This is a genomic window from Pseudomonas sp. SZ40 (genome assembly GCF_052958135.1).
Genome location: NZ_JBQWIF010000009.1, coordinates 57672 through 168915 on the forward strand (window position 1 = coordinate 57672; position 111244 = coordinate 168915).

Below are 111244 nucleotides of genomic sequence, written 5' to 3' on the forward strand. Positions count from 1 at the left end.
ATTGATGATCACCCCAGCCTGTTGCTGCTGCATGACGGGGGTGACCAGGCGAGTGGGGCGAATCACGTTGAGCAGGTAGGTATCCAGGCCGCGATGCCAGTCTTCGTCGCTGATTTCCAGAATCGGCGCGCGCGGGCCGTGGCCGGCGCTGTTGACCAGCGCATCGATCCGCCCCCAGCGCGACAACGTGCCGTCGACCAGCCTGGCGAGATCCTCGGTGGACTGATTGCTGCCCGTCACCCCGAAACCGCCCAGCTCCGTGGCCAGTGCCTCGCCCTTACCAGACGAGGAGAGAATGGCGACCTTGAAGCCATCCGCGGCCAGGCGACGTGCGGCCGCTGCACCCATGCCGCTGCCTCCAGCGGTGATGATTGCTACTTTTTCTACAGACATCGTATTGTCTCCGTTGCGGTCGTGGCGTTGGCTATAAGGCTAGCAGCCGGGGGGCGCAGGTAGAGAGGCAGTTCCGGTACCTTGACTCAGTAGAAAAACTACACTCATGTCTGAAGAATTCGGTCAGCTCCCGTCGCTCAATGCGCTGCGTGTCTTCGAAGTGGTGGCGCGGCACCTCAACTTCCGCCTTGCGGCTGAAGAACTGGGCGTGACTCAGGGCGCAGTGGCCCAGCAGATTCGTGGTCTGGAGGCCGACCTGGGGCTCAGGCTGTTCGAGCGGCAGCCGCGCGGCCTGGCGCTGACCGAGAGCGGCAGAAGCTATAGCCTGAGCGTGCGCCGGGCATTCGAGCTGATCGCCGACGCCACTCAGGGGCTGCGGCCGGCGCCGCTGCACCTGACCGTCAGCGTGACGCCGACATTCGCTTCCAAGTGGCTGATCCCGCGGTTGCCGGACTTCTCGATGCAGCATCCGCAGATCGACCTGAGAATACTCGCCAGCGAGCGGCTTTCCAGCTTTCACAACGATGGCGTGGATGTGGCGGTGCGCTATGGGCGCCCACCCTTCGGTCCCGGGCTACAGGCTGAATTGCTGCTCGAGCAGGCGATCGTCGCGGTGATGAGCCCGGGGCTGCTCGAGCGCTTCGGACCACCGAGCGATCTGCAGGGATTAGCGCGCTATTCCTTGCTGCATGATGCGCACAACCTCTGGCCACGCTTTCTCGATCTGCTGTTCCCCGAGGCGCCACAGGCCACCGCCAGGAGCGTGCGCTTCAATCAGACTTCGCTGGCCATCGAGGCAGCCATTGCCGGGCAGGGCATTGCCCTGGCCAATCGCTTCTTCGTCGCGCGGGACATTCAGGCCGGTCGGCTGATCGACCCGTTCGACGCCACCCTGCAGGACGAGCGCGGGTTCTATCTGCTCAGCCCACGGCGAATACGCCAGCAGGCACCGTTCGCGGTGGTGCGTACCTGGCTGCTGGAGCAGACGCGCGATGATCGATAGCGGCGATGCGCCCGTCAGTTTGTCTGCCCAATGGGCGCGACCGCTGAGCCTGTGGCACACTTGAGCGCCAGTGATTACGGGTTATGAGGTGGCGTGTGTCGCCCGCCCGTGCACCGGTGCCGTCGGCTGCCTGCCACGGCCTGACCGGCAACAGCCCCGAACAAGAGGAAACAGCGTGCATAACGTCGTCATCAGCGGCACAGGCCTGTACACACCGGCCAACAGCATTTCCAACGACGAGTTGGTGGCGTCCTTCAATGCCTACGTGCAGCAGTTCAACAGCGAGAACGCCGAGGCCATCGAGCGGGGTGAAATCGAGGCGCTCAGCGAGTCGAACAGCGCCTTCATCGAAAAGGCCTCGGGTATCAAGAGCCGCTTCGTGATCGACAAGCAGGGCATCCTCGACCCGCAACGCATGGTGCCGTACATCGCCGAGCGCGATAACGAGCAGTGGGGCATTCTTTGCGAGATGGCCGTGGCGGCTGCCGAGCAGGCGCTGGCCCGTGCCGGTAAGACCGTCGCAGACATCGATGGGGTGATCGTCGCCTGCTCCAACCTGCAGCGCGCCTATCCGGCGGTGGCCATCGAAGTGCAGGCGGCGCTGGGCATCCAGGGCTTCGGTTACGACATGAACGTCGCCTGTTCCTCGGCCACCTTCGGCATTCAGGCGGCGGTCAACAGCGTGCAGCTGGGGCAGGCGCGGGCGATCCTGATGGTCAACCCGGAAATCTGTACCGGCCACCTGAATTTCCGCGACCGTGACAGCCATTTCATCTTCGGTGATGCAGCTACCGCAGTGATCATCGAGCGAGCCGATCTGGCGACGTCCGAATACCAGTTCGAGGTGGTCGGCACCAAGCTGTTGACCCAGTTCTCCAACAATATCCGCAACAACTTCGGCTTCCTCAATCGTGCCGCGCAGGATGGCAGCCAGGCTGCTGGCGACAAGCTGTTCGTGCAGGAGGGGCGCAAGGTGTTCAAGGAAGTCTGCCCGATGGTGGCCGAACTGATCGCGGCGCATCTGCAGGAAAACCAGCTGGACGTGGCGGACGTGAAACGTTTCTGGCTGCACCAGGCCAACCTCAACATGAACCAGTTGATCGCCCGCAAACTGCTCGGTCGCGACCCTGCACCACAGGAAGCGCCGGTGATCCTCGACACCTACGCTAACACCAGTTCGGCGGGTTCGGTGATCGCTCTGCACAAGAATCAGGATGATCTGCCGGCCGGTTCGATTGGTGTGCTCAGCTCCTTTGGCGCCGGCTATTCCATCGGCAGCGTGATCCTGCGCAAGCGCTGATCGCCTCCCGGGCAGCATGCAAGGTGCTGCCCGTCGCTGTGCCTGAACCCCTCTAGAACGGCCCATACAGCCTGGTCAGTTACTTGGCCGGGGTGAGGCTTGTCAAGCTTTATATTCAAAGGAAGTAAAAAGTTCCCTTGTCATCAAATATTTATATATCAGCAACGGCGCTGAAATAAGCCGCCGCGAAGATTCCCCCAGCACGAACGAGCCCACAGCTCGGGTGTTTTTCAGCACTTAAGTTCAATTAGGGGAATTCTCGATGATCCGTAAGCACTTCGCCGGTTTCGCAGCCAGCGCCCTGGCTCTGGCCGTTTCCGCCCAGGCTTTCGCCGGCACCGTCACCACCGACGGCGCTGACATCGTAGTTAAAACCAAAGGCGGCCTGGAAGTCGCTACCACCGACAAGGAATTCAGCTTCAAGATCGGCGGTCGCGTACAGGCTGACTACAGCTCCTTCGACGGTTTCTACACCGTGAACGGCAACAAGGCTGACGCCGGTTACTTCCGTCGCGCTTTCCTGGAAATCGGCGGCGTTCTGTATAGCGACTGGGCTTATCAGGTCAACTACGACTTCTCCAAGAACTCCGGCGGTGACAACCGTGCCGAGGACGGTTACTTCGACGAAGCCTCGCTGGCTTACAACGGCTTCAAGCCGCTGTCGATCAAGATCGGTCGCTTCGACCCCGAGTTCGGTCTGGAAAAAGCCACCAGCTCCAAGTGGGTGACCGCTCCCGAGCGTACCGCTGCCTACGAACTGGCCGACTGGGCCAACAGCCACAACGGTGGTCTGGGCATCCAGGTTTCGGGTACCGCTGGTGATTCGATCTACGGTTCCGCTGGTCTGTTCGCCAAAGACGCGACCAACGCTGACGAAGACGGCGACAGCACCAAGCAGTTCAACCTGCGCGGCGTATTCGCCCCGCTGCATGAGGCTGGCAACGTGCTGCACCTGGGTTTCAACTTCGCCCAGCGTGACCTTTCCGACACCGCGTTCGATGGCCGTATTCGCAGCCGTCTGGGCATGCGTGGCGTGAGCACCGACGGTGGCCAGGATGCTGGTACCAACGGTAACCGTCTGCTGCTGGGTGGTGCCAACAACCTGCCGGCCGGTTCCTACGACACCGACCGTGCACTGGGTCTGGAAGCAGCCTGGGCAATGGGGCCTCTGTCCATCCAGGGTGAGTACATCACCCGCAAGATGAAAGCCGATGCAGCCAACCGTGAAGACATCAAGGCCAAGGGTTACTACGGCCAGGTCGCTTACACCCTGACCGGTGAAGCGCGTGCCTACAAACTCGGCAAGTTCGATTCGATCAAGCCGGCCAACAAGTCCATCGGCGCCTGGGAACTGTTCTATCGCTACGACCACATCGCGGTTGAAGACGATACCGTGGGTATCGATCCGACCGACGACGTGACCGGCAAGGTGCACAACCTGGGTGTGAACTGGTACGCCAACGAAGCGGTGAAAGTCAGCGCCACTTACGTCAAGGCCAAGGCCGACAACCAGGTCAACTCCGTAGCAGCCAACGATGACAGCGGTGACGGCATCGTTCTGCGCGCCCAGTACGCGTTCTAAGCAATACGTTTCAACGTGGTGCTCCTTTGAACCCCGCCTCGTGCGGGGTTTTTTATGGGCGGTCGGATCTACACGGCGCTTGGCGATATAGTGTGCGCTGATTGCCCGCGGATATTGCCGATGCCTGTCTACAGCCTGCACGCCCTCAACGAACTCGACGCCGCCACCTGGGACGGCCTGCTCAGCGGGCCCCAGCCGTTTCTGCGTCACGCCTTTCTTGCCTCGCTGGAAGACAGCGGCAGCGTCGGTGGCCGCAGCGGTTGGCAGGCTGCTCACCAGGTGCTGCTCGGTGCCGACGGCAAGCCGCTGGCGGCGCTACCGGCCTACGTCAAATACCACTCTTCCGGCGAGTACGTGTTCGATCACGGCTGGGCAGATGCCTGCCGTCGAGCTGGTATCGCCTATTACCCCAAGTTGCTGGGTGCCATTCCGTTTTCGCCGGTGACCGGCCAGCGTCTGCTGGGTACGACCGAGGCGGCGGGGCAGTTGCTCGACGCGGTGACCGCGTCTCTGCAGGAACAGGGGCTGTCCAGCTTGCACGTGAATTTCACCGACACCGCTGGCGACGAGGTGCTGCAAGGACGTGATGGCTGGCTGCAGCGCCTGGGCTGTCAGTTTCACTGGCATAACCGCGGCTACCGGGATTTTCAGGATTTTCTCGACACCCTCAGCTCACGCAAACGCAAGCAGATGCGCAAGGAGCGCGAGCAGGTGGCGGGGCAGGGCATCCATTTCGAGTGGTGCGAAGGGCAGCAGTTGAGCGAGGCGCAGTGGGACTTCGTCTATCACTGCTATGCCAATACCTACCATGTACGCGGTCAGGCACCTTACCTGACCCGGGCCTTCTTCAGCCTGCTGGCCGAGCGTATGCCCGAGGCCATTCGCGTGGTACTGGCCTGTCGTGGTGCACAGCCGGTGGCCATGGCGTTCAGCCTGCTCGGTGGCGACAGCGTGTATGGCCGCTACTGGGGTTGCCTGGCCGAGTTCGATCGGCTGCACTTCGAGACCTGTTTCTATCAGGGCATGGAGCAGGCGATCGAGCTGGGTCTGCAGCGCTTCGATGCGGGCGCTCAGGGAGAGCACAAGCTGATTCGCGGCTTCGAGCCGGTCATCACCCATTCCTGGCACTACCTGGTGCATGACGGGCTACGTGATGCGGTGGCGGGGTTTCTGCAGGAAGAGCGGGAGGGCGTGCTGGCCTACGCTGAGCAGGCGCGCGAGATGCTGCCTTACAGGCAGGTCTGACCTGCGCGGTGGCGCGCTGCGGGGGAGCCGCAGCGCCGCGACCGGTCAGCCGTCGTAGCGGCCGCCCCACTCGAGGAAACGCATCTTGTGGGTTTCGCCCTGGCTGTCGGTGAACACCATGATCACCGGCACGACACCCCTCTTGTCGGAGACGTCGGTGCGATACAGGATTTTCTGCACATCGACTTTCATGCCGTAGTGATAATCCTCGGTCGGCAGGCCGGCACCGGGTTTGGGCTGAACGTCGGCGGCGAACACGGCAGGAGCGAGACTGGAAAGCAGGGCGGTAACGGCAGTTGCGATTTTCATGATGATGTCCTCGATCATTTCGATGTGAGGCAGCCTGACCGATCCAATCGGTTTCGTTGCCTCTTGGGACTTATATGACCAGCAATGTCGGCATCGCGGAAATTGATGCCTTTGCTAGTACACATCATGAAAAATGATGATGTTAGCAAGCTAACGATTAGCCTGGGCTTACTCAGCCTGGTGCCGCCTGCCAGCATCAATCGACGCCGACGAAGCCGCCTGTCTGGTGTTGCCAGAGACGGGCATACAGACCGCCACGCTCGATCAGTTCGGCGTGGGTGCCGGTCTCGATCACCTGGCCCTTGTCGATCACCACCAGGCGATCCATGCGCGCGATGGTCGACAGGCGGTGCGCGATGGCGATCACCGTCTTTCCATCCATGAGGCTGTCGAGGCTCTCCTGGATGGCCGATTCGACTTCCGAATCGAGGGCCGAGGTGGCTTCGTCCATCACCAGAATCGGCGCGTCCTTGAGCAGCACCCGGGCAATGGCGATGCGCTGACGCTGGCCGCCGGACAGCTTGACTCCACGCTCACCGACCTGGGCCTCGAAACCGAGGCCACCCTGGCTGTCGTCCAGCGTGCTGATGAAGCCATCCGCGCGGGCCTTGCGGGCGGCGGCCCAGAGCTCTTCATCGCTGGCATCGGGCCTGCCGTAGCGCAGGTTGTCGCGGATCGAGCGGTGCAACAGGGACGTGTCCTGAGTGACCACGCCGATGTTGGCACGCAGGGTTTCCTGGCTGACATCGGCGATGTTCTGGCCATCGATGAGGATGCACCCGCTTTCCAGGTCATAGAGGCGCAGCAGCAGATTGACCAGGGTCGACTTGCCGGCCCCCGAGGGGCCTACCAGGCCGATCTTCTCGCCGGGGCGAATGTCGATGGTCAGGCCGCTGATCACGCCGCCTTTCTTGCCATAGTGGAAATGCACGTCGTCGAAGCGTACGCCGCCTTGTCGTACCTGAAGCGGTTTGGCGTCTTCGTGGTCGAGCACCTGGCGCGGCTGAACGATGGTCTGCATGCCGTCCTGCACGGTGCCGACGTTCTCGAAAATGCCGTTGACCACCCACATGATCCATTCGGCCATGTTGTTGATGCGGATCACCAGGCCCAGCGCCAGGGCGATGGCGCCGGTGCTGATCAGCGCCTCGCTCCACAGCCACAGCGCCAGGGCGCCGGTACCGACGATCAGCAGACCGTTCATGCAGGTGATGAGGAAGTCCAGGCTGGTGATGGTGCGTGACTGCAGACGGAATTTGTCGAGCAGTTCCTGCATGGCCTCGCGGGCGTAGGTTTCCTCTTCGCGGGAGTGGGCGAAGAGCTTGAGGGTGGCGACGTTGCTGTAACCATCCACCACCCGGCCCATGACCTTGGAACGCGCCGCGGAGGCAGCGGCCGAGCGCGCCTTGATGCGCGGCACGAAGTACCAGAGCGCGGCGCTGTAGCCGATGATCCACAGTGACAGCGGCACTACCAGGCGCAGGTCGGCCGCTGCGAACAGGTACAGTGCGCTGCCGGCGTACACCACCACATGCCACAGTGCGTCGATCACCTGCATGGCCGAATCGCGCAGCGATGGCCCGGTCTGCATGACCCGCTGGGCGATACGCCCGGCGAAGTCGTTCTGGAAGAAGTTCAGGCTCTGCTTGAGCACGTAACGGTGATTCTGCCAGCGAATCAGGTTGGTCAGCCCCGGGTTGATCGCCTGGTGGGTAAGCAGATTGTGCAGGCCGAACACCAGAGGCCGGATGATCAATGCCACCAGCGCCATCCACAGCAGTTCGTTGCGGTGTTCGGCGAAGAACGTGCGGGCGTCGGCAGTGGCCTGCGCCATGTCGATCAACTGGCCGAGAAAGCTGAACAGCGCGACCTCGATCAGCGCCGCGAAGAAGCCGATCACCAGCACGGCGATCATCAACGGCCATACCTGTTTGAGGTAGTGGGCGTAGAAGCGCAGCATGCCGTCGGGCGGTGCCACATCAGGGCTGGGTTTGAAGACGTCGATCAGATTTTCGAAGCGGCGGAACAACATGAGGCACAGTCTGCTCTGGCGAGTGGGCGGGTGTTTCACGTGTTGCTACCGACAGGCGTGACCGGCCGGCTGGAATGCCGAGAGGCGCGAGCGCTGGGCTCGGGGGGCAACCCGCATGCTCTGGCACGCGGGTCTATCGGCAAAGGGTAGCAGTATCAGAGGCGCTTGGCGTCGAGAATCACCACCGGGTCTACCGGCACGTTCTGCTGGCCGGCGCGGTTGGCGGTACGCACCTGAGCGATACGGTCGACCACTTCCATGCCGCGGATCACCTTGCCGAAAACCGCATAGCCGAAGTCCCGCGAGCCGTGGTCCAGAAAGGCGTTGTCGGTGTGGTTGATGAAGAACTGGCTGGTCGCCGAGTCCCGCGCCTGGGTGCGTGCCATGGCCAGCGTGCCACGCACGTTGTGCAGGCCGTTGTCGGCTTCGTTCTTGATCGGCGCGCCGGTGTTCTTCTGGCGCATGCTCTCGTCGAAACCGCCGCCTTGCACCATGAAACCCGGAATCACACGATGGAACTGGGTGCCTTTGTAGAAGCCGCTGTCCACGTAAGCGAGGAAGTTCTTGGTACTGATCGGCGCTTTCTGCTCGTCGAGCTGCACCTCGATTTCGCCCAGGCTGGTGGTCAGCAGCACGAGCGGATTTTCGGCCGCCATGAGCTGGGCGGTGAACAGCAGCGAGCAGGCGGTAAGGGCGAGTTTCTTCAACATCGTGTTCGAGTCCTGAGGTGAGGTGGCAGCAGTGTTTTCGACTTCATGGAGAAAGGCAAGCACGTGCGCTTGCCGGGGGCAGGCGAACCCTGATCAGGCCAGCGCCGGCGGCGAGGCGAAGGCCGCGTTGAGCGGCGCGGCATCGAAGCGTTGAATCAGGTCGGTGAGGATCTGCGTGGCAGGCCCCAGGGCCTTGTCCTTGCTGGCATAGAGGAAGAAGACCGGGCTGCGACTGCCGCCTTTTTCCAGCGGCAGGGGCTTGAGCAGGCCGTCGCTCAGTTCGCGCTCGATCATGTGGCGCGGTAACCAGGCGAAGCCCAGACCGTTGCCGACGAAGTTGGCGGCGGTGGCCAGGCTGCCCACCGTCCAGCGCTGTTCGGCGCCGAGCCAGCCGACGTCGCGGGGCTGGTGGCGCCCGGAATCGCGGATCACCACCTGCATCTGGGTTTCCAGGTCCTGGAAGTTCAACTGTCGTTGCAGGCGGTGCAGGGCGTGATCGGGGTGGGCCACGGCGATGAATTCCACCGGGCTCATCTCCGAGCCCAGGAAGCCGGGAATGTTATAGCCACTGATTGCCAGGTCGGCGACGCCTTCCTTGAGTACTTCCTCGACACCCGACAGCACTTCCTCTCGCAGGCGTACGCGACAGCCGCGACTTTGCGGCATGAAGGCGGTGAGTGCGCGCACCAGGCGAGCGCTCGGGTAGGCAGCGTCGACCACCAGGCGAACCTCGGCTTCCCAGCCCTGCTCCATGTGGTGCGCGAGGTCTTCGAGCTGGCTGGCCTGCTTGACCAGTTGCCGGGAGCGGCGCAGCAGCACGTCACCCGCTTCGGTAAGCACGGCCTTGCGCCCATCGATACGCAATAGCGGCACGCCCAGTTGCTCCTGCATGCGTGCCACCGTATAGCTGACCGACGATTGCGAGCGGTGCAGCACCTCGGCGGCCTGGGCGAAACCGCCATGGTCGACCACCGCCTGCAGAGTGCGCCACTGATCGAGGGTTACGCGTGGGGCCTTCATTTCATCTCCTTCGCCGGTCCCTGTGCACGGGCAGGGTACTGGCCCTAAACTGACGGCCCACCATTGGAGGCTGGCCATGAGAAAACTCTGTTGTGCGCTGATCGCCTTGCTGCCGCTGGCAGCTCAGGCCTATCCCATCGAACTCGAGAAGCAGCTCAATGGCGCCGAGGTATCGGCCAGCCCCCAGGAAATCGACCACAACATGGCAGCGGTGCGGGTGCAGAACTACGGTGAAGCGGCGGCGTCCTGCAAAGCGGTATTTCGCAATGGCCCGGAAGCGCCAAGAGCACGTAGCGTGAACCTGGCAGCAGGGCAGAGCGGCAACCTGACGGTGAAATTCGCCCGCAGCATCATCCGTCTGCGCGTGCAACTGACCTGCGAGCCACAGTGACCCGAGCTTCGAGCAGCCTAGGGGCTGCGGTGGAACAAATCAACTTCATCGATATTTAGTGGTGGATATTTACGCTTTATTATCGAACCTCGTTTATCTAGTCTCGCCTCCATCGTTTGATACCCGACTATCGATGGAGTGACCCCATGGCTCAGTTGCTGGTGATTGATAGCAGTGCGCGACAGCACGGCTCGGTTTCACGACAACTGACCGAGCGCTTTCTGGCGCACTGGCTCGAGAAGCGCCCCGGCGACGCTGTCTGCCGTCGTGATCTCGGCATCGAGCCGCTGCCCCATCTCGACGCCAGCCTGCTCGACGCCTGGATGCAGCCCGCTGAATCCCACGGCGCTGCCGAGTGTGACGCGCTGCAACGTGCCAACCGGTTGGTCGGTGAGCTGGTGGCCGCCGATGTATTGGTGCTGGGTGCACCGATGTACAACTTCGCCATTCCCAGCACGCTCAAGGCCTGGTTCGATCACGTGTTACGCGCCGGCGTGACCTTTCGCTACAGCGAAAACGGGCCGCACGGCCTGTTGCATGGCAAGCGGGCTTTCGTGATCACCGCCCGCGGGGGTATCTACGAGGGTGGTTGCCAGGACCACCAGGAATCCTATCTGCGTCAGGTACTGGCCTTCATGGGCATTCACGACGTCACCTTCATCCATGCCGAGGGCCTTAACCTCGGTGCCGAGTTCATGGCCAGGGGGCTGGAAGCCGCCGAGCTACGTATCAGTCAGGTCATCTGATCGCCGTCTCCACGCGCACCCGCCGCTCCTGGGTGCGACTTTTCAGGGAATCGCCTCGTTGATTCCTTTTTTTTGCCTGTGATTTGGCCGCGCGGGTGATTGTCTGTCTGGCAATGAACCGTTATGGTGCGCCGCCGTTCGCGCAGCGTCGCTGACGTGTCTGCCCGCGCCGTTTCGGCGCCGCCAATGCGGCCGCCTGATAGGCTGAATGGCGTGGGTGATCTTTCTCTCTTCGAGGTGCGCAATGACGCTTTCCGGACGTGGTGTGGTGTTCTCTGTCAGCGCCTCGATCCTGTTCGCCATGATCCCCGGGTACGTGCAGATGCTTACCCCGCTGGACGGTTTTCAGGTGTTCGCCCAGCGTGTGCTCTGGTCGATTCCGGCGGTATTGCTGCTGGTCACCGTGCTGCGCCAATGGCCGGTGCTGCTCGCCGTCCTGCAGCGCCTGCGCAGCGAGCCTTTGCTGTTGGCCGCCTTGCCGCTCTCGGCCGTGCTGATCGGGGTGCAGTGGTTTCTGTTCGTATGGGCACCACTCACGGGCCACATGCTGGATGTTTCGCTGGGTTACTTCCTCTTGCCGCTGGCCATGGTGCTGGTGGGGCGGGTGTTCTATGGTGAACGGCTGCGCCCCCTGCAGAAGATCGCCGTGGCCTGCGCCTTCGCCGGGGTGCTGCATGAGTTGTGGCGTTCCCAGGCGTTTTCCTGGGTGACGCTGGTCACCGCGCTGGGCTATCCGCCGTATTTCATGCTGCGCCGCTGGATGCGGCTCGATGCCCTGTCCGGGCTGATTCTGGAAATGCTGATGCTGGCGCCTCTGGCCATCTGGATGATCCTGCAGTGGGCGCCGGACGACGTATTCGGCGAGTTTCCTCGGTTGTGGTGGCTGGTGCCGGGCATGGCGCTGCTGGGCACCGTCGCCCTGGCCGCCATGATGGCCTCGTCGCGGCTGCTGCCGCTGGGGCTGTTCGGCATCCTCAGTTATGTGGAGCCGGTGCTGCTGTTCATGGTTTCTCTGCTGTTTCTGGGTGAGCGGTTCGACCCCGGCCAGTTCCTCACCTACCTGCCGATCTGGCTGGCAGTGGTGCTGGTGGGCTGGGACAGTGGGCGTTTACTGATCAAACAATGGCGCATGCGGCCGGCCATCTGACAGTTTTCAACCATCCGTTCGGAGAAAGCATTCGGCCCCGGAGCGCGAACGCGGTAACCTATGCGGCTGATTTAGCATTTGCATCGAGGTTGCCCCGTGTTTGCCCAATTTGCCCTGCATGAACGCCTGCTCAAAGCCGTGGCCGAGCTTAATTTCGTCGAGCCGACTCCGGTACAGGCGGCGGCGATTCCGCCTGCGCTGCAGGGCAAGGATCTGCGCGTGACTGCCCAGACCGGTAGCGGCAAGACCGCTGCTTTCGTGTTGCCGATGCTCCATCGCCTGCTCGGTGACGGTAATTCCAGGCAGAGGCTGAGCGTGCGCGCACTGATTCTGCTGCCGACCCGCGAGCTGGCCCAGCAGACGCTCAAGGAAGTCGAGCGCTTCGCCCAGTACACCTTTCTCAAGGCCGGTCTCGTGACGGGCGGCGAAGACTTCAAGGTGCAGGCCGCCATGCTGCGCAAGATCGACATCCTGATCGGCACCCCAGGGCGTCTGATCGAGCATGCCAACGCCGGCAACCTGCTGTTCGAAGACGTTGAAATGCTGGTGCTGGACGAAGCCGACCGCATGCTCGACATGGGTTTCGCCGAAGACGTGCTGCGCCTGGCGGAGCTGTGCGGCAGCGAGCATCAGACCCTGCTGTTCTCCGCGACCAGCGGTGGCGCCGGCCTGCGTGAGGTGATCGGCAAGGTGCTGCGCGATCCCGAGCACCTGCAGCTCAACCGAGTCAGCGAGCTGGCCGAGGGGACCCGTCAGCAGATCATTACCGCCGACCACAACTACCACAAGGAACTGTTGGTCGAGTGGCTGCTGAGTAACGAGACCTACGACAAGGCGATCATCTTCACCAACACCCGTGCCCAGGCCGATCGTCTGTACGGCAAGCTGGTGGCCAAGGAATTCAAGACCTTCGTGCTGCACGGCGAGAAGGACCAGAAGGATCGCAAGCTGGCCATCGATCGCCTGCGTCAGGGCGCCGTGAAGGTGCTGGTCGCCACCGACGTCGCTGCCCGTGGCCTGGACGTCGACGGTCTGGACCTGGTGATCAACTTCGACATGCCACGCTCCGGCGACGACTACGTACACCGTGTTGGACGTACCGGCCGTGCTGGCAGCGAAGGCACGGCGATCTCGTTGATCACCCACGGCGACTGGAACCTGATGTCGAGCATCGAACGCTACCTCAAGCAGCGTTTCGAGCGTCGCAGCATCAAGGAGCACAAGGGCGTTTACCAGGGGCCGAAGAACCTCAAGGCCTCAGGCAAGGCCGTTGGCCCGAAGAAGAAAAAGATCGATCCGAAGACCGGCAAGAAGCTCGCCAAGAAGCCTGCGGCGAAGACGCCGGCCAAACGCAACACGGTGAACAAGCCGAAGAGCGATGCGCCGACCCTGGTCAGTCAGGACGGCCTGGCACCGCTCAAGCGCAAGGCGCCTTCCGCCGACGCCTGACGCGCCAGGGCTGCTGACAGGCGCGCTGCATGCCGCGCCTGTCATCGCCAGCCTCACTCCATCTGTTCCTCGACCTCGCCGCCGATCTCCTCCAGTTCCCGCAGACGCTGGTCGTACGCGTCGCAATCGGTGCCCAGCTTGTCGGCTTCGGTTTGTGGCGCCGCGTCCTTGAGTTCCTCACGCAACAGGGCGGCCCGTTCGGGATCGCGCTGGGTGATCTCTTCGACCTTGGCGGCCAGTTCCTGAGCCTTGGCAGCGGCCTCGTCGGCCGTGCAGGCCTGGGCGTGGCCAGCGCCATACAACGCCAGGGCCAGCCCGCAGAGTGGCGCGATATGTTTGATCATCTCAATTCCTCACGCTTCGCAGGGTCATGTCTGCGATTGAGTGCCCGCCAAGCGTGAAGGTTCAGGCTTTCGGCCAGTGCGCTATTTCACGCTGTCCAGGCTGCGCACCGTCAGATCCAGGGCTTTTTGCATGTCCAGCCTGGCCGAACGGCCGATGTCCTTGTCCTTCAGATCGAAGCCGCGCTCGGAGGGCAGAATGGGTGCCGTCAGGTCGTCGGCATCGGTTGGCTCGAAGTCGAATTCCTCACCGATGGTCATTGCACTGCGGCGCAGCAGCATGCGCAGCTGATCGGGATGCAGCTCGGGGTTGATCGACATAAGTGAAGCAACCACGCCCGCGACAAGCGGCGTGGCATAGGAGGTGCCGCAATGCACGCTGCCCTGTTTGCCTTCTTCTGCGGTGGAGGCGCGCACGCAAGCGGCAGCGGTGATGTCGACACGGGTATCGACGTTCGACGAGCTGCGTCGGGTGACGTAAGCCGGGTCGTCGACCGCGACATCCTTGCGTTCGCTGCGCTGGTGACCGCCGACCACGAACAATTGTTCGGTGACGAAGGAGGAGGGCAGGCGGTAATCGTCGGCGCCGGAGAATGATGCACCGTTGCCAGCGGAGTTGATCACCACGACATCCGGGTGCTCGCGACGCAGCCACAGGAAGAACTCCTCCAGCAGTTCCTCGTAACCGCTCATGGCAATGCCCGAGCGCACCAGCGAATCGATCTCGTCGCCATGGATGTTCTTGGCGCCCACGCGGTGGATGCCCCAGCTCCAGTTCAGCACGCGAACACCGTCTTCGACCAGGTTGACCGAGGCCGCGATGTTGGCGGTGATGCCGGCATCCGAATTGCGGTCGACGATCACCTCGAAGCCCGGGCCGGCGCCATCCAGCCCACGCAGGAAGCCGGTATTGCCGCCGTTGTCCCAGCGCGCGGCGAGAATACCCGCCACGGTCGAGCCGTGCCCGTTGGGTTTGTCGGCGTCGCGGCTGTACAGGCGGGTGTGAGGGGTATGGCCCTCGCGTTCGGCGGCGCCGAGATAATCCTTGAAGTCCGGAGCGTCGAAGTCGACATTGCGCTCGATCAGCCCGATGCGTACCGGTTTGGTGTCGATGGGCGAGCGTTTCGAAGGGATGCGCCGCTGGTAGTAGTTCACCGCGTCGATGAAGCGGTTCGCCGCCCATTCCTCTTCATCGAGATGAGCATCCGCGGACTCGCCGGCCGGCGCCTCCTGCTCCTCCGCCGAGGACTCCTCGATGACCACGGCGTCCACGCTCAACTCGCTACCCAGGCGCAGCACCATGGCGTCGCGCTGGACAAGGTCCTTGGCCGGCAGGCGCAACTGGAAGGTATTGAGCGGGGGAATCGCGCCGACCACTTCAGCGCCGTATTTCTTCGCCAGAGCCCTGGCCGTGTCGAGGCCCTTGGCGTCTTCTTCGATGACCACACTGACCAGGTCGACATAGGTGCTCAGGCCATCCATGTTCTTGGCCACTTCACCGGGCTTGGCTGCCAGCACGTGGCTGCCCGCCATGGACAGCCACACCGGATTGCTGACGGCGTCACCCTGTTGCAGCCATAGCGGGCCGCTGCGGTAAGCGTTGCTGTCCAGGCTGATGCGCAGGCCATCGCGGCGGTCCACGGCACTGGCGGGCAGCGGCTTGCCATCGAGCAGCACCTGCAGCTCGCCGTTGGCCATGCCTCGGGCATCGAGGCAGAAGGTCTGGCGCTGCCGATCCAGTACGTCTTCACAGCGGTACAGGTGCTTGAGCCGCAGCGGCTCGGCCGCCAGTACCGACGGCGCGATGGTCGCCAGAAGCAGGGCGCTGAGAACGGGGCGCAGCGGTGGCCGGCGGAGCATGAGTGAGTCCTTTGTGCGAAGGGGGAGATGCGCCTCAGACTGGCGCCGTTTGCCTTGGTTCAGGCTGCGTTCGAGCAGATAGGGCGAACCTTGCTCAGTGCAGCGACGTCACAGTTTTACAGGTGCCTGCGAGCGCCGCATCCGATAGTCCCATCGGGTGCCCGAATGCTGGGAGATGATGATATGACGACTCAGACCCAAACCCATAACTGGGATCTCATCGAGCGCATCCTGCACGATGTGCAGAACAGCGCTGGCCAGGCGTTCGTGCCGCGCCGCTGTGCCGAGGAACTGGCCGAGGCGCTGCAGCAGGCCGGTCAGGAAGTGAAGGATGTCGACGGGCTCAAGGCCCAGGCCGACCGCTACGAAGCCGAGCTGCTCGCTGGCGGCTTCATCGCCCCGCGACCGCAAAGCGAGGGTGGCAATGGCGAGAACTTCATTCTCACGCCGCGTGGCTCCCAGTTGCTGAGCATGATCGACAGTACCTTCCCGGGAGAACAACATCCCCGCGAGGTGCTCGATCGGCACGGTCTCGCGGCGCTCACTCCAGAGGTGTTCGATGGGCTTGGGCCGAGGGCGACGCTGGTTTGACAATCGGTAACTGACGCAGTCGTTGGTAAGCTGTGGCACGGGCGGCAATTTCCCGTGCTGGACAGCCTGATTCGACCCCGCTATACCAACTGACTACGGAGCCGATGAGTGGCAGCTATGCGCATGAAGTGGTGGGTGGTCGGGCTGTCGCTGCTGGCGCTTGACTGTGTGGCCGAAGAGCTGAAAATCGGCTTCGGCACCCACAAGCCGCCCTATGTCTTCGAACGAGAGAACAGAGGGCTCGAGTACGATGTGGTAATCGCCGCAGCACGTGCCGCCGGCTTCACGGTAAAGCCTTACTACTCGCCCATGGAGCGCCTGCATCGGTCGTTCAGCATGGGCGAGATCGACGCCATGACCACGACCAATCCGAAGGGGGGAGTGGCGCGTTTCTATTCGCAGCCTTACATCCACTATCAGAACGTCGCCATGTCGCTGGCCTTCCGGGGCTATCGCATCGAAAGCATCGCTGATCTTCGCCACTACTCGGTTCGCGCCTTCCAGCGTGCGCGCTTCCTGCTCGGCGACGACTTTCGGCAGATGGCCGAGAGCAATCCGCGTTATCACGAAGAAGCCCAGCAGGTCGCCCGCAATCGGCTGCTCTACAGCGGGCGTGTGGATGTGGTGATCGGTGACCGGCGCATCCTGCATTACTTCAATCGCGAGGTGTATGCCCAGGTCGATGTCGGTCAGCCAGTCACCGAACACCTGCTGTTTCCCGCCACGGCCTACCACCTGGGGCTGCATGACGAGGCGTTGCGCGATCGCTTCGACCGCGGGCTGGCCGCCATTCGCGCGAGCGGCGAGTACGCAGAAATCGAACGGCGCTACGCGATTTACTGAGCCCGACGCGCGTCGCTCACTGGGCCAGCTCCTCGCTTTCTTCCTCTGCCTGGGCAGCCAGCAGTTCGGCTTCCATCGGCCGCGTCTCGACGCTGAAATCGGTGATCTCGATGGAGCCCTTACCTTCACCCACCAGGTGGAAGGAAAATGCCTTGCGCGTATCGAGGTTGTCGAAGGAGAAGCTGAGCTCCAGTGGCTGGCCCTCCCTGAGCAGCGGAATCTCCGGAATGTTGATCAGCACGTCGCGATCGAACTCCTTGGTCTTCAGGCGCAGCGTGGCGCCCGACTTGGCCATCTTCAGCGCATTGACCTTGAGGGTCACCGTGGTTTGCGTGCCCTTCGGCAACTCCAGGTACTGGGCGCCGATCAGGTTGTCGGCCCAGTCGTCGCCCGGTGTGGTGCGCAGGCGAATGCGTTCGTTGCTGGCGAACTGCAGCAACTGGTTGCCCTGGCCATCACTGAGCGAGCGATCCAGCAGCTCGGCGCGCTGACTCACCAGGCGCGCCGGTTTGCCACTGACGCGACCCAGGTAGTCGGCGTGATCGGCGATGAAACCCGGGCTGGCATAACGGCGGCAGACCTGCTGGAAGTTGCACTCGGTGAGCGTGCCGTGGCCGTCGTGTTCACGCAGCAGGCCATTGGTATAGGAGATGATTTCGCGGCCCTGGGCGTAGTCACGCAGCATCGAGCGGCCAGCGATATCCGCCGGCAAGGGCAGGGCGAAATAGTCGAGAACCGAGGCGGTCAGGTCGACATGCCCGTAAACGCCGCCCTTGATCGATGGCAACTGGGCCTGCTCCGGCGCGAGCATGAGGTTGAAGCCCCAGGCTGAAGCCAGGCGTACGTTCTCGATGCCATGGGACTCGTCGGAGGTGACGATCACCAGGGTATCGTCGAGTACGCCACGCGTGTCGAGCGCCTCGAGAAACTCGCCAACGGCGTCGTCAAGGTAGGCGATGGCGGCCTGCTTGGCGCTGGGGTGGCGGTCGAGGTAGTTGGCTGGGGCGGAGTAGGGCTGGTGGGTGCCGACGGTGAGCAGAGTCAGCATCCACGGCGCTTTCTGCTTGCGCAGGCCGTCGACGTAGGTCAGCGCGCCTTCGAAGTAGGCTTTGTCGTCCATGCCCCAGGCGAAGTCGAGATACGGTGTGTTGCGGAACCAGTCGCGGCCGAGGGTCTTGTCGAACCCCATGCGTGGCATGATCTGGTCCTTGGCCATGAAGCGCAGCCCGGCTCCCTGCAGGAAGTGCGTGCTGAAACCCTGTTCGCGCAGTTGCGCGGGCAGACACTGAGCGCTGCGCTCGGCATTGGCAAGCAGCTCGATGCCTTTCGGCGTGCCCGACGCGAGCTTGTCGTAGTCACCACAGAGCATCGCGTAGAGCCCGCGAATGGTCTGGTGGCCGTGCAGCACGTAATCATGGGTCAGCATGCCGCGCTCGGCCCATTGGCTCAGGCGCGGCATCGGATCGGCCTGGTAGCTGCTGCCGATGGCCTGGCGACTGGCGGCGATGTAGGCGCCGGGAATGCCCTCCAGGGTGATGATCAGAACATTGCGCGCGCGCCCTGGCTCGCTCAGCAGCGAGGTGCCGTCCATGTCCAGTCGGGTCAGCCCGGTCACATCTGGCGGGCTGCTTGGCTGCCCCCTGGCGATCCAGTTTTCGACACCGATCTGCGCGGCGCTGATGCCTTCCGCCAGCCACTTGTGTGGCAGGTTGAATTGCAGCCACTGGTCCGCTTCGCTGGGGCTGCGGTACTGATAGATACCATGAGCGGCGAGCAGGCCGAGCGGCAAGAGCAGCCAGGCGGGCGAGGGTTTGCTGGCGCGCTGTTTGCGGCCGATGGCCAGGAGCACGAAGAACGCCAGGGCAGCCGCGATCAGCCCGGCAGCCAGCCAGGGATGAGTGAGGCCGCCGCCTTGGGTCGAGTGGCTGAGGAACTGTGCATCGGTCAGGTAGTGCAGGTCTGCCGGCTCCGGCATGCGGCCGACGGCACTGACCAATTCCACGGTGCCGAGGTTGAGCGTCACCCAGCCGATAATCAGCGGGATGCCCAGCAGCAGGCCGCGGCGCATGACCAGCCACAGCAGCAGGCTGCCGATGGCCAGGTCCGAGAGGTAACCGAAGGGGTGTGACCAGCCCAGGGTGTAGCGGCTGACAAGCGGAAGAGCAATGAACAGGACAACCAGCGCCGTCAGAGCACTGACAGGCCGCTGCAGCCATGGGCTGAAAAAACGCACTTATATTCCTCGGGGAGTTGCCAGTGATCGACATGCCCGCTCGCGCTCTGGCCCATCGGTTCACTGCATGGCAGGCGGACACGACGCCGAGTCGGTAGCAACCGACCGCGCTGAAGGCGGGTGTCATCATTCTGAAACATGCGTGTGCTCATCGCCAGCGACAAGCGGCGAAGACGAGAAATAAGTCGTTCAAATCATTGCCCGGACGGGCGAGGGGAGGGTTGCCGACCTGGCGCCTGGCACGCAGACGCTACAGGCCGATACAGACCGGTATTACTTCTTGGCGATAGTAATGTGGCGGCTGGCTGGACCGTTGGTCTGGCCACTCACGCCTTTGGCGATTTCCTGGATCTTGCCACCGGACTGAAGAAACGCCGCTATCTGGGCGTTGATCGATTCGCTGGTTTCCACCGCTGGGGCGGGTTTAGCTTTGCTCTGGGATGCTTTGACGCGCATGACGGCCATTTAACCTACTCGAGAATCAAGATGGCCGCCTATTGTACCACCGTGAGGCGCTTCGCTGTTCATTCAATGACCAGTGGGCAGAAAATGCGTCGCACCTGGTCCGCACAGCCGAGAATCCGGCGGGCGAGTCGGGTAAACTGCCGGCCTGAAAATGAGGGTAGGCACCATGGCTGTTATCGGACGTATGAATTCCTTGCAGGTCGTCAAGCACACCGACTTCGGTCTGTATCTGGATGGCGGGGCGGATGGCGAAATCCTGCTGCCCAAACGCTACATCCCCAAGGAGACGCCGAGCGAGGTGGAAGACTGGCTCAACGTGTTCGTCTATCTGGACAGCGAAGACAAGCTGATCGCCACCACCGAGAAACCCAAAGTGCAGGTCGGCGAGTTCGCCAGCCTGAAGGTGGTCGACATCAATCGCGTTGGCCTGTTCCTCGACTGGGGGTTGCCCAAGGATCTGCTGCTGCCACACTCCGAAGAAAAGCGCCCGCTGCAGATTGGTGATTACTGCGTGGTCCACGTGTTCGTCGACAAACGCAGCCGTCGCATCACTGCGACCGCACGCCTGGACCGCTATCTGGACAAGCTGCCGGCCACCTACAAGGCTGGCGAGGAAGTCGATCTGCTGGTGGTCGAGCCCACCGACATGGGCTTCAAGGCGATCATCAACGGCAAGCACTGGGGGCTGATCCACAAGAACGAAGTGATCGGCTTCATGCGCCCCGGCATTCGCCAACCCGGCTTCATCAAGGAGATGCGCGGCGACGGCAAGATCAGCCTCAGCCTGCAACCGATCGGTCAGCAGGCAGCCGGTGGCCTCAGTGAGCAGATTCTCGATCGCCTGCGCGAAAGCGGCGGCGTTCTGGAGCTCAGCGACAAGAGCTCGCCGGAACGTATCAGCGCCATGTTCCGGGTCAGCAAGGGCAACTTCAAGAAAGCCATTGGTGGCCTGTACAAGCAGGGGCTGATCCATATCCACGAAGACCGTATCGAACTGGTCGGCTGATAGCAGGTGCCGTGCCGGCGAAAAAGCGCTTGAGTGGCGTGCTTGGCCTGCTGAATAATGCGTCTCCCGCCGGTGTAGCTCAGTCGGTAGAGCAGCGCACTCGTAACGCGAAGGTCGTAGGTTCGATTCCTATCTCCGGCACCAGACATTGATCTCCATTGAAACCCGCATGAAGCGGGTTTTTCTGTTTCTGGAATGCCCCGCGAGTGTGACGATCGCCCTTGATGGCATGGAGGCCGCTCATGTTTCATCGCAACAAGCTGGTCCCCGAACTGATGGTCACCGACCTGCAAAGCAGCCTGGCGTTCTGGGTCTCCTGCCTGGGGTTCAGGGTGGCGTACCAGCGGGCCGAAGACGGATTCGCCTATCTGGATCTGGATGGCGCTCAGGTCATGCTCGAGCAGGTTGACGTCTCGGCAGGCCAATGGCTCACAGCGCCATTGGCCAGGCCATTCGGAAGGGGCATCAATCTGCAGGTGGACGTTCCCGCAGTCGGCCCCGTCATCCATCGCCTTGGCCTGGCGGGCTGCAGCCTGTTTCGAGGCTGCACCGATACCTGGTACAGGGTTGACGCCCTGGAGGTCGGCCAGCGCGAGTTGCTCATCCAGGACCCCGACGGCTACCTGATCAGGCTGGTAGAGCGGTTGGGGGAGCGGCCTTTGCATCCCGCCATAAGCTAGCGTGGTTCAGGCCAGGTCGACGTCTCGAACGCCTGATGGCCCCACATATGTCGATACAAAGGCGGGCGCCTCGGACCGGCTGTTTTAACGAATTTTTTACATTCGCCATCGCCATAATCGCCGCGTTTTCGAGGGCTGCACGAGCAGCTTCGTTTCGACTATCGATGAGTGAGGCGTATATGAAGTTCGCAATGAAGTATCTGGCTATCGGTGCCATCAGCGTCATCGTGCTCAGTGGCTGCGATGCCGCGGAAAACGCGGCGAACAAAGCCGTTGAAGACGCCAAGGAAAGTGCCGCGCAAATTGCCAAGGACACCTTCAGCGATTCCGCGAAGCAACTCAGCGAGCAGATAGACAGTGCTCAGGAGTCCACCCAGTCGTGGCTCAATGGCGAGAAAGCCGAGGATGAAAAGTCCGAAGACAAGGAAGCCGCGACCCAGGACCGCGATGAAGCCTGAAGGCACGGATTCGCTTCCGATTCAGTGATCGTCACGGCCCGAGCAGGGGCTGATTGGCATTGTCGATGGATAGGGAGCTTCAGCTCTCAATCCGTTAGTCCACCTGCTGGCTTGCAGCCCCCGTAGGATGGGCTTCAGCCCGCCGACCGCACTGCCATACGCGTTTCAAGCATCCCTCGGCTTGCGGCCTCTAGGGTTGGGCTTTACCGGCACGCTGTTGCCGTATTCGCTCCACCATTGCATCAGTGCCTCCATGGTCGGGCCGAGGGCGCGTGCCTTGGTGGTCATTTCGTATTCGACTCGGGGTGGCACTTCCGCGAACACGGTGCGTGTCACCAGCCCGTCGCTTTCCAGCTCGCGCAACTGCGCTGTCAGCATGTGCTGGGTGATACCGGGGATGGCTTTGCGCAGCTCGCCAAAGCGATAGACACGCTGGTTCAGCAGCCACATGACTTCCAGTTTCCACTTGCCCGAGAGCAGCGCGAATGCGCGGCGCATTTCCTCGTGCATGTTGACCTGTTCGGCGTCTTTAGTCTGGTTTTCCATACTAACTATCACTTTTTCATCCTACTTGTGGCTTTTCATCTTAGACGACATCGTAGCCCCGGTTCGATGCGAAAACCCTATCCAGGAATGAAATAGCATGATCGAAAGTTACCTCTATTGGTTCAGCACCGCGCTGCTGTCTCTGCTCTACCTGGCTTCCGCCACGCTGTACATCGTCAAGCGTGACTGGGTTCGTCAGGCCCTCGCTGATCTCGGTTACCCGGCCTACCTGGTGCCGCTGCTCACTGCCGTGAAGCTGCTGGCGGTGGCCACGATGTTGTCGCGTTTCAGTGTGGTGCTCAGTGATCTTGCCTATGCCGGCATGTTCTTTCATCTGTTGCTGTCCGGGCTTGCGCACATCGGTGTGCGCAAGCCCGGTGGCGCGCTGCCGGCACTGATCGGTCTGCTACTGCTGGGTGCTTCCTTCGTCACTCAGAACGCTGCCCGCGAGCTTGCATCCCCCTACGGGCCGATGGTTGTCGCTCAGCAAACTTCCCCCAACTGAATTGGAGATCGAGCTATGTCCCGGCTCAACGGAAAAGTTGCCATCGTCACTGGCGCTGGTCGCGGCATCGGCCGCGCCACCGCCAAGCTGTTCGCTGCAGAAGGTGCCAGTGTCGCGGTGCTGTCGCGCACACCTGAAAACGTCGAGCGCGTGGTCGCCGATATTCGTGCGGCTGGCGGCGTGGCCCTCGGTGTGGTCTGCGACATCGCCGATGCCGGGCAGGTCAGCGCAGCGGTGGACAAGGTGGTAGCGGTCTATGGCCGTATCGATATTCTGGTCAACAACGCTTTCGACCCCGCGGCAGTGACGTCATCGGTGCTCGAACTCTCGGTCGAGCAATTGCAACGCAACTTCGCCATGGGGCCGGTCGCCTACCTGTGCACCATGCAGGCCTGCTATCCGTACCTCAAAGCCAGCGGGGAGGGGCGGATCATCAACTTCGGCTCGTTGGCCGGTGTGGTCGGCCTGCCGGGCTATGCGCCCTACAACATGGCCAAGGAGGCGGTGCGGGCCCTGACGCGTTCGGCGGCGCGGGAATGGGGGGCAGACAGGATCACCGTCAACAACGTGCTGCCGATTGCAGACACCTGGGGAGCTGCGGTCGATGTGCCCACGCCTAGCAATGCGCTGGCCCGTCATGGCTCGCCGGAACAGGACATCGCACCGGTGGTGCTGTTTCTCGCCAGCAAGGATGCGCAGTTCCTGACTGGTTACAGCCTGACACCCGATGGTGGCCAGATCATCGACAGCGCCCGTTGAGGGTCGAGGCAAGGCACGCAGGCGTGTGCCTTGCCTCGATTGCGTCACGCCGCAGTACGCGATGCCATCGATGGTGCCTGTAGCGCGGCACGCCCCGCCAGGCAGGCGAGAACAGCGGCGACCACCAGCAGTGCTGCACTCGATTCGAAGGTTGCCCGATAGCCACTCAGGTCGAACACCAGCCCTCCAACGGTGGCGCCCAGGGCTATCGCCAGCTGGATGATCGCCACCATCAGCCCTCCGCCCGCTTCGGCATCGTCTGGCAGGTTTTTCGCCAGCCAGGTCCACCAGCCGACTGGCGCAGCCGTCGCCACCAGCCCCCAGAGGCCAAGCAATAGGGTCGTGGTGGCGGCCGAGCCACCGAAATGAATCAGCGCCAGTGCAATTGCCGCCATCAGCAGCGGGATGGCGATGAGCGTGCGATACAGGCCTCTTTTCAGAAATACCTCGATCACGAAGGTGCCCACCAAACCGGCCACGCCCAGTACCAGTAGCATGAGCGACAGTGTGCTGATACCGACCTGAGTGACGGTTTCCAGAAACGGGCGCAGGTAGGTGAACAGCACGAACTGGCCCATGAAAAAGACACTCACTGCGACCATGCCCAGCGCCACGGGCAGGTTCTTCATCAGCCGAAAGACATTGCTGCTTTTGCCGCTGCGCTCCGTTTTGATCGAAGGCAGGCTAAGCAGCAGCCAGACAGCGGCAAGTGTGGCGACCGGCACGATGCAGAAAAATGCGCCGCGCCAACCGATCAGCGAGCCGAGAAAACTGCCCAGGGGTGCTGCAACGACTGTCGCCAGAGCGTTGCCGCCGTTGACGATGGCCAGTGCCCGGGGCACCTGATCCTTGGACACCAGGCGCATCGCCGTCGCCGCCGACAACGACCAGAAGCCACCGATGGCCACGCCGATCAGGGCGCGGCCCAGCATGAAGATCAGGTAGTTCGGTGCGAACGCCACCACCGTTCCCGAGACGATCATCAGCAGCGTCAGTGAGAGCAGCAGCCTTTTGCGATCGACACGTGCTGCTATGGCCGCGATGACCAGGCTGGTGAGCAGGGCGAACAGCCCCGACACGGCGATACCCTGGCCAGCCTGGCCCTCGGTGATCTGCAGATCCGCTGCAATCGGCGTGAGCAGGCTGACCGGCATGAACTCGGAGGCGACCAGGGCGAATGCGGCGAGCGACATGGCAAGCACTGCGCCCCAGCCGTGTGGAGCCTGGGGCGGTAACGAAATGGGTGTAGGGGACATAAGTGAGTCCTGTGTTTCGTGAACGCTATTCGGTAGGGCAGTGTTCAGCCGCAACGGGCCGGCGAATGGCGTATTCGGGGTGGATCGAAGGCTGGGGCGGGCGCACTGCGAGGGCGTTTGCAACTGAAACGTGAAGCCTGGCGGGGCGCAGGCATGTTGCGCTCGGTCAGGCTTGGCAGTGGTTACTTGAGATTCTTGTCGAAGAAATGGGTGATCGTCTCGAAGGGGATTTTGTCCATGCGGTCATAAAGATCTACATGGTTGGCGTCCCTGACGATCAACAGATCCTTGGGTTGTGCAGCCGCCTTGAAGGCGTCCTCGCTGAAGTAGCGCGAATGCGCATGTTCACCGGCGATGATCAGAATCGGCCGTGGTGAAATGTCCGCGATGTTGGTCAGCAGCGGCAAATTCATGAACGGCAGCGGTGTGGTGGTGGTCCAGGCGCCATTGGAGTTCGGCGAGTTCTTGTGGAAGCCGCGTGGCGTGCGGTAATAGTCGAAGAACTCCTCGATGACCGCGCCGTCGCTGCCGCTGAGCTTCTCAGGCAGGATGCGCGGCCCCGGCATTGCAGTGCCATTCTGCGCGTCGACCCAGCGCTGCTGGCTCAGCTGCTCCAGCGTTTGTGCGCGTTGTTCTGGCGTCAGGCTGTCGTTCAGGCCCTTGGCCATGACACGGGACATGTCATACATGACGGTGGTGACCACGGCCTTGATACGCGTGTCGACTGCCGCTGCACTAAGGCCCATACCGCCCCAACCGCAAATCCCGATGATGCCGATGCGTTCGCGATCAACCGACTTCTGTAACCCCAGAAAATCGACCGCGGCGCTGAAGTCCTCGGTATTGATGTCCGGCGAGGCCAGGTCGCGGGGCTCGCCGCTGCTTTCGCCGGTATAGGAGGGGTCAAACGCCAGCGTCACGTAGCCGCGCTCGGCCATGGTCTGCGCATACAGGCCGGACGACTGCTCTTTCACCGCACCGAACGGGCCACTTACAGCCAGTGCCGGGAGCGGCTGGCTGCCGCGCTCCCTGGGCAGGTACAGATCGGCTGCCAGGGTGATGCCATAGCGGTTCTTGAAGGTCACTTTCTGATGGTCGACCTTGGTGCTTTGCGGGAACGTCTTGTCCCACTGCTGGGTAAGCGTCATGGTCTTTTCTCCTGGCTCGCGTTGCGCTTCCTGGGCCAGTGCGGCCGACACGCTGGCGAAAGCTGTGATGCCGGCAAAAAGGGCGCTCTGGATCAGCCCCAGGCGTGAAAACGAGTTGTTCATTGAATGCACTCCGGTGGTGATGCGATCGCTGTTCTGTCGCAGTCCGTGCCATTCTGCGCAGCCGCCCACGCGGTCTGTAGCGCATTTCGCTGGATTACTTGCCCGATCCGATGGGCTTGCCGGCTTTCGATGGGAAGGGCGGAGCGAGCGGGTTAGAGTGCGATGACGAAGCAGATACAGGCTTGACGATGAACAGACACAACGCGCCAATCGCATCGCTACATGAGTCGCTCACGCAGCATATTGGAGCGCGCATTGCCCGCCCGGGTGATGAGAAAACCGCTATTGCCGGGCTCGGCTTCTTCAGGCGAGAAGAGCCCTCGCCGCCGGTAGTGTGCATGGTCGAGCCGAGCATCATCCTCGTCGCTCAGGGAGAGAAGCGCCTGTGGGTCGGCGGCGAAGGCTACCCGTATGATCCTTCGCGTTTCCTGGTTACTTCGCTGAACCTGCCCGCCAATTCCGAAGTGCTGGTGGCGAGCCCGCAGCGGCCCTGCCTGGGGCTGACCCTGAAGCTCGATCTGCGCGTGTTGGCCGAGCTGATCGCCGAGGGCGGTCTGCCGACCAGCCGTGATCGATCTGCGGGCACGGGGGTGGGGATCGGCGGGGTCACCGCGCCGCTGCTGGCATCTTTCGAGCGGCTGCTGGCGTTGCTCGATGAGCCGGAGGCCATCCCCGTACTCGCACCGTTGATCCAGCGTGAGATTCACTACCGGCTGTTGATGAGCGATCAGGCTGGCAAGCTGCGCCAGATCACCTCCGTCGATGGCCAGGGTTACCGCATCGCCAAGGCCATCGACTGGTTGAAACTCAATTTCGCCATGTCACTGCGTGTCGAGGAGCTGGCCGCCCGCGTGCAGATGAGTTCACCGACCTTCCATCATCATTTTCGCCAGCTCACCGCCATGAGCCCGCTGCAGTACCAGAAGTGGCTACGCCTGAACGAAGCCAAACGGCTGATGCTCAACGAGCATCTGGACGTTTCCAGCGCTGCTTTCAAGGTCGGCTACGAAAGCCCCTCACAATTCAGCCGCGAATACAGCCGCCTGTTCGGCGCGCCGCCCAAGCGGGATATCGCCGTGTTGCGCGGGCTGGCAGATAGGCAAGCGTCTGAACAGGGCCAGCTCGCTGGCTAGAGAGGCTTAACTGTCGCGTGCTCCAATCAGCGGAAGCCTGGCCAGCATCGTTTTGAGCGCCAGGGCGTCCCAGGGCAGATGTTCGGCGATTCCGATGCCGGCTACATCGGCGTTGGCTGAGAGATCACTCAACACCTCGACGACCTGCGCCATGCTCAGTTGGCCTTGAGCTACGCCATCGACGGTGCCTTTGGGCATTGCGGGGTTAGCGAACAGCAGCCCTCGGAAAAGCGCCGGATCCAGCGCATCGAGGTCGAAGTGAATGGCCTGGTGCCTGGTGCCTGGTGCCTGGTGCCTGTGGCCTTGAGCCATTCGATCACCGGCTGGCTACCTGGCTCGGCGAGCGAAGAGGGGCTGACAGTGCCGAGCCCCATGAGATCCGGTTGGGGGCCGCCCTGCCATTGCGGAAATAGCAGGCGCAGCCTCTTGCCGGTGAAGTCGGGTATGGGATCTCCCGAGGTTCGGGGGCTCGAAAACGAGCAGAGGCGCGATCAGCCCAGTGCGCTTCCAGCCACTTTGCGCAGCTCGCCCAGCAGTACGTCACGCCCTTGATACAGCGCCGCCGAGGGAATGGCGTGAAGCGTCTCATCGACCTGTACCAGCAGTTGCGGTACGCCACGGATGCCAAGTCTGTTCATCAACTGTTGAGTGGTGTCGATGCGTGTTTGCGTCTGTCGGGTCAGCGCGTCATCCGTTTCCAGGCGCTGACCCAGCTCCGTGGCGTCGGTGGTGTGGCCGGCGTCGCCGAGAAACCCTGCCGTCACGTCGGCGACGACCTGAACGATGGCGGTGTTGCTGCCTGCCACGTACCTGGCGACCTGCAGCTGCCTGAGCAGGCCGGGCTCCAGCTCGGCGCCGATCTGCTTAACGGCGGTCAGCGCCCGGTTGATGTATGTCGAGTCGAATGGCGTGGCGTCATCCATCAGCACCTTGTCGCGGTATGCCTCGCTGAACGCTTCGCCGGTCGCCGCGGCAATGCGTTGATCGTTGCTCCACGCGTAGCCCGCCCACTCGGCGGACATCGCCCGCGCACCCGGGCCGGAAAACAGACCACTGGGGCGCATTTCGAGGCGTTCAGGCCAGGCCTGTGCCAGCGTGGCCAATGCAGGGGAGCTGGCGTAGCACCAGCCACACAGGGGGTCGAAGATGTACTGGAAGCGAACGGATGCCATGGCCAAAGCCCTCGTGGAATGCTAGTGGCCGCACCTTAATAGCTGGCTCGAGAGTGATCTACAGCCCCGAGGTTGACGCTTTGTTGCTTGGAGCGTGCATATCGATCTGCTCGCTCGCCAGCAGGGCCGCTACCTGGCCCATTGCGGATCGGTGGTGAAGGCGATGGTCAGCCAGCGGTTGGGGCCTTCGTCGCCAATCGCTTCGCCGATGGCGTCGCGCAACCGGTCCCAGTCGTCCAGGGTCTGGGCTGGCCAGTCGGCAGGCACGATGAAGTACAGCTCGACCTGCAGGGCACGGCCCACCTTGGCGACGTAGGCTTCATAGCCGACGAAGCCCTGTTGGGCGACCACGCCGGAGGCTACCTCGTCGACGTGCATCTTCAGCGCTGGCGGCGTGACCAGCAGGATATCGGCCATTGCCTGGCGGATGGTCAGCAGCGGCATGGGCAGAATCACCAGGCAGATGATCGCCAGCACCGCCGGGTCGATGTAGGGGCCAAGCCAGCCATAGGTGGTCGAGGCGGTAACCTCGCCCAGCATGAAGGCGATCAACAATGCCAGCGAGATGCTCCCGGACATTACCCAGGCCTTGGCATCCAGGGCCACGAAGTCCGAGCGGATGAGTTTGTTGGCGCGGAACTCCAGAGCGGCCAGGCTGAAGCAGGCGATGGTTGCCACGAGCGCGTAGATGATCGCGAAGCCGAAGTCGAGGGGTTTGCCGCCTGCCAGCAGACTGCCGACCGCATTGATCAGCGCGTACAGCGTCACGCCGCACAGCAAGGTGCCGTTGAGCGCCAGCACCATGGGCTCCAGGTGCCAGAACCCCATATTGAAGCGCTCGGCGAGGCGGCGGTTGGCGTCGCTGTTGGACGTGTGCTTGCGGATCAGCGTGGCGACGATCAGTGCCAGGCCACTCATGCTGGCATCGGCGAGCGAATAGACGCCGTCGAAGACGATGGAGAAGGACCCCGACAAGAGACCAAAGAGGATACCGCCACCCGCTAGCAGCAGGGTGACGGCGATGGATAGGCGCAGGATGCCTTGTTCTGTTTTCATGATCGATTACCGGATACTGGGACGAGATGCCAGGCGTGGCCTGTCATTTCGGAGACTCAAAAAACTATCTTTCGGCTGGCCTGAGCGATGGCGCCTGGCGCCAGGAACTGGGCCTGGAGCGGCTTGTGACGGGCTCTGACTGAGCAGTTCCTGCCCCTGCATTGCAGGAGTCCGGGAAGGCGAGAGTGACCAGCACGATGATATTCGTCAGCCAGTATAGGTGAGCGCTCGCGCATAAAAAATTGGCGAATTGGCAAGTATTCAATGCGCTGGCGCAATGTTGGATGCCGCGCTGACCACGCGTGGTGGCAGCGCCAGGCTGCGGTTTAAAGCCCCGTTTGCCTGACGAGAGCGGCAACCAGTATCCCCGCGGCAATCGCCGGCAGTGGTTTCTTGACCAGCAGCATGACAACCGCCGTGCTCGCCAATGCCAGCCGTGCACCGTTGTCGCCTTCAAGTGCCAGGGGCGCCAGCAGTGCCACCAGTACCGAGCCGGACATGGCACTGATGAACTGCTGGGTTCTGAGGTTTATCGGCACGAACGACATGACGAAAATACCGCCCCAACGGGTGGCGAGCGTCACCACCGCCATCACGATGACGACGATCATGGCGCCGGAACCCGTCGATTCGATCATCATGCTTGCTTCTCCATCCACAAGGCACCGAGCACGCCGCCCGCCAAGGCACCGACCACCACATGGCTGTTGCTGGGCAAATACCAGTAGGCCAGCAGCGAGGCGCACGCAGCGACCGTCCAGATGATCAAAATCCGCAGATCCTTCTTGCCACCGACCACCATGGCCAGCAGGAAACAGCCCATGACCATGTCCAGGCCAAAGCTCACGGGGTCGTCGATTGCACTGCCAAAATAGATACCCAGCCAGGTTCCCAGCAGCCAGGCTGACCACAGCGCCAGGCCGCCACCGAGCAGCAGCCCCAGTCCTGGCTTGCCAGAACCGAAGGCCTGCATGGACATGGCCCAGTTGGCATCGGAGGCGACCAGCATGACGCCGTAGCGTTTGGCTGGCGGCAGGTTGCTCAGCCAGGGGTACAGCGTGGCACCCATCAGCAGGTGACGGGCATTGATCGCGAACACCGTCAGCGCCAGAGGCACTAGTGGTATGTGCGTGCCCCACAGATCCAGCGCCGCGAACTGCGATGCCCCGGCGAAGACCAGTGCGCTCATGACGAGGCTGGTCTCGGTGCTCAGCCCGGTCTGCGTGGCGGCCAGCCCGAAAGCCAGCCCGAACAGCACGACGAAGGCCGAAATGGGCAGGAATGCCTTGAATCCATCCCAGGCGATCGAGACATTGATCGCTTCCAAGTTCTTATCGCTGTTCGACAACATATCGTTCCTGTTCATGCATCCGTTGCGCTTATCGACAGCATTCGCGATGTCCGAAAAGGCGGTTAATGCGAGTTTCTCCACCCGGGGTGTAGTGAGCCTATGGCGAAAGTATGTGTCGGGTGCATTCTTCCGTAAAACGCATAATTCGCCGGTCTATCATTCGAATTGCGAATGCAGTGATGAGGGGGATGGGCTCCAGCCCGAGCTTATCCCGCTAGCCACGCTGGCAGGCCAGTTGCTGCTCGGTCAGGCGATACAGCGTGAGCGTGATTGTCGCTTGCAGCTCGACAATCACGCGGGCTCATCACTCGGCTTTCGACAGCGGCGGGGTGCGCGGTGGAATCTGGCGTTGCGAACCTGTCGACTCATAGGCGCAGGCCAGTCGCAGCAGCGCCGAGTCATCGTAGGCGCGGCCGGCGAAGGTCAGCCCGACGGGCATGCCGATATCCGCCATCACACCCATCGGCACCGTCACCGTGGGCACGCCGAGGTGGCGAATGGCGAGGTTGCCGTTGGCGACCCAGATGCCGTTGCTCCAGGCGATATCGGCGGAAGCCGGGTTGATATCGGCATCCGCTGGGCCCACGTCGGCGACGGTAGGGAAGAGCACGGCGTCGAGCCCGAGCGCGTCCATCCACTGTTCGAGATCGATCTGCCGGGTCTTCTCCAGCCCTCGCAGGCCATCGGGCAGCGTGGCGATCTCGTTCCACGGCGTGATGCCGCGTTCGGCCATGCGCACGTACTCGTCCATCCCGGCGGCCAGATCGTCCTCGCGGTTGGGCAGGGTGCCTGGGTCGTGGGGGAAAATCTGCGGCCCATCGACGTCCGCCAAACGGTTCAGTTTCGGATCGCCATTGGCACGCAGGAAGTCGTCGAAGGCCCAGGCTGACAGTTCCCAGAGTTCGTCATGCAGAAACTCTTTGGAAACCAGGCCACGGTTGAACACCGTCGAGGCGCCAGGGCGGTCGCCCTCGCAGTTGGAAACCAGCGGGAAGTCCACCTCGATCACTTCGGCGCCGGCACTTTCCAGCACCTTACGGGCGTTCTCCCACAGCGCGATCACCGAGGCACGGGTGTTGATACGCTGCCCGGTTGGCCCGCCGATGCCTGGCGAGTCGCTGGTGCCTGCGTCGGGGTCGGCATTGATGAACATGCGTGGCACGCCGAAGCGTTTGCCGGCCAGTGCGTCCGCACCCACAGCCAGTGCCTGATAGCGGTCGGGTCTTACCGAGGAGGCGGCGGGGATCGGCACCCAGGGCTGCAGGCGCCACAGGTCGCCCCGAGTGTCGGGGTCATCGGCGACGACCACGTCCAGCACTTCGAGCAGATCGACCATGCTTCGCGCGTAGGGCACCACCACGTCCATGGTTGGCGTCAGCGGCCAGTTGCCGCGCACCGAGATCACCCCGCGCGACGGCGTATAGGCGCACAAGCCATTGTTCGAAGCCGGGCCACGACCGCTCGACCAGGTTTCCTCGGCGAGGCCAAAGGCGGCGAAACTGGCAGCCGTCGCAGTACCAGCCCCGTTCGAGGAGCCCGAGGCGAACGGGGCGGTCAGGTAGCTGGCGTTGTACGGGCTTTCGGCGCGGCCATAGACGCCACGCTGCATGCCACCGTTGGCCATCGGCGGCATGTTGGTCTTGCCCAGGCAGATGGCGCCGGCCGCGCGCAGGCGTTCGACGGTGAAGGCGTCGCGGTGGGCGAGCAGGTCCTTGAAGGCCGGGCTGCCCGAGGCGGCGGTCAGCCCCTTGACCAGGTAGCTGTCCTTGGCGGTGTAGGGGATGCCATCGAGCGGGCCGCGGGTTTCGCCACGGGCGCGGCGGGCGTCGGATGCCTCTGCCTCGAGCAGCGCGTCCGGGTTGCGCACCACCACGGCGTTCAGCGCGGTGGCCGTCTGCGGGCCGTCATAGGCGTCGATCCTGGCGAGGTAGGCTTTGACCAGTTCGACCGCTGTGGTGCGGCCCGCCTCCAGCGCAGCGCGCAGTTGGGCGATGGAAACTTCGGTTACCTCGATCATGGTGTCACCACTGTTAGCTGGCAGGTGGACGACGCCTGGCGTCATGCTGCACCTGAATGGGATGGAGGGCTCGAGCAAAGCCTGCACGGGCGCCGATTCTAGCGCGCGAGTGGCCGTCCGGGCGATCACGTCGTGGCTCGCGAGGTGCGATGTTGTACATTGCCGTTTTCGAGTTTCGCAGAGGCGCAACGATGGACAACCCGATCAAGCCCGTGAGCCTGGACAAGGCCTACCGGTTGCTCAACCACGGCCCCACGGTGCTGGTATCCGCACGCCATGACGGCGTCGACGGGGTGATGGCCGCCGCCTGGGCTTGTGCCCTGGATTTCGACCCGCCCAAGCTGACCGTGGTACTGGACAAGATCACCGCCACCCGTGCGCTGGTCGAGCGTAGCGGTCGATTAGTCATTCAGGTGCCCACTGCCGCGCAGCTGGAACTGACTCACCAGGTCGGTTCGCGCAGCTTGAACGATGAGCCCGACAAGCTGGCCACTACCGGCGTCGAACTCATCGCCCTGGGCGATCAGAATCTGCCTTTCGTCGCGGGCTGCTCGGCATGGCTGGCCTGCCGCCTGATCGTAGAGCCGCACAACCAGCAGACCTACGACCTGTTCATCGCCGAGGTGACCGCTGCGTGGGCCGATTCGCGGGTGTTTCGTGACGGGCGCTGGCACTTCGAGGAGGCCGATCCCGCCTGGCGCAGCATCCATCACGTAGCCGGCGGTCACTTTTATGGGATCGGCGAGGCATTGAGTCGCAAATGATCCGCGCTGCGCGCTGTCTCAGCTAGGCATGGGCGAGGGCGTGATCACCTGGCGCCTGAACGCTATCGGAGTTCGAGATGAAATCACTGATCGGTTTTACCCTGATGCTGGCTGTGCTGACCGCCACCGGCGCATCCGCCGACGAGCGCGCGCCGCAGACCATCCGCGTGATTCCCAAGGCTTACGTCAGCCCGGGTGCCAGTGGCAGCGTCGACACCTATGAGCGTCAGGAGCGTTACAACCTGTATGGTGGCCAGCGCATACCGCAAGGCATCGATTCAAGCCGTTATGAAAGCGGCCAGCGCAGCTCGACCTTCGAGACCCGTGGCGGCATTCGCCAGAGCACCGAGTACCCGAACGGTTACCAGATTCAGCGATATCCGGGGCAGGGCACGCAGCAGTACCAGCAGCGGCGCTGAGTGCGCCGGGCATTAGACTTTGGTCTAAAAGGGAGGGGGTTTCGACTAAGGTCGTCTGTCGGAAGTTGAATGCTGACTTACAGTTATCCATACCAGCATCCTGCTGTGGAGGATAACAATAAAATGAACGACAGCATCTACCGGCGGATCGAGCAAAGTCCGCACTTCAAGGAGCTAGTAGCCAAGCGTGAAAAATTCGCCTGGATACTTTCCGCCATCATGCTTGGCATCTATATCGGCTTCATCCTGCTCATCGCCTTCGTGCCCGGCTGGCTGGGAACCCGCATCACCGAAGGTTCTCCGATCACCTGGGGCATTCCAGTGGGCCTCGGCGTAATCCTCTCGGCCTTCGTGCTGACCGGCATCTACGTGCGCCGCGCCAACAGCGAATTCGACAACCTGAACCAGGTGATCCTGGATGAGGTGGGCAAATGATCGGCCGTATCCTCTCCACGTTGGCCCTGATGGCCCTGGCCCCGACCTTGTGGGCCGATGCATTGACCGGCGACGTTCAGCGTCAGGCAGTCAATACGCCCGCGATCCTGATGTTCCTGGCTTTCGTCGGTGGCACCCTGTGCATCACCTACTGGGCTTCAAAACGCAGCAAGTCGACGTCTGATTTCTATACCGCGGGGGGCGGTATCACAGGCTTCCAGAACGGCTTGGCAATCGCTGGTGACTACATGTCGGCGGCGTCCTTCCTGGGTATTTCCGCCCTGGTGTTCACGTCCGGCTACGACGGCCTGATCTACTCGATCGGCTTCCTGGTCGGCTGGCCGGTGATCCTCTTCCTGATCGCCGAACGCCTGCGCAACCTGGGCAAATACACCTTTGCCGACGTGGCGTCCTATCGCCTCAAGCAGAAGGAAATCCGTACCCTGTCAGCCAGCGGTTCGCTGGTGGTGGTGGCTTTCTACCTGATCGCGCAGATGGTCGGTGCAGGCAAGCTGATCGAGCTGCTGTTCGGCCTGCAATACCATGTGGCGGTCGTGCTGGTCGGTATCCTGATGGTGATGTACGTGCTGTTCGGCGGCATGCTGGCTACCACCTGGGTGCAGATCATCAAGGCGGTGTTGCTGCTTTCCGGTGCGTCGTTCATGGCGTTCATGGTGATGAAGCACGTCGACTTCAACTTCAACACCCTGTTCACCGAAGCGATCAAGGTTCACGCCAACGGCGAGAGGATCATGAGCCCCGGTGGCCTGGTGAAAGACCCGATCTCGGCGATCTCCCTCGGCCTGGCGCTGATGTTCGGTACTGCCGGTCTGCCGCACATCCTGATGCGCTTCTTCACCGTTGGCGATGCAAAGGAAGCCCGTAAATCGGTGTTCTACGCCACCGGCTTCATCGGTTACTTCTACATCCTGACCTTCATCATCGGTTTCGGCGCGATCCTGCTGGTCAGCACCAACCCGGCCTTCAAGGACGCTGCTGGCGCTCTGCTGGGCGGTAACAACATGGCGGCGGTGCACCTGGCCAATGCCGTGGGTGGCAGCATCTTCCTGGGCTTCATCTCGGCCGTGGCCTTCGCCACCATCCTCGCGGTGGTTGCCGGTCTGACCCTGGCGGGCGCTTCGGCGGTTTCCCACGACCTGTACGCCAGCGTGTTCAAGAAGGGCAACGTCAACGAGAAGGACGAGCTGCGCGTATCGAAGATCACCACCGTGTGCCTGGGTATCCTGGCCATCGGCCTGGGGATTCTCTTCGAGAAACAGAACATCGCCTTCATGGTGGGTCTGGCGTTCTCCATCGCGGCGAGCTGTAACTTCCCCGTACTGTTCCTGAGCATGTACTGGAAGAACCTGACCACCCGTGGCGCGATGGTCGGTGGCTGGCTCGGCCTGATCACCGCCGTGGTACTGATGGTGCTCGGCCCAACCATCTGGGTCACGGTGCTCGGTCACGAGAAGGCGATCTTCCCGTACGAATACCCGGCGCTGTTCTCCATCATCGTGGCCTTCGTCGGTATCTGGTTCTTCTCGATCACCGACAAGTCCGAATCGGCTGCAGAGGAACGTGCGCTGTTCCTGCCGCAGTTCGTGCGCTCGCACACCGGCCTGGGCGCCAGTGGCGCTTCGTCTCACTGATCGGTCCTGCAGTACTGAAAAGGGCGGCCCTCGGGCCGCCCTTTTCTTTTCTGGCGATCGGCAATCCGCGGTGGCGGACCAGGCGCATATGCAGCGTTTGCTACTCGGGCCAAGGTTGGGTCCTGCAACAGGTCGCTGCGCTCGGGGTTGACCCTAGCTTGGTTCGAGCGCTGCGCCGCTATCGATGTGGATGCGGTCACGGCCCGCGCCCTTAGCCTGGTAGAGCTGCTGGTCCGCGCGCTGCAGCCAGCTTTCCCATTGCTCGCCAGCCCTTAGCACAGCGCCACCCATGGAAACGGTCACCAGGCCGCCAGGGCTGCTCAGGTGCTGGGCTATCTGCGCCTGCAGGTGTTCCGCCGCGGAGAGCAGCCCTTGTTCATCGGTATTGCCCAGCAACAGCAGAAACTCTTCGCCACCAAAGCGAAACAGCCGATCTTCCTGGCGGACGCTGCGCTGGGCCAATGCGACGAAATCCACCAGTACCTGGTCGCCGGCCTGGTGACCGAAGCGGTCGTTGATCTGTTTGAAATGGTCGAGGTCGATGAGCAGAACCGAGGCATTGATATCGTGCCGGCGCCGGTTGGATACGGCGATTTTCAGTTCATCGTTCATCACCCGGCGGTTGCGGGCGCCGGTCAGCGGGTCGCGGGTGGCCCAGGCATGCAACTGGTCACGCTGGTGCTGGGTGCGGTAGGCAAAGATGAAGGTCAGCACACTGGCCAGCAGTGCGGTGACCAGAAACGACAGCATCTGGTAACGGCTTTCGAATACCGTGCCCGGCACCAGCAGGGAATAGATCGCCAATGCGGCGACCACCAGTACGGTCGCGAGCAGTGCCCTGGGCGGTGACACCATGAAGAAGTTGAAGAGGATCAGCGGGTAAATCCAGAACAGCCCGTTGACGCCCAGATTGAGGGTGATCAGTGTGGCGCACAGCGAGAAGATACCGGCCAGCCAGACCCCGGGTCGGACCGTGTCGCCGGTGCGCCAGGCGTGAATGACGGCCAGGATGGTCGACAGCACGATCACCGTATCGGCGACGCTGACCAGATAGTTACCGTGCACGGCGCGGTAGACGGCATAAGGCGAAATGCCCAGTACACCGAACAGCCCCATGAGGGTAATGATCGAAAGTTGGAAATCCTTGCGCAGCCGCGCAAGCAGACGCTTCACGTGAATAGCCATGGTGCTTTCATTCTGGTTGTGGGCGCGCGTGCTCGATTGCTGCAGATAGGTCGCTTGCAGATGAGCGTCTCGACCTCAGGCAGCCGTTCACATTGGCGGGGTCGCTGGCGGACCGCAAGTGAGGAAAGTGGTCAAAGTGCCAGCATATGCGCCAGGATGCACGAATGGCGTGTTTCAGCGCCGCATGGCGTCCAGTGTCTTGCTGCGCCGGTAGCGGGCCAGGCGTTCGGCAAGCGGTGAGGGCAGTTCGTGGCACGCTTGAAAACCCTGGCGCTCGTAGAACGGTTGCAAGTCGGGATGGCAGAACAGCCAGGTGGGCGTTTGCGCACCCTGCAGCGCAGCGTCGATCAGGGCGCTGGCCAGGCCCTGTTGGCGCCGTGCCGGCGCGACCAGCAGGCTGGTCAGCCACTGGCCGTGAGCGGCCTCCTGCAGGCACAGCGCGGCAACGATCTCGCCATCTCTGGCGACCCAGACCTGATGGTCGCTGCGGGTACGCATGGCGGAGCGATGGCTGCGATAGAACTTGTCCGCCAGTGGGCGCAGATGATCGGGCAACAGGCAGAACACGGGCATGGCAAACGGCCGCGTTGAATGGCCGGCCAGTCTAAGTGGCGGGCGAGGGTGAAACCAGTGGTTCGCGCCAGATCAGCCGCTCGGTTGCAACTGCCTTTGCGCGCTGATTTCCGGCAGATCCTCGCGGCGCAGGTAGATACGCAGCGGTTCGCCGATGTTCAGGCGCTCATCGATACGCAGGCCGGAGAGCAGGCTCAGGCGCTCGCGTTTCAGGGTCATCAATTCGGATGTCTCGCCAGTTGCCCAGACGAACTCGCTGGTTGGCGTGATGCTGTTTTCGGCGACGTCGAGGCCAAAGGCGTCTTCGCTGAAACGCACGATGTGTTGACCGGTCTTGACGTTGAAGCCGACGAAGCCTTTCAACTGGTCGGCGGCGGCGCAGATGTCGGCAGAAGTGATAGCCATGTGAACCCTCGCGTATGAGAAGCGGATCGCCACAGGCTAAGGGCTTTGAACACACAGGCCTTGCCGTAGATCAATGGAGGCTGGGTGGCGCGGTGGACAACTTGTCGCAGGCGCTTGGCGGTAACCGTGCATGACGGACAGCCGCCAGGGTCGAGTCCGTCGACGGGTTCGCTGCACTCAGCCTTCGGGATCGATACCACGCAGTGGGCCCACGTCGCGAATCGAGTTGGAGACCCGGTAGTTCGGCGCTTGCAGTGCGCTGCGGATTTTCTCGTAATCTTCGTAGGGCAGACCACTGCGGCTGAGCATCTCCAAGGCGAATTGCTTGACCTCTGCGTCCGTGTAGGGGCGTTCGGCTGCCGATTGCGGGCTGGCACAGCCGGTCAGGAACAGGATGAAAACCGTGAGCAGGGGGAGCAGGGAGCGTGGCATGGGAGCACCTGTGAACGAGGCCGTTTGTATGCCTCATAGGCTATTCACTGGCTGCCGCCGGAAGAAATCATTCGCTTCGATAGTGGCTATCGTCGCTTCCGCTCGAATGGCGGGATCGTACGCTCAGGCGCTTGGCCAGAGCAGGGGCAGGACGTGTCGGCGCAGCAGCGGCGCTAGGTCGTCCGTTCGCGGGTCGCAGGCGCTTAGCCAGCGCAGCTCTTCCAGTTCGGCTGCGGGGTGCACCGGGTGTGGCAGCATGCCGCTGAAGATATCGGCTTCGACCCGGGTATTTGCCTCGTTGGCGGCGACTTCGCTGAAATGGCCCAGCGGCGTGAAGGCTGACTCGGGCACGCGCAGCTGCAGCTCCTCGTGGAGTTCACGCAGCAGGGTCTGCATCGCTGTCTCACCCTCGTCACGCTTGCCGCCTGGCAGCATGAACCTGTGCGTGCCGCGCTTGCGCACCAACAGCAGACGGCCGGTTTCGTCGAACAGGCAGGCTGCTGCGATGTGCAGAGTACGAGGAGGCATGGCTGTCAGTGCAGGTTCTTAGGCTGCATCAGGCCATCGAGCAGGCCGACCTTCACCGCCATCAGCGGCGAGTTGTTGATCCACACGTCGTCGATGACGATGGTGCGGCCGATGTCTTCCTTGTCAGCTGCCACGAGCAGGTAGTAGGTGCCGTCTTCCGGTGCCTCACCATCCCAGCCCAGGGTGCTCATGCCGATCACCGTGGCAGGACGGGCGGGCTTGTTGGGGATTACCGTGCCGTAGGCGTCCATCAGCACTGCGCGGGGCTTCAGGGCGAACTTGTTGATGCCCATGCAGGTGTGATCGCACAGCGAGTTGACGTTGAGGCGATAGCGCTCGCCTTGCTTCAATTGCAGGGAGTACACGCGGTAGTTGGACAGCGAACTGCCGAACTGCATGCTGGCATTGCCGGCCTTGCCACGCGGCAGGCTGGAATGCGGGTTGAGTGGCAGCGGAACGACCTGGGCATTGTGGATCGCCTCCAGGTTGCTGCGAACGATACTGTTGTGGTCGGTCGTGGTGGTGGACGACGACTGGGGGGCGCTACTGCAAGCTCCAAGCATTAAGCAGGCGGCGAGAACGAGATATTTGTGCAAGATGCAGCTCCTGTGCGGCAATGTTCCGCTCTGCGATTGATCCGCAAAGAAGGAAGCCGGACAGTATACCGGGTTATTGCGGCAATACCGTGATGGAATGCCGCAATTCGCCCCAGCCTGCTTCAACGCCGCGGTACTGGCGCGCGGCAGGCGTTGATCGGGTGCTTAGCCGGCCAGACCCACGTAGACGTTCTGTACATCGTCGTGGTTGTCGATGGCTTCGAGGAAGGCTTCGACTTCTTCGCGCTGTTCGGGCGTCAGGTTCGCGACCGGGTTTTTCGGGCGGTAACCGAGGTTCGCCGAGTTCACCGTGAAGCCCTGTTCCGGCAGCGCACGGCTGACCAGATCGAGATCGGTCGGCTCGGTGATGAACAGAGTGTTGCCTTCATCGGCTTCGTCGAAGTCCTGAGCGCCGGCTTCGATAGCCGCCAGCTCCGGGTCGGCGCCGCTCTCGCTGGAGGCCTCGATCAGCCCGACATGATCGAAATCCCAGGCTACCGAACCGCTGCTGCCGAGCTGGCCCTTGCGGAACAGCACGCGAATCTCCGCCACGGTGCGGTTGACGTTGTCGGTCAGGCACTCGACGATCAGTGGCACCTGGTGCGGCGCGAAGCCTTCGTAGGTGGTGCGTTCGAAGTTGACCGTCTCGCCGCTCAGGCCTGCGCCTTTCTTGATCGCGCGATCCAGGGTGTCCTTCGGCATCGAGGCTTTTTTCGCCTGATGGATGGCCAGGCGCAGCTTGGGGTTCATGTCCGGATCGGCGCCATTGCGCGCGCAGACCATGATCTCCTTGACCAGGCGACCGAAAATCTTGCCCCTGGCGTTGGCGGCGGCTTCTTTAGGTTTGGCTTTCCACTGGGCGCCCATGTCTGTTCTCTCGACTATGCGGATGATGGATAGGCGCAGCCTTGCATTGGCGGGCAAGGGCTGCGCGGCGAATCTGGTGGCGGATTTTAATCCGTCGCCGCCGCGCTGGCACCCTGCAAATTGCTTTACAGCCCGATAACGCGCGCAGCAACGCTGGCGTCAGGGCGTCTGCACCAGTTGATTGACCAGATTCAGCGCCTTTTCGAAGGACGGATAACCGCTCTTGGCCACGTCCAGCTCGGCATAGTCCGCGCGATACTCTTCGGCGCGAATGGGATCGGCCTCGTCGACCAGATAAGGCTCCGACCAGATCTTGTAGAGCAGCGCCACGGCGTAGGGTTGCTGTTGCGCCGCAGCGTCCTCCAGCTTGCTCAGCACCTCGTCGGTCTGCGGGCCTTCGCGAATCATCAGAATCGCCTGATAGAACTCGACCTCTCCGCGTTCATCCAGGCTTTCCGAGCGGCGCAGCAGGGCACCGGCCAGCTCATGGCTTTCCATGTCGCCGGACACCACCAGCATCTTGGCCTGCAGCATGTCGTTCTGATAGAGCAGTTGGCGGTCGCGACAGCTGTCTCCACTCAGGGGCTCGTCGCAGGACGTCGAAGAGGCGCAGCCGCCGAGCATCAGGGCGCTCAGCAGCAGACAGCCAATGCCGTGTCGGCAATCAATCATGGGTATCCCTCAGGCAAATCTGATGTATCGACCAGCAGGGCGCCGTCGGGTTCGACCAACCGACGATCTTTCTGGGGTGCGCGAGTCGGTCCGATCAACGCAATGCCTTCACCGCCGCGCCGATGAAGGTGTAGGTTTCCATCTCCCGCTCATCCATCTCCGGCTTTGGCCAGGTACTCCACACCACCGCCACGATCTTCTCCTTGGGGTTGATGTAAAGGAATTGCCCAAAGATACCCTGCGCCTCGAAGGCCCCGCCGTCATGCTCGGGCAGTGCTGCGGTACCGGTGGGGAACAGCCACCACTGGTAGCCATAGCCGAGCGCGTACTCACCGTCGTACAGCTTGCCGGGTTCAAGGTGGGAGCCCGGTGTGGCGCGGGTGGCACTCGCCAGCCAGCCGGCAGGCAGGATGCGCTCGCCGTCGATCACCCCGTCATCGAGGATGAACTGGCCGAAGCGGCCGTAATCGCGCAGGGTCGCTGACAGGCCGCTGCTGCCTATTTCCTGGCCGGCACGGCTGTCCAACTGCCAGAAGGCGTCGCGCTCCATGCCCAGGCGTGCCCAGATGCGTTCGGACAGGTAATCACTGGTGGTCATGCCGGTCGCAGCGCGTACCAGCTCACTCTGCAGGTGGGACTCGCCGGTGCTGTAGGCGAATGCCGTGCCAGGGGCGTGGGCCCTCTTCAGGCCTGACATCTGCTTGAGCAGGGCGCCCGGGTTGTTGGCCAGTTGCAGCTCGAACATACGGCGGCGGTCGGATTTCGGGTCGCGATACGTTTCGTCCCAGGCTGCGCCCGAACTCATCTGCAGCATCTGCTCGACGCTCACGCCGTCATAGGCGCCGCCCTTGAGTTGCGGCAGGTAGCGGGTCAGTGGGTCTTTCACGCTGGCGATACTGCCTTGTTGCACGGCAGCGCCCACCAGTGTCGAGGAGATCGACTTGACCACGCTGAACGAGGTCCAGCGCGTACTGGCGTCATTACCCATGGCGTACTTCTCCAGGGCGATCTTGCCGTCCTTGATGATCAGCACGCCGCCAACCTGATTGCGGCGCATGAACGCCTCGACGCCCACTAGCTGGCCGTCGACGCTGTACTGCACCGGCACCTCGGCACCGGCTGGCAGCGGATAGACCTTGGGGCCACGGTGCACCGTCCGGGTGAAGAACAGCTCGTCCATGTGCCGGTAGGTGCCGGGCTGGTAGGCCGGGCTCAACTCGTAGAGATCCTGAGCGCGACCGATTCGCTCTGGTTTGTCGGGCGCAGGTGTCTGCGAGCTGGCGCAGGCACCGAGCAGCATGGCGATTGCGGGCAGGACGAGGGCGTTGCGGCATGCGGCTCTGGTGCTCATGGTGCGTTCCCGATCATGGCTGTTGGCTTCAACCATAGCCGATAACGGCAGCGAACAGCCGGCCAACCGTGGGCCGGAGAGGTTGAACTGTCGTTCGTCGATGTCGCTCTACTGCGCACGTGCATGAAAACCGACCCACCTGATGGAGACCCCACATGGAACTTCCCAACAAAGACCTCGGCACCCTGTTCCAGCAACTGGGCCTGGACTCCGACCCGGCCAGCATCGACGCGTTCATCGCCGAGCACTATCCGCTGGCCGATGAGGTCAAGGTGTCCGAAGCGTCATTCTGGACCGAATCCCAGGCGGCTTTCTTGAAAGAAGAGCTGCTCGAAGACGCCGAATGGGCGCCGGTGGTCGATGAGCTCAACGTGCGCCTGCACGAGAGCAAACCGGCATAAACGCATGTGCGCCACCGTGGCAGCTGGCGTGCCGTGAATGGCATCGCCAGCGCGCACGTCGCTTCAGCGCACCTCGCACACCCTGAGCTTGGTGCTACGGATCCCTGGACCCATGCCACTCAACTCCCTTGACTGGTCATCGCCAGCATCGCCCCCAGGCCTACCAGCAGGCCGCCGAATACGCGGTCGATCAAATGCCTGACCGCTAGCAGCCTCTGCCTTATCGCCCCCACCGAAAAACACAGTGCCACCAGGCTGAACCAGCCCACATGCGCCAGTGAGATGAACGCGCCATAAGCGATCTGGGTCGCCAGGGAGGCGCTCGGCTGCACGGCCTGCATGAACAGGCTGACGATGAAAATCGAGGTCTTGGGGTTCAGTGCATTGGTCAGCAGGCCTGTGCGCAGAGCGATCAGGTTCGACAGTGGCTCGGTGGTGGGAGCGGCGGATGCTTCGGAGGCCGGCCTGGCCAGCAGCATTCTGACGCCGAGGTAGATCAGGTAGGCCGCACCAGCCAGCTTCAGCAGGTTGAACAGCCATAGCGACTGCTGCAGTAGCAGGCCAATGCCGAGCAGGGTATAGCTCAGGTGGATCACTACCCCCAGGCCAATCCCCAGAGCAGTGAACATACCCGCCTGCCGCGACAGCAGCAGGCTGTTGCGGGTGACCAGGGCGAAGTCAGCACCGGGGCTTATCACCGCCAGCAACGTTATGCTGACTACAGCTATCCACTCGCTCATGGCTTATCCTTTTGTTCATTTGGAAATAAGCCAATTATTCAGCCTGTTAGCCTTGGTGGATAACGATGAGTTCTGACATAGGTAGTGAGCTAGACTCACAATTTGGTGATTCCCGGCTGCCGTCTTTGATGGCACTGCGGTGCTTCGAAGCGGCGGCGCGGCTGGAGAACTTCAGCAAGGCTGCGCAGGAGCTTCACCTCACCCACGGCGCCATCAGCCGCGCTGTACGGCTGCTGGAGCAAGACCTTGGGGTGTCGCTGTTCGAACGGCGCAGGCAGCGGGTTTTTCTCAACGAAGCGGGGGGCAAGCTGGCGCGCGCAGTCACTGAAGGTCTTGGCGTGATGCGTCAGGCCGTGCGCGAGCTGCGCGACAGTGCCCAGCGGATACGGCCGCAGGTGCTGTCCTGCGAGCCAACCTTGTTGATGCGTTGGTTGATTCCGCGCTGGAGCGACTTTCAGGCTTCTCATTCCGGGCTGGAACCGCATCTGCTCGCCGGTGGTGGCTCGTTCAGCTTCGATAACGGAATCGACCTGGCTATCCGTCGTGACGATTTTTCCTGGCCCGACGATTATCACGCCGAGATCCTGTTTGCGGAAAAGGTAGGGCTCGTCTGTCGACCAGATAGAGTCGGCGACTGGTTCGTCGAGGATGATGGCGGATTGTCGTTGCAGTCGCAGGCACCGCTCTTGCAGACCCGCACGCGACCTGCCGCCTTCGAGGAGTGGGCCGCAGCCACCGGCAGGCGTTTGCCAACTGGCCCGGTGCGGGCCTTCGAGCACTTTTACTTCAGCTTGCAGGCCGCGGTTGCAGGCTTGGGCGTGGCCGTCGGCCCATGGCATTTGGTGCGCGATGACATCGATGCCGGTTTGCTGGTGGCGCCGCTGGGTTTCATCGAGGATGGTTCGCACTACTGCCTGCTGGCCCCCAAGCCGATGCGGGTGGATAGCCTGGAGGCCAGGCTGGTCGAGTGGCTGCGGGTGGCGGGTAGCGCTTAGCGCAGATACGGCCTGGACGCTTCGGCAGTGGCTGCCTCAGGGGCGCCCGCTGTCCAGGCGCTGCAGTTCGCGCCTGACCATGGCTGCGTACTCGGCAGGTGACAGGCTGTAGAGTTCGCTGGCCACCCAGCTCAGCCAGCGAGGCCCGAGCGCCGCCCGCTGGGCCAGCAGGCGCTGGGCTTCGGCGGTCGCCTGTTCGGCTTGTTGCTGATGAAAGTCGGCGCGGCTCATTGCGAGGTCTCTTGCGGTTCGATGGGCGTGGCGCCCATTCTCGCCACGCACAGGTGCTTGGTAAACCGCTGCTTGCGCGTTAGGCTCGCGGTCTATGCGCCTGGTCGAGACTCTAGCGATGCCCTCAGTGGTGAATTTCAAAGACAGGATCGTTGCGTTGCGCCCTGGTGATCAGGTTGGCGCAGCGGCCGATGTCGATCTGCTCTATGCCTACGAAAGCGACCGTGGGCGCATCATCAATTCCGCGGCCATCCGCCGCCTCCAGCAGCGCACCCAGGTGTTTCCGCTGGAGCGCAACGCTGCGGTGCGCAGCCGCCTGACCCATTCGATGGAGGTGCAGCAGACCGGGCGCTTCATCGTCCGTACCCTGTATGCGCAGCTGGGTGATCGCGCTGCCGATTACGGTCTCGATGGTTTGCAGGGCGCTTTGGAAAGTCTGGTGGAAATGACCTGCCTGATGCATGACATCGGCAATCCGCCTTTCGGTCACTTCGGCGAGTTCGCCATCGGTGAGTGGTTCGAACGCGGGCTGGACGGGTTGTTCGCCGTCGCCCTGCCGCAGCCGTCGGACAACCACGAACTGCACGCCCGGATGCGCGCCGACCTGCGCAATTTCGAAGGCAATGCCCAGGCCGTGCGGCTGGTGGTCAGCCTGCAGCGCCTGCGCCTGACCTACACCCAGACCGCCGGCCTGCTCAAATACCTGCGCCCCGCTTATCAGCCGAAGCCGGCCAAAGGTACCGCCAACGCTTACCTGAACAAGAAGCCGGGTTTCTATCTTGCCGAGGAAGACTTCGTCACGGGGCTGCAGCAGGCGTTGGGTCAACAGCCGGGAACCCGCCACCCGGTGGCCTACATCATGGAAGCGGCCGACGACATTTCCTACTGCCTCGCCGATATCGAAGATTCGGTGGAGAAGGGCATCCTCAGCGTGGCCGAGCTTGCGCCGCTGCTGATCGAGACCTTCGCGGGCATGCAATCGCCCGATGTGCAGATTCCCGGCTCGCGTCACTCGTTCCGCAGCCTGGTCGAACAGGCGCTGGAGAGCTATCACCAGGAAGAAATCAACAAGGCTGGCGAGTTCTTCGTCAAGCTGCGGGTCAGCATGATCCACCCGCTGGTGCAGCATGCGGCCCGCCAGTTCATCGACAACATCGAAGCGGTCCACGCTGGCACGCTGGACCGTGCGCTGATCGAAGACGACAGCCTGCCCCATGCCATCGTGCAGACTTTCAAGGATGTCGCCATGGCGCGGGTGTTCTGCCATCGCGAGGTGGAAACCTTGCAGTTGCAGGGCTACCGGATCATCCACGGCTTGCTGGACAGCTATGGCGCACTGTTGCGCGTCGATGCGCAGACCTTCGTGGAACTGACCGAGGGGCGATGCCGCCGTGAGGCCTATCTGCAGATGCTCGTGCGGCGCCTGCCGGGCCAACTGCTCAAGGCCTATCGTCAGGCCGTGCGCGAGTCTGCCGAGAGTGATCAGGCTGCCTGGGAGTTCTACCACCGCTGCCGTTTGCTGCAGGATTTCATCAGTGGCATGACCGATCAGCACGCCCATGACGAGTACCGCAGCCTGTCGGCGCTGTAGCGCTCTAGATGTTCTTCCAGATCAGTTGCAGCCCCGCGATCAGCATGCCCAGGCGCGCGATGCGGTAGAACCAAGTGTGATTGATGCGCGGTTGCAGCCACAGGCCCGCCCATACGCCGAGCGGCACGATGGGCGCGAGCATCAGGCTGAGCAGCAGGTTCTCCTGGGTGAACTGACCGAGCCAGGTGTAGGGAATCAGCTTCATGGCGTTGGTCAGCAGGAAGAACATGTTGATGGTGGCCACGTAGCGCACTTTCTCCAGCTGCTGCGGAAGCAGGTGCATCATCACCGGTGGCCCGCCTGCGTGGGCGATGAAACTGGTGAAGCCGGCCAGCGACGACAGCGTCAGGCCGCGCCCGGAGCGCAATGGGCGTGGCGTCGGGTCGCTCTTGAGCAAGCCCATCAGCACGAAAGATATGGCGATGATGCCGATCAGCAGGCCGATCAGGTTCTCGTTGAACAGTTCGAAGGTCAGTGAGCCGATGACGATGCCGATCAGTGCGCCGGGCAGCATGACCTTGAGGTTGGCCACGTCCCACTTGCCCCAGTAGGCCTTGAGCCCGACCACGTCGGCCAGGCAGAGTATCGGCAGCATCACCGCCACGGCCTGCATCGGTGAAGTGGCCAGGGCCAGCAGTGGCACCGCGATGCCGCCCAGCGCACCACCAAAGCCGCCTTTGGAAAGACCGGTGAGAAAAACCGCCGGAATGGCGAACAACAGGAGGTCGACGAGGGTCATTGCACTGCAGCCCGATCAGGAAGCGCGCAGGGTAGAGGCTGTTGCCGCCGCACCGCAAGTCGGCTGATTCCCTTCTTCACTCAGGAGTGCCCCGAGCATGTCGAGCCCCCACCCTGCACCCGACCGCAACGATGGTCTGATCGCTCGCTACGCGTTCGCCAGACGCGTCGCCCTGGCAGCCGCAGCGCGCGGCATGGCCTACTACGCACGGCGCAACAGCCTCGCCGTACAGCACAAGGGCGATGACCTGCAGGACGTGGTGAGCATCGCCGATCAGGACGTGGAGGCCTTCATCCGCGCCGAGCTGGCCGCACATTTTCCCGAGGATGGCATCGTTGGCGAGGAGGGCGGCAGCGCTGGACTGCAGGCCCGCTGCATCTGGGTGATCGATCCCATCGACGGTACCGCGTGCTTTCTCAACGGTCTGCACAACTGGTGTGTGTCCATCGGCCTGCTGGTGGATGGGCAGCCACTGCTCGGCGCGATTGCCGATCCCAATCACGATGAGCTGTTCCACGGTTTCATCGGCCACGGTGCGTTCGTCAACGACACGCCGCTGGCGGCTCATGGCGCTGGCCATGTGCGTGAAGGGCTGGTGGGTGTGGGCACCACTCACCGGGCAGGCAAGGAGAACTTCCTGCCCTTCATCGGCGCGCTGCTGGAGGAGGGCGGCATGTTCCTGCGCAACGGTTCCGGCGCGCTGATGACCGCCTACGTGGCAGCCGGCCGCCTGATCGGCTATTACGAAACTCACCTGAAAAGCTGGGACTGCCTGGCCGGCCTGGTGCTAGTGCGCGAGGCCGGTGGTCGCCATAACGAGTTTCTGCGTGGCGATGGGCTGCTCGGTGGCAACCCCTATCTGGTCGCCGCGCCGGGTGTCTACGAACAGCTGGCGGCCATGGTCGGGCCGTCGCTGGATGCCGATTGAGGCAGCGTCAGGTGGCCTTGTAGTGCGCGAACAGTTGTTCGCCGGTCAGCTCCCGCGTTTGGTTGGCGAAGCAGTAGTAAGCGGGTTTGGCATCGATGAATACCTGGCTTTCGAACTGCCAGTTCTCGTCGCCGTCGAGCAGGCCCACCGGCACTGCGTAGAACCCACCATTGGTGAGGCGATAGAACAGGTGGGTGCCGCATTCCACGCAGAAGGCACGTTCGGCCCATTCTGAGGACGCGTAGGTGCGCACATGCTGTTGCCCGGTGAAATGCGCGGTTTCCCCTTCGACCACCAGCAGCGGTCCGCCGCTCCATTTGCGGCACGTTGTACAGTGGCAGGCGCTCACGTTTGTGGCGGTGACATGCAACGTGAGGCTGACCGCCCCGCACAGGCAACTGCCGTGTTTCTCCAGATGAGCCATGCTGCGCGCTCCTGAAAATGAGTCGATGGTTCGGTGGTGCAGCCATTGCCCGCCTACTGGGTGGGAGAGGCTGCCTGCACCACACGATGAATGAACTGTAGCTTGCCGATCACCGCGGCGGGCAGCACGAAGGGGTAGAGATCCTTCTGGCCCATGCTGCGTGCCAGTTCGTTGAGCATGGCGGCGAGTTCGATCCAGGCATTGACGAACTGCAGGAACTCGTCTGCCAGCGGATCGTTGGGGTCGTACAACGCCGCTCGGGTGAAGGGCCGGAATTCCAGCTCCACGTCACCGGCACGCATGCCGAAGCTCAGTGCGGTGTCCAGGGTGTCCATCATGTGCAGGTAGTGAGCCCAGGTTTCCGCCCAGTCTTCCCAGGGGTGCATGGTGGCGTAGGCGCTGACGAAGGAAGCCTGCCAGTCGGCCGGTGCGCCCTGCTCATAATGACGCTGCAGGGCGGCGCCGTAGTCGGCTCGTTCGTCACCGAACAGCATGCGGTAGTCGTTCAGCCACTGGCTGTTGGCGATCAGCCGGTCCCAGTAGTAATGGCCGACCTCGTGGCGGAAGTGGCCGAGCAGGGTGCGGTAGGGCTCGCGCAGCTGGATGCGGGTCTGCTCGCGCACGTCGTCGTCGGCTTCGGCGATGTTCAGGGTGATCAGGCCATTGGCGTGGCCAGTGGTGGGCTGCTTGCCTTCGGCATCCGGGCCGAGAAAGTCGAAGGCCAGGCCATTGATCTCGTCCTGGGTCTTGCTGACAAGCGGCAGACCCATGGTCAGCAGCTGCGCCACCAGGCGACGCTTGGCGGTTTCGAAGCGCGCCCAGCGCCTGTCGTTATCGAGCACCGACAGGTCGGGGATGGTGCGGTTGAGCTGGCAGGCCGTGCACAGGCCTGCGCCGTACATGGCGGGCAGCAGCCAGTTGCAGCCCGCGGCGGTGTGCAGATTGTCACAGCGCCGGTAGCGCCAGCCCTGTGGATCACCTTCCACCCGCCATACATCGGTTTGCTCGCTGGCCACGAGGGTTACCACCTGACCGCGCTCGGGCTCGTAGCCCAGCGGTGACTGGCAGGCCAGGCACTGGCTGTTGCGGAAGAAGATCGGCTGGCCACAGGTGCATTGTCCCAATGCCTTCTGGCTGGGCGTGCGGGCCTGCTTTGCCGAGTCGCCAATGCGCAGGCCGAGGGCCTGGAAGAACCGGTTCATATCATGGCCTCGCGGAAGGTGGGAACTACCGGAGCGATAGAGTGGTGCGGTGGTGGGGCGGTTCCGGCATTTTCTGTGGCCTGGGGCGGCGTGCCGGGAAAAGCGGGCGAGCGGCCTGGTGCCGAGGGGCACCAGGCGCGGTGCGATCAGTCCTGGCGGCTGGTCACTTCGAGCAGGTGATAACCGAACTGGGTTTTCACCGGGCCCTGAACCACGTTGACCGGTGCGCTGAACACCACGGTGTCGAATTCCTTGACCATCTGGCCCGGGCCGAACGAGCCGAGGTTGCCGCCGTCGCGGCTGGATGGGCAGCTGGAGTTGTCTTTGGCGACCTGGGCGAAGTCGGCACCGCCTTCGATGGCAGCTTTCAGTTCGTTGCACTTGTCTTCGGTAGCAACCAGGATGTGACGGGCAGTGGCTTTGGCCATGGGGGAAACACTCCATTCAAATGAGCTGCCGAGCCTACCGGATTCGTCTGGCGAGTCAAATTCGCTGCCCGATTTCGCTGCCCTGTGGTCGACGCGCAGCAGACTTCGAGCAGGCCTAAGGGCGCCAGTCGGCGCGCAGGCTGTTTTGCAGATGATCGACGAAAGCGCGCACCTTGGCCGTCAGCTCGTAGCGGTCACGCACGCACAGGTAGTAGTCCAGCGGCTCGACAATTGCCTGGCTGCCCGAGCTCTGTGGGCTGGCGAAGAGCTGCTGCAACTGACCGCTGGCCAGCAGTGGCTCGGCGACGAAGGCGGCGAGGCGGGTGATGCCACCGCCGCTGACGGCCACCCGGGCCAGGACGTCGATATCGTCGCTGACCAGCGCCACCCGTATCTGCGCGTCGAAGCGCACTCCATCGCGGGCGAAACGCCAGGGCATCAGGCGCCCGTCCACGGCGACCCTGAAAGCCAGGCAATCGTGCTCGCGCAGCTGTTCCGGGGTGACCGGCGTGCCGGCCTTGAGCAGGTAGGCCGGCGAGGCGCAATAGATCGACGGTACGCTGGCGATATGCCGCGCTACCAGGCCGTCCTCGAGCTGCTGTGGGATGCGGATGCTGATATCCACCGATTCCTGAATGTGATTGACGCTGCGGTCGGTGGTGATCAGCTCGCAGGCGATACGTGGGTAGCGGGCGGTGAAGGCGGGCAGCAGCGCTGCCAGCACGTAGCGCCCGAATGCGGCGCTGGACGCGATCCGCAAGCGTCCCTGAGGGGCGTCGTGTGCTTGCGTAGCCGTGCTGCGTGCCAGCTCCAGATCGCGCAGCACATCACGCACCTGCTCGAAATACAGCGTGCCGCTTTCGGTAAGTGCCAGGCTGCGGGTGGTGCGCGTCAGCAGGCGTACGCCGAGGGATGATTCCAGGCGGGCAATATTCTGGCTGGCCGCTGCGGCGCTGATGCCCAGCAGGCGAGCGCCCGCAGCGATGCTGCCGGTTTCCACCGCCTTCACGAAACTCTCGATGCCGCGCAGGGTATCCATGCTGAAGCTTTCTACTGATGGTCGGATTGATAAGGTTAGCTTGGTACTGACCTTACCCGCGGCCCGCTACCCATGGCAATTAGCGGTCGCGATAATGGCTGCGTTCGCCACACGTTGGCGTGTCGCTCTTACCTCGAAGGATCTGCCCATGCCTGACACGACGCTCAGCCGTACCCGCCGAAGCTGGAAGCTGCCAGCCAGACTATCGCCGGTGGCCTTCGCCTTTTTCATGTCCGGCATCATGGCGTTTCTCATGTGCCTGGTGATCACCGCCACCAACCGCGGCCTCAGCGACGGCTACCTGGGCGCGGTACTGGAGGCCTACCAGTTGGCGATGCCGGTGGCGTTCGTCTGCGTGATGGGCGTTCGGCCAGTGGTGCTGCACCTCGTTCGGCTTACCGTACGGGCCTCGTAACGCCGGGAGTTCGGGCGCTTCTTTGTGAGATGTATCCAGAAATGACAGGAAGTTACAAAATGATTCCGTCGTCGATGGTAGGCTAGTGCCCGAAATTCAAGCCGATCTCATGGAGCGTTACATGTTGTTCAAGGAGTTGATGCTGGCCAGCCTGTTGGCCACGGTAGTTCCCCTGACCTGGGCCGACCAGGCCCCCGCCGCGCAGGATGCGCAAGAAGCCCCCGCCGCTGAAGTCGCCGACGGTGATTCCGTCAGCGAAGAGCAGTTTCTCGACAGCCTCGATTTCCGTTCCGGCAAGGTGGTGGTCGGCAGCAACCTGGCTACCCTCGATCTTCCGGAAAACCTGGTATTCCTCGACGGTGCCGACGCCGAGCGCGTGCTGGTCGAGGCCTGGGGCAATCCGCCAGACGACAAGCTGCCGCTGGGCATGATCCTGCCCAAGGGCGTATCGCCCCTGGCGGACGAGTCCTGGGCCGTCACCGTGGAGTACGAAGAAAACGGCTACGTGTCCGACGAGGACGCCGCGGACATCGACTACGCCGACATGCTCAAGGACCTGCAGGACGGCGCCAAGGCCGAGAACGAGTGGCGTACCGAAAACGGCTACGAGCCCATCGCCATCGTCGGCTGGGCATCCGCCCCGCATTACGATGCCGCAGGCAAGAAGCTGCACTGGGCCAAGGAAGTGAAATTCGGCGACAGCGACGAGCACATCCTCAACTACAACATCCGCGTGCTGGGCCGCAAAGGCGTACTGGTGCTGAACTTCATCGCCGGCATGCATCAGCTGCCGCAGATCGAAGAGAACCTGCCGGCAGTGCTGGCCATGACCGACTTCAACGACGGCAACCGCTACGCTGATTTCAACCCGGATATCGACGAAGTCGCGGCCTATGGCCTCGGAGCGCTGATCGCCGGCAAGGCAGCTGCCAAAGTGGGCCTGTTCGCTGCGGCGCTGGTGCTGCTCAAAAAGGCGTGGTTCCTGCCGGTACTGCTGATTGGCTGGGTATGGCGGCGCATGACCGGGAAGAAGAAGGAACAGCCGCAGCCGCTGGCGCCTGAACCGCAGGTGCAGCCTGAGGCCAAAGCCGAGACTGACCCACCGCTACCTGCGCAGCGCGTTTCCAGCGTGATGGATCTGAACAATCCGCGCGAGGACGACAAGCGCTGACAGCCCCACCGCGCTGACGAAAGAGCCCTGGCCATTGCCGGGGCTTTTTGTTGGCCGATGGAACTGCGTTTCGGCCCTGACCGCCGTAGCGGCGATGCGGAAAATCAGAGGTAGGAGCCGATGATGATGAGCAGCCAAAGCAGGCCGCCCGGCAGCATGCACAGATAATTCGCGGTGCTGAAGCGACTGTTGCTCTGGCCGGTCGGATCATCGCTGGCCAGGTTGGCTTTCTCCTGGATGATCGACAGCGGCCAAGCCGGCAGGATGGTACCCGCGAGCAACAGCATGATTTCCAGGGTCACGCCGATATGGCCGTCCAGACGCGAAAGACCGTTGCTGGCGAATACCAGAACGATGTACATCCACGCCGCACTCGCATATCGCCAGTCGCCCAGACCCTTGGCTTGCAATTGCGCGAGGATCAGCCGGCACAGCGAATGAATGAAGAAAATATGGAAGATCGAGCGCGCTGCGGGGCTGATCTTCTTCGGGCGCATGGTGGCCCGTTGGCTATCCCATTGCTTGTAGGCCCAGTAGACCGCGTAGAACCCAAGCGTCATGAAGAACAGCACATAGAGCTTGCTGGTGGAGGTGACGAAGAAGGTGGTGCGCGGGCGTTCCTCGGCCAGTAGTGGGGCACTGGGTGTCTGATACAGATTTTCCATTGATCTATTTCCATGTAAGTGCCGCGTTATGGCTTGGCACTCGCCACCCGTTGCGTGGTGGCGAACGACTCCTCCAGGAGTAGCGGCAGTTTACAGGGTAATAGCTGATGAGGCAGGGCGAGGCTGGATGCGATGGGCCAGGGCGGCCCATCGCAAAGGGTTTTCAGCAGTAGCGGTCGAGCAGGCGATCCTGCCTGGCCTGCTGGCCTGTCCACTCGTGCTCCAGGGTGCGCAATACGTTGCCCAGGAAGTCGCGGTCGGCAGCGGCACGGCGGCCTACGTAGCCCTGGCCACGACGGTAGGTACGCAGGCGGGTGCGCATGTTCGGCCGCTGGCTGACGAACTCCTGTTCCTCCTGATCCGCCGGCAGGCAGTCGATGCGAACTTCGCCCGATTCACATACCCAGAGGATGTGGTTGTCGAGGCTGTCCTTGCGCTTGGCGAACAGTTGAGCGAGGTCTTCGATGGTGGGTTGTTTATTCAGGTTCATGGCGTGTACCCCTTCATTCTCTGATCTGTCTTGGGCAACCGCTTGCAGTGCGGTGCCGTCGTTGCCCGTGGCGTTTGAGTGCTGCCGAAGACCGTGTAGCGATGTGTAGGTAACGCTACGCAGCGGCGGCTAACGGAGGTCGGGACGAAGCGGGGAGAAGAAAGTCAGCGAAGACGGGGCCGGATGCAGGTGATCCGCAGGATCAGCCACAGGCATCATGACAATGTCTCGCTAACGCTCTCGTCCTCGCAGGACGCTCGACTTCATCAATCTGCCTTGTGGGCAGTACATATCGTAGAACGCTCGGCTGGTGTTACCGAGTTTGCCCAAGTGCCCTTGTCAGGGCTCCCGTCAGGGGAGGCAGGTCCATCATGCAAAAGCGCGAAGAGGTCGTCAATAGGTTTTGTAGTGATTTTTTTAGATCACTACAAAACGCGTATGGACCTTGTTGGAAGTGTCTGGCGCGGCGAAAAATGACCGCATGGTCAGTCTTCCAGTAGCCTTCCGTCACGCTCGCGCTGGGCATCGCGTTGCATCGATTCGAGGTTCTTCTCGATGGTCTCGCAGAGCGCATCCATCTGGATCTGGTGCTCGCTGACCTGGAACGGGCTCTGCAAGTCACTGCCCACCCGCTCGATGGCCAGCAGCATGAAGCCGACCACGGTCGAGGCCAGCGGCGTGAACCATTCCAGGGTTTCCACCAGGCCGATGGGCACGATCAGGCAGAACAGGGTGATGAACAGCCGCGGGAAGTACACGTAAGGGTAGGGCAGCGGCGTGTTGGCGATACGCTCGAGGCCGCCCTGGCAGTTGGAAACGTCGACCAGCGTCGACTCCAGGCGTGTCAGGCGAATGCTATCCAGGCGACCGGCCTTGTATTCACTGGCCAGAATGGCTGCAGAGCCATTGAGAATATCGTTGGGAAAGTTGTTGGTGGTATGGCGGCGTTCGAATTCGTCCGCTGCCACGAAAGCCCTGACCTCGTCGGCGCAGGGCTCGTTGCGCAGGGTTGCGGACAGGCTTCTGATATAGGCCACATGGCGACGCAGCAGGACCGCCTTGACCGGATTGCGGTCGTCGTTGTCGTCGATCAGTGTCAGCACCTGACGGGCGAAGCTGCGCGAGCTGTTGATCAGCGCTCCCCAGATGGTGCGTGCTTCCCACCAGCGGTTGTAAGCGCTGCTGTTGCGGAAGCTGATCAGTACCACCAGGGCCGAACCGAGCAGGGTCAGGGGCATGGACGGCAGGCTGATCTTGCGTTCCAGAAACAGCATGTAGTCGACGGTGACGACGATGTCCCAGATCAGCAGCCAGAACAGCGACCAACCGACGTAACCAAAGGTCTTGATGAGGTAGCGATAACCGCGGGTGATGGAGTGCATCGCTTGGAGTTCTCTGCGGGCAATTAAGGCGAAGGCGCAGAGCTTCGGACGTGAAGCGGTGACAAAGGTTCTGAAATTCAGGAATCAGCGGTTACCACGCGCCTTCGCCAGGGCGCAGAAAAATTCGATGTACTGCGCCGGCCCTCCGCTGAAAACGCTGTTCGGGCGCAAGGGATCTTCGCCATCGGTAATCCCCTTCAATGCTGGCCAGGGATCTGCCGGCCGCTCACGCAGATGGCGCGCGTCGACACCCGGTCGCTGCACTTCGCCACGGCTGCTGTCGATGTACAGCACGCGATTGTCCTGCCCGAATGCCTTGCCGAGCTCTTGCACCAGGGCGAGAAAACCTCGATCGCTACCGCCGCGCAACCAGGTCACAGCGCCGTTTTCGCCCTCGAGTGGCGAGCTGGTCAGGGTATCGCCCACGCCGACGATGCGCGGCATATGCTGCGGGTCGAAGCGTTCGCGGGCCAGTTGCAAGAGCGCATCCAGGTCGGTGGGCGCCTGGCGCACATTGAAGTCTTCGCCCAGCGGACAGTCACCGGTGCGCAGTTGGTAAAAGCGGTTGAGGATCACCAGCACGCCGGCTTCCTTGACGGCGCCACGCAGCATGAACTGCAGGTCCGTGGTGCCTGCATTGCCGGCGTTCGCTGGGCGCATGCGTTCCCGGCCCTCGGCATCGCGGCCCAGGTTGGGCGCGTAGTGGATGAAGAACGATTGCTGCAGGCCTTCTCTGGCGGCGTCGCCTAGCAGGCTCTGCACGAGCGCTGCCGCATCGGCCTGCAGGCCTGCGTAGAGCGCCGGGCGGTCGTGCCAATGGTGATGGAAGGCGTTCAGGTTGAGGGTCGGCGACAGCGGGTTGTCGAGCACGCTGCTGGCCAGCAATCGATCGATTGTCGGCTGGTCCAGGCCATAGGGTGGCTGGCTCAGCAGCTGTCCGAGCGACTCGCTCAGGCGCTGTGGCACCGCTGCCAGAAAAGCCAGCTCTGTGGCACTGACGCCCGGGTGCGAGACCTGCCCGTAGCGATCCTGCAGTTGCACGCCGCCAGCAGCCAGCCCGGGGAGGTAAAGACCCTGTTCACGGCACCGCTGCGGTGTGCCAACGGTCCGTTCGACCAGGCCGTTCACACCCCGACTGCCGATATGCTCACCGTTGGTGAGCACCTGGAAATGGCCATCCAGATCGCGGGCTGCAAGGATGTAGCGATGTTCCAGGGTGCGGGTGAGCGGGTCGCGTACCAGGTTCATGCACACACCATCCAGGTCCTGGATGATCAGCAGATTATCGGTGCCGCAGAGGCTCTCCAGCAGGGATTGAGGGTCGAGGGATAAGGTGGTTTCGGTCACAATCATGGTCCCGAGTTTAACGCGGTTTCGCTTTGATCAGGCGATTGACTGAAGCGTTTGGCCCAAGCCATTGTCCATCAACAGATAGGCAATGCGGATTAAGAGGAAGCATGGATGAGTGATTCACCCAAGCACGTTCGGCAATTGGCCGCTGTGGCGATGTTGCTTTGCGCGAGCGTTGCCGGTAGCGCATGGGCCGACGATGCGGCGCAACTGACCAAGCTGATCAACGGCTACCGGGAAGCAGGGCAGGGGTGCGATGGGCAGCCGAGCCCGGCGGCCGGCCCGCTGGCCCCCGACAGGCGTCTGGCCGGGCAGAAGGTCAACTCGTCCGAGCAACTGCAGCAGGCTTTGCAACAAGCCGGTTATCAGGCGGCGGCCGTGCAACTGATCAGGGTGACCGGGCCGGACAGTGCCGAGGCCGCCATGGCCATGCTGCGCACGTCTTACTGCGCGCAATTGCTGGATGCCCAGTTCGCCGATGTCGGCGTGCTGCACGAGGGCAACAGCTGGCAGGTGGTCCTTGGTCGGGCGTTGCTGCCGGCGCGTCTTGGCGACTGGCAGGAAGAGGGCAAGGCGATTCTGGCGGCGGTCAACGAGGCGCGGGGCACCCCACGGCGTTGTGGCGATCAGCCGTTCGATGCCGCCGAGCCGTTGAGCTGGAACGATTCCCTCGGCCAGGCCGCGCTGACCCACAGTCGCGACATGGCGATGAACAGCCTGTTCAGCCACCAGGGCAGCGACCGCAGCCTGGTCGGCGCCCGCGCTACCGCTACCGGCTATGCCTGGACGGTGATCGGCGAGAACATCGCCGCTGGCCAGGGACGCGCGCAGCAGGTGGTCGAAGGCTGGCTGGCAAGCCCCTCGCATTGCTACAACTTGATGAACCCGGACTTCCGCGATATGGGCGCCGCCTACGCCAGCAACCCGCAGAGCCAGGCGACCATCTACTGGACGCAGGTCTTCGGCGCTGCGGGGCGGTCGGGCCTCTGAGCGGGATACCGCCTAGCCTGCGCCAGTTAATTTGGCATCAAAAGGCAGCTTCGATTTCATTGGGTACGCGGCCCGATCCGTCCACCCATCGGTAACCGTGGTGGTGGATGAAAACAGCGTCATCCACCCTACATGGCTTGACCCAAGGGTGGGCTTTAGCCCACCGATCGTGGTTATTGTCGGCGTGAACGGATCATTCCTGCCCGCGCTCAAGCCTGAGCATCGCTCAACAGGGGCGGCATCGGGCAGTCCAGTGTGTCGGCGACCGCACGCATCAGTTCCGCCTCGCTGGCGCTGATGCGGCCATCGTGTTCGATGCAACGGGCCATGGCCTTGAGGAGCTGGGGCTTCTGCAGGGGGCGCATCTGGTTGAGGCGGTTGAGGGCATCGTTGAGCGCGGTGATGCCTGCCTGGGGCTGTTCGGCGAATACCCGTGCGGTGAACGGCAGGGTAGCCCAGGCCGCCTGGAACGCCTCGGTGGCGGCTTCTTCACTGGTATTGCCGGCCCGTGACAGCGCCACCAGCAGCACGCAGCTCTCGTTGCCCAGCGCCGCCAGCGGCAGGCGCCCTTGAACCGGGCGCTGCATACCGAGGTTGCGTTCGACGATGCGCAGCAGCGCCCATTCGATCAGATCCAGCTGCTTGGTGCTGATCAGCAGCGTGCCGATGTCGCGCTTGAGGCTGACGAAATCCTGAGGCTCGAGCTGCTTGAGTGCCGGGATCGCCAACTCCAGCAAGGGCAGGCGTCGACCGGCTGGCAACCGTTCCAGTGCCGTGCCCAGCTCCTGCAGACGGTCCGACAGCAGCGGCGGCAGGTTGGCCTGCATCCAGCTCATGCGCTGCTGGCGCGTGTCTGCATCACGGCCGAGCAGCAGACCGTAAAGAATCGCCAGGGCGCCATGAGGGTCGTGAGCGGCATTGCGCAGGCGGTCGTCGATCTGCGCCAGGCTCTCGCGGGCTTCTTCGATATGCAGGGGCTGCGGTTCACCGATGCTGGCAATGGCGATGCCCGCGGCGGCGGCGCTGAAACCTGCGATTTCTTCGTGGCTTTGCGCAGCGGCGCGCGCAGGGCGCTCGAATACCTCGTTGCCAAGCACCACACCGTCCCAGCTGGGGTCGATACGGCGGATGCGCTCTTCCAGTGGCGGGTGCGTGGCCATCATCTTGCTCAGCGCCAGGCCCTGGCCGAAATACATATGGCTGTACTCGGCGGCATGCCCGGCTTCGATCTGCGATCCGCCGCCCAGCTTCTTCAGCGCACCCGCGATACCGTCGGGGTTGCGGGTGTACTGCACGGCCGAGGCGTCGGCAAGGAACTCGCGCTGGCGACCTACCGCCGCCTTGATCAGGTTGCCGAAGAAGGTACCGGCGTAGCCGATGATCAACAGTGCCAGGCCGACCACCATGACCAGCGCGACGGCATTGCCTTTGCCCTTGTCGTTGGAACTGCTGCGCGGCGCATGGCGGGTATGGCTGCCGCCACGCAGCACCAGTTCACCGATCAGGCCGAGCAGCAGAATGCCGTGCAGCACCGCCACCAGGCGCGTATTGAGGCGCATGTCGCCATGCAGGATGTGACTGAACTCATGGGCGATCACGCCCTGCAGCTCATCGCGGCTGAGCTTTTCGATGGCGCCACGGGTTACTCCGATCACCGCGTTCTCCGGTCGCAACCCGGCGGCGAAGGCGTTGATCGAGGGCTCCTCGAGCAGGTACACCGGCGGCACCGGCGTACCTGCCGCCAGCGCCATCTCTTCCACCACGTTGAGTACGCGCTGCTCGTGCACGCCCTGGGGCTGCAGATTGAGCAGGCGCCCTCCGAGCCGCTCCGCGACCACCTTGCCGCCAGCCCGCAGCTGCATGGCCTTGAAGGCCCAACCGAGCAGCACCACACCGACCACCACCAGGGCCACGCTGATCAGCAGCTCGTGGCTGAGCGCCTGCAGGCTGTAGTTGCCGTACTGGTAAACCTGCCAGGCAATGGCGATCACCAGCGTGGTGGTGCCGATCAGGGTGATCACCGCCAGTACCAGCAGTATCACCAGGCGGGAACTGTTGCGCCTGGCGCGGTCCTGTTGCTCGAAGAAGTCCATCGGTTTCGCCGTGCTCAGAAGGAGACTTTCGGGGCTTCCTGAATCGCCGCGCTATCGGCGAACTCCAGCAGGGCGGCATCGCTGCCGTGGCCGAAGGCGCCGGCCAGTACCACCGGCGGGAAGCTCTGGCGGTAGGCGTTGTAGGCGGTAACCGCGTCGTTGTAGGCCTGGCGAGCGAAAGCCACCTTGTTCTCGGTGCTGCTCAGCTCCTCGCTGAGTTGCTGCATGTTCTGCGAGGCCTTGAGGTCGGGGTAGGCCTCGACCGTCACGTTGAGGCGGCCCATGGCGTTCTTCAGCACGCCTTCGGCATTGGCCAACAGGTTCATGCTCTGGGCATCGCCGGGATTCTCCGAGGCCTGCTTGAGGCCTTCCACCGCACCGTTACGGGCAGCGACCACGGCTTCCAGGGTTTCGCGCTCGTGGGACAGGTACGCCTTGGCCGTTTCCACCAGGTTGGGGATCAGGTCGTAACGGCGCTTGAGCTGCACCTCGATCTGCGCGAAGCCGTTCTGGTAACGGTTGCGCAGGTTGACCAGGCGGTTGTAGATGCTGATCACGTAGAACACCACCGCAACCAGTACGGCAATGATGATGAGGGTGGAAATATCCATGGGATGTCCCTATCGATTGGAAAGTGTGGTGCCATGGTAGCGGAAACTACCCCAGCCGGTGTGCATGCTGGCTGGCTTGCGTTGCGGATGTGAGCGCGGTCGCGTTATCGGTCGGCGTCCGGTTGCTCCGCCTGGGCGCTGTGGCCGTTCGGGCTGACGGCGCTCATCTGGATGTTCAGGCGCGGCGTTGCCAGGCTCAGGCCTGATTCGTCCAGGTGCCGCTTGAGCGCCAGGTTGAAGGCACGGGACACCTCCCACTGCTTGATCGGCGCGGTCTTGAAGCGCGCGCGCAGTACCGCGTTGCCCGAATCGAAGCTCTCCACACCCTGGATCTCCAGAGGCGACCAGATGTTGCGGCGCATCAGCACGTCGTTGCGCAGCTCGCTGGCGACGTCGCGCAGCAGCTTGATGGCATCGTCGATATTCATGTCGTGGGGCACCGCGACGCGGAAGATGGCGTAGCCGAATTCCCGCGAGTAGTTCTTGATGCTCTTGATCTCGCTGAACGGGATGGTGTGCACGATGCCGTCGATGTCACGCAGGCGCACGGTGCGAATGGTCAGGCCCTCGACAGTGCCCAGGTGGCCGCCGACGTCGACGTAATCGTCGATGGCCAGGGAGTCTTCGATGATGATGAACAGTCCGGTGATCAGGTCGGCAACCAGCGACTGCGCGCCGAAGCCGATGGCCAGGCCGATGACGCCGGCGCCGGCGAGCAGCGGCGTGACGTTCATGCCCATGTTGGCCAGGGCGACGATCAACGCGATGATGAAGATGCTGATGAACAGCACGTTGCGGATCAACGGCATCATGGTCTGTGCGCGGGCGTTGGTCTGGCCCTTGCGTGAGCGCGTCAGGGCGTGATGCACCGCCGTGTCGCTGAGAATCCACACCAGCCAGCCGCACGCCAGGGTGGCGCCGAGGCCGAACAGTTTCATGCTGATTTCGTGGCCGTCGCCCTCGGCGAAGCGGATCAGCGAAAGGCCCCACACGCGCAGCCCCAGTTCGATGAAGAACAACCAGATGATCAGGCTCAGCAGGAAGTGGAAGAAACTCTGGAAACGCTCGAAATAGGCGGCATGGCGACGATGGCGCAAACGGGCCTTGTGCATGCGCCGGCGAATCAGCCCATTGATGACCATGCAGGTCACCAGCAGCACGGTGCAGACCAGCGATTGCCGGAAGGCGGTGCTGGTGTCGCCAGCGGACACGAAGGTGGCCGCCAGTGAAATGCCCACCAGCGCCAGGGCCGGCAGGTACCAGAAACTGCCGAGCAGTTCCACGGTCTCGCTGATACCGCGCTGCCGGAGGCGACGGGCCAGCGGTTGGTTGCGCATCAGGTGGGCGATTGGCCGGCGGAAGCGCAGGATGAACAGGCCGGTGCACAGCGCCGCCAGCACGTTGGTCAGGGTCGCGGTGGTGTGTGCCAGGTTGGCGCCCAGGCTGGCGACCAGACGCGGATCGCTGAGCGCTTCGCCAAAGGCCGCGAAGCTGCCGATCAGCCACAGCGGGTGGAACGCGCGACGGCGCAAAATATTCAGCGCCGTGCGCCGGTGCGGGCCGTCGAGCAGGGAAAAGGCGATCACGCAGATCGCCGAGAAACAGGTACCGATCACCAGAGCGTAAGCCAGCACCATGGCCAGGTCGCGGCCCAGCGAGGCGGGCAGCACGTAGCTCAGGTAACCGGTGATCAGCAGCGCCGCGAACCAGGGGCCGAGCTTGCGCAACGCGAAGCGCAGCAGGTCGGTGGGCCGCGGGTTCTGTGGCAGTTCTTCGGCCAGGCCGAAACGCAGGCGCACCTGATGGCTGAGCGCCCGCAAGCCGAAGGCCAGCAGGCTCCAGATACCGAGAATCAGGGCGAAGTTGCTGACCAGGGCCAGGCGTTCGCCGGCCTCCGGCATCAGCGCCGCCAATTCGTCCTGGCTGCGGGCGATCTCCAGTTGCCAGCGCGCCAGCGGGCTATGCTCACCGGAAAATTGCTTCTCGATGCCCGTCAGGGTGCTGCCGATCAGCCCGAGCACGCCATCGGGGGTGTCCGGCTGGGTTTTCTGCGTGCTGTCGCGCAGGGTCTTGAGGTCATTGAGCAGTTGCGCGCGCTGCTTGTCGTTCTCCAGCGATTGGATTACCTCGTCGAGCGAGCGATCCAGCGGCTGATCCGCCTGAGCCTGGGTACTGCCGCTGCCACCCGTGCCGAACAGCCCGGGTATGCCTGCCGCTTGAACGGCAGAACAGGGCAGGGCCATTAGGAGCAGAACCAACAGACGAGGCAGCAGATCATTGAGGCGGATCACGCGCGAGTTCTCCATCACGCGGGCGGGGTTTGAAGGTGCGTCGTCAACCGACGGCGCACCTCGCTCACGCGTAGTTTTCGGGGCTGAGGTGGCGCTCTACCAGCTCGATGAGGATGTGGATGACCTTGATGTGCAGCTCCTGGGTGCGGTCGGCGAAATCGCCGCCCGGCGCGCAGATGCTGACGTCGGCCAGGCTCTCCAGCAGCGAGCCAGGTTTGCCGGTCAGGGCGATGACCTTGATGCCCAGCGCCTTGGCCGCTTCAGCCGCCTTGACCACGTTGGGGCTCTTGCCGCTGGTGCTGATGGCCAGCAGCACATCACCCTCACGGCCGTGGGACTCCACGTAGCGCGAGAAGATGTGGTCGTAACCGAAGTCGTTGGCCACGCAACTGATGTGGCTGGCGTCGCTGATCGACACCGCGGCGATGCCCGGACGATTCTTGCGATAACGCCCGGTGAGCTCCTCGGCGAAATGCATGGCGTCGCACATGGAGCCGCCATTGCCGCAGGAGAACACCTTGCCCTTGGCTTCGAAGCTGGTCACCAGCAGGCTGGCGGCCCGCTCGATATTGGCCAGGGTCTGCTCATTGCCTAGAAATGCATCGAGCGCACGCTGGGCTTCGAGCAGGCTGTTGCGGATATGTTCGATCATGCTGGCCTCAGGGCAGGTCATGGCTGTTGTAGAAGGCACCGAGTACTTTCACCAGGTGTGCCAGATCCTGGCTGCCGGCCAGTTCGCGAATCGAGTGCATCGCGAAGGTCGGCAGGCCGATATCCACCGTGCGCACGCCAAGGCGGCTGGCGGTGATCGGGCCGATGGTCGAGCCGCAACCCATGTCGCTGCGGGTCACGAAACTCTGCACCGGCACTTCGTTTTCCAGACACAGGTGGCGGAAGAACCCGGCGGTTTCGCTGTTGGTGGCGTAACGCTGGTTGCTGTTGATCTTGATCACCGGCCCGGCATTGAGTTTGGGGCCGTGGTTGCCGTCGTGCTTGTTCTCGTAGTTCGGGTGCACGCCGTGGGCGTTGTCGGCGGACACCAGCAGCGAGCGCTGGATGGTGCGCACGAAACCGTCACCTTCCGGCAGCACACGGCGCAGCACCTGTTCGAGCATCGGGCCGTCGGCACCGCAGGCCGAGCAGGAGCCGACTTCCTCGTGGTCGGTGCACACCAGCACGCAGGTTTCTTCGTCGCTGGCGTCCAGCAGGGCCTGCAGACCGGCGTAGCAGGACAGCAGGTTGTCCAGGCGTGCACCGGCGATGAAGTCCTGATTGAGGCCGACTACCGCGGCGCTCTGGGTGTCGTAGAAGCTCAGCTCGTAATCGAGCACCGCATCGGCGTTGAAATCGTGTTCCATGGCCAGCTGTTCGCTGAGCAGGGCGCGGAAGTCCGCGCTTTCACTGCTTGCCAACTGGGCGAGGATCGGCGGCAATTCGTTCTGCGCATTGATCGCCCAGCCCTGATTGGCCTCGCGGTTGAGGTGGATGGCCAGGCTGGGGATCACGGCGATGGGTTGGTAGAAGTCGATCAGGTCGCTTTCCACCTTGCCATCGCGGCGGTAGGTCACGCGGCCGGCCAGGGACAGGTCACGGTCGAACCAGGGGGCGAGCAGAGCGCCGCCGTAGACTTCCACGCCCAGCTGGAAGAAGCCCTGGCGTTGCAGCTCGGGGTTCGGCTTCACGCGCAGGCAAGGGCTGTCGGTGTGGGCGCCAACCAGGCGGATACCACCCTCGACAGGCGAACGATGGCCCAGCTTGAAGGCGATGATCGAGGAGTCGTTACGGGTCACGTAGTAGCGGCCACCGGGCTCGGTGTGCCAGGTCGCGCGCTCGTCGAGATGACGATAACCGGCAGCCTCGAGGCGCATGGCCAGGCTGGCGGTAGCATGAAAGGGGGTAGGTGAGGCGTTGAGAAAATCGATCAGGCCTTGGTTCAGTTCTTCGCGCATGGGGCACTCCGGACGGCAATGTGCCGAGTTTATCGGATTTGCCCCCGGCGCTGTTGGCGTTTCCTCGCGGATTGCTGGACCCGTCATGTCGGGTGGAGCGAGGCGCGTAGCTGACTGCCACACCGCAGGATGGCGTTGAGCGAAGCGATACCCATCAGGGGTAATGGCTCGCGTCGCTGCGCTCCCCGACCTACGCGGCCCCGTCAGGCCTCGATGGCCACCAGGCTGAGTACCTGATTGTCTAGCTCGGCATACAGGCCGACCAGTTCGCTTCCGGCTGGCCACTCTTCGCTCAGCTCGACCAACAGGCGCAGGCGCGCCCCGCCTGGCTCGGCGTTTAAGTCGAGCAATTCGGCGTCCTGAAAATAGAAACGCTTGAGCACGAGCGGATAGAGCGCCTTGAACAGGCTTTCCTTGAGGGAAAAAGTCAGACTGATCTGCCAAGCCCGCTGCTCGGGCGTTAGATGCGCGATGCGGCCCAGCTCGTCTGGGGTGAGAATTTCACCCACTAGCCGCTCGGCACGCTCGCTGGACAGCAGTCGCTCCACATCCAGGCCCAGGCCGCGCCATTGCTGCGTTGGCGCAACGATAGCGGCTGCCCAGTCCTGGCCGTGGGTGATCGAGCCGCTGACCTGCGCTGGCCATTGGGGCGCGCGATCCTCGCCCACGGCTGGCACGCTTGCCACACCCGTTACCCGATACAGCGCCTCGCGAGCACAAACCCGTCCGGCCAGGTGCTCGGCCTGGCGCTTGGCGACGCCGCGAACCGGGGGCACGCCAGCGGCCAAGTAGTCGGCATCATCGACCAGCGCGGAGTCGAAATGCGTGCTGATCAGTTGCGCACCGAGCAATGGCCGGGCAAACGGCCAGTGATCATCGAGGGCGCTGCAGCAGCGTGGCAGATGGGCTGTATTCATGGCGGGCATTCTGCCGCGCCAGCGAGCTCCTTACCAGCCGTGCACGCCGCTCATGTCGGGCAACTTGTGGGCGATCCCCTTGTGGCAGTCGATACAGGTGGCCTCGCCATTGGCCAGGGCGGTGGAATGCATCTGTGCGGCGCGCTTGCTCTGCCGAGTGAAGTCCATGAAGTCGAAGTCGTGGCAGTTGCGGCATTCCAGCGAGTCGTTGGCCTTGAGGCGGGCCCACTCGTGTTCGGCCAGTTCGCGACGTTTCTCGAGAAACTTTTCGCGGGTGCTGATGGTGCCGAAGATCTTGCCCCACACCTCCTTGGAAGCCTGCATCTTGCGGGCGATCTTGTCCGTCCACTGATGCGGCACGTGGCAGTCGGGGCAGGTGGCGCGCACCCCGGAGCGGTTGTTGTAGTGGATGGTTTCCCGCAGTTCGACATACACGTTGTCGCGCATTTCATGGCAGGTAATGCAGAACTGTTCGGTGTTGGTGGCCTCCAGCGCGGTGTTGAAGCCGCCCCAGAAGATGATCCCGGCGATGAAGCCGCCCAGGGTCAGGAACCCCAGGCTGTAATGCACGCTCGGGCGGCGCAGTACGTTCCAGTAAGTGCCCAGCAGGGAGAGCAGGAATTTCATGGTGCCTCCTCAGCGACGCCCGGCAGGGTTGGCTTCTTTCAGCAGAATCTGGTCGATGTTCTCGAAGACGTTCTCCACCAGCGGGCTCACCTCGGCCTGGGTCACATGGCATTGGGTGCAGAAGTAGCGACGCGGCGACATGGCCGCCAGGGGCTGGCCTTCACGGTCCATGTAGTGAGTGATGCTGATCATCGGCGCCTGGCTGCGCGCGCTGTTGGCGCGGCTGTGGCAGGTCAGGCAGCGGTTGCCGAACCTGTCCACCTGATAGCCGACGATGGTGTGGGGAATGGTGGGAGGCTGTTCGGGGTAGTTGCGCTCGCGGCGCATGTCCCTGTTTTCCTCGGCCGCGATCGGTGGCGCGGGAAACGCCTGGGTCAGCGTGCCGCCGGGGCGGCGACCATCCGGCGCGGGAGCGTCGAGGGGGTAGCCGAGGTCGGCGGCCAGGGCCGCACCGAAGGCAGCGAGCATTAGCAGGGGCAGGTAACGCAATTTCATGACCGTTCTCCTCAGGCCGCGCTGATCAACTGGATCTTCACCGCACACTTCTTGTAATCGGTCTGCTTGGAGATCGGATCGGTGGCGTCCAGGGTGACCTTGTTGACCAGTTTGTTGGCGTCGAAGAAGGGCACGAAGACCAGGCCCCGAGGCGGCTTGTTACGCCCGCGCGTCTCGATGCGCGCGCGGATCTCGCCGCGTCGGCTGATGACTTTCACCTCGCTGCCGCGGCGTGCATTGAGTGCCCGGGCATCGTCCGGGTGCATGTACACCAGGGCATCGGGCACGGCGCGGTGCAGTTCCTCGACACGCTGGGTCATGCTGCCGGTATGCCAGTGCTCCAGCACGCGGCCGGTGCTCAGCCAGAACGGGTAGTCGTCGTCCGGCGCCTCGGCTGGTGGCTCGTAGGGCAGGGCGAAGATGATCGCGCGGTTGTCCGGGTAGCCGTAGAACTGCACGCCACTGTCCTTGGCCACGTAAGGGTCGTGGCCCTCGCGGTAGCGCCAGCGGGTTTCCGAACCGTCCACGACCGGCCAGCGCAGGCCGCGTTCGCTGTGGTAACGCTCGAAGGGCGCGAGGTCGTGGGCATGGCCGCGGCCGAACTGGGCGTATTCCTCGAACAGGCCTTTCTGCAGGTAGAAGCCGAATGCCTTGGCCTCGTCGTTGCGCAATCCACCCTCGGGCTGTTCGGCCGCAAAGGCGTCGACGTTGCCGTTGCGGTACAGCACCTCGAAGAGGGTCTTGCCCTTGAGTTCGGGGGCCTTTGCCAGCAGCTCGGCCGGCCACACTTCATCGGTGGTGAAGCGCTTGGAAAATTCCACCAGTTGCCAGAGGTCGGATTTCGCCTCGCCCGGCGCGCCCACCAGTTGGTGCCAGAACTGCGTGCGACGCTCGGCGTTGCCGTAAGCGCCTTCTTTCTCGACCCACATGGCGCTGGGCAGGATCAGGTCGGCAGCCTGGGCAGACACGGTCGGGTAGACGTCCGATACGATCACGAAGTTGTCCGGCTTGCGCCAGCCCGGCAGTACTTCCTGCATGATGTTGGGGCCGGCCTGCATATTGTTGCTGACCTGCGTCCAATAGACCTTGAGCACACCGTCCTTGAGCATGCGGCTCTGCTCCACGGCGTGGAACCCGGGCTTTTCCTGAATGGTGCCAGCGGGCAGCTTCCAGATCTTCTCGGCGGTGGCGCGGTGTTTCGGGTTAGTCACCAGCATGTCGGCAGGCAGGCGATGGGAGAAGGTCCCCACCTCGCGGGCGGTGCCGCAGGCCGAAGGCTGGCCGGTCAGCGAGAAGGGGCTGTTGCCCGGCTCGCTGATCTTGCCGGTCAGCAGATGGATGTTGTAGATCAGGTTGTTGGCCCACACGCCACGGGTGTGCTGGTTGAAACCCATGGTCCAGAACGACACGACCTTGCGTTGCGGGTCTGCATACAGCTGCGCCAGTGCCTCGAGGCGCTCGGCGGGGACGCCGGTTTCCCTGGCGGCGCGCTCCAGGGTGTAGGGTTTGACGAAGGCCGCGAACTGCTCGAACGACATGTCGCTCCAGGTGTTGGCCTTGTCGGCGTTGGCTGCCTGCCGTTCCAGCGGGTGATCCGGGCGCAGGCCGTAGCCGATATCGTCGGCACCGAGGGCGAAGCGCGTGTGCCGTTTGACGAATTCCTGGTTCACCGCGCCGCTCTGGATGATGTGGTTGGCGATGTAATTGAGGATCAGCAGATCCGTCTGTGGCTTGAACACCATGGGGATGTCGGCCAGGTCGAAGCTGCGGTGCTCGAAGGTCGACAGCACCGCAACCTTGACGTCGGGCTTGCTCAGGCGCCGGTCGGTGACTCGGCTCCACAGCACCGGGTGCATCTCCGCCATGTTCGAGCCCCAAAGCACGAAGCTGTCGGTTGCTTCGATATCGTCATAGCAGCCCATGGGCTCGTCCATGCCGAAGGTGCGCATGAAGCCCATCACCGCCGAGGCCATGCAGTGGCGCGCGTTGGGGTCGATGTTGTTGCTGCGAAAGCCGGCCTTCATCAGCTTGTTGGCAGCGTAGCCTTCCCAGATCGTCCATTGCCCTGAGCCGAACATGCCCACCGCTTGTGGGCCTTGCTCGCGCAGTGCCTGCTTGAACTTGTCCTCCATGATGTCGAAGGCCTGCTCCCAGCTGATCGGCTGGAACTCGCCCTGCTTGTCGTAGACACCGTTCTTCATGCGTAGCAGCGGTGTGGTCAGGCGATCGACGCCGTACATGATCTTCGACAGGAAGTAGCCCTTGACGCAGTTCAGGCCACGGTTGACCTCGGCCTTGATATCGCCGTGGGTGGCGACCACGCGGTTGTCGCGGGTCGCCACCATGACGCTGCAGCCCGTGCCGCAGAAGCGGCAGGGCGCCTTGTTCCAGTCCAGACGGGTGGATTCCGCGTCGGCCACCAGGTTGCTGGCGGTCGAGGCGAACGGCAGGCCGGCGGCGGCTGCGGCGATGGCAGCGGCCTGGGCCTTGGTGAATTCGCGGCGGGTCATGCTCATTGGGCGGCTCCTTCCGAGCTGAGGCATTCGTGGTAAATCAGTGCGGCATTGAGCACGCCGGGCAGGGCGTTGATCTGCTCGATGCGCTGCATGATCAGGTGCTCGTCGACGGCTTCGATCACCACGACCAACTTGCCCTCCGGGCTGTGCTGGTGCACTTCCAGGTCGGCGAGCAGGCGCAGGTTGGCGAGCACCGCCGCGAAATGTTCGGGGCGTGCGTGCACGATGAAGCTGGCGATATGCAGGGGGGCGTCCATGGCGGATTCCTGTAAGCGGGGTAGGGCGATCAGTTCGGCGGGCCGGGCGGGCCGAAGAGCATCTGCAGGAACCACACGGTGAATCCGTAAGCGCCAACGAGGGTCACGCTGAGCAGTGGGAAGAGGAATATCACCAGGAACAGAAACAGCCGGCGTTCGCGGCGTTTGCCCCCGGCGTCTTCGGATGGGCTGGGCATGGGCAGGTCTTCATCGGTCAGGCTGATCGGGTGTGCCGTCACTGCAGGGATTCACCGATCTGTTGCGGTGAACCCGACGGCATCTGGTCGTTATGCCTCGACCTTAGTCTCAGGAGCGAACGAGGTATTGATCTGCGTCAATATTCAGACGCTTTTTTCATGGCGGCCGGCCGGGCCCAGGTTTTCCAGGCTCGTCGTTCAGGTCGGGTTCAGGAGGGGTTCAGGGGAGGTTCAGTCGACGGCAGGCAGGATGGTCCTCGAGTTATTCATCAACCCACTGCCATTCGAGAGGCATATCCATGAAAACGACTCTTACCAAGCTGGCTCTGGCGACTTCCCTGGTGTTCGGCGCTGCGACCGCCGCTCATGCCGACAACAACTTCGCCGGTCTGACCTGGGGTCACACCAGCAACAACATCCAGAAATCGTCGGCACTGAACGCCAATCTGGGCAATCCGAATTTCGACAGCGTCATCAATAGCACCAGCACCTGGGGTATCCGTGCCGGTCAGCAGAACGATGCCGGCCGTTACTACGGCACCTACGAATACATCTCCGGTACCAACAACGGCTACAAGCTGCGCCAGCAGAACCTGCTCGGCAGCTACGATGCCTTCCTGCCGCTGAACCAGAACGGCACCAAGCTGTTCGGTGGTGGCACGCTGGGCCTGGTCAAGCTGGAGCAGAACAGCCCAGGGGTCTCCCGTGATACCAATGTCGGGTATGCTGCCGGTCTGCAGGCTGGCCTGCTGCAGGAAGTCAACGAGAATGCCTCCGTCGAAGGTGGCTACCGTTACCTGCGTACCAACGCCAGCACCGAGTTCGCGCCGCACGAGCAAGGCAAGGTCGGCTCCCTCGACCTGCATAGCAGCGGTCAGTGGTATCTGGGTGCCAACTACAAGTTCTAACCAGGGCCTGCGTGCTCGTATCGGGCTGCACCGCCGCCCGATACGAGCCGATAACAACCACAACGGGCTTTACGCTGTAGGTTGAAGCCAGATCGTGCACCATGGCTTCCAACTTGCCGCTGAAGCTTGCGGTTTGAAGCTTATGTTGGAGGGCATGCAACGATGAAATTGCTGGTCGTGGAGGATGAGGCGCTGTTGCGTCACCATCTGTATACCCGACTCGGCGAGCAGGGCCACGTGGTGGACGCGGTCGCCAACGCCGAAGAGGCGCTGTATCGCGTCGATGAGTACCACCATGATCTGGCCGTGGTCGATCTCGGTCTGCCGGGCATCAGCGGGCTGGATCTGATTCGCCAGCTGCGCAGCCGTGACAAGACCTTTCCCATCCTGATCCTGACTGCCCGTGGCAACTGGCAGGACAAGGTCGAAGGCCTGGCTTCGGGCGCTGACGACTACGTGGTCAAACCGTTCCAGTTCGAAGAACTGGAAGCACGCCTGAATGCCCTGTTGCGCCGGTCATCCGGTTTCATTCAGTCGACCATCGAAGCCGGCCCTCTGGTGCTGGACATGAATCGCAAGCAGGCACTGATCGATGGTGCGGGCATGGGCCTGACCGCCTACGAATACCGCATCCTCGAATACCTGATGCGCCACCACCAGCAGGTGGTGCCCAAGGAACGGCTGATCGAGCAGCTTTACCCCGATGACGAAGAGCGCGACCCCAACGTGATCGAAGTGCTGGTTGGCCGGCTGCGCCGCAAGCTGGAAAGCAGCAACGGCTTCAAACCCATCGAAACGGTACGTGGCCAGGGTTACCTGTTCACCGAGCGCTGCCGATGACGTCAGGCTTCAGGCGATTGCGAGGCCGCTGGATTTCCTCCCTGCGTCTTCGCCTGATGTTCGGCAGCACCGTACTGGCGGTGCTCTTCATGCTGGCACTGCTGCCAGCCCTGCGGGGCGCCTTCCTGATCGCCCTGGAAAAATCCGTCGAGAAACGCCTGGCCGCCGATGCGGGCGCGCTGATCTCCGCCGCTCGCACCGACGACGGCCAGCTACGGATGCCGAGCAAGCTTCCTGACGAGGAGTTCGACATTCCCGACGCCCAGTTGCTGGGCTTCATCTATGACCGTGACGGCCGCCTGGTCTGGCAATCGCCTTCGACACGGGACATTTCCGTGTCCTACATGCCGCGTTACGACGGCCGCGGCGATGAGTTGCTGCGCGTTACCGACCGCCAGGGCCGCGAGTTCTATATCTATGACGTGGAAATCAAACTGCTGCGCGGCGAGAGCGCGGCCTTCAGTATCGTCACCATGCAGCCGGCCAGCGACACGCAGGCCCTCTACAACGATTTCATGACGCAGCTCTACCTGTGGCTCGGGGGCGCCCTGTTGCTGCTTCTCGGCTTGCTGTGGTTCGGCCTGACCTGGGGCTTTCGCAGCCTGCGCGGGTTGCGCGAAGAGCTGGACGAAGTGGAGGGCGGTACCCGTGAGCGCCTCAGCGACGAACATCCTCGCGAACTGCTGCGCCTCACCGGCTCGCTGAACCGCCTGCTCGACAGCGAACGCCAGCAGCGCGAGCGCTACCGTCACTCGCTGGACGACCTGGCGCACAGCCTGAAGACTCCGCTGTCGGTGCTGCAGGGGGCGGCCGAGGTGATCGCTGCCAAGCCGGATAACCGTGAGCAGTCGCAGATCCTGCAGGGGCAGATCGAACGCATGAGCCAGCAGATCGGATATCAGCTGCAGCGCGCCAGCCTGCGCAAGAGCGGTCTGGTGCGCCACCGGGTATCCATGACGGGCGTGGTGGACAATCTCTGTGGTGCCCTCGACAAGGTCTACCGCGACAAGCAGGTGACCGTGCTGCGCCAGTTCGAGCCCTGGCTGGAAATTCCCATGGAGCGCGCGGCGCTGCTCGAACTGCTCGGCAACCTGCTGGAGAACGCCTACCGCCTGTGTCTGGGCCAGGTGCGGATTTCCGCCAGTATCGAACATGGCGCCTGCCTGCTGTGCGTCGAAGACGACGGCCCGGGCGTACCGGTCGACCAGCGCGAACGCATTCTGCGCCGGGGCGAGCGCCTGGATGCCCAGCATCCGGGGCAGGGTATCGGCACCGCGGTGGTCAAGGACATCATCGAGAGCTACGAAGGCGAGCTGTTTCTCGAGGATTCAGAGCTGGGCGGCGCGGCGTTTCGGGTACGCATCTAGAGTCACCGAGGGCGGGGGCCTGGTTCGGCGAGCGAGAGTCCGTCGAAGAAAGCCCGAGCGGCTTCGAGACGTTCTTCAGCTGCTTTGGTGGGAATCCGCCACGCCTGCCTGAGGCGCCGTGCGGAAAACCGCCAAATGCTTTCGTCAGAGCACGCTTTGGTTCGCTAAAAGTCCAGATTATCAAAGGTTTATCCGATTTTTTATTGTGTGGCATGAGGTTTGCTTTTGCAGGCTCAAGGTCGCGATAAGCGTGCCTATAACAAATCCCTCCAGGTCAGGAGGGTTGGCGCCTAAACAAGAAAGGTGGTGCGGACGTCTCTGGATGTCATTGCCGCGCCCATGAGGATTCACCATGACTGCCACAACGAACGATGTTGTCCGTCAACCGTTCTACAAAATGCTCTATGTCCAGGTGCTGGTCGCCATCACCATCGGCATCCTTCTCGGTCACTTCTACCCAGAAACAGGCGTTGCCCTCAAACCGCTCGGCGATGGTTTCGTCAAGCTGATCAAGATGGTCATCGCCCCCATCATCTTCTGCACCGTGGTCAGCGGCATCGCCGGCATGCAGGACATGAAGGCAGTCGGCAAGACCGGCGGCTACGCGCTGCTCTACTTCGAGATCGTTTCCACCATCGCCCTGATCATCGGTCTGGTCGTGGTCAACGTCGTGCAGCCGGGCGTCGGCATGCACATCGACCCAGCCACGCTGGATGCCAGCAAGATCGCAGCCTATGCCCAGGCGGGCGAAGCGCAGACCACCATCGGCTTCCTGCTCAACGTGATCCCGGCAACCGTGGTCGGTGCATTCGCCAACGGCGACATCCTCCAGGTGCTGTTCTTCTCCGTGATCTTCGCTTTCGCCCTGCAGCGCATGGGTGAATTCGGTCGTCCGGTGCTCGAGTTCATCGATCGCATCGCTCACGTGATGTTCGGCATCATCAACATGATCATGAAGCTCGCGCCTATCGGTGCCTTCGGTGCCATGGCCTTCACCATCGGTCAGTACGGTGTAGGCTCGCTGGTGCAGCTCGGTCAGCTGATGATCTGCTTCTACGTCACCTGCGTGTTCTTCATCCTCGTGGTGCTCGGCGGTATCGCTCGTGCCCACGGTTTCAGCGTACTGCGCCTGATCCGTTACATCCGCGAAGAGCTGATGATCGTGCTGGGTACTTCCTCTTCCGAGTCGGCACTGCCACGCATGCTGACCAAGATGGAAAAACTCGGTGCCAACAAGTCGGTCGTCGGCCTGGTGATTCCTACCGGTTACTCCTTCAACCTCGACGGTACTTCGATCTACCTGACCATGGCGGCGGTGTTCATCGCCCAGGCCACCGACACACCGATGGATATCGGTCACCAGATCACCCTGTTGCTGGTGCTGCTGGTTGCTTCCAAAGGTGCTGCAGGCGTTACCGGTAGTGGCTTCATCGTCCTGGCCGCCACGCTGTCGGCCGTTGGCCACCTGCCGGTCGCCGGCCTGGCGCTGATCCTGGGTATCGACCGCTTCATGTCCGAAGCCCGTGCCCTGACCAACCTGATCGGCAACGGCGTTGCCACCATCGTGGTCGCCAAGTGGTGCAAGGAGCTGGACGAAGACACCCTGCAGCGCGAACTGGCTTCCGGTGGTCGTCCGGACATCGTGACCCTGCCTGGCGACACGGCTGGCAAGGTGTCCTGATACTTGATGTCGTCGACCTCCCCGGCTAGGGGGAGGTCACCTGGCCCGCCCTTGTGGCGGGCTTTTTTATGGGCGTTGAAAACAGGTGGCCTCGACGCCGAGAGCCTGCCGGGCCTCGGACAGGGGGGGCCGTATTCTGCCGGCTCGCCTCGATCACTTCCTGACGACTGACTCGCGCATCGCAAGAGCGCTCACGGTCTCGACCGATGCTGGCTGTTGAGCTCAATCCACTAGTGTCTCAGTGCGTCTTGACTATGCTTCTGGCTGGCTCCTGCCGGCAGTAGTGTGCAGAAAAGGGCACCAGGCGTAGGGTCATAAGTCGATCGAGGACAGGGTGTTGCAGTTATTGTCGCCAGGGAGTTGCAGTGAGCCATGGACGTGAAGCCAATTGCGCGCGGCGCCAAAGCCCTATCGAAGTGGCTATTCATCGTTGCGGTCATACCGTCATCGATAGGGATGGTTTGTTTTTCCGGTGACATTCGTGAGTTGTCGATTCTGATCGCCGGCGCAAGCCTGTCCGTCCTGTTCTTGGTGCACGCCATTGTCTGCATCGTTCTCAGAACCGTCCCGGCCTCGTTCAGCGAATATGGCCGAGTCGATCCCACTCCCTGGAAGACCAAGCCACTGCAGTTCGTGTTGTGCATACTCCTGTTCGTTTCAATATCGGCAGCGATGATGCTAATCACGGTGCAGCGTTACGCGGAGTTTTATCCGTAGCATTCATGGCCGTCAGGTACGGGTTGAAACCGCTCGCCCCAGCCACCACTGATGTTTGCCAGACCCAATGCAATTCCTCGCTCAAGGTCCGGTAGCTCTTCGGGCGGCGAGTGAAATCAGGATAGGGCGGGCAGGGCAGCTGTTTGCCTTCACCCGCCCGATACTCAGCGCTGGCGCGCCTCCCGCACCGCTGCCTGGTGGGCTGCCCTGACCAGGTCCCAGGCGTCTGCGCTAAGCAGGTACGCGGCTTCGCTTATGTGTTGCACGTCCAGCGCATCTGCCTGGGTAATGTTCATGGCGGCGAGACTGTGCAGCAGGCCGCGCACCGCTCTGAGGCGCTGTTCGACGCTTTCCTGCAGGTCCATGTACGAGCAACTGCTGTCGATCAGCAGCACCGCTGTGGTGGTCGGGTTGCTGGTGAGTGGGAGGAGGTCAGTCATGGCGCTGGCCTCCGTTCTGGTGATCGGCGCGGCGGCGTGCGGACGAATTGGGGGCGTGCGTATGCTTCATGGCTTGAGGCTCCTTGATTGAGGAACCGCCAACATCACTTCCACATGATGGGTGGCGGCTGTGCGCAGGTGTGGAAGACCGGGAATCAAGGAACCCGGCGCGCCCGAAAGCGCCCCGCGCACAGCCACCATAAATCGAAACGGCGGGCACAAAAATAGCGCCTGCATTCGGTATGGTGGCGCTTGTGCGCCTTGATTTGCACGGGCTTCCACACCCGGTCGCTGAATGTGCAGCGACGCGCGCAGGTTAGCGTGGCAAATGCTCAAGGGCAAGCCAGTGCCACACCTGATCGAGTGGCCGATGCCCGCTGGGAAGCCGCAATCGCCGCAGGGGCGTGCCACCGATAGTGCAGGCATTCTGTGCCGCTGGTCGACCACCGTGTCGTCCGCTTTCCAGCACCGCGTGTGTTTACCGGATTATCCTGATATGGCCATATGCGATTACTATTTGCAGCCTTAGATGGCCGAATGGCTTAAAAGCGGGATCGGCGGGTTCGCCGCTCCTGCAATGCCCGGCTCCTGCCAGCTCTCCACGTGCACGAATCCATGGTCACCACCGTCATCCTTGGCATGCTCTGCGTGCATTTGCTGTGTTTCAGCGTGATGTTCCTGCTGATCAGCACTCGGCTGAGCGGCAAGAAACTGGGCATGGATGTCTTTGCGCTAGGCAACCTTCTGCTCGGGCTCGCCTACATCTTGCAGTTGTCCGGTGGCCCCGCGAGTGGCGCGGTGCTGAGTATCGTCAACCACACGCTGACGCTCTGCGCCCCCGTTGCCTATGTTTTGGGTGCCATGCGTTTCTTCGATCGGCCCACCTCGGTATGGCGCCCGCTGCTCGCGCTGGCAGGGACCTACACGGCAGTGCAATTGCTGGTGCAGTCGACGCTCGGGACCGAGGCGCGTCACGCGCTGCTGGCGGGGGCCTGTGCGTCGCTGTTTCTGGCCATGACCCTGGGCGCGCTGCTTGTCAGACGAAATCTGGCCAGGGATCTGCGTGTCGAAATGCTCGTGTTTGCCGTGTTGATCGGCGGCATCTGCGCTCTGAACGCGGCGAAGCTGGTGATGATTCTCGGTGGCGGGCTGGCGGCGCTCGATATGAACACCAGCTTCCAGCGCACCTTCTACATCTACATGTCGTTCCTGGGGACGGTACTTCCTCCCTGCGCCGTCTGGCTGGTGCTGCGCCGCCTCACCGACGAGCTGCGCAGCGCGGCCGCACAGGACCCGCTCACCCGCCTGCTCAACCGGCGCGGGCTGACGGATGGCCTGGATGCATATTTCCGCTCGCGAACGGCCGCCCCCGCGTACCTGCTGATCGTGGATATCGATCACTTCAAGCGCATCAACGATACCTACGGCCACAAGGTGGGCGATCTCGTGCTGTGCCATGTGGCCGACGTGCTCAACGCCAGCGCCCGGGAGGGCGATCTGACCTGCAGGCTGGGCGGCGAGGAGTTCGCGGTCGTCTGCCTGGGTACCGACAGGGTTGGCGCCATGCAACTGGCAGAACGCATGCGTGTGGCCATCGAACGAACCCAAGTGCCTGGCATCGGCCTGAACCCGTTCATCCGCTGCACCGCCACCATCGGCGTTTCGGGTCACTTCACCAGCACGCACGCGCTCGACGAAGCGATGCAGCAGGCAGATGCCGCGCTCTATCGAGGCAAGGCGTCAGGGCGTAATCGCGTCGAGGCAGGCCAGGCGCGGTCCACCGTGATCCAGGGTGGTTGATGGCGCAGGGGAGGCTGCGGGCATGCTCGCGCTGCAGGGCCCTGCGCTGGCCCGTGCCTCAAGCCCTCGGCCGTCTCAGTATTCACCGCCAAGTTGCGACAGGCTTACCGCCAGCTCGCTCTTGCGGAAGGGTTTGGTAAGCCGCGGCAGATCCGGGTCGAGCCCTTCGCGCTCCGCATAGCCTGAAACGAGGAGGATCGCAGCTCTCGGCCGGGACGTGCGCACCACCCTGGCCAGATCGGTGCCGCTGATGCCGGGCATGAGGTGGTCCGTGACGAGCAGGTCGAACTGCTGCCCGCCGTCCAGCAGGCGTATGGCTTCTTCGCCTGACGCGGCCTCGATCACCCGGTAGCCCAGGTCCGCCAGCATGTAGGAGGTGCTGGCGCGTACCAGCTCTTCATCGTCGACCAGTAAGGCCACGCCACGCGCCGATCGTGGTTCTGGGGCCTCGACGATGCGCGACGCCTCTAGCGGCACTGTCGTGCTGCGCGGCAGCCAGAACTCGACATTGGTGCCCAGACCAGGCGTGCTCTGGATCGTCAGCGCGCCGTTGAGCTGGGATGCCAGCCCGTGGGCCATCGACAGGCCGAGCCCGGTCCCCTTGCCGATGCCCTTGGTCGAGAAGAATGGCTCGATCGCCCGGGCGAGCGTGGCCGCATCCATGCCGGTGCCGGTGTCCGCCACGGACAGGCAAAGATACTCGCCTGCCGCAAGCTTCGAGCGGTGTCCCTCACGGACCGATTCCGTGCTCGCCGATATGCGCATCGTGCCGCCCTCGAGCATGGCATCGCGCGCGTTCACGGAGAGATTCAGGAGGGCCATTTCCAACTGGTTCGGATCCGCGATCGCCGCTGGCAGATGCTCCGGGGCATCGACGACGACCTTGATTTGCGGCCCCGTAGAGCTGGCCACCAGATCGCCCATGTCGCTCACCAGCTTGCCCACGTCGACCGAAACCGCCTGCAGCGGCTGGCGGCGAGCGAAGGCGAGCAACCTCTGCACGAGCGTCTTCGCCCGGTCGGCCGATTGCATGGCGCCGGCGATCAGCCGCTGTTCCCGTTCGCCCCCCACGCCTCTGCGCTGGAGCATGTCGAGCGTGCCGACGATCGGCGTGAGCAGGTTGTTGAAGTCGTGTGCCACGCCGCCGGTAAGCTGCCCCATGGCTTCCATCTTCTGGCTCTGGCGCAGCGCCGCCTGGACTTCTTCCCGTTCGGCGATGGCCTGGACGATCCTGCCTTCGAGCGTGGCATTGAGTTCGCGCAGATCTTCCTCGGCGGCCTTGCGGGCGGAGATATCGACTGCAGTGCCGGTGACGCGCAGGCAGCGGCCAGCTGAATCGAACACCCCACGGCCTTTGGCTGCCACCCAGCGAACGATGCCATCCTCCCGGCCAATCGTGCGGTAGTCGACATCGTAAAGCGTACGGCGCTTAGGGTCGGCCGCCGCTACGAAAGCGTCTATCGTCGCCTCTCGGTCCTCGGGATGCAGGCCATCGTAGAAGTCGTCCAGCGTCACCGGCACGTCAGTAAAGATGCCGAAGATCTCTTTGGTCCGCAGCGACCAGATCAGCGTGTCGTGAACGATATCCACGTCCCAGAAGCCGACCTCGGCGTTGTCGACGGCAAGGCGCAAGCGTTCTTCGCTCTCGCGCAGGCGCATCTCGGCAGCCACTCGTTCGACATGCGCCCAGCAGCGCTCGACGACCTCCCTGACCAGGGAAATTTCCGACGGCGACCAGTCCCGGGGCTGATTCTGGTGAACCGCCATCATTGCCGTCAGCCGGCCATCCTTCACCAGCGGGCAGCAGATGATCGCGCCGATGTCGATGGCGCTGAAGGTCTCGCGCCCCTCATCCTGGTCAAGCTCCGCCATGACGTCGCGGACGATCAACGTGCGCCCGGCGCGCATGTCCGCCGCAGCCCTTGGGCCAAAGAGGTCGAGGCTGTAGGTGCCGGCCGAACTCTGGATGCCGGGCGCGTTGTAGTCACTGCGGATCCAGAAACGGTCGTGATCGATATCCACGTCCGCATAGGCGCAGCGCGATACATTCAGCGTCCGTCCGAGCAGCCCGGTCGCTGCGAGCATCGCGTCTTCGGCATGGCGGATGTTGAAGAGCTGGCTGTCGAGCTCATCGAAAAAGTGCAACCGCGCTGCGCTCTCTTGCTGCGCCGCTTCCGCCTCGTGCTCAGCGGTACGGTCGCGGAAGATCTTCACGAAGCCGCCATGGTCCATGGCCAGCGGCATCATCAGCCCGGAGCCCCAGAAGCGTGTGCCGTTCTTGCGAACGTGCCAGCGTTCGTTGGCTGCCCGACCCTGAGCCTGGGCGAGTTCGAGTTCGGCGTGAAACACACGCTCGGTCTGGTCCATGGCCGTGTAGAACAGGTCGCCCGCGCGGCCCACCACCTCTTCGGCGCGGTGGCCGACGATGCGCTGCGCCCCGATGCTCCAACTGGTGATGGTGCCTTGCGCATCGAAGGTGATGATCGCGAAGTCCTCGGCGCCCTCGACGATCTGCCGATAGCGCGCCTCGCTGACCCGGATAGCGGCCTCCGCCCGGGCGCGGTGTACGACCAGCCCGACCGTCTGCACGACGAAGTCGACGATCTCGAGGTCCGCCGACAGAGGCTCGCGGGGCTCGTGGTGGTACAGGACGAAGGTGCCGAGCAGGTCGCCCTGTGCCGAACGGATCGGCGTTGACCAGCTGGCGTGCAGACCCTGCCCGACGGCCAGCTCCCGGAACTCGGCCCACAGCGGATCATTGGCGATGTCCGATGCATACCGCGCTTCGCTGTGCAGTGCCGCCGTGCTGCACGCGCATAGGCTCTGACCGATGGCGAGGCCGCTGATGGCCTCATGGTAAGCGCGCGGCAGGCTCGGCCCTGCGCAGTGCCGCAGTTGTTGGCTGTCTTCGTCCAGAAGCAGGATGCTGCCCAGGAAACGGGAGGTGGACAACGCCTCCACCTCACGGACGATCGCATTCAGGGTGGCGCTGAGGGGCGTCTCTGCGACGGCCAGTTCCAGGATGCGGTTCTGTGCAGCCCCAAGTGCTGCCGCGCGATTGCGTGCCTGGGTGAGGCGCGCATTCTCGATGGCGATCGTCGCCAGGCGCGCCAAGCTTTCCAGGCGCTTGATCGTATCTTGGTCGTGGTTGCGAACCTCCGACCAGTAGGCCCCGAGCGCTGCGACCGGAACCGGCCTGCCGATGGGCACCATCACCAGGCTACGGACGAAAGTCGGCGAATAGGCGTCCTGCGGGATGCGCGGGTCGAGGCGGACGTCACTGATGGCGACCGTCTCGGCGTGGTGCATCACCCACCCCGAAATGCAGTGGTCGGCCGGAAAGGTCTGGCCTTGCCAAAGCGTGGAGACAGCATCTTCCGCCACGTAAGAGCAGCGTCCGTCGTGTTCGATGACGACCGCGACGCCCTCTGCGCCGACGGCGGCCCGCGCGGTGTCGCGCAGGATGGCGACGACCTCGTCCACCGACCCGGCCATGACCAGTCGCTCGCTGGCATTGAGCACATGAGACAGGCGCTCATCACCCTGTGGATCTACCGTAACAGTAGGCAAACCGATCTCCCAACGACGGCCACAGATATCTCTTCCGCGGGCTGCTTCAAAATGAATGTGGCGAACGGGGAAGGGCGTCCTCGTTGCTTGGTATGGTCAATTTCAGCTTCTCAGGATGCGCTGCCGAGCATTACGGTCATGCCTGGCGGACAACAGCATCGCTCAATTTTAGGGCGCCTGAAATGGGCCGCCCGAAAATCTTCGGGGTTACGCAAAACAGCCGCGCTGGCAAGGTCGGGTCGAGGGCTCTACATCAGGAAAGTGAGTGTGCGGTCTCGGCAGCTCCACGGATTTCTTCCTGGGGCAGGAAGCGATCGACGTCGATGGCGTCGATCTGGTCGGCGTGCAAATGGCGCTCGGCGTAACGCATCGGCAGCCCTGCCTGCAGAAACAGTGCGAACAGATCGGCATCGATATGGCCCTTGTCGCGCAGCCTGGCGAGGATTTCGATCGACTCGGACAGGGTCTTCGCCTGCTTGTAGGGGCGGTCGGAGGCGGTCAGCGCTTCGAAGATATCCGCGATGGCCATGATGCGCGCCGGAATGGACAGCTGGCTCTTGTCGAGCTTTCGCGGGTAGCCGGTTCCGAGCAGGGTTTCGTGGTGGGTGCCGGCGTACTCGGGAACCCGCTTGAGGTTCGAAGGCAGCGGTAGATTTTCGAGCATGACGATGGTCTGGATGATGTGCTCGTTGATCTTGAAGCGCTCTTCGGCAGTCAGGGTGCCGCGGCTGATACTCAGGTTGTAGAGCTCGCCATGGTTGTAGAGATGCTCGGGCACGCTGACCTGAAAACCGTACTTGGGGTCGAACGCCTTGGTCTCGGGGCGCGGGAAGATGTGATGGGGCTTGTCGGCCAAGAGCCGTTCGACCGCAGGCAGAGGCGCCACTGGCAGTTCGGCGACGCGCGCCAACTCGGCGGTGGAGAGCCCCAGGCGATCATCGAAATGCCGCAGCCAGGTTCGTTCTCCCGCTGTGTGAAGGGTGCCCACATGCTCGGGGTTCATGAGCTCGCCGCCGATATTGCACCCGGCAATGAAGGCGAATTCATCCTGCAGCGTCTGGGCCAGTTGCCGATACTGCGCATCGGCCTGCGACCGATCCTGGCCATCCAGCACGCGCTGCAGGCGCTCGATCTGCGCATCGCGCAACAGCACCTCGAAGCGCATGCGCACCTCGTGGATGCGGTTGTAGATCGTTTCCAGCTTGGTGGCCTTGTCGACCACGTGTTCCGGCGTGGTGATCTTGCCGCAGTCGTGCAGCCAGGCACCGATACGAAACTCGCGCCATTCGTCTGCGGTGGTGAAACGGAAGTGCTCCAGCGGCCCTTCGCTGACCTCGCTGGCGGCCTCGGCGAGCATCATCGCCAGCTCCGGTACGCGCTCGCAGTGCGCGCCGGTATAGGGGCTCTTGGCGTCGATCGCGCCGGCGAGGATTTCGATCATGCCGTCGATCAAGGCCCGCTGCGAATCGATGAGGTTGTGGTTTTCCAGGGCGACGGCAGCCTGGGAGGCCAGCGCGCCAATGAACGAGATCACCTGTGGCGAGAAGGCGATCACCTCGCCGGTGTCGACATCCAGGGCATTCATGAACTGCAGCACGCCGATCACTTCGCCGCCACGTGGCGCCAGCGGCACGGTCAGCATGGAGACGGTATGGAAGCCGGACTCGCTGTCGAAACCACGGGTGCCGCTGAGGTCGAAACGGCTCTCGGCGTAGACGTCGTCGATCACCACGGTTTCGTTGTGCAGTGCCGCGTAGGTCGACACATGCCGTTCGTTGCGCAGCCCGGTCTGCGGGTCGTACAGGGGGATTTCGAACGTCGGCAGTTCATCGTCCATGGAGCGCAACGCGAAGCGCAGCGTTTTGTGCTCCGTCTTCAGGTACATGGTGGCGGCCTGGGCATTACAGATGCGCTTGCCCTGCATCAGGATATGCCGCAGCAGCGCGTCACGGTCGCGTTCGGATGACAGCAGCAGGCCGTTCTCGACCAGGCTGGAAAGCTTCATCTGGGAGACCTGCAGCGCGTGGGTCTGGCTTTGCAGGGCAGCTTTCATCTCGATGTGGTTGCGATTGAGGGTTTCGATTTCGGCGAACATCGACGCGGGCGGCAGCTCGCCGGAAAAATCCATCTGGCGGATTTTCTGGGTGTCCTGCACCAGCAGATCGATGGTGCGATCGATGCTTTCCATTCCGTTGAGCACCAGCGGCATGGTGCACAGCACTATCACGATGGACAGGCAGAGCGAGACCGCTGGCGCAACACCCAGGGTAAGCGCCAATATAGGCCCCAGCTGCAAAAGCACGAAGCTGGCGACCACCAGCTTGCTGCTTCTGAACCGTAGCCTGAATCGCGGCTTGATTTGCCCTGATGACATACTGCAACCTGCGCTCGGGTCCCATCGCGTACTACTCGTACATCCGGCCACGCAACGCTGTGGCGGCTGGATGTGCAACGCTCAGTTCAACTAAGGGAAATAGAATGAAGAAGGAGATTACTGTGTTTGCTCGCTTCAGGATATGGCCACTTGCCAGCGCCTTGCTGGCCTCGGTAGCGCTCGCAGCTGAGCCAGCGACATCGATAGGTTACGTGATGAAGGTACAGGGAGAAGCCACCGTCAGCATAGATGGCACAACGCAATCGGCGACGATTGGCACGCCATTGTACGTCGGCAGCGTGGTAAAAACCGGTCCGGCAGGCTCGATGGGGGTGACCTTGAAGGACAACACCCTGATGTCTTTCGGCCCCAACAGCGAGCTGACCATCGATGAATTTCTCTTCGACCCGGCCCAGGACGACCTGAAACTCAGCGCCAAGATCACCCACGGCACGCTCGATTACGTTTCCGGCACCATCGCCAAGCTCAAGCCCAAGGCCGTCGAGATCAACACCCCGACCGGCACCATCGGCGTGCGTGGCACCCACTTCCTCGTCAAGGTCGACTGAGTTCGAGTACGGCAATGTCCACATCATTCACGCATGCAATCGCCGTTGTTGTCTTCGCATTGCTGGCCAGCGGCTGCGCCTCCAAATCCTATGTGGTGCTGGTGGAGAGCCCCGACGGAACCACAGGCGCCATCGAGGTCAGGACCGACAAGGGCCTCACGCGTGTCGACCAGAAGGGCTATGCCGTCAACCTCGACGGCAGCAGCGCCCAGCCGTTCCAGGTGGCCGAGCCCCGTCTCGACAAGGACTTTTCCGCGGCACGGGCGGCGCAGCCCGCGATGCCGAAAAGCTACCTGCTGTACTTCAAGACCGGCGGCGCCAGCCTGACCGAGAAGTCCCAGGCGGAAATTCCGGAAGTGCTGCAGACCGTCAGGGAGCGTGGGCCTTCGGCGGTGTCGGTGATCGGCCACACCGACACCGTTGGCAGCAAGACGTACAACGAAGATCTGGGGCTGTTGCGCGCCCGTGCCATTGCCCGGCAGTTGCAAGACAACGGCCTTCAGGCGCTGGAGCTCGTCGTTACCTCCCATGGCGAAGGCAACCTGTTGGTCGATACCCCGGACAACAAACCGGAGCCCGCCAACCGCAGGGTCGAAGTCACCGTGCGCTGAAGCCTGCACCGTCAGGCGTCTACTTGCGGGCCATCACCAGGCGGGTGCCTCGCTCGCCACTGCGCAGGCGCTGAAGGTGAAAGGCCGTCAGCCCGTCCCACGGGCGCTGCTCGCTCAGCGTCTCGAACACCGCCAGGACCGTGTGATCACCGCGCTCCAGCAGAGCGTAGGCGGCCTCGTAAGCCTCGTCGCAGGTCCCGACCGGCGCCATCATCGCCTCGAGCGGCTCGAACACCTGCACGGCTTCGACCTTGCCCTTGAGCACGATTTCGCCAACGGGCCGCATCGGCACTTCGGGGCAGCTGTCACGAATCGCCTCGGACACGCACAGCAGGGTGCCGATCTGGCTGTTCAGGCTCTCCAGGCGTGACGTGGTGTTCACCGGATCGCCCAGGGCGCGGTAGTCGAAGATCATCGAACCGCCGAAGTTGCCCACCACCACTTCACCGCTGTGCACCCCGATGCGCGTCTGGCCGAACTCGATGCCTTGCTCGTGCAACGACGCCACGTAGGACCGGGTAAAGCGATTGATCTCCAGCGCGCAGGACAGCGCACGCTGCGGGTGGTCGGCCTGGGGGATGGGCGCGGAAAACATGATCGCCACCGCATCGCCGACGATTCGATCCAGCGTGCCGTCATGACGGAAGGCGATGCCAATGACCTGTTCCAGGTAATCATTGAGCAGGCTGACCGCCGCCTCGGGAGTCCGGCGCTCCATCATCGAGGTGAACCCGGTGATGTCGGTGAACACGAAACTGCACAGCTGCCGCTGACCACCGAGCGTCAGGCGCTCCGGGTGCGCCACCAGATGGTTGACCAGGTTGGGCGATACATAGCGTGAGAATGCCGCCTGGATCCAGCGCTGTTCGCGTTCGGCAGCCATGTGGCGGACGATACTGGCGGCGCCGTACACCAGCATCAGCCCGATCGATGGCGTGAACAGATCGAGCAGCAGCCGGTGCGCCACGAAACCGTACCAGGCGCCAGCATTGAGCAGGGCGACCAGCGCCACCATCAGCACCGCCGATACCAGGGCGGGCGCATTCAGTGCCAGCAGCCCCAGTGCCAGGCTGCCCAGCAGCAGGGTCAGGCTCTCCACCGCCAGCGACCAGCCTGGCCGCAGCAGCAAGGTGTCGGTCAGCACCTGTTCCAGTGCCTGGGCGTGAACCTCCACCCCTGGAATGATCCCGCCCAGCGGGCTGAAGCGCAGGTCCTGCAAACCTTGGGCAGAGGTGCCGATCATGATGATGCTGCCCGCAACGGGCGGCGCCGAGCCGTCCAGCACTTGCCAGGCAGGGATGCTGCGGGCCGCTCGAGGCGGGGAGAAATACACCCAGAGCTCGCCGCTGGCGGCAGTGGGAATCTGCAACCGGCCGATATCGACCCGCTGCACCCCGGCCTCGCTGCTGATGATCCGGTAGCGACCGGCGCGCTGTGAAACGCGCAGGGCCTCCGCCACCAGCGACGGGCGCAACTCGCCAGCCAGCGACACGAATAGCGGCACGCGCCGCACCACACCGTCGGCATCGGGCCGGAACGTCATGGCGCCGACGCCGCGAGCCGCCTGCTCCAGCTGCGGCAGCGGGCGGGTAGCACCCTGGAAGGTCGGCACGAACGGAACCGGGGAAGGGCCTTGCAGCACCATGCCAAAGCGACTCAACGGTGGGCCGAGCTCTTTACCGCGTCGCTCGGCGGCAAATCCGAGCACCGTATTGCCACGCTTCAGCACGTCGGCGAATTGCGCATCATGGTCCGGCAAGGCTGCCAGCCCGGCGGCCAACTCGGCTGGCAACGGGTTGCCACGCAGAAGCTGGGAAGGCGAGGTGCGATCCGCTTCGGCGAACAGTACGTCGAACACCACGGCAGCCGCGCCAGCCTGCTCCAGCTTGTCCACCAGCGCCGCGACCTGGGTGCGAGCCCAGGGCCACTGGCCGATGCGTTCGAGGCTTTGCTCGTCCAGGTCGACGATACGCACTGGCGCAGCCTGGTAATCACGTGGCTGCCAACGCTGATACTGGTCGAAAACCGCGTTGCGGACTTTCTGTACCGGCAGCGGGTCGAGCAGAAATACCAGCAGGAGGCCCAGCAGGACGGCAAGGCAGAAGCCGCCGCCCACTGAAAACAGACGGAATCTAGGCACGCTCAAAGGCTCTGGGCAGGATGGAGAACTGCAAATGGGTGTGCCGAAGATACCGAAAAAAATGCCGCACAGGTCGAGTGCTTCGCTTCGGCAACGCGCAAGGCCCCGATCCGGCCGGTAAAACCGACCTCGAGGCGCGTACGAACCGGCTCGATGCTGCAGGCGCTAGGCAGCCTGCGCTTTCAGTTTCAGCGCCACCAGTAGCGAACGCAGTTCCGCAGGCTGCACGGGCTTGGACAAGATCGGAATAGCGTCGTCGGCCAACTGCTCCTGTACACGGCGCACGTCGTGCCCGGTCATGATGATGGCAGGCACGTTGCGGCCGCTGAGTGCGCGCACATGGTTGATGCAGTCGGCCCCGGAGGCCTCGCGGCCGAGGTCGAAGTCGGTGACCACCAGGTCGAAGTCCGTCGACACGTCGGGTAGCGAGGTGAAGGTGGAGACCTCGCAGCCCCATTTCGTCAGCAGGGTGGCGGTGGCCAGCAGCACGTTCTGATCGTCCTCGATCAGGCACACCCGCAGCCCGTGGAGCATGCGAGGTACCTGGCTCACGCCCGTCGTGGGCGCGCTGCGCTCGACCGGCGCCGCCACCTGGTGCAGGCCGTCGATTGCCGCCAGGGTGCCCCGGCCCTCTACCGAGCGAATGCGGATGCGCAGATTCATCAGCGTGCCCAGCCGCCTGACGATCGTCAGCCCCAGGCCCATGCCCTCGACATCGCTGTCGCGCGCCTGACGCACGCGGTAGAACTCTTCGAAGATGTTATCGAGGTGCGCTTCGGCGATACCGCGGCCCTTGTCGTACAGCTCGATGGAGAGCCCAGTGCCTTTGCGCCGGCAGCCAATCAGCACGGGTTTGCCCGACGCGTACTTCAGCGCGTTGGAGAGCAGGTTCTGCAGCATGGTGGTCAGCAGGGCGTGATCTGCACGTACATAGATCGGTGGGCAGTGCAGGCGAACATCGACTCCGGCCCAGCGAGCCGCCTCGGTGTTCTGCTGGATCAGGTGCTCCAGCAGCTTGTGCAGCGGCAGGGTCTCCATCTGCGGAGCCACCTTGCCGCTGTCCAGGGAGTAAATGTCGAGAATCGAACGGAACAGGCGGGCAACGCTGTGCAGCGATTTGTCGATGTTCTCGACCAGACGCTTCTGCTCGGTATCCAGGCTGCCGTCGCGCAGGCAGGCGGTGAACAGGCTGATGGAGTGAATGGGCTGGCGCAGGTCGTGACTGGCCTGCGCCAGGAACTGCGATTTGGCCAGGTTGGCGGCCTGCTCGGCCTCGGTCGCCCGGCGTGAGCGCTTGATCAGGGTGTGTATGTAGGCGGGCACCATCAGGGTAGTGAGCATCAGGGTGACGATCAGATACGGCTGCGACTGCCAATAGGTCGAAATGCCAGCGGTCATGAGCAGCGAGAGCATGGCCATGATGGTTGCCAGCAACAGGTAGCCTGACTTGTAACGCAGCCCGTAGCCGACGGTCACCCAGAGCAGTACGGCATAGATCGGCAGCATGGGCGCGCCGCCTGCGGCGATCATCGCGGTAAGGCAGCCATAGTCGATGAGCATGGTGAGCACTCGCCTTGCCGGTCGGTTGCCGGGGCGGCGACGGATATCGACCCACAGCACCAGGGAAACGACGAAGCACGCCGTCATCAGCCAGAGGACCTGCAGGGCCAACCACGATTCTATGATCGATAGCTGATGCAGCAGCAGCGCGTAGCTGGTGATGATGGGGGCGATGATCAGACGCACCACCGCCTGAGAACGCTCGACGTCGTATACGGTGGGGGCGGTTGCGAACATGGAAACTTCCCGAAAGCCATTCGATTCGAATATCCGCCCACCTTAGTGCGCCGACTTTTGCAGGCGCAATACGACAAGGGCGTCACGGAGGGCCTTTAGTACATTCGTACTATTCGGTCGCCAACACGCCCTGCCTTGAAACCCAGGCACCGTTTTCTCGTTCAGAGGCCTCTCGACGGTAGAGAGGAGAGGGCGATGGCTTCGAGAAGACGGCATGCAGGGGACCGCCTTCGATGCGCTGCAGCTCGTATTGACATATCGATAAATCTCGATATGATCGACGCATGGAATTGATCGAAGTATTCAAAGCCCTCTCGAACCCTACACGCCTGGCAATCCTGAAAGGCTTGAAGGACCCCGCAAAGAATTTCCCCCCGCAGGATGAGGGTGACGTTCTCACGGTGGGCGTCTGCGTCAGCAGTATTCAGGAAGGTATCGGCCTGTCGCAGTCGACGGTGTCTGGTTATCTCGCCACGCTGCAGCGAGTGGGCCTGGTCGAAGTCAGGCGCATCGGTCAATGGACCTACTACAAGCGCAACGAAGCAACCATCGGTGCGCTTGCCGAGGTCATCGGGAAAGAGCTGTAATTTTTTACCGCAATATATCGAAATATCTCGATATCCCTTTTTGTCGATACGAGGATTCACCATGAAAGCCATGACACTCACATCATTCGGCGGCCCTGAAGCGTTCCAACTGCGCGACTTAGCCAAGCCCGTACCACCAGCAGGGCACGTGCTGGTCCGGGTTCACGCGACCTCCATCAACCCGCTGGATTACCAGGTGCGGCGTGGCGACTATGCCGACCTGGTGCAGTTGCCGGCCATCACCGGCCACGACGTATCGGGCGTTGTCGAAGACGTCGGGCCAGGCGTGACCCGCCTCGTTCCGGGAGACGAAGTCTGGTACACCCCGCAAATCTTCGCAGGGCCAGGCAGCTATGCCGAGTACCACGTCGCGGCCGAAAGCATCATCGGCAAGAAGCCTCCTTCACTGAGCCATCTCGAAGCGGCGAGCCTCACCCTGGTTGGTGGCACGGTGTGGGAGGCGCTGGTCGTGCGTGCGGCGCTCAGAGTAGGGGAGAGCATCCTGATACACGGTGGCGCGGGCGGCGTCGGCCATGTGGCGATCCAGGTGGCGAAAGCCATGGGCGCACGGGTGTTCACCACCGTGCGCCAAGCGAACGCCGAGTTCGCACGCAGCATGGGTGCCGATGTGATCATCGACTATGAAAAAGAGGACTACGTCGACGCCGTCATGCGGGCAACCGATGGCCATGGCGTCGATGTGGTGTTCGACACCATCGGCGGCAACACGCTGTCACGCAGCCCTGACGCGCTTGCGCAGCTCGGCCGCGTCGTCACGATCGTGGATATCGCGCAGCCACAAAACGTCGTGCAGGCCTGGGGCAAGAACGCCAGTTATCACTTCGTATTCACACGGCAGAACCGCGGCAAGCTCGATGAGTTGAGCGCATTGGTGGAGCGCGGTCAGCTGCGGCCTCACATTGGCGCCGTCTATTCGCTTGCCGACATCGGGCTGGCCCACGCCCGGCTGGAAAGCCCCAACAACGGCATGCGAGGAAAAATCGCGATTGCGGTCGAGCCATCGCTCATCCCCTGAGTGCGTCCTTTCACCCGGCCAAGCCATTTTGGAGTAATGCCATGATTTACGAGATCGCTGTACTGCCCGTTCACGAAGACCGCATTGCACTGTTCAGGCGAGCCTTTGCCGAGGTCGCACCCTTGCTCACCCGCGCGAAGGGCTATTGCGGCCACATGCTGGCGCAGGGCATCGAAAGCCCCCAGCAATTCAACCTGATAGTGCGCTGGCAATCACTCGAGGACCACACGCCAGGTTTCGAAGAGAGCGAAGACCACCAGTTGTTCATGCAGGGCCTGGCGCAATACTTCTCGGCAGAGCCGACGGTTTACCATATCGAGGGGGCGGCTTTTGCTGCCGGCGAACAGGCCGATTCGAACAGCGCCGTCAGCTTGGGTAGTGCGGGAGCCTCAAAAGGCGTGTGGTTCTGAAGCGATGGGCTGTTTCGGAGATATCCAACCCGAAGCAAGCGGTGAACCGCCGGGTGCGAAGTCATGGGTACATGACCCGGATCAGCACGTGGTGGGAGGACAGGTGCGAATGAAAGGTTTACCCACCTGATTGTCGTCAGCGGGTTTCAGTGCGAGGGATTCTGGTGAAAGACAGGTGTACGTATTACGTCGGTTGGGACGTTGGGGGCTGGAATTGCGACAAGAACCCCGCGAGTCGGGATGCGTTGGTCATTCTCGACTCGGCCAGAGCGCTCGTTGGCACCCCATGGAGGGGGAACCTGCGCAGGCTCTTCAACGAAGCGAACAGCGCTCAGGGCTTGGTCAAGGGAATCCTCGAACTGTGCCAGGTCCAGCCACCTCGGGATGATTCATGCCGGTTGCTCTTCGCGATCGACACACCGCTGGGATTCTCCAAAGGCTTCACGGATCTGATTGTTTCCAGGCGGGCGCCTGCGCAAATATTTTCCTCATCATCGAACCCTTATCTCCACAGAGAGACGGAGCGGTTTCTGTTTGAGCGAGGGCTGTCCCCGTTGTCTCCCATCAAGGACATGATCGGCAGTCAGGCCACCAAGGGTATTCATTTCCTTGCGCGTTTCGCACCGGAACTCGAAAGGTGTGGGCTGTGGACGGACGGCTCTAGCATCCACGCCATCGAGGCCTACCCATCGGCCTGCAAGCGATCAGCAAGCATCCGTGCGCTCCGCTTGCCGTTTTACGAGGATATTGATGGCACTGCCTCGGCAAAAGCCAAGCCCCGCGATGAGTTGTACCACCCGGATCTGGAGGACGCGCTGACCTGCGCGCTCATTGGGTGGGCATTCGAGAAACGACCGGATCTGCTGGCTCATCCGCCGCCTACCATCGACCCTTCTGAAGGATGGATCTACGTCCCGTCCGATGGTTTGAAAGAGGTGAAAGAGGGATGACTCGTTGCGGTGTTGGTGCCTGGTGTGAAGGGCGCCGGTCGACCCGTAGCATCCCGCTCATCGGGGGGAATTACCAGATCGATACAAGTGCGTATGCACACTCCACATTTTCATCCTTCAGGATGCGATAGAACGAGCCGTTCGCCGGCTAGCGCCGGGTGGCTGGCCGGTGATGCGCTTGAAGGCGCGGCTGAAGGCCGCCTGAGAGGTGTAGCCCAGGCGCTGCGCTACGGCCTCAATAGGCAGTCGCTCAAGACTCAGCCACTGGCTGGCAAGGCGCATCCGCAGTTCCGTTGCATAGCGCAGCGGGGGGATGCCTACAGTGACCTGGAAGCGTTCCGCGAAGACTGAGCGAGAGATATTACATTGTGCTGCCAGTTCCGCGACGGTCCAGTCACGCGCAGGCTCCCGGTGCAAGGCCAAGAGCGCACTGGCCAGCCTGGGGTCGCGCAACGCGGCCACCAGGCCTGAGGCATTGCCGCAGGCGCACTCAACCCAGCCACGGACGATCATCGCCGCCACTACGTCGGCGAGACGAGCGAGGATGCCTGCGAAGCCGATGCGCGCTGAGCGAACTTCGCGCTCCATGGAGGCGAGAATCGGCATAAGCCCAGGGTAACGCTGGCCCCTGGCATCAATCAGCATCAGACCAGGCATCAACCCGCCGAGACCTTGCAAGCTTGTGAGTTCGAACTCCATGCAGCCGCTGAAGATAATGGTGCTGGGGCTGACATCGGGGGAAGCATCCACGGCGCAGATCGCGTCGCCGAGGGGGACCGCGTCGAAGCTACCGATGTCTTGGGCGGGTACGTCCAAGCTTGAGAGAAGTTGATGGGCTTCACCCTGGGCGATGAACACCGCGTTGCCGGCCGACAACTCGTACAACGTGCCATCCGCCGCACGCAGGAAGGCGGTGCCGACGGCAAGGAAGTGGAAGTAGGCGTGTCCTGGTTTGGCAGCAAAACCCAGCCCGAAAAAGGGGCCGGCCTGGATGCGGCGGTACTCGACGCCCCGCAGGCGCATGCCGCGTAACAGCTCGTTGATGAGATCGGACGATAAGGCGAACTGATCCATGGATGTCATTTCGGGGTTTTGGTCAAAAACTGAAGACTTTGCATCATAGAACATCCTGCCCTGCGTCCATAGACTTCTGGTTGAGATTATTTCCAGAGGTATTTAGTGATGGGTAATAGGGTGTGTGACGTCGAGGCTGACGCGAGCTTTGGCACCAAGGCTGATGTAGAGCCAGCAACACCGGCCTGGATGGCGGTATTTTCGCTTGCGATGGGCGTGTTTGGATTGTTGACGGCGGAATACCTTCCGGCGAGCTTGCTGACGCCGATGGCTGTTGAGCTGGGTGTGTCGGAAGCCTTGGCGGGGCAGGCGGTGACAGTCACGGCGGTAGTGGCGCTGTTCTCCGGGTTACTGGTGCCAGGCTTGACGCGAGGGATCGACCGGCGCGTGGTATTGCTGTGCTTTTCCACGCTGATGATTGCCTCCAACTTGCTGGTGGCTTTCTCTTCCAGCCTGATGGTTCTGCTGATCATGCGGATTTTGCTCGGCATCGCACTGGGCGGCTTCTGGAGCATGGCGGCGGCAGTGGCGATGCGTTTGGTGCCGGCGACGCTGCTGCCGCGGGCCCTGTCGATTATTTTCAGCGGTATTGCGGTGGGCACTGTGGTGGCGGTACCGCTGGGCAGCTATTTGGGCGGGCTGTATGGCTGGCGCAGTGCTTTTGTGGCGGCCGCCGCCGTCGGGGTAGTGACGCTGGTTTTCCAGCTTTTCACGCTGCCACCTCTGGCACCGCGCAGGCCGGCCCGCTTGAGAACGGTGCTGGAAGTGTTGCTGCGCCCGGGCATTGCCGTGGGCATGTTGGGCTGCGTGCTGGTGCATACGGGGCACTTCGCGTTGTTCACCTATATCCGGCCGTTCCTGGAAAGCACAACCGGCGTGGGGGCCGAAGGATTGGCGCTGATGCTGCTGGGTTTCGGCGCCGCTAACTTCGTCGGCACCCTGCTGGCAGGTTGGCTACTCGAGCGTAGCCCCTGGGGGACGATGGTGATGATGCCTGCGCTGGTCGGCGTTGCAGCATTAGCCCTGGTTTTGCTGCCTGCTTCTGTGCCGTCTCAGGTGTTGTTATTGGCTCTCTGGGGCATGGCTTTCGGTGGTGTTCCGGTAGCGTGGTCAAACTGGGTAGCCCGGGCGGTGCCAGACCAGGCAGAAAGCGCGGGAGGAATGGTCGTAGCCTCGGTGCAGTCGGCGATCGCTGCGGGTGCCGCTGCCGGGGGCGCTATGTTCAGTTTCAGTGGCATCGCCGGCGTATTTGTCGCTGCCGGCATCCTGATGCTGCTCGCAGCGCTGTTGATCGGGATGCGGGTCAAGGTCGAAGCACCAGGGCACGGCGCAGGGGACAGGCCGGTTCTGCATCTTTAGGATGTGTGGTCACTTGTTGGGAGTCGGCGAATAGCGCCCATGGCCGGTTGCTATCGGCGGCCTTTGAGATAGAGCCGAACGTGACATGCTCCTGGATGAGGGAGAACCTGCTTGCAGGTCTATAAGCAACCCAGCTTGAGAACACAAAAAATTGCGCAGTTGAGGGAGTTGTTGGCTCTTTAAATGGGCAAGAACCTTGGCTGGCCGGATTCAGAGTTAAGTTCAAGACCGGTGACTCATTGATCTACCTTCACCAGGGCGACGAGGCCGTCGTATTGATTAATGAGCTACCGCCGGTAAATGTAGCCCTCGAAACCCGCGTTGTTACCTCAATTTAATGACAGCTAGAGGTGGTGCTGTTCATAAAGGGCCGCTCTGGCCGAAGACAGCCGCTCGGATGGGGAAGGGGTGGGCTGACAGCTATCTGGTTTTCGCCAGTGCAAGTCACCAGACAATGGGCTTGTCGTCCCAAGCCCAGAAGGTTCCGCTGTCGGCCGGTCCATGTGCTCCTATCAACTCTATAATGCGATCCGCCGAGAACGCTGGTTCGAACAGTTGTCCATCGGGCACGTTCGCCTGGAATGGCTGAGACAGACCCGTGTCCGTCGTGCCTGGATGCACTGCCAGGACGGTGGAGGCAGGGTTCAGGCGTTTCAGTTCGATACTGGCCGTGTGTAGCAACTGGTTGAGCGCCGCTTTACTGGATCTGTAGCTGTACCAGCCACCCAATCGGTTATCGCCGATAGAGCCCACTCTCGCGGAGAGCGCCGCGAAGGTGGAGGGCTGTTTGCGCAATAACGGGAGTAGGTGTTTAAGCAACAGGATCGGCGCGAAGGTGTTGGTCGCGAAGCTCGCTTGCAGGCTCGCCAGCGTCACTTGTGTCAGACCCTTTTCCGCTTTTGCACCGTCCTGATGAAGAATGCCTAGCGTGCTGATGACCAGGTGCAGGTGATCGCATTGTTCACGCGCCTCGCTCGCAAGTGCTTCGAGGGATCGCTCATCGCGCGCGTCGCAGTCGACGCGTTTCAGGCGATGGCCGTACTGCTCTGCAAGCTTTTCCAGCTCTGGGGAGGTGCTGGCTTGTCGCGCTACCGCCCATACCCGGGCCACGTCATCGTGAGCAAGCAACGCTGCGCACAGTGCCAAGCCGATACCTCGGCTGGCCCCGCATATGAGCACATCAGCTTCGCTGTCCAGTCCGGGGATCAAACTCATAAGGCACCTTGAGGAGCATGGCTGAAGTGTCAGTTATGACCTGAGAACCCGGAAAAGGGTAGCTTCGGTTCCATCTCGAATGGCTTCAAAAGACCGTAGCTGGACATCGATGCACGCGACAGTGCAGGGCGATCACATATCGATCAGCGGATTCTCCAGCGGTAAATGGCAGACCGGTCGGGCTGCCGTTCACGCTGCTTAGTACCCAAAGATCAGCCCAGCCACTGGACGTGGCCAAGGGCTGCCGTTGGCCTGAAGCCCACACTGCGTTGGAGACCTCAGGCACTGATCCAGTAGCCGGCCTGCTGGGCCTTTGCTGATCTGCGCCTCACGCCACCTCAAGCGCTTTAACGATAGCTTCGTTGAACGCCGGGATGTCATTGGGGTTACGCGAAGTAATCAAGGTCCAGCCATTGGCGTGGCATTGCTTGACTTCAACGTCCACCCAACCGGCGGCACCGGCGTTTTCTAGATCGAGCCTGACACTGGGATAGGAGGTGAGGGTCTTGCCAGCGATAACGCCAGCGTTGATCAGCAGCCACGGCCCATGGCAAATCGCAGCGATTACCTTGCCCGCATCGGCGAACTCCTTCACCAGGCGCTGGGCGTTTTCATCCAAGCGCAGCGTGTCGGCATTGACCGTACCGCCTGGGATTACCAGCGCATCGAAATCCGACGCCTTGAGGCCGGCCAGCGCAACCTGAGAGTCGACCGTGCGATCTTTCTCCGTGTCCTGAACGAACGTCTGGGTGGTTCCGCCGTCACTCGAGCCATGGGTGACCGAAGCACCCTTCGCCTTGAGCGCTTCAAGCGGTTTAACCAGCTCATCGCGCTCGATCCCCGTATTCGAGGTGATGAACAGTACTTTTTTGCCTGCCAGTTGATTACTCATGGTGGTCACTCAGTCCTCTCATCAAGGTAAAAAGGAAGCGTGCGGCTGATGATTCTTCCGACGCGTTGAAGATGGGAGGTCAGAGCGGTTTTGAAAGTTCATCCGGATTCGTCCTGAGCGCAATGCGATGGAAGAAGCCAGGAAAGTCGAGGGTTTCACATTCGTGCCTGCAAGAATCGAGCAGGTAAAACGCATCCCCCGCGTGACCTGGAGCCACGGAAAGCAAGGTTTTCTGCGCCTTGAAGCTCGTACAGAGCACGTCTATGGGAATCTCGATATTGCGCGATCAGGCGCCGGTGACTGACTTGGCAAATGAGCGGGCAGGGTGAGGCGGGCGGCAGTCGAGCGCTGGCTGCCATTAGCCGAATGCTGCCGGTGACGACGGGCAGCTATCGGCCAATAGCAGACGTTCGCGGGTGACTGTTAACGCCATCCATAGCTGACAGTGGCTAATAGCGAGCGCAATTCGATTTGCTGTTGGCAGCCGTGGCCGACGCTACCCATCCCGAACGACGGCCATAGCGTGAGGTGCCTCTACCTTGCGTCATTGCAGAAGCGGTGAATTGCCCCGCAAGCCGCACGCAGCGACTCATCATCCAGAGCGTAGGCAATACGAAGGTAGCCTGGAAGTCCAAACGCACTACCTTGTACGACGGCCACGTTGGCCTCTTCAAGTAGTGCCAAAGCGACCGCTTCGTCGTCAACTAGATCACTGCCGCCCGGCGAGCGCTTGCCGATCAGGCCGGAACAATCGGCAAAGGCGTAGAAGGCCCCGCCTGGAACTTCGCAACTGATGCCCTGCGCCTGGTTGAGTAGCTCGACCATGAAATCTCGACGCCGCTGGAACACTTCACGGCTGTGGGCGATGAAGTCTTTCGAACCGTCCAGAGCAGCGACTGCCGCATGCTGCGAGATGGAACAGGCGCCCGAGGTCTGCTGGCCCTGCAACTTTTCCATCGCTTCGAGCAACCAGCGAGGCCCAGTGGCAAACCCGATCCGCCAGCCAGTCATGGCGTAGGCCTTCGATACGCCGTTCATGGTCAGCGTCCGTGCAGCCAGTAGGGGCTCAACTTGGGCGAGCGTGATGAAATCACGCCCGTCGAAGATCAGGTGCTCATAGATGTCGTCTGCCAAAATCATCACTTGCGGATGATCGAGCAACACCTCAGCCAGGGCTTTCAGCTCGTCGCGATCATATACAGCTCCCGTGGGGTTGGACGGCGAATTCAGGATCAGCCAACGAGTCTTCGGCCCGATGGCTCTGGCCAACGCTTGCGGCGTGAGCTTGAAGCCCGACTCGGCGCCACAGGTAACGATCCGCGACTCGCCGCTGCACAACTCAACTATTTCTGGATAGCTGACCCAGTATGGCGCGGGGATTACCACCTCGTCGCCTTCATTGAGGGTCGCGGCCAAGGCATTGAAGATGACCTGCTTGCCTCCACAGCAGACTAGTGTGTCCTGCCAGCTTACATCGAGACCGTTCTCGGACTGGTACTTACGGGCTATGGCTTCACGCAGCGCGCGAAGGCCTGCCACCTGGGTGTAGCGGGTATTTCCATTGTTGATCGCAGTGATGGCCGCAGCACGGATGTGCTCCGGGGTATCGAAGTCAGGCTCACCCGCACAAAGCGAGATGATATTCGCCCCTTCAGCGCGACGTTCCGCAACGCGGTCGATGATTTTATAGGTCGCCGAAGGCTTGGCAGCCTCCAAACGGCGGTTCAGCGTTTCCAGGCTCATGCGTGCGCCTCCGGGAGGGAAAGGCCCATCAGGTCCATGGTGGTGTGACCTTCGCGCAGCTTGGCCATGAACACTGCCTCTTTATCGGCGCGTTTCTGCCCTTCGTGCAGTGTGCGTTCAACTGCATCGACCGGGATGATGATCACACCATCCTCATCCGCGACCACTAGGTCGCCGGCAGTGACCTGCGCCCCGCTGAAGTCGAACGGTTTGCCTACGGACGGCGTGGTCGCCTTGACGGTACCTTTGACGGAGATGCCCCGAGCAAAAACCGGAAAGCCGCGCGCTTCAAGCGCGGCGATGTCGCGCACGCCGCCATTGATTACCAAGCCAACAATACCAGCGGCTTCAGCCGCCACAGTAAGTACTTCACCCCAGTAGCCGGCAACGAAATTGGCGGAGTCACAGACCAGGACGCTACCGCGTGGCGCGTTCGCCACGGCAATGTGCAGGCCCAGGTTGTCACCTGGCGAACACTGCAGCGGGTACGCCGGTGCAGCAATGAATGCGCCTTTCCAGACAGCGCGAATCTCGCGGTCCACAGCGCACGGCAACCCGGAGGCCTCGTACAGGGTGGAGCTGCCGAGGACCTTTGCAATGTTCTGATACTCGTGTGGAAGGCTCATGGTTTTTTGCTCTGCAGAGAATGGTAACCGAGGGCGTCACGGGCTTCCTTGAGGCTCTTGCCAGTGGCGATTTGTTCGCGGATCTGCGCTTCAACGTGTTCGATGCGCCGTGCCGATTCGGCGACTTCTTGAGCACGACCGCGCGGGACTATGACGACGCCATTGGCGTCAGCGACGACGATGTCGCGGGCACAGACCCGCGCTTGGCCAACCGACACCGGCTGGTTGACGGCCACAACTTCCACGCGGTCTTTGCCGGTACGCATGAAGCGACCTTTACTGAACAGTGGATACCCCTCGCCCAGAGCCTTGTTCACATCGCGGCAGACACCGTCTATGACCGTGCCGGCGATACCGCGGGCCAGGGCGTACTGGGTCATGATGTCGCCCCAAACAGTGCAATCGGTGCGACCCTCGTTGGCGATGACCACAACGTCGCCTGGTGCTACGTCATCGATGAAGTCCCCGACAGTGCCGGGCGGTGTGCTCGCACTGACGTACTGAACGGTGAAGGCTGGGCCGACCACAACCTGGCTGTAGTTAGCCAGCGGTACTACGCCAAAGGCTTGGCCTGGAAGGCCTAGCTTGTCCATAGCGTCGGAAATCCCCGGCGTATCCAGGCCTTCGAACAAGGCAACGAGGTCTTTATCTGAAAGGCTCATATCAGTGCTCTACCTTGATAGCTTCGAACTGGGTGTCGTGCATGACTTCCTCGACCGATCGGCCTGCACGCACGGCGTCCACCATGCCGGCTTGTCGGCGGTCGATACGCTCGGCCAGACCAAGAACCTTCTCGATGGCATTGGCGGGGACAAAAACGGTGCCGCATTCATCGGCGATCACATAGTCGCCTTCCTCTACCTCGACGCCAGCCATGCGAACTTTTACGGCTGCGTCTATCTGGATGAGCCGGTTACGGGCGCTGATCATGGTCACGCCGCGGCCGAAGACCGGATAGCCGATGTCCACGCTGCCGCGGATGTCACGGCTGAAACCGTCGATGACCGAGCCCCGGATACCTTTGCGCTGGGCGGCGTTCGCCAGGATGTCTCCCCAGCTAGAGATACCATCGACGCCACCCGCGATCACCAGCACGCGGTCATCGGTGGTGATCTGCTCCACTACCGGAGTAATCAGGTGAACGGTGGGCGCCACGTCCTGCTTGGGCCCCAATTGAACAGTGCTGGCTCGACCAACAATCTTTGGGCATTTCCAAAGCGGCATCAGGCCATTAGTGGCGCCAGGGAGCTGGAGGAAGTCCAGCGCGTCCGACACCGTGTTGGTGTCGAGTGCGGCCAGGCGCTCAAGCGGGGCTTTCAAACTCATCGGTTGCAGACCTCTTGCTAGGTGAGGCTTGAGTATCTGCGCCGAGATTTGATACGTATATTACGAAGAAGCTAAGCTTTTCATATCCAAAACCTATGGAAGTGCGCCGTGATCAACTTTCGCTTGATACGCCATCTATGGCTGTTCCTGGCCGTAGCTGAAGACCAAAACTTCACCCGTGCAGCTAAACGGCTGGGCATGTCACAGCCGCCATTGACCGAGCAAATCCAGGCGCTGGAGCAGTCCTTACGGGTTCAACTGTTCACTCGGTCTCGCCGAGGCGCTCACCTGACCGCTGCGGGAGCTGCCATACTCCCCGCCGTACGAAAGTTTGCTGATCAGCTGGAACGATTGGAGCTTGCGGTACACGAGGCCGTAGCCGGCCACGCTGGCGTAGTGACGATTGGGGCGATTACCTCAGCAATGATTGATGTACTGCCCCCGCTGATCGAGCAGTTTAAGCAGGATCATCCACTGATCACGGTATCGGTTCGAGAGATCGATAGCGCGGAGGCTATTCCCGCTCTTGAGGCCGGCGATATCGACATCGCCTTCGCGCGCCTTGAGGGCAACCTCGGTCGGCATTTGCAATCTCTACCGTTGTCCGAGGATCGACTGGCAGTAGCACTCCCCAACGATCATCCCTTGTCCGCGAGTAAGTCCGTCTCCCTCAAGTCCCTCGCCGATGAAACCTTGGTGATGGCTTCGCGCGATGTGAGTCCTGTCTACTTCGACTATCTGGTCGGACAGTGCAAAGCCAGCGGCTTCGCCCCGCGGATAGTGCACCAAGTTCGCTCGGTCTCGTCACAAGTTGCCTTTGTCAGCTGCGGCCAGGGCATTGCCTTGGTTCCCAGCTCGATGGGCAAGCTCGCGCCTAAAAACGTACTCATTCGGCCTCTGTTCCCGGAGGTCAAAGTGGTGACTACGGCCATGGCGTGGCACAGCGAGCATAAGAATCCGCTCGTGGATGCCATGATCGACCAAGCGAAGCAGACCTTGCTTTCATAGGCTAGGCATATAACAGGGTTCGTGGCTTCGTATTTTACAAATCCTATGGCGAGTTCAACATTGAGGATGTCTGTAATAGGAGCTCCGACCCGTGTCCCATCCAGCTCGCTTCACCCACGAGAAAATTCCACTGAACATCGACGGTATACAGCTCGACCTTGCGGTGATTCATCGCCGTGGGCCTAAAGCGCCCATCCTGTTCCTCCACGGTTTTGGCTCCACAAAAGAGGACTACGCCGATATCACGTTGCAGCCTTCTTTCGATGGGCATCCCTTCATTGCCTACGATGCTCCAGGCTGCGGTGAGACCGAATGCAGCGACCTCTCGCGCATCAACATCCCATTCCTGGTGAAAACCGCACAGGCCGTACTCAAGCATTTTGAGACCAACACTTTCCACTTGGTAGGTCACTCCATGGGAGGTTTGACCGGCCTGATGTTGGCTCATGGAGATCCTGCGCGCGTGCTGAGTTTCGTCGACATCGAGGGCAACATCGCTCCTGAGGACTGTTTCCTCAGCCGCCAAATCCACGATCATCGCTGTGATGATGTACGATTTTTCCGCGACTTTATTGAACGCACTCGATTGGCATCGGACCCTGCGAGCGCGCTGTATGCCGCAAGCCTGGCGCACAAAGTGCGTGCCGGCGCGGTGCGCGGCATTTTCGAATCAATGGTGGATTTGTCCGACAATGGTCAGTTGATGGATAAATTTCTAGGCCTGCCATTCCCGCGCCAATACATGTATGGCGTGACCAATTCCCACCTGTCCTACCTCAAGGACATTGCAGCACAAGGCGTGCACCTAGCGTGCATTCCTGATTGCGGCCATTTCCCGATGTACTCGAACCCTGTGCTCATGTGGCGGCGGATCAAAGCCCTACAAGACTTCGCCTAAGCAGATTTAACCATTTACACGCGGTTATGTCGGCCGCATGAAGCTCCGCACTACTCGGTAAAAATAACAATTAGGTTGCGCCATGCTTGAAGCCAATAGCGGTCATCGAGTGCCTACAAGACCAGTGGCGATTCACACCTGCTTTGATCCGCTTTTGTTCGCTGTAATTTCGACACGTCAAAAAGACAGTCTTGATGCCGATCAGTAGCGTCTAGCCATTACGATGCCTTGGCAGGTTTGGTACGTGTGGCCTTTGAAGTCGCTTTTTCACCTAGCCTAGTCGCGTTTGCCATTTTCGCGTCTATGCAAATCAAGGGATTACCGCATGAAAATGGACGTTATCAGACATCTCAAGGTGTGTTATGCGACAGCAATGTCGCCTAATTAATAGTTAGGCGGCAAAGGCACAGGAGGCATGTTACGGGCATAGAAGCTATTCATAGTTGTGCTGTTAAACAACGTGCACGCTCGAACTCATTCGCTGCTTACCAGGCCTCAAGTCCGATCATCAACGCCGTATCGGGGCGAACAGACCGCATGAGTGCGTTCCCAGCAAAAACCAATATGTTGCTTGCAGGGCCCTCGCGGGTTGGCCACAGTGCGGTATTTATTACCTGCGTCCGGCTCGAAGTCCTCTGCCTAACAGGTGGTTCAAGTCACTCGCTTCGCTCGTTCGGGATCGCGTTCCGCGGCCCCTTAACCAAACGTTAGGCGATGACATCGGCCCGCCAAAGCAGCAATTAAAGAAGGCTAAACCTCAATGAACCTCGACCTCTCACCTCCCTCGGTTGGTTTGAATAAGGATGCGCTCGCCCGGCTTGGTGCCTCTATTCAGGCCGACATCGACAGCGGAAGGCACTTTGGCGCTTCAATCCTCGTCGCTCGCCACGGTCAGGTGGCCTACCAGGCGACCTTCGGAACGGTTGCTCCGGGTCGGGCTCCATCAGGTGACGATCGATACCTGCTCATGTCGATGTCAAAGGCCTATACCGCGACGCTCGTCCTCAAAGCGATTGATGAAGGCCGTTTCGGCCTTGATACACGCATCGCGGACCTCGTTCCCGGCTTCGGCGCACTGGGCAAGCAGCGGGCAACCGTGCGGCAATTGCTGGCGCACACCGCGGGGCTGCCGTTCGGTCTCGTTCCGCCTCCGCTTGGCCTGGACAAGGTCGGAAACCTCGCGGTCAAGACAGCCGCGATGTGCGCATTGCCTGCGGCCTACAGTCCCGGCACCAAATGCATCTACACATCGGGCTTGGGCTACGATCTGTTGGGCCAGATCCTGGTCAATACCGATTCGAAAAAGCGCGGTTTCAATCGCATTGCCCAAGAAGATTTGTTCACGCCGTTGGGCATGGCGGACAGCAGCTTCGCGTGCTCGATCGACGATCCTCGACGGGTTCCGGTGTCGTTTACTGAGGCGAATGTGGGACCCACCACACCGATGCTTCTGCGCCTTTTCAATGAGTTCCTTGACGCGGACGCAGAGATGCCGAGCGGGAATGCGTTTTCCACGATCAAAGATGTCTTCCGGTTCACCGAAGTTTTCCGCGGGCGTGGGACAGCGCACGGCCAGCGTGTTCTCTCACCCGTGCTCTTCGACTACGCTCGGCAGGATCATGCGCCCGGCTTGATCAACGATGCGACCGCCTTCGAGGTCGAAGAGCGGGGCCTCAACGATTTCGCGGCGCACTTTACCTTGCTCGGTGGTTATATGCGCGGGAGTGGGCACATCCTGAACGCGACCGGGCACACCGCATCGCCTCAAAGCATTGCGGCGGTCGGCGGTGCCTCGACGGCATGGATGATCGACCCTGAGCGGGATCTAACCGTCATCTTCCTATCTGCCGGCTTTATTGAGGGCCTGCGCCATATCGAGCGTGTGCAACGTATCAACGACCTGGCCTTGGCCGCGGTCGAGGCCTAGCAATCTGCGGCGGAAGCAATCCGAGGACTGCCTAACAATTCGTTCAAGCCGAGCCCGCTTCGCGGCTCGACTTAACTCAGGCGTTATGCACACGAATATGCCCCATCGACAAGCGCGATTAAAGGGCATGCGACGTCTCCCCATCCTCAGTAGCACTTGTATTTAGAGTCGATCTATCTGTCCGCTTTTGGCCGATTGCAGCCGTCCGTGACGGACTCCTATCGGCCAATAGCTGCCGCTGGCCAAAGGCAGCTTCCGATCCAAAGCTGATGGTTTAGCCGATAAGTCGGTCTCTACTCGATACTACTTAGCCTCAGTTCATTGCGTGGCAGTACCCGCCGGCTCTACTCCGACCACTCTATGTATCCCTTACGAACTTTCTCGTCGATCAGCTTGCGAGCTTCACGCTCGGCTTTTTCGTTGCTGTCAAAGTTTTTGATCAGGGTCTGCCCTTTGCTGCCCAGGCGCCCGAAGGTCACGGTGAGCTCTTCGCCCACTACGCCGATTCTCCAGAATTTCGCCGAGCCGCCTTGTTCAAAGCGGAACTCCTGCAGGTCGGTGGTAGTGGGCGACACCTCGGGTTCGGGGATGTGGAAGTCGGCGATCTCCTCCACCACCGCTTCGGGCTCAACCACAGCCGGACTGTCGTCGTGCAGGGCGGCCTCGATGCGGACGAGCAGACCGGCGGGGTCGGCGAGCCATTGTTTGCCGGGCACGTCGATGACTTTCCAGCCAAAGCTGCGCAGTACAGTGGGTTGGAAGACGTAGCGGTCGCGCACTTCGACGGTGCTGCCGTCGCGGCTGCTGTCCAGTTGTATGCCGAGTCGGTAGACGCTAGCGGCTTCGTCGACGATGGCCAAGTCGCAGCGAAATTGCGAGCTGCCGACGTGTTCATGCACCACATGGCCTTTGGCACGCAGGGCGTTGGCCAAGGCGGTACGCAGGGCGTCGTAGGGCGCGGCGATAGTGAATGAGCGCTGCGCGCCGGGATTGAGGGTGCTGAGGATGCTTTGTGCGCGCGCGCTTTCACCGCGAGAGCTGGCTTCGGCGAATTGCAGGAAGGCTTTCAGCGCCGAAGCACCGTCGTTGTGGGTGTTGGTGATTGCGTCGGCGTGAATGCTGGTGACGATGGCCATGCGCTGACGAGCGCGGCTAAAAATTACGTTCAGGCGTTTTTCGCCGCCACGTTGGTTGATGGGACCGAAGTTCATCAGCATTTTTCCGGTCGGGCCGGGGGCGTAGCAGATGCTCAACAAGATGATGTCGCGCTCATCGCCTTGGACGTTTTCCAGGTTTTTCACAAACAGGCCGTTGAACTGGCCGTTGTCTTCACGCAGGTATTCGCGCTCCAGCAGCGTGGCGAATTGCGGATCTTCGGCGGCCAGGCTTTCCAGGGCGGTTTCAATTTCGGTTTGCTGGGCTTCGGAAAAGGCGACGATGCCGATACTTAACCCGGTTTCACGGTTGAGTAGTTCGCGCACGGTGCCGGCGATCACCTGGGCTTCGGCGAGGTTGCAGCGGTTTTCGTAGACGCCGTTGGCGACTTTGATAAAGCTGATCGGGCTGGTCAGCAGAGCATCGCTGGCGTATTGCGGCGCCTGCGGGTCGTTGGCGTCAAGGGCAGCGGGGCTGTCGGCGCGTTGGTTGATTTGCCGGTCGGGAATAGTAATCAGGCGACCGTCATAAAATGCCGCGTTGGAAAAGCTGATCAGCGCCTCGTGGCGACTGCGGTAGTGCCAGGCCAGCAGGGTGGCTGGTAGGTTGCGCGCGGCCTGGCTGAGCAGGCTGTCTGCGTCCAAGTTGATAGCCACCAATTCACCGTCTTCGGTGGCCAGTACCTGGTCATCTTCCTCGTCACCGCTGGTGGCGAAAAAGCTCGATGGTGGCAGCTGCATTTCATCGCCCACCACTATCACTTGCTGGGCGCGGCTCAGGGCCGGAATGGCTTCTTCGCTGGGGATCTGGCTGGCTTCGTCAAAGATCACCACATCGAACAAATCCGGCTGCAGGGGCAAGGTGTCCGAAACCGACAAGGGGCTCATCAGCCAGATCGGTTTGATGTCATTGATCACCAGCCCGGTGTCGCCACTGGCCAGCTCGCGGATGGCGCGGTAACGCATGCTTTTGCCGAACTCGTGCTCCAGCTCGCGACGGCCTTTGGCGTAATTCTTTTTGAAGAGCTTGCCCTCTTCATCGAGCTGGGTGGCGGACAGCGCGGATTTCTTCACCCGCTCCAAGAAATTGCGGTGCAGGGTGGCGTCGATCACCTTTGCGTTCAGTTGCAGAATGTCGCGCTCGGCGCTGCTGACTTGGCTGACGGCGGTTGTCAGTTCGCGTTCGTCGAACTTGGCCAGTTCAGGGTCGTTACGATACAGCCGCGCCAAGGCTTCGCCAGCGATTAGCGCTTCCAGTTCCAGCAGGCTGAGTTTGTGGTGCTGCAGGGCGGCCACGTAGGCAGCGTCACTGCTGTGCAGCTCACGCAGCAGCGGTACGCAGTCGGGGAGGTCTTCCAGATCTTCTTGCAGGTCGCGCAGAAACTCGCCCAACGCGTTAAGGCTAAGGTTGACCGGGCCCGAGGTGCTCAGCAGTTGGGTTTCCAGGGCGGCAAATACTTCGGCAGCACGGGCGGCGTCTTTGCTTTGCCGGGCGGCGTCGCTGGCGCCTTCCAGCCTTTGCAGCCATAGGCGCAGCACAGGGGAATCGTTGGCAGTGTGCGCGACGCTTTCTAAGGCCTGGACAAACTGGCTGCTGTCGCTGACGCCGTATTTCGTTGCCATGGCTTTGTCGGCGGCCAGCAGCGCCGCTTGGGCTGCGTGCTCGGCAGCCAGGCTTTGCAGCAGGCTGCGGTGTTGGGGTTGCACCGGGTGTTTGCTGAAGTCGTAGCGCTTGCGCATCTCACCGCGCAGGCGCCACCACGACGGGTTAAACCAGCGCAGCACCGAGTCGCCTAGCTTGGCGTCCAGCTCCTGCGCGGCCAGGGTGTCTTGCGGGCTGAGTTTGTCGCGCCAGTTCAGGGTGTCTTGCAGGCTGTCTTGATACTGCTGGTTCAGGCTGTGCAAGACTTTGCGTTGTTCGGCCAGAGCGCGGGCGGCGCTGGAATGTTCGTCCAGCAGGTCGAGGTGTGCGGCCAAGTTAAAGTCCAGCACCTGGCGCACGGCGCGGGACAGTGTTTGGCCGTCAGCCACCGAGGTGTCGCCAGTGAGCAAGCTGGTGGGTTGTTCGAGGCTGGCCTCGAGGGCTTCCAAGAGTTTGGTGGCCTCACTGATAAAGGCTTTGACCTGGCCATATACCTGCTCGCTGTTCAACACCTGCGCAGATAGCCGGCTAAAAGGATGCGCCGCAAAATAGGCCACACCAAACCGCTCGCGCAGCATGGCGTACATGCGTTCGCTGAGCTCGCGTTTTTCCTGCCAAGCCGCCCAGCTCGGTAAGCGCTCACGAACCTCTGCGCCCACCTCGTGGGTTGGTGCTGGCAGCTCGATCAAACGCTGCACCAGTTGCCGCACGCTGCTGGCCAGTGCTGCAGGCACGGCCGCCATGGCTTGGTCGAAACGCTCAATCTTCTGCAGGTGCGTGCTCATGCGCTGCAGCGCCTGGGTGCGGCGCGCCATGCTGGCGTCCCACTCTTGTGGCTTGGCCACCCAGGCTTCGTAGCATTCGCGCAGGTTGCTGACGAAGGCTTTTTTGTCGGTTTGCGAGTCGTGAATCAGGCAGCAGAGCTCATCCAGGCCACTCTGTTGCAAGCGGTGAAATACCACATCCAGCGCCGCACGTTTTTCGCAGACAAACAACACCCGCAAGCCTTGCCCAGCGTAGTCGGCAATCAGGTTGGTGATGGTCTGCGATTTGCCAGTGCCGGGCGGCCCTTGAATGATGAAGTTGCGCCCGGTGCGCGCGAGGCTGACGGCGGCGTTTTGCGTGGCGTCGCCGGGCACTACGTTCCACTGCTCGGGCAGGGGGATAGCGGGCGGCACGTCCACTTCCACTTCGCGGGGCTCAATGGAAAACATCCGATCAAAACCGGCGTTGGCGGCCGGCTCATCAATCAACTGGGCGTAGTCGCGTACCAGGGACATTTTCTTGTAGTTGAAGTTGGCCAAGGTCACTTGGGTCAGGTCGATGTCCCAGGCGTACTGGTGCCCTTGGTCTTCCGGCAGGTGGTAGGTTTTGCTTTGCTTGCTGTTTTCTTCGGCCACGGCATGACGCTGGTTCAGGCTGGAGTCAGGCAGTGCACCCACGGCACCGCGTAGCGGCGAGGCGGTGGGCCAAACCCATTTATGGAACAGCGCCAGGCCCAAGGGGCGGTAGTCGTCGCGCTCGTAGCTGAAGTCCGGGCGCCCGGCAATGGCTGATGTGCGTTGGTAGCCGCGTTTGCGCTGGAACTGTTGCAGGCGCTGCACGGCCTTCTGGTGGATCAATTCGATGGCAGGTTTGCTTTGCAGGCGAACTTCCACACCGGGTTCGGTTTGGCGAATCTGCCTAGTGATATCTGCATGTACTTCGGCAAGCGACGTGTTGCTCAGGTCGATGGTTTCCGGCAGCTGAATGTCATACAGCTGGCGAAGTTGGTGGCGCAGCACAGGGTTGAATTCCGCCTGGCTTTCGTCGCACTGCAGCACGTACTGGTCGCGCACGCCTTTTTTCTTCACCAGCTCAACCGGCAGCCACAGCAGCGGCGAGAGAATGCGTTCTTCCGGTGTTTCCTTGAGGTTGTGCCAGCGCATAAACGCCACCACTAAGCGCAGGTTGCTAAAACCAAACTCGGAACGGTCGCGGCGGGTTTCCTGAATCAGTTTGTCCAGCGATGCCGGTAGGTACGGCTGGTCATCGAAGCGCAACCACTTATGCAGGCTGAGTGGTTTGCCGCTCAGCACCTGTTCGGCAAAACTGCCGCCCCAGGTACACAGCTCATTGGCTTGGATACTTTCGACGTGCATCACCAGAGGAACGCTTGCAATGGTCAAATTGACGTTGGCTTGGGTGGAGCGGAAATGCAGCAGGCGGTTGCGCCGAGACAAATCAAACAGCCGGTCACGCAAATGCTCTAGCACGGCGGCACGCCGCGAGCCGGGGCCCTTGGCGTCGGCCAGTACGCGCTCTACATCCAGCCCGGCGGGTTGATCGCGCCAGTGTTCCAGGCGTTGAATAATCGACGGCAGGTCGGTGGCGCGCTGATGGCGGTTCAGCTCGGTCATTTCGACAATTACGCTGGCCAACACCGGATTCAAACGGGCGGCGAGCAGAAACAGGTTGCGACGATGGTCGGCAAACTGATGCACGTCCTCGGCGTCTTTGAAGTTCAGTCCCAAAGACAGACAGGCCATCATCTGACCAAGTTGGAAGATATCGCTGATCTGATCGTGGTGCCCGATCAGCAATTCCCAGGATGTAAAGCCCGGCACAAACACTGGTTTTTCAATGGGAGTGAGCGGGTCGTCCTGCACCTGCAGGTTGTCCACCGCCACACCACGCTCAGAGTCGCGAGTTACGCGCACCTCGCCAATGATATTCAGCGCTGAACCCTGAGCAGGTTGCACGGCTCGCAGCCGAGCCGACGCTTGGCTCGCCGCCTGGCCGCCAGGTGCGCGCAACTGCAGCGCACCGTTCGGCCCTTGCACTACGCTGCTGGCGTCTAACGGGGCCACTAGGTCGTAGGCATGCAACTGCGCCACTTGGCGCAGCAGCGGCAGCATCAGAAACAGCACATCGTCGATGGTGCGAGGGGTGTCGGGTTGAGCCGCAAGCAATTGCGCGAATGTCTGGTTGGGGGACAGGTCGTTCATTGGCTGAGGCCTCCGGCCGCACGGCGGGTCAGGTTGGTCAGCTCACGTTTGCCTAGCTTTATGTCGCGTTTAAGAATCTTCAAAAAGCCCTCCTGGCTGCCCAGCGTGTGGGCAATGCGCGCAGCCTGCTCCAGCGCCGGTTCCCGCAAATCCTCATCGGCCAAAGCCAGATCCAACAGCACGTAATGCAGGTACTCCTGCACGCTGTCGTCGAGGTGTTCGGTGGTCAGGGTGGCTAAATCCACCGGGGGAAAGTCGGCTTGCCAGTCCGGGAAAAACTGCTGCGCATGGGTGGTGACCTTTTCTGAATGCAGCTCGGGGCGTTGCAGGTAGCGGGCGATAAACCCGCGGGTGATGGCGGTCAGTGCCACTTGGCCGGGAAGATCCAGGCTGGTCAGACTTAGCGGGCCGCGCAATCGGCGTTCCAGCCAGCTGTCCAGCTGCGGGTCTTGGCGCCACCACATATCAATGGCCTGGGAGCGCAGAAACGACTCGGGGTGCGAGGTGCCTTGGGACAGTTGCCCTGCCTTTTCATCTAGCTCCAACGCCTGTTGCAGATAAGCCTCGGCGTTAACCTCGGCGATACCCGTGTGTACCTTCACCAGCATGGCGATCGCCACGGCTGAAGACTGCGCCACTAGCGCGGCGCCACGGTCGGCATATAGCTCCACATGCAGGCCATACAACCGCGCGCTCTCGGCGTAGCTGGAGCTGCTGATGTGGGCGGATGCACTGTGGTTCAGCACGCGGTCGGCAACGAGGTAATCGCTGTCATGTGACGACCACAAGCAGTAGTGCGCCAACTCATGGCCCAGCAAAGCTAGCAGCTCATTCTCCTGTAGGCGTTCGAGCACCGGGCCCTGCAGCACCACATGCACCTCGCCCGGCAGGTAAAAAAGCGTGGCGTTCATGCTTTGGCCGTTGGCCTGGTACACCGTAATGGGGGCGTCGATTTCCAGGCGCTGCAGCGCTTGCTCGCACAGGGCATACACCTGCGGATGGGTGGCGTGCGTTAGGCGGTAAGTGTCGCGCAGCAGCTGGGCGCGGACGTCATTGCTGTGCTGTTCCTGCACACTGAGCGACGAAGCCCAGGCCCACACCTCAGGCTCCATGCTCTTTAGGTATGCCACCAAATCGCGTTTGTAAGGCAGTGGGGTCAGGCCATCGATTTCCCGCAGTACTGCATTCATGCTGTTTACTTCCTTGTGCAGGTTGAGGGAGCACGACTAGGCCCCTCCCAAATGTGTCTTAGCCTAATGATTAGTTACGAGCGGCACCAGCGTGTTGGTTGACTACATGTCGCAGTCGATCGCAGCCAGATGGAGCTGCTTGGATCGTCCCTGGCTTCCTAGACAAATCCGTCAGTCGATTGAATCGCCCATACGTTTGTAGACATTAAAAAATCGCTTGGAGCGTAAGCGTGATCGTCCTCAGATGACTGCTTCTGGCCGATTTCAGCCGGTTGATGGGCTGCTACCGGCCAAAAGCGGCCCCTCTGGTAATCGGCCGAAATCGCCCCAAAGCCGCCAGTTAGGGTGTCTAGGTAACCAAGTGCGATTCGAGGGTAGTAAAAGATGGTAAAGGTCGATGGTGTGATCAACTGCGCATATGCGGCAGCAGAACGACTTATTCGAGATTGAGTAGGGCACTTATATCTCGGTTACCATTCGATCAGTATTTGATTGATGTCTCAGGGACGATGATATGCGCTGG

The 111244-nt window shown here is 62.2% G+C and carries 107 protein-coding genes and 1 tRNA gene (2 of these 108 only partly in view); 45 read left to right on the plus strand and 63 right to left on the minus strand.

Translation table 11 applies throughout. The features are described from left to right. Positions 1 to 393, minus strand: partial view of an SDR family oxidoreductase gene (locus ACT9T4_RS09665; protein WP_179538650.1) — the 5' portion only. It extends 312 nt beyond the left edge of the window; 393 of the gene's 705 nt are visible here — the first part of the coding sequence; its start codon is at positions 391 to 393; its stop codon lies off the left edge, out of view. Between the two features lie 106 nt (positions 394 to 499). On the opposite strand from ACT9T4_RS09665, the gene gcvA reads away from it, so the two are divergent. From gcvA to ACT9T4_RS09685, 4 genes are all read left to right on the plus strand, one after another. Further along, positions 500 to 1396: a transcriptional regulator GcvA gene (gene gcvA / locus ACT9T4_RS09670; protein ID WP_179538649.1), complete on the plus strand. Its 897-nt coding sequence runs from the start codon at positions 500 to 502 to the stop codon at positions 1394 to 1396. 175 nt (positions 1397 to 1571) lie between these two features. Further along, positions 1572 to 2696 (plus strand): beta-ketoacyl-ACP synthase III, encoded by a 1125-nt coding sequence (locus tag ACT9T4_RS09675; protein ID WP_499116688.1) that lies wholly within the window; start codon positions 1572 to 1574, stop codon positions 2694 to 2696. Positions 2697 to 2958: 262 nt separating this feature from the next. Next, on the plus strand, positions 2959 to 4278 hold the full coding sequence (locus ACT9T4_RS09680) for an OprO/OprP family phosphate-selective porin (RefSeq protein ID WP_042556140.1): 1320 nt from the start codon (positions 2959 to 2961) through the stop codon (positions 4276 to 4278). Between the two features lie 120 nt (positions 4279 to 4398). Next, positions 4399 to 5523 (plus strand): GNAT family N-acetyltransferase, encoded by a 1125-nt coding sequence (locus ACT9T4_RS09685; protein ID WP_499116691.1) that lies wholly within the window; start codon positions 4399 to 4401, stop codon positions 5521 to 5523. A 45-nt stretch (positions 5524 to 5568) separates the two neighbouring features. Here the strand turns inward: ACT9T4_RS09685 and ACT9T4_RS09690 are convergent, their stop codons facing one another. The 4 genes from ACT9T4_RS09690 to ACT9T4_RS09705 form a co-directional block, all read right to left on the minus strand. Further along, the gene (locus tag ACT9T4_RS09690) at positions 5569 to 5832 is read right to left on the minus strand and encodes a DUF2790 domain-containing protein (RefSeq protein WP_042556167.1); all 264 of its coding nucleotides are present in this window, start codon (positions 5830 to 5832) and stop codon (positions 5569 to 5571) included. Between the two features lie 196 nt (positions 5833 to 6028). Beyond that, a complete protein-coding gene (locus tag ACT9T4_RS09695) occupies positions 6029 to 7864 on the minus strand; it encodes an ABC transporter ATP-binding protein (RefSeq protein ID WP_042556138.1) in 1836 nt (611 codons plus the stop codon). Between the two features lie 155 nt (positions 7865 to 8019). Beyond that, the gene (locus ACT9T4_RS09700; protein ID WP_499116694.1) at positions 8020 to 8574 is read right to left on the minus strand and encodes a peptidylprolyl isomerase; all 555 of its coding nucleotides are present in this window, start codon (positions 8572 to 8574) and stop codon (positions 8020 to 8022) included. Positions 8575 to 8667: 93 nt separating this feature from the next. After that, complete coding sequence (locus tag ACT9T4_RS09705; protein ID WP_285403586.1) at positions 8668 to 9594, minus strand: LysR family transcriptional regulator; 927 nt, start codon at positions 9592 to 9594, stop codon at positions 8668 to 8670. A gap of 76 nt (positions 9595 to 9670) precedes the next feature. Here ACT9T4_RS09705 and ACT9T4_RS09710 point away from each other — a divergent pair, with 76 nt between their 5' ends. The 4 genes from ACT9T4_RS09710 to ACT9T4_RS09725 all read left to right on the plus strand — a co-directional run bounded on the left by ACT9T4_RS09710 (position 9671) and on the right by ACT9T4_RS09725 (position 13327). After that, a complete protein-coding gene (locus tag ACT9T4_RS09710; protein WP_042554413.1) occupies positions 9671 to 9985 on the plus strand; it encodes a hypothetical protein in 315 nt (104 codons plus the stop codon). Between the two features lie 146 nt (positions 9986 to 10131). Next, positions 10132 to 10731: an FMN-dependent NADH-azoreductase gene (locus ACT9T4_RS09715; RefSeq protein WP_499116696.1), complete on the plus strand. Its 600-nt coding sequence runs from the start codon at positions 10132 to 10134 to the stop codon at positions 10729 to 10731. Between the two features lie 244 nt (positions 10732 to 10975). Next, positions 10976 to 11878, plus strand: a complete 903-nt coding sequence (gene rarD, locus ACT9T4_RS09720; RefSeq protein ID WP_499116698.1) for an EamA family transporter RarD — start codon at positions 10976 to 10978, stop codon at positions 11876 to 11878. Positions 11879 to 11974: 96 nt separating this feature from the next. Further along, on the plus strand, positions 11975 to 13327 hold the full coding sequence (locus ACT9T4_RS09725; protein ID WP_179538644.1) for a DEAD/DEAH box helicase: 1353 nt from the start codon (positions 11975 to 11977) through the stop codon (positions 13325 to 13327). Positions 13328 to 13380: 53 nt separating this feature from the next. Here the strand turns inward: ACT9T4_RS09725 and ACT9T4_RS09730 are convergent, their stop codons facing one another. Both ACT9T4_RS09730 and ACT9T4_RS09735 read right to left on the minus strand, forming a co-directional pair. Further along, positions 13381 to 13671, minus strand: a complete 291-nt coding sequence (locus ACT9T4_RS09730; protein WP_042554409.1) for a hypothetical protein — start codon at positions 13669 to 13671, stop codon at positions 13381 to 13383. Between the two features lie 81 nt (positions 13672 to 13752). Continuing rightward, positions 13753 to 15528, minus strand: a complete 1776-nt coding sequence (locus tag ACT9T4_RS09735) for a S8/S53 family peptidase (protein WP_499116701.1) — start codon at positions 15526 to 15528, stop codon at positions 13753 to 13755. Positions 15529 to 15711: 183 nt separating this feature from the next. Here ACT9T4_RS09735 and ACT9T4_RS09740 point away from each other — a divergent pair, with 183 nt between their 5' ends. Both ACT9T4_RS09740 and ACT9T4_RS09745 read left to right on the plus strand, forming a co-directional pair. Next, positions 15712 to 16119 (plus strand): transcriptional regulator, encoded by a 408-nt coding sequence (locus ACT9T4_RS09740; RefSeq protein ID WP_499116703.1) that lies wholly within the window; start codon positions 15712 to 15714, stop codon positions 16117 to 16119. Positions 16120 to 16236: 117 nt separating this feature from the next. Next, entirely contained in the window at positions 16237 to 16962 is a 726-nt protein-coding gene (locus ACT9T4_RS09745) for a substrate-binding periplasmic protein (protein WP_499116705.1), read from the plus strand. A gap of 16 nt (positions 16963 to 16978) precedes the next feature. Here ACT9T4_RS09745 and ACT9T4_RS09750 read toward each other — a convergent pair whose 3' ends face one another. Then, entirely contained in the window at positions 16979 to 19195 is a 2217-nt protein-coding gene (locus ACT9T4_RS09750) for an LTA synthase family protein (protein WP_499116706.1), read from the minus strand. 273 nt (positions 19196 to 19468) lie between these two features. Further along, positions 19469 to 19660, minus strand: a complete 192-nt coding sequence (locus ACT9T4_RS09755) for a PFL_1563 family small protein (protein ID WP_175154230.1) — start codon at positions 19658 to 19660, stop codon at positions 19469 to 19471. A gap of 166 nt (positions 19661 to 19826) precedes the next feature. Between ACT9T4_RS09755 and ACT9T4_RS09760 the strand changes: the two genes are divergently transcribed. The 4 genes from ACT9T4_RS09760 (at position 19827) to ACT9T4_RS09775 (ending at position 21804) form a co-directional block, all read left to right on the plus strand. After that, the gene (locus ACT9T4_RS09760) at positions 19827 to 20666 is read left to right on the plus strand and encodes a CvfB family protein (protein WP_042554406.1); all 840 of its coding nucleotides are present in this window, start codon (positions 19827 to 19829) and stop codon (positions 20664 to 20666) included. A gap of 68 nt (positions 20667 to 20734) precedes the next feature. Continuing rightward, positions 20735 to 20810, plus strand: a tRNA-Thr gene (locus tag ACT9T4_RS09765). A gap of 98 nt (positions 20811 to 20908) precedes the next feature. Beyond that, positions 20909 to 21346: a VOC family protein gene (locus tag ACT9T4_RS09770; RefSeq protein WP_042554405.1), complete on the plus strand. Its 438-nt coding sequence runs from the start codon at positions 20909 to 20911 to the stop codon at positions 21344 to 21346. Between the two features lie 179 nt (positions 21347 to 21525). Continuing rightward, positions 21526 to 21804 (plus strand): hypothetical protein, encoded by a 279-nt coding sequence (locus ACT9T4_RS09775; RefSeq protein ID WP_042554404.1) that lies wholly within the window; start codon positions 21526 to 21528, stop codon positions 21802 to 21804. A gap of 165 nt (positions 21805 to 21969) precedes the next feature. Here the strand turns inward: ACT9T4_RS09775 and ACT9T4_RS09780 are convergent, their stop codons facing one another. After that, positions 21970 to 22350 carry a winged helix-turn-helix transcriptional regulator gene (locus ACT9T4_RS09780; RefSeq protein WP_042554403.1) on the minus strand — a complete coding sequence of 127 codons (381 nt, stop codon included), beginning with the start codon at positions 22348 to 22350 and terminating at the stop codon, positions 21970 to 21972. 97 nt (positions 22351 to 22447) lie between these two features. Between ACT9T4_RS09780 and ACT9T4_RS09785 the strand changes: the two genes are divergently transcribed. Both ACT9T4_RS09785 and ACT9T4_RS09790 read left to right on the plus strand, forming a co-directional pair. Then, positions 22448 to 22855 carry a DoxX family protein gene (locus ACT9T4_RS09785; protein WP_042554402.1) on the plus strand — a complete coding sequence of 136 codons (408 nt, stop codon included), beginning with the start codon at positions 22448 to 22450 and terminating at the stop codon, positions 22853 to 22855. Between the two features lie 15 nt (positions 22856 to 22870). Then, entirely contained in the window at positions 22871 to 23614 is a 744-nt protein-coding gene (locus ACT9T4_RS09790) for an SDR family NAD(P)-dependent oxidoreductase (protein WP_179538641.1), read from the plus strand. A gap of 44 nt (positions 23615 to 23658) precedes the next feature. Here ACT9T4_RS09790 and ACT9T4_RS09795 read toward each other — a convergent pair whose 3' ends face one another. Next, positions 23659 to 24870, minus strand: coding sequence for an MFS transporter (locus ACT9T4_RS09795; RefSeq protein ID WP_499116707.1), 1212 nt, complete (start codon positions 24868 to 24870; stop codon positions 23659 to 23661). Between the two features lie 182 nt (positions 24871 to 25052). Then, positions 25053 to 26018: an alpha/beta hydrolase gene (locus ACT9T4_RS09800; RefSeq protein WP_499116791.1), complete on the minus strand. Its 966-nt coding sequence runs from the start codon at positions 26016 to 26018 to the stop codon at positions 25053 to 25055. 311 nt (positions 26019 to 26329) lie between these two features. Here ACT9T4_RS09800 and ACT9T4_RS09805 point away from each other — a divergent pair, with 311 nt between their 5' ends. Continuing rightward, entirely contained in the window at positions 26330 to 27274 is a 945-nt protein-coding gene (locus ACT9T4_RS09805) for an AraC family transcriptional regulator (RefSeq protein ID WP_042554398.1), read from the plus strand. A 6-nt stretch (positions 27275 to 27280) separates the two neighbouring features. On the opposite strand, the gene ACT9T4_RS09810 is transcribed toward ACT9T4_RS09805, so the two are convergent. The 6 genes from ACT9T4_RS09810 to ACT9T4_RS09835 form a co-directional block, all read right to left on the minus strand. Continuing rightward, a complete protein-coding gene (locus ACT9T4_RS09810; protein ID WP_499116710.1) occupies positions 27281 to 27427 on the minus strand; it encodes a hypothetical protein in 147 nt (48 codons plus the stop codon). Between the two features lie 338 nt (positions 27428 to 27765). Next, positions 27766 to 28446 carry a DsbA family protein gene (locus ACT9T4_RS09815; RefSeq protein WP_499116711.1) on the minus strand — a complete coding sequence of 227 codons (681 nt, stop codon included), beginning with the start codon at positions 28444 to 28446 and terminating at the stop codon, positions 27766 to 27768. 129 nt (positions 28447 to 28575) lie between these two features. After that, positions 28576 to 29502 carry a cation diffusion facilitator family transporter gene (locus tag ACT9T4_RS09820; RefSeq protein WP_042554396.1) on the minus strand — a complete coding sequence of 309 codons (927 nt, stop codon included), beginning with the start codon at positions 29500 to 29502 and terminating at the stop codon, positions 28576 to 28578. Between the two features lie 326 nt (positions 29503 to 29828). Next, positions 29829 to 30143, minus strand: a complete 315-nt coding sequence (locus tag ACT9T4_RS09825) for an AzlD family protein (protein WP_042554395.1) — start codon at positions 30141 to 30143, stop codon at positions 29829 to 29831. Beyond that, the gene (locus ACT9T4_RS09830; RefSeq protein ID WP_179540091.1) at positions 30140 to 30853 is read right to left on the minus strand and encodes an AzlC family ABC transporter permease; all 714 of its coding nucleotides are present in this window, start codon (positions 30851 to 30853) and stop codon (positions 30140 to 30142) included. The genes ACT9T4_RS09825 and ACT9T4_RS09830 overlap by 4 nt, the downstream gene beginning before the upstream one ends. 304 nt (positions 30854 to 31157) lie before the next feature. Continuing rightward, entirely contained in the window at positions 31158 to 32870 is a 1713-nt protein-coding gene (locus ACT9T4_RS09835) for an amidase (protein WP_499116714.1), read from the minus strand. Between the two features lie 191 nt (positions 32871 to 33061). Between ACT9T4_RS09835 and ACT9T4_RS09840 the strand changes: the two genes are divergently transcribed. The 4 genes from ACT9T4_RS09840 (at position 33062) to ACT9T4_RS09855 (ending at position 36140) form a co-directional block, all read left to right on the plus strand. Next, positions 33062 to 33634 carry a flavin reductase family protein gene (locus tag ACT9T4_RS09840; protein WP_042554393.1) on the plus strand — a complete coding sequence of 191 codons (573 nt, stop codon included), beginning with the start codon at positions 33062 to 33064 and terminating at the stop codon, positions 33632 to 33634. Positions 33635 to 33711: 77 nt separating this feature from the next. After that, a complete protein-coding gene (locus ACT9T4_RS09845; protein ID WP_042554392.1) occupies positions 33712 to 34053 on the plus strand; it encodes a hypothetical protein in 342 nt (113 codons plus the stop codon). A 123-nt stretch (positions 34054 to 34176) separates the two neighbouring features. Beyond that, positions 34177 to 34488, plus strand: coding sequence for a DUF485 domain-containing protein (locus tag ACT9T4_RS09850; protein ID WP_042554391.1), 312 nt, complete (start codon positions 34177 to 34179; stop codon positions 34486 to 34488). Further along, positions 34485 to 36140: a cation acetate symporter gene (locus ACT9T4_RS09855; RefSeq protein ID WP_042554390.1), complete on the plus strand. Its 1656-nt coding sequence runs from the start codon at positions 34485 to 34487 to the stop codon at positions 36138 to 36140. Before ACT9T4_RS09850 ends, ACT9T4_RS09855 begins: the two co-directional genes overlap by 4 nt. A gap of 153 nt (positions 36141 to 36293) precedes the next feature. On the opposite strand, the gene ACT9T4_RS09860 is transcribed toward ACT9T4_RS09855, so the two are convergent. From ACT9T4_RS09860 to ACT9T4_RS09900, 9 genes are all read right to left on the minus strand, one after another. Then, the gene (locus ACT9T4_RS09860) at positions 36294 to 37325 is read right to left on the minus strand and encodes a GGDEF domain-containing protein (protein ID WP_499116716.1); all 1032 of its coding nucleotides are present in this window, start codon (positions 37323 to 37325) and stop codon (positions 36294 to 36296) included. A gap of 174 nt (positions 37326 to 37499) precedes the next feature. Beyond that, positions 37500 to 37898, minus strand: coding sequence for a GNAT family N-acetyltransferase (locus ACT9T4_RS09865; RefSeq protein ID WP_499116718.1), 399 nt, complete (start codon positions 37896 to 37898; stop codon positions 37500 to 37502). 72 nt (positions 37899 to 37970) lie between these two features. After that, positions 37971 to 38303 carry a DUF2025 family protein gene (locus ACT9T4_RS09870; protein ID WP_499116720.1) on the minus strand — a complete coding sequence of 111 codons (333 nt, stop codon included), beginning with the start codon at positions 38301 to 38303 and terminating at the stop codon, positions 37971 to 37973. 177 nt (positions 38304 to 38480) lie between these two features. Next, entirely contained in the window at positions 38481 to 38735 is a 255-nt protein-coding gene (locus ACT9T4_RS09875; RefSeq protein WP_042554386.1) for a hypothetical protein, read from the minus strand. A gap of 123 nt (positions 38736 to 38858) precedes the next feature. After that, on the minus strand, positions 38859 to 39263 hold the full coding sequence (locus ACT9T4_RS09880; RefSeq protein ID WP_042554385.1) for an NUDIX hydrolase: 405 nt from the start codon (positions 39261 to 39263) through the stop codon (positions 38859 to 38861). 5 nt (positions 39264 to 39268) lie between these two features. Then, positions 39269 to 39859, minus strand: a complete 591-nt coding sequence (locus ACT9T4_RS09885) for a hypothetical protein (RefSeq protein ID WP_179538633.1) — start codon at positions 39857 to 39859, stop codon at positions 39269 to 39271. A 165-nt stretch (positions 39860 to 40024) separates the two neighbouring features. Next, the gene (locus ACT9T4_RS09890; protein ID WP_042554383.1) at positions 40025 to 40726 is read right to left on the minus strand and encodes a YebC/PmpR family DNA-binding transcriptional regulator; all 702 of its coding nucleotides are present in this window, start codon (positions 40724 to 40726) and stop codon (positions 40025 to 40027) included. A 159-nt stretch (positions 40727 to 40885) separates the two neighbouring features. After that, positions 40886 to 41398, minus strand: coding sequence for a hypothetical protein (locus tag ACT9T4_RS09895; protein ID WP_499116724.1), 513 nt, complete (start codon positions 41396 to 41398; stop codon positions 40886 to 40888). Positions 41399 to 41492: 94 nt separating this feature from the next. After that, the gene (locus ACT9T4_RS09900) at positions 41493 to 42749 is read right to left on the minus strand and encodes a serine hydrolase domain-containing protein (protein WP_499116726.1); all 1257 of its coding nucleotides are present in this window, start codon (positions 42747 to 42749) and stop codon (positions 41493 to 41495) included. Positions 42750 to 42904: 155 nt separating this feature from the next. On the opposite strand from ACT9T4_RS09900, the gene ACT9T4_RS09905 reads away from it, so the two are divergent. After that, positions 42905 to 43150 carry a DUF2789 domain-containing protein gene (locus ACT9T4_RS09905; RefSeq protein ID WP_042554380.1) on the plus strand — a complete coding sequence of 82 codons (246 nt, stop codon included), beginning with the start codon at positions 42905 to 42907 and terminating at the stop codon, positions 43148 to 43150. 119 nt (positions 43151 to 43269) lie between these two features. Here the strand turns inward: ACT9T4_RS09905 and ACT9T4_RS09910 are convergent, their stop codons facing one another. Next, a complete protein-coding gene (locus ACT9T4_RS09910) occupies positions 43270 to 43890 on the minus strand; it encodes a LysE family translocator (RefSeq protein ID WP_499116728.1) in 621 nt (206 codons plus the stop codon). A 65-nt stretch (positions 43891 to 43955) separates the two neighbouring features. Between ACT9T4_RS09910 and ACT9T4_RS09915 the strand changes: the two genes are divergently transcribed. Next, complete coding sequence (locus tag ACT9T4_RS09915) at positions 43956 to 44885, plus strand: LysR family transcriptional regulator (protein WP_499116730.1); 930 nt, start codon at positions 43956 to 43958, stop codon at positions 44883 to 44885. A 36-nt stretch (positions 44886 to 44921) separates the two neighbouring features. Here the strand turns inward: ACT9T4_RS09915 and ACT9T4_RS09920 are convergent, their stop codons facing one another. Further along, positions 44922 to 45116, minus strand: coding sequence for a hypothetical protein (locus ACT9T4_RS09920; protein ID WP_042554377.1), 195 nt, complete (start codon positions 45114 to 45116; stop codon positions 44922 to 44924). 118 nt (positions 45117 to 45234) lie between these two features. Between ACT9T4_RS09920 and dgt the strand changes: the two genes are divergently transcribed. Next, positions 45235 to 46707: a dGTPase gene (gene dgt / locus ACT9T4_RS09925; RefSeq protein ID WP_042554376.1), complete on the plus strand. Its 1473-nt coding sequence runs from the start codon at positions 45235 to 45237 to the stop codon at positions 46705 to 46707. Between the two features lie 4 nt (positions 46708 to 46711). Here dgt and ACT9T4_RS09930 read toward each other — a convergent pair whose 3' ends face one another. Continuing rightward, positions 46712 to 47446, minus strand: a complete 735-nt coding sequence (locus tag ACT9T4_RS09930; protein ID WP_042554375.1) for a sulfite exporter TauE/SafE family protein — start codon at positions 47444 to 47446, stop codon at positions 46712 to 46714. 97 nt (positions 47447 to 47543) lie between these two features. Between ACT9T4_RS09930 and ACT9T4_RS09935 the strand changes: the two genes are divergently transcribed. After that, a complete protein-coding gene (locus ACT9T4_RS09935; protein WP_499116733.1) occupies positions 47544 to 48374 on the plus strand; it encodes an inositol monophosphatase family protein in 831 nt (276 codons plus the stop codon). Positions 48375 to 48381: 7 nt separating this feature from the next. Here ACT9T4_RS09935 and ACT9T4_RS09940 read toward each other — a convergent pair whose 3' ends face one another. From ACT9T4_RS09940 to ACT9T4_RS09955, 4 genes are all read right to left on the minus strand, one after another. After that, on the minus strand, positions 48382 to 48798 hold the full coding sequence (locus ACT9T4_RS09940) for a GFA family protein (protein WP_499116735.1): 417 nt from the start codon (positions 48796 to 48798) through the stop codon (positions 48382 to 48384). A gap of 53 nt (positions 48799 to 48851) precedes the next feature. Continuing rightward, positions 48852 to 50000 carry a zinc-binding metallopeptidase family protein gene (locus ACT9T4_RS09945; RefSeq protein WP_499116737.1) on the minus strand — a complete coding sequence of 383 codons (1149 nt, stop codon included), beginning with the start codon at positions 49998 to 50000 and terminating at the stop codon, positions 48852 to 48854. Between the two features lie 146 nt (positions 50001 to 50146). After that, positions 50147 to 50428 carry a peptidylprolyl isomerase gene (locus tag ACT9T4_RS09950; RefSeq protein ID WP_042554371.1) on the minus strand — a complete coding sequence of 94 codons (282 nt, stop codon included), beginning with the start codon at positions 50426 to 50428 and terminating at the stop codon, positions 50147 to 50149. A gap of 115 nt (positions 50429 to 50543) precedes the next feature. Further along, positions 50544 to 51467 (minus strand): LysR family transcriptional regulator, encoded by a 924-nt coding sequence (locus ACT9T4_RS09955; RefSeq protein ID WP_499116739.1) that lies wholly within the window; start codon positions 51465 to 51467, stop codon positions 50544 to 50546. Positions 51468 to 51615: 148 nt separating this feature from the next. Between ACT9T4_RS09955 and ACT9T4_RS09960 the strand changes: the two genes are divergently transcribed. Together ACT9T4_RS09960 and ACT9T4_RS09965 are read left to right on the plus strand one after the other, a co-directional pair. Continuing rightward, positions 51616 to 51882 carry a DUF2798 domain-containing protein gene (locus ACT9T4_RS09960; RefSeq protein ID WP_499116741.1) on the plus strand — a complete coding sequence of 89 codons (267 nt, stop codon included), beginning with the start codon at positions 51616 to 51618 and terminating at the stop codon, positions 51880 to 51882. A gap of 121 nt (positions 51883 to 52003) precedes the next feature. Further along, on the plus strand, positions 52004 to 53053 hold the full coding sequence (locus tag ACT9T4_RS09965) for a DUF2167 domain-containing protein (RefSeq protein WP_499116793.1): 1050 nt from the start codon (positions 52004 to 52006) through the stop codon (positions 53051 to 53053). A 104-nt stretch (positions 53054 to 53157) separates the two neighbouring features. On the opposite strand, the gene ACT9T4_RS09970 is transcribed toward ACT9T4_RS09965, so the two are convergent. The 4 genes from ACT9T4_RS09970 to stpA form a co-directional block, all read right to left on the minus strand. Next, the gene (locus ACT9T4_RS09970; protein ID WP_042554367.1) at positions 53158 to 53718 is read right to left on the minus strand and encodes an MFS transporter permease; all 561 of its coding nucleotides are present in this window, start codon (positions 53716 to 53718) and stop codon (positions 53158 to 53160) included. Positions 53719 to 53881: 163 nt separating this feature from the next. Continuing rightward, the gene (locus ACT9T4_RS09975; RefSeq protein WP_042554366.1) at positions 53882 to 54208 is read right to left on the minus strand and encodes a hypothetical protein; all 327 of its coding nucleotides are present in this window, start codon (positions 54206 to 54208) and stop codon (positions 53882 to 53884) included. A gap of 485 nt (positions 54209 to 54693) precedes the next feature. Beyond that, entirely contained in the window at positions 54694 to 55590 is an 897-nt protein-coding gene (locus ACT9T4_RS09980) for a bestrophin family protein (RefSeq protein ID WP_042554365.1), read from the minus strand. Positions 55591 to 55674: 84 nt separating this feature from the next. Next, positions 55675 to 56943 carry a glucosylglycerol 3-phosphatase gene (gene stpA / locus ACT9T4_RS09985; RefSeq protein WP_499116744.1) on the minus strand — a complete coding sequence of 423 codons (1269 nt, stop codon included), beginning with the start codon at positions 56941 to 56943 and terminating at the stop codon, positions 55675 to 55677. A 108-nt stretch (positions 56944 to 57051) separates the two neighbouring features. Here stpA and ACT9T4_RS09990 point away from each other — a divergent pair, with 108 nt between their 5' ends. Then, positions 57052 to 57930, plus strand: a complete 879-nt coding sequence (locus ACT9T4_RS09990; protein ID WP_042554363.1) for a CAP domain-containing protein — start codon at positions 57052 to 57054, stop codon at positions 57928 to 57930. Positions 57931 to 58139: 209 nt separating this feature from the next. Here ACT9T4_RS09990 and ACT9T4_RS09995 read toward each other — a convergent pair whose 3' ends face one another. The 11 genes from ACT9T4_RS09995 to napE form a co-directional block, all read right to left on the minus strand. Next, positions 58140 to 60023, minus strand: coding sequence for a M48 family metallopeptidase (locus ACT9T4_RS09995; protein WP_499116746.1), 1884 nt, complete (start codon positions 60021 to 60023; stop codon positions 58140 to 58142). A gap of 14 nt (positions 60024 to 60037) precedes the next feature. Then, a complete protein-coding gene (locus tag ACT9T4_RS10000) occupies positions 60038 to 60634 on the minus strand; it encodes a LemA family protein (protein WP_042554361.1) in 597 nt (198 codons plus the stop codon). A 104-nt stretch (positions 60635 to 60738) separates the two neighbouring features. Then, the gene (locus ACT9T4_RS10005; protein WP_179538622.1) at positions 60739 to 62940 is read right to left on the minus strand and encodes a mechanosensitive ion channel family protein; all 2202 of its coding nucleotides are present in this window, start codon (positions 62938 to 62940) and stop codon (positions 60739 to 60741) included. A gap of 49 nt (positions 62941 to 62989) precedes the next feature. Next, positions 62990 to 63577, minus strand: coding sequence for a D-sedoheptulose 7-phosphate isomerase (gene lpcA, locus ACT9T4_RS10010; RefSeq protein ID WP_042554359.1), 588 nt, complete (start codon positions 63575 to 63577; stop codon positions 62990 to 62992). Between the two features lie 7 nt (positions 63578 to 63584). Next, positions 63585 to 64874, minus strand: coding sequence for a M18 family aminopeptidase (locus ACT9T4_RS10015; RefSeq protein WP_499116749.1), 1290 nt, complete (start codon positions 64872 to 64874; stop codon positions 63585 to 63587). Positions 64875 to 65077: 203 nt separating this feature from the next. Then, complete coding sequence (locus ACT9T4_RS10020) at positions 65078 to 65800, minus strand: 4'-phosphopantetheinyl transferase family protein (RefSeq protein ID WP_499116751.1); 723 nt, start codon at positions 65798 to 65800, stop codon at positions 65078 to 65080. A 21-nt stretch (positions 65801 to 65821) separates the two neighbouring features. Next, complete coding sequence (locus ACT9T4_RS10025; protein ID WP_042554356.1) at positions 65822 to 66418, minus strand: cytochrome c3 family protein; 597 nt, start codon at positions 66416 to 66418, stop codon at positions 65822 to 65824. Between the two features lie 9 nt (positions 66419 to 66427). Beyond that, positions 66428 to 66913, minus strand: coding sequence for a nitrate reductase cytochrome c-type subunit (locus ACT9T4_RS10030; RefSeq protein ID WP_042554355.1), 486 nt, complete (start codon positions 66911 to 66913; stop codon positions 66428 to 66430). A gap of 11 nt (positions 66914 to 66924) precedes the next feature. Then, a complete protein-coding gene (gene napA / locus ACT9T4_RS10035; protein WP_499116754.1) occupies positions 66925 to 69429 on the minus strand; it encodes a nitrate reductase catalytic subunit NapA in 2505 nt (834 codons plus the stop codon). After that, on the minus strand, positions 69426 to 69686 hold the full coding sequence (locus tag ACT9T4_RS10040) for a chaperone NapD (protein ID WP_042554353.1): 261 nt from the start codon (positions 69684 to 69686) through the stop codon (positions 69426 to 69428). Before ACT9T4_RS10040 ends, napA begins: the two co-directional genes overlap by 4 nt. Before the next feature lie 29 nt (positions 69687 to 69715). After that, positions 69716 to 69883 carry a periplasmic nitrate reductase, NapE protein gene (gene napE / locus ACT9T4_RS10045; RefSeq protein ID WP_042554417.1) on the minus strand — a complete coding sequence of 56 codons (168 nt, stop codon included), beginning with the start codon at positions 69881 to 69883 and terminating at the stop codon, positions 69716 to 69718. A gap of 299 nt (positions 69884 to 70182) precedes the next feature. On the opposite strand from napE, the gene ACT9T4_RS10050 reads away from it, so the two are divergent. The 5 genes from ACT9T4_RS10050 to ACT9T4_RS10070 all read left to right on the plus strand — a co-directional run bounded on the left by ACT9T4_RS10050 (position 70183) and on the right by ACT9T4_RS10070 (position 75396). After that, positions 70183 to 70791 carry an outer membrane protein gene (locus ACT9T4_RS10050; RefSeq protein ID WP_042554352.1) on the plus strand — a complete coding sequence of 203 codons (609 nt, stop codon included), beginning with the start codon at positions 70183 to 70185 and terminating at the stop codon, positions 70789 to 70791. 162 nt (positions 70792 to 70953) lie between these two features. Then, entirely contained in the window at positions 70954 to 71631 is a 678-nt protein-coding gene (locus ACT9T4_RS10055; protein ID WP_042554351.1) for a response regulator, read from the plus strand. Further along, the gene (locus ACT9T4_RS10060; RefSeq protein ID WP_042554350.1) at positions 71628 to 72998 is read left to right on the plus strand and encodes an ATP-binding protein; all 1371 of its coding nucleotides are present in this window, start codon (positions 71628 to 71630) and stop codon (positions 72996 to 72998) included. The genes ACT9T4_RS10055 and ACT9T4_RS10060 overlap by 4 nt, the downstream gene beginning before the upstream one ends. Positions 72999 to 73350: 352 nt before the next feature. Next, positions 73351 to 74679, plus strand: a complete 1329-nt coding sequence (locus tag ACT9T4_RS10065) for a dicarboxylate/amino acid:cation symporter (RefSeq protein WP_042554349.1) — start codon at positions 73351 to 73353, stop codon at positions 74677 to 74679. Between the two features lie 372 nt (positions 74680 to 75051). After that, positions 75052 to 75396, plus strand: coding sequence for a hypothetical protein (locus ACT9T4_RS10070; protein ID WP_499116758.1), 345 nt, complete (start codon positions 75052 to 75054; stop codon positions 75394 to 75396). 164 nt (positions 75397 to 75560) lie between these two features. Here ACT9T4_RS10070 and ACT9T4_RS10075 read toward each other — a convergent pair whose 3' ends face one another. Further along, the gene (locus tag ACT9T4_RS10075) at positions 75561 to 75836 is read right to left on the minus strand and encodes a hypothetical protein (protein WP_052493810.1); all 276 of its coding nucleotides are present in this window, start codon (positions 75834 to 75836) and stop codon (positions 75561 to 75563) included. A 672-nt stretch (positions 75837 to 76508) separates the two neighbouring features. On the opposite strand from ACT9T4_RS10075, the gene ACT9T4_RS10080 reads away from it, so the two are divergent. Next, on the plus strand, positions 76509 to 77636 hold the full coding sequence (locus tag ACT9T4_RS10080; protein ID WP_499116760.1) for a GGDEF domain-containing protein: 1128 nt from the start codon (positions 76509 to 76511) through the stop codon (positions 77634 to 77636). A gap of 75 nt (positions 77637 to 77711) precedes the next feature. On the opposite strand, the gene ACT9T4_RS10085 is transcribed toward ACT9T4_RS10080, so the two are convergent. Both ACT9T4_RS10085 and ACT9T4_RS10090 read right to left on the minus strand, forming a co-directional pair. Continuing rightward, complete coding sequence (locus ACT9T4_RS10085; RefSeq protein ID WP_499116796.1) at positions 77712 to 81131, minus strand: GAF domain-containing protein; 3420 nt, start codon at positions 81129 to 81131, stop codon at positions 77712 to 77714. Between the two features lie 328 nt (positions 81132 to 81459). Then, a complete protein-coding gene (locus tag ACT9T4_RS10090; RefSeq protein WP_499116762.1) occupies positions 81460 to 83523 on the minus strand; it encodes an HD domain-containing phosphohydrolase in 2064 nt (687 codons plus the stop codon). A gap of 272 nt (positions 83524 to 83795) precedes the next feature. Here ACT9T4_RS10090 and ACT9T4_RS10095 point away from each other — a divergent pair, with 272 nt between their 5' ends. Together ACT9T4_RS10095 and ACT9T4_RS10100 are read left to right on the plus strand one after the other, a co-directional pair. Next, positions 83796 to 84149 (plus strand): FecR family protein, encoded by a 354-nt coding sequence (locus ACT9T4_RS10095; RefSeq protein ID WP_231570168.1) that lies wholly within the window; start codon positions 83796 to 83798, stop codon positions 84147 to 84149. 14 nt (positions 84150 to 84163) lie between these two features. Next, positions 84164 to 84760 (plus strand): OmpA family protein, encoded by a 597-nt coding sequence (locus ACT9T4_RS10100; RefSeq protein WP_042554344.1) that lies wholly within the window; start codon positions 84164 to 84166, stop codon positions 84758 to 84760. A 19-nt stretch (positions 84761 to 84779) separates the two neighbouring features. On the opposite strand, the gene ACT9T4_RS10105 is transcribed toward ACT9T4_RS10100, so the two are convergent. Together ACT9T4_RS10105 and ACT9T4_RS10110 are read right to left on the minus strand one after the other, a co-directional pair. Then, positions 84780 to 86900, minus strand: a complete 2121-nt coding sequence (locus ACT9T4_RS10105; RefSeq protein ID WP_499116764.1) for a CHASE2 domain-containing protein — start codon at positions 86898 to 86900, stop codon at positions 84780 to 84782. A 165-nt stretch (positions 86901 to 87065) separates the two neighbouring features. Next, the gene (locus ACT9T4_RS10110) at positions 87066 to 88697 is read right to left on the minus strand and encodes a hybrid sensor histidine kinase/response regulator (RefSeq protein WP_042554342.1); all 1632 of its coding nucleotides are present in this window, start codon (positions 88695 to 88697) and stop codon (positions 87066 to 87068) included. A gap of 284 nt (positions 88698 to 88981) precedes the next feature. Between ACT9T4_RS10110 and ACT9T4_RS10115 the strand changes: the two genes are divergently transcribed. The 4 genes from ACT9T4_RS10115 (at position 88982) to ACT9T4_RS10130 (ending at position 91680) form a co-directional block, all read left to right on the plus strand. Continuing rightward, positions 88982 to 89284 carry an ArsR/SmtB family transcription factor gene (locus ACT9T4_RS10115; protein ID WP_042555548.1) on the plus strand — a complete coding sequence of 101 codons (303 nt, stop codon included), beginning with the start codon at positions 88982 to 88984 and terminating at the stop codon, positions 89282 to 89284. Between the two features lie 61 nt (positions 89285 to 89345). Then, positions 89346 to 90320 (plus strand): zinc-dependent alcohol dehydrogenase family protein, encoded by a 975-nt coding sequence (locus tag ACT9T4_RS10120; protein ID WP_499116767.1) that lies wholly within the window; start codon positions 89346 to 89348, stop codon positions 90318 to 90320. A gap of 41 nt (positions 90321 to 90361) precedes the next feature. Next, positions 90362 to 90730: an antibiotic biosynthesis monooxygenase family protein gene (locus ACT9T4_RS10125; protein WP_179538608.1), complete on the plus strand. Its 369-nt coding sequence runs from the start codon at positions 90362 to 90364 to the stop codon at positions 90728 to 90730. A gap of 245 nt (positions 90731 to 90975) precedes the next feature. Continuing rightward, on the plus strand, positions 90976 to 91680 hold the full coding sequence (locus ACT9T4_RS10130) for a hypothetical protein (protein WP_499116769.1): 705 nt from the start codon (positions 90976 to 90978) through the stop codon (positions 91678 to 91680). Between the two features lie 117 nt (positions 91681 to 91797). Here ACT9T4_RS10130 and ACT9T4_RS10135 read toward each other — a convergent pair whose 3' ends face one another. After that, positions 91798 to 92763 carry a cupin domain-containing protein gene (locus tag ACT9T4_RS10135; protein WP_499116798.1) on the minus strand — a complete coding sequence of 322 codons (966 nt, stop codon included), beginning with the start codon at positions 92761 to 92763 and terminating at the stop codon, positions 91798 to 91800. Positions 92764 to 92862: 99 nt separating this feature from the next. Between ACT9T4_RS10135 and ACT9T4_RS10140 the strand changes: the two genes are divergently transcribed. Beyond that, positions 92863 to 94113, plus strand: coding sequence for an MFS transporter (locus tag ACT9T4_RS10140; protein WP_499116771.1), 1251 nt, complete (start codon positions 92863 to 92865; stop codon positions 94111 to 94113). A 444-nt stretch (positions 94114 to 94557) separates the two neighbouring features. Here the strand turns inward: ACT9T4_RS10140 and ACT9T4_RS10145 are convergent, their stop codons facing one another. From ACT9T4_RS10145 to ACT9T4_RS10170, 6 genes are all read right to left on the minus strand, one after another. Then, positions 94558 to 95328 (minus strand): SDR family NAD(P)-dependent oxidoreductase, encoded by a 771-nt coding sequence (locus ACT9T4_RS10145; RefSeq protein WP_499116773.1) that lies wholly within the window; start codon positions 95326 to 95328, stop codon positions 94558 to 94560. Between the two features lie 328 nt (positions 95329 to 95656). Beyond that, positions 95657 to 96220, minus strand: a complete 564-nt coding sequence (locus ACT9T4_RS10150; RefSeq protein ID WP_499116774.1) for a type 1 glutamine amidotransferase domain-containing protein — start codon at positions 96218 to 96220, stop codon at positions 95657 to 95659. A gap of 534 nt (positions 96221 to 96754) precedes the next feature. Beyond that, positions 96755 to 97963: a pyridoxal phosphate-dependent aminotransferase gene (locus ACT9T4_RS10155; protein WP_042555567.1), complete on the minus strand. Its 1209-nt coding sequence runs from the start codon at positions 97961 to 97963 to the stop codon at positions 96755 to 96757. Next, positions 97960 to 98589, minus strand: a complete 630-nt coding sequence (locus tag ACT9T4_RS10160) for an RraA family protein (RefSeq protein ID WP_499116776.1) — start codon at positions 98587 to 98589, stop codon at positions 97960 to 97962. The genes ACT9T4_RS10155 and ACT9T4_RS10160 overlap by 4 nt, the downstream gene beginning before the upstream one ends. Further along, positions 98586 to 99251 carry an RraA family protein gene (locus ACT9T4_RS10165; protein ID WP_499116778.1) on the minus strand — a complete coding sequence of 222 codons (666 nt, stop codon included), beginning with the start codon at positions 99249 to 99251 and terminating at the stop codon, positions 98586 to 98588. The genes ACT9T4_RS10160 and ACT9T4_RS10165 overlap by 4 nt, the downstream gene beginning before the upstream one ends. 1 nt (position 99252) lies before the next feature. Next, positions 99253 to 99915 (minus strand): RraA family protein, encoded by a 663-nt coding sequence (locus ACT9T4_RS10170; RefSeq protein WP_042555570.1) that lies wholly within the window; start codon positions 99913 to 99915, stop codon positions 99253 to 99255. 108 nt (positions 99916 to 100023) lie between these two features. Between ACT9T4_RS10170 and ACT9T4_RS10175 the strand changes: the two genes are divergently transcribed. The 3 genes from ACT9T4_RS10175 to ACT9T4_RS10185 all read left to right on the plus strand — a co-directional run bounded on the left by ACT9T4_RS10175 (position 100024) and on the right by ACT9T4_RS10185 (position 103748). Then, positions 100024 to 100923: a LysR substrate-binding domain-containing protein gene (locus tag ACT9T4_RS10175; protein ID WP_042555571.1), complete on the plus strand. Its 900-nt coding sequence runs from the start codon at positions 100024 to 100026 to the stop codon at positions 100921 to 100923. Positions 100924 to 101014: 91 nt separating this feature from the next. Next, entirely contained in the window at positions 101015 to 101821 is an 807-nt protein-coding gene (locus ACT9T4_RS10180; RefSeq protein WP_179538594.1) for an alpha/beta fold hydrolase, read from the plus strand. A 760-nt stretch (positions 101822 to 102581) separates the two neighbouring features. Beyond that, entirely contained in the window at positions 102582 to 103748 is a 1167-nt protein-coding gene (locus tag ACT9T4_RS10185; protein ID WP_179538593.1) for a serine hydrolase domain-containing protein, read from the plus strand. 344 nt (positions 103749 to 104092) lie between these two features. Here ACT9T4_RS10185 and ACT9T4_RS10190 read toward each other — a convergent pair whose 3' ends face one another. Then, positions 104093 to 109531, minus strand: coding sequence for an AAA domain-containing protein (locus tag ACT9T4_RS10190; protein ID WP_499116781.1), 5439 nt, complete (start codon positions 109529 to 109531; stop codon positions 104093 to 104095). Beyond that, positions 109528 to 110721 (minus strand): M48 family metalloprotease, encoded by a 1194-nt coding sequence (locus tag ACT9T4_RS10195; protein ID WP_499116783.1) that lies wholly within the window; start codon positions 110719 to 110721, stop codon positions 109528 to 109530. The genes ACT9T4_RS10190 and ACT9T4_RS10195 overlap by 4 nt, the downstream gene beginning before the upstream one ends. Positions 110722 to 111235: 514 nt before the next feature. Between ACT9T4_RS10195 and ACT9T4_RS10200 the strand changes: the two genes are divergently transcribed. Next, positions 111236 to 111244, plus strand: the 5' end (the start) of a protein-coding gene (locus ACT9T4_RS10200; RefSeq protein ID WP_499116785.1) for a hypothetical protein. Its footprint extends 279 nt past the window's final position; only the first 9 of its 288 coding nucleotides appear in the window; it begins with the start codon at positions 111236 to 111238; the stop codon falls past the right edge of the window.

Excerpts from the sequence above, each read along its gene's own strand:
- gcvA (WP_179538649.1), top strand. The coding sequence starts at position 500 with ATGTCTGAAGAATTCGGTCAGCTCCCGTCGCTCAATGCGCTGCGTGTC.
- ACT9T4_RS09680 (WP_042556140.1), top strand. The coding sequence starts at position 2,959 with ATGATCCGTAAGCACTTCGCCGGTTTCGCAGCCAGCGCCCTGGCTCTG.
- ACT9T4_RS09685 (WP_499116691.1), top strand. The coding sequence starts at position 4,399 with ATGCCTGTCTACAGCCTGCACGCCCTCAACGAACTCGACGCCGCCACC.
- ACT9T4_RS09690 (WP_042556167.1), bottom strand. The coding sequence starts at position 5,832 with ATGAAAATCGCAACTGCCGTTACCGCCCTGCTTTCCAGTCTCGCTCCT.
- ACT9T4_RS09695 (WP_042556138.1), bottom strand. The coding sequence starts at position 7,864 with ATGTTGTTCCGCCGCTTCGAAAATCTGATCGACGTCTTCAAACCCAGC.
- ACT9T4_RS09700 (WP_499116694.1), bottom strand. The coding sequence starts at position 8,574 with ATGTTGAAGAAACTCGCCCTTACCGCCTGCTCGCTGCTGTTCACCGCC.
- ACT9T4_RS09705 (WP_285403586.1), bottom strand. The coding sequence starts at position 9,594 with ATGAAGGCCCCACGCGTAACCCTCGATCAGTGGCGCACTCTGCAGGCG.
- ACT9T4_RS09710 (WP_042554413.1), top strand. The coding sequence starts at position 9,671 with ATGAGAAAACTCTGTTGTGCGCTGATCGCCTTGCTGCCGCTGGCAGCT.
- ACT9T4_RS09715 (WP_499116696.1), top strand. The coding sequence starts at position 10,132 with ATGGCTCAGTTGCTGGTGATTGATAGCAGTGCGCGACAGCACGGCTCG.
- rarD (WP_499116698.1), top strand. The coding sequence starts at position 10,976 with ATGACGCTTTCCGGACGTGGTGTGGTGTTCTCTGTCAGCGCCTCGATC.
- ACT9T4_RS09730 (WP_042554409.1), bottom strand. The coding sequence starts at position 13,671 with ATGATCAAACATATCGCGCCACTCTGCGGGCTGGCCCTGGCGTTGTAT.
- ACT9T4_RS09735 (WP_499116701.1), bottom strand. The coding sequence starts at position 15,528 with ATGCTCCGCCGGCCACCGCTGCGCCCCGTTCTCAGCGCCCTGCTTCTG.
- ACT9T4_RS09740 (WP_499116703.1), top strand. The coding sequence starts at position 15,712 with ATGACGACTCAGACCCAAACCCATAACTGGGATCTCATCGAGCGCATC.
- ACT9T4_RS09745 (WP_499116705.1), top strand. The coding sequence starts at position 16,237 with ATGCGCATGAAGTGGTGGGTGGTCGGGCTGTCGCTGCTGGCGCTTGAC.
- ACT9T4_RS09755 (WP_175154230.1), bottom strand. The coding sequence starts at position 19,660 with ATGGCCGTCATGCGCGTCAAAGCATCCCAGAGCAAAGCTAAACCCGCC.
- ACT9T4_RS09760 (WP_042554406.1), top strand. The coding sequence starts at position 19,827 with ATGGCTGTTATCGGACGTATGAATTCCTTGCAGGTCGTCAAGCACACC.
- ACT9T4_RS09770 (WP_042554405.1), top strand. The coding sequence starts at position 20,909 with ATGTTTCATCGCAACAAGCTGGTCCCCGAACTGATGGTCACCGACCTG.
- ACT9T4_RS09775 (WP_042554404.1), top strand. The coding sequence starts at position 21,526 with ATGAAGTTCGCAATGAAGTATCTGGCTATCGGTGCCATCAGCGTCATC.
- ACT9T4_RS09780 (WP_042554403.1), bottom strand. The coding sequence starts at position 22,350 with ATGGAAAACCAGACTAAAGACGCCGAACAGGTCAACATGCACGAGGAA.
- ACT9T4_RS09785 (WP_042554402.1), top strand. The coding sequence starts at position 22,448 with ATGATCGAAAGTTACCTCTATTGGTTCAGCACCGCGCTGCTGTCTCTG.
- ACT9T4_RS09790 (WP_179538641.1), top strand. The coding sequence starts at position 22,871 with ATGTCCCGGCTCAACGGAAAAGTTGCCATCGTCACTGGCGCTGGTCGC.
- ACT9T4_RS09795 (WP_499116707.1), bottom strand. The coding sequence starts at position 24,870 with ATGTCCCCTACACCCATTTCGTTACCGCCCCAGGCTCCACACGGCTGG.
- ACT9T4_RS09800 (WP_499116791.1), bottom strand. The coding sequence starts at position 26,018 with ATGACGCTTACCCAGCAGTGGGACAAGACGTTCCCGCAAAGCACCAAG.
- ACT9T4_RS09805 (WP_042554398.1), top strand. The coding sequence starts at position 26,330 with ATGAACAGACACAACGCGCCAATCGCATCGCTACATGAGTCGCTCACG.
- ACT9T4_RS09810 (WP_499116710.1), bottom strand. The coding sequence starts at position 27,427 with ATGGCGCAGGTCGTCGAGGTGTTGAGTGATCTCTCAGCCAACGCCGAT.
- ACT9T4_RS09815 (WP_499116711.1), bottom strand. The coding sequence starts at position 28,446 with ATGGCATCCGTTCGCTTCCAGTACATCTTCGACCCCCTGTGTGGCTGG.
- ACT9T4_RS09820 (WP_042554396.1), bottom strand. The coding sequence starts at position 29,502 with ATGAAAACAGAACAAGGCATCCTGCGCCTATCCATCGCCGTCACCCTG.
- ACT9T4_RS09825 (WP_042554395.1), bottom strand. The coding sequence starts at position 30,143 with ATGATGATCGAATCGACGGGTTCCGGCGCCATGATCGTCGTCATCGTG.
- ACT9T4_RS09830 (WP_179540091.1), bottom strand. The coding sequence starts at position 30,853 with ATGTTGTCGAACAGCGATAAGAACTTGGAAGCGATCAATGTCTCGATC.
- ACT9T4_RS09835 (WP_499116714.1), bottom strand. The coding sequence starts at position 32,870 with ATGATCGAGGTAACCGAAGTTTCCATCGCCCAACTGCGCGCTGCGCTG.
- ACT9T4_RS09840 (WP_042554393.1), top strand. The coding sequence starts at position 33,062 with ATGGACAACCCGATCAAGCCCGTGAGCCTGGACAAGGCCTACCGGTTG.
- ACT9T4_RS09845 (WP_042554392.1), top strand. The coding sequence starts at position 33,712 with ATGAAATCACTGATCGGTTTTACCCTGATGCTGGCTGTGCTGACCGCC.
- ACT9T4_RS09850 (WP_042554391.1), top strand. The coding sequence starts at position 34,177 with ATGAACGACAGCATCTACCGGCGGATCGAGCAAAGTCCGCACTTCAAG.
- ACT9T4_RS09855 (WP_042554390.1), top strand. The coding sequence starts at position 34,485 with ATGATCGGCCGTATCCTCTCCACGTTGGCCCTGATGGCCCTGGCCCCG.
- ACT9T4_RS09860 (WP_499116716.1), bottom strand. The coding sequence starts at position 37,325 with ATGGCTATTCACGTGAAGCGTCTGCTTGCGCGGCTGCGCAAGGATTTC.
- ACT9T4_RS09865 (WP_499116718.1), bottom strand. The coding sequence starts at position 37,898 with ATGCCCGTGTTCTGCCTGTTGCCCGATCATCTGCGCCCACTGGCGGAC.
- ACT9T4_RS09870 (WP_499116720.1), bottom strand. The coding sequence starts at position 38,303 with ATGGCTATCACTTCTGCCGACATCTGCGCCGCCGCCGACCAGTTGAAA.
- ACT9T4_RS09875 (WP_042554386.1), bottom strand. The coding sequence starts at position 38,735 with ATGCCACGCTCCCTGCTCCCCCTGCTCACGGTTTTCATCCTGTTCCTG.
- ACT9T4_RS09880 (WP_042554385.1), bottom strand. The coding sequence starts at position 39,263 with ATGCCTCCTCGTACTCTGCACATCGCAGCAGCCTGCCTGTTCGACGAA.
- ACT9T4_RS09890 (WP_042554383.1), bottom strand. The coding sequence starts at position 40,726 with ATGGGCGCCCAGTGGAAAGCCAAACCTAAAGAAGCCGCCGCCAACGCC.
- ACT9T4_RS09895 (WP_499116724.1), bottom strand. The coding sequence starts at position 41,398 with ATGATTGATTGCCGACACGGCATTGGCTGTCTGCTGCTGAGCGCCCTG.
- ACT9T4_RS09900 (WP_499116726.1), bottom strand. The coding sequence starts at position 42,749 with ATGAGCACCAGAGCCGCATGCCGCAACGCCCTCGTCCTGCCCGCAATC.
- ACT9T4_RS09905 (WP_042554380.1), top strand. The coding sequence starts at position 42,905 with ATGGAACTTCCCAACAAAGACCTCGGCACCCTGTTCCAGCAACTGGGC.
- ACT9T4_RS09910 (WP_499116728.1), bottom strand. The coding sequence starts at position 43,890 with ATGAGCGAGTGGATAGCTGTAGTCAGCATAACGTTGCTGGCGGTGATA.
- ACT9T4_RS09915 (WP_499116730.1), top strand. The coding sequence starts at position 43,956 with ATGAGTTCTGACATAGGTAGTGAGCTAGACTCACAATTTGGTGATTCC.
- ACT9T4_RS09920 (WP_042554377.1), bottom strand. The coding sequence starts at position 45,116 with ATGAGCCGCGCCGACTTTCATCAGCAACAAGCCGAACAGGCGACCGCC.
- dgt (WP_042554376.1), top strand. The coding sequence starts at position 45,235 with ATGCCCTCAGTGGTGAATTTCAAAGACAGGATCGTTGCGTTGCGCCCT.
- ACT9T4_RS09930 (WP_042554375.1), bottom strand. The coding sequence starts at position 47,446 with ATGACCCTCGTCGACCTCCTGTTGTTCGCCATTCCGGCGGTTTTTCTC.
- ACT9T4_RS09935 (WP_499116733.1), top strand. The coding sequence starts at position 47,544 with ATGTCGAGCCCCCACCCTGCACCCGACCGCAACGATGGTCTGATCGCT.
- ACT9T4_RS09940 (WP_499116735.1), bottom strand. The coding sequence starts at position 48,798 with ATGGCTCATCTGGAGAAACACGGCAGTTGCCTGTGCGGGGCGGTCAGC.
- ACT9T4_RS09945 (WP_499116737.1), bottom strand. The coding sequence starts at position 50,000 with ATGAACCGGTTCTTCCAGGCCCTCGGCCTGCGCATTGGCGACTCGGCA.
- ACT9T4_RS09950 (WP_042554371.1), bottom strand. The coding sequence starts at position 50,428 with ATGGCCAAAGCCACTGCCCGTCACATCCTGGTTGCTACCGAAGACAAG.
- ACT9T4_RS09955 (WP_499116739.1), bottom strand. The coding sequence starts at position 51,467 with ATGGATACCCTGCGCGGCATCGAGAGTTTCGTGAAGGCGGTGGAAACC.
- ACT9T4_RS09960 (WP_499116741.1), top strand. The coding sequence starts at position 51,616 with ATGCCTGACACGACGCTCAGCCGTACCCGCCGAAGCTGGAAGCTGCCA.
- ACT9T4_RS09965 (WP_499116793.1), top strand. The coding sequence starts at position 52,004 with ATGTTGTTCAAGGAGTTGATGCTGGCCAGCCTGTTGGCCACGGTAGTT.
- ACT9T4_RS09970 (WP_042554367.1), bottom strand. The coding sequence starts at position 53,718 with ATGGAAAATCTGTATCAGACACCCAGTGCCCCACTACTGGCCGAGGAA.
- ACT9T4_RS09975 (WP_042554366.1), bottom strand. The coding sequence starts at position 54,208 with ATGAACCTGAATAAACAACCCACCATCGAAGACCTCGCTCAACTGTTC.
- ACT9T4_RS09980 (WP_042554365.1), bottom strand. The coding sequence starts at position 55,590 with ATGCACTCCATCACCCGCGGTTATCGCTACCTCATCAAGACCTTTGGT.
- stpA (WP_499116744.1), bottom strand. The coding sequence starts at position 56,943 with ATGATTGTGACCGAAACCACCTTATCCCTCGACCCTCAATCCCTGCTG.
- ACT9T4_RS09990 (WP_042554363.1), top strand. The coding sequence starts at position 57,052 with ATGAGTGATTCACCCAAGCACGTTCGGCAATTGGCCGCTGTGGCGATG.
- ACT9T4_RS09995 (WP_499116746.1), bottom strand. The coding sequence starts at position 60,023 with ATGGACTTCTTCGAGCAACAGGACCGCGCCAGGCGCAACAGTTCCCGC.
- ACT9T4_RS10000 (WP_042554361.1), bottom strand. The coding sequence starts at position 60,634 with ATGGATATTTCCACCCTCATCATCATTGCCGTACTGGTTGCGGTGGTG.
- ACT9T4_RS10005 (WP_179538622.1), bottom strand. The coding sequence starts at position 62,940 with ATGGAGAACTCGCGCGTGATCCGCCTCAATGATCTGCTGCCTCGTCTG.
- lpcA (WP_042554359.1), bottom strand. The coding sequence starts at position 63,577 with ATGATCGAACATATCCGCAACAGCCTGCTCGAAGCCCAGCGTGCGCTC.
- ACT9T4_RS10015 (WP_499116749.1), bottom strand. The coding sequence starts at position 64,874 with ATGCGCGAAGAACTGAACCAAGGCCTGATCGATTTTCTCAACGCCTCA.
- ACT9T4_RS10020 (WP_499116751.1), bottom strand. The coding sequence starts at position 65,800 with ATGCCCGCCATGAATACAGCCCATCTGCCACGCTGCTGCAGCGCCCTC.
- ACT9T4_RS10025 (WP_042554356.1), bottom strand. The coding sequence starts at position 66,418 with ATGAAATTCCTGCTCTCCCTGCTGGGCACTTACTGGAACGTACTGCGC.
- ACT9T4_RS10030 (WP_042554355.1), bottom strand. The coding sequence starts at position 66,913 with ATGAAATTGCGTTACCTGCCCCTGCTAATGCTCGCTGCCTTCGGTGCG.
- napA (WP_499116754.1), bottom strand. The coding sequence starts at position 69,429 with ATGAGCATGACCCGCCGCGAATTCACCAAGGCCCAGGCCGCTGCCATC.
- ACT9T4_RS10040 (WP_042554353.1), bottom strand. The coding sequence starts at position 69,686 with ATGGACGCCCCCCTGCATATCGCCAGCTTCATCGTGCACGCACGCCCC.
- napE (WP_042554417.1), bottom strand. The coding sequence starts at position 69,883 with ATGCCCAGCCCATCCGAAGACGCCGGGGGCAAACGCCGCGAACGCCGG.
- ACT9T4_RS10050 (WP_042554352.1), top strand. The coding sequence starts at position 70,183 with ATGAAAACGACTCTTACCAAGCTGGCTCTGGCGACTTCCCTGGTGTTC.
- ACT9T4_RS10055 (WP_042554351.1), top strand. The coding sequence starts at position 70,954 with ATGAAATTGCTGGTCGTGGAGGATGAGGCGCTGTTGCGTCACCATCTG.
- ACT9T4_RS10060 (WP_042554350.1), top strand. The coding sequence starts at position 71,628 with ATGACGTCAGGCTTCAGGCGATTGCGAGGCCGCTGGATTTCCTCCCTG.
- ACT9T4_RS10065 (WP_042554349.1), top strand. The coding sequence starts at position 73,351 with ATGACTGCCACAACGAACGATGTTGTCCGTCAACCGTTCTACAAAATG.
- ACT9T4_RS10070 (WP_499116758.1), top strand. The coding sequence starts at position 75,052 with ATGGACGTGAAGCCAATTGCGCGCGGCGCCAAAGCCCTATCGAAGTGG.
- ACT9T4_RS10075 (WP_052493810.1), bottom strand. The coding sequence starts at position 75,836 with ATGACTGACCTCCTCCCACTCACCAGCAACCCGACCACCACAGCGGTG.
- ACT9T4_RS10080 (WP_499116760.1), top strand. The coding sequence starts at position 76,509 with ATGTTCCTGCTGATCAGCACTCGGCTGAGCGGCAAGAAACTGGGCATG.
- ACT9T4_RS10085 (WP_499116796.1), bottom strand. The coding sequence starts at position 81,131 with ATGGCCGGGTCGGTGGACGAGGTCGTCGCCATCCTGCGCGACACCGCG.
- ACT9T4_RS10095 (WP_231570168.1), top strand. The coding sequence starts at position 83,796 with ATGAAGGTACAGGGAGAAGCCACCGTCAGCATAGATGGCACAACGCAA.
- ACT9T4_RS10100 (WP_042554344.1), top strand. The coding sequence starts at position 84,164 with ATGTCCACATCATTCACGCATGCAATCGCCGTTGTTGTCTTCGCATTG.
- ACT9T4_RS10110 (WP_042554342.1), bottom strand. The coding sequence starts at position 88,697 with ATGTTCGCAACCGCCCCCACCGTATACGACGTCGAGCGTTCTCAGGCG.
- ACT9T4_RS10115 (WP_042555548.1), top strand. The coding sequence starts at position 88,982 with ATGGAATTGATCGAAGTATTCAAAGCCCTCTCGAACCCTACACGCCTG.
- ACT9T4_RS10120 (WP_499116767.1), top strand. The coding sequence starts at position 89,346 with ATGAAAGCCATGACACTCACATCATTCGGCGGCCCTGAAGCGTTCCAA.
- ACT9T4_RS10125 (WP_179538608.1), top strand. The coding sequence starts at position 90,362 with ATGATTTACGAGATCGCTGTACTGCCCGTTCACGAAGACCGCATTGCA.
- ACT9T4_RS10135 (WP_499116798.1), bottom strand. The coding sequence starts at position 92,763 with ATGACATCCATGGATCAGTTCGCCTTATCGTCCGATCTCATCAACGAG.
- ACT9T4_RS10140 (WP_499116771.1), top strand. The coding sequence starts at position 92,863 with ATGGGTAATAGGGTGTGTGACGTCGAGGCTGACGCGAGCTTTGGCACC.
- ACT9T4_RS10145 (WP_499116773.1), bottom strand. The coding sequence starts at position 95,328 with ATGAGTTTGATCCCCGGACTGGACAGCGAAGCTGATGTGCTCATATGC.
- ACT9T4_RS10150 (WP_499116774.1), bottom strand. The coding sequence starts at position 96,220 with ATGAGTAATCAACTGGCAGGCAAAAAAGTACTGTTCATCACCTCGAAT.
- ACT9T4_RS10155 (WP_042555567.1), bottom strand. The coding sequence starts at position 97,963 with ATGAGCCTGGAAACGCTGAACCGCCGTTTGGAGGCTGCCAAGCCTTCG.
- ACT9T4_RS10160 (WP_499116776.1), bottom strand. The coding sequence starts at position 98,589 with ATGAGCCTTCCACACGAGTATCAGAACATTGCAAAGGTCCTCGGCAGC.
- ACT9T4_RS10165 (WP_499116778.1), bottom strand. The coding sequence starts at position 99,251 with ATGAGCCTTTCAGATAAAGACCTCGTTGCCTTGTTCGAAGGCCTGGAT.
- ACT9T4_RS10170 (WP_042555570.1), bottom strand. The coding sequence starts at position 99,915 with ATGAGTTTGAAAGCCCCGCTTGAGCGCCTGGCCGCACTCGACACCAAC.
- ACT9T4_RS10185 (WP_179538593.1), top strand. The coding sequence starts at position 102,582 with ATGAACCTCGACCTCTCACCTCCCTCGGTTGGTTTGAATAAGGATGCG.
- ACT9T4_RS10190 (WP_499116781.1), bottom strand. The coding sequence starts at position 109,531 with ATGAACGACCTGTCCCCCAACCAGACATTCGCGCAATTGCTTGCGGCT.
- ACT9T4_RS10195 (WP_499116783.1), bottom strand. The coding sequence starts at position 110,721 with ATGAATGCAGTACTGCGGGAAATCGATGGCCTGACCCCACTGCCTTAC.